The sequence below is a fragment of the Duganella sp. GW821-FHT07G03 genome (assembly GCF_059418605.1).
Genome location: NZ_JBWKQE010000015.1, coordinates 1 through 113782, shown reverse-complemented (window position 1 = coordinate 113782; position 113782 = coordinate 1). Strand labels below are relative to the sequence as shown.

General features: G+C 64.2%; 103 protein-coding genes and 2 tRNA genes (1 of these 105 cut by a window edge). 54 read left to right on the top strand and 51 right to left on the bottom strand.

Features of this window, described 5'->3' with window-relative positions; genetic code table 11:
- Window positions 1–439, top strand: the 3' portion of a protein-coding gene (locus AC07OK_RS19345; protein WP_494691817.1) for a PA4824 family protein. Its footprint begins 266 nt before the window's first position; only the last 439 of its 705 coding nucleotides appear in the window; its start codon lies off the left edge, out of view; the stop codon is at window positions 437–439.
- A 10-nt stretch (window positions 440–449) separates the two neighbouring features.
- Here AC07OK_RS19345 and AC07OK_RS19340 read toward each other — a convergent pair whose 3' ends face one another.
- The 12 genes from AC07OK_RS19340 to AC07OK_RS19285 all read right to left on the bottom strand — a co-directional run bounded on the left by AC07OK_RS19340 (window position 450) and on the right by AC07OK_RS19285 (window position 15120).
- A complete protein-coding gene (locus tag AC07OK_RS19340) occupies window positions 450–1883 on the bottom strand; it encodes a hypothetical protein (protein WP_494691816.1) in 1434 nt (477 codons plus the stop codon).
- Window positions 1880–2755: an ABC transporter ATP-binding protein gene (locus AC07OK_RS19335; protein ID WP_494691815.1), complete on the bottom strand. Its 876-nt coding sequence runs from the start codon at window positions 2753–2755 to the stop codon at window positions 1880–1882. Before AC07OK_RS19335 ends, AC07OK_RS19340 begins: the two co-directional genes overlap by 4 nt.
- Complete coding sequence (locus AC07OK_RS19330) at window positions 2752–3144, bottom strand: GntR family transcriptional regulator (protein WP_494691814.1); 393 nt, start codon at window positions 3142–3144, stop codon at window positions 2752–2754. Before AC07OK_RS19330 ends, AC07OK_RS19335 begins: the two co-directional genes overlap by 4 nt.
- Window positions 3145–3260: 116 nt before the next feature.
- Window positions 3261–4928 (bottom strand): peptide chain release factor 3, encoded by a 1668-nt coding sequence (locus AC07OK_RS19325; protein ID WP_494691813.1) that lies wholly within the window; start codon window positions 4926–4928, stop codon window positions 3261–3263.
- Between the two features lie 91 nt (window positions 4929–5019).
- Complete coding sequence (locus AC07OK_RS19320) at window positions 5020–9678, bottom strand: pilus assembly protein (RefSeq protein WP_494691812.1); 4659 nt, start codon at window positions 9676–9678, stop codon at window positions 5020–5022.
- A gap of 28 nt (window positions 9679–9706) precedes the next feature.
- On the bottom strand, window positions 9707–10288 hold the full coding sequence (locus tag AC07OK_RS19315) for a pilus assembly PilX family protein (RefSeq protein WP_494691811.1): 582 nt from the start codon (window positions 10286–10288) through the stop codon (window positions 9707–9709).
- The gene (locus tag AC07OK_RS19310) at window positions 10285–11475 is read right to left on the bottom strand and encodes a PilW family protein (protein ID WP_494691810.1); all 1191 of its coding nucleotides are present in this window, start codon (window positions 11473–11475) and stop codon (window positions 10285–10287) included. The genes AC07OK_RS19315 and AC07OK_RS19310 overlap by 4 nt, the downstream gene beginning before the upstream one ends.
- A gap of 1 nt (window position 11476) precedes the next feature.
- Window positions 11477–11917, bottom strand: coding sequence for a type IV pilus modification PilV family protein (locus AC07OK_RS19305; protein WP_494691809.1), 441 nt, complete (start codon window positions 11915–11917; stop codon window positions 11477–11479).
- Entirely contained in the window at window positions 11914–12555 is a 642-nt protein-coding gene (locus tag AC07OK_RS19300) for a prepilin-type N-terminal cleavage/methylation domain-containing protein (RefSeq protein ID WP_494691808.1), read from the bottom strand. The genes AC07OK_RS19305 and AC07OK_RS19300 overlap by 4 nt, the downstream gene beginning before the upstream one ends.
- Entirely contained in the window at window positions 12543–12968 is a 426-nt protein-coding gene (locus AC07OK_RS19295) for a type IV pilin protein (RefSeq protein WP_494691807.1), read from the bottom strand. The genes AC07OK_RS19300 and AC07OK_RS19295 overlap by 13 nt, the downstream gene beginning before the upstream one ends.
- Before the next feature lie 108 nt (window positions 12969–13076).
- On the bottom strand, window positions 13077–14447 hold the full coding sequence (locus AC07OK_RS19290) for a sensor histidine kinase (protein ID WP_494691806.1): 1371 nt from the start codon (window positions 14445–14447) through the stop codon (window positions 13077–13079).
- Complete coding sequence (locus tag AC07OK_RS19285; protein ID WP_494691805.1) at window positions 14440–15120, bottom strand: response regulator transcription factor; 681 nt, start codon at window positions 15118–15120, stop codon at window positions 14440–14442. The genes AC07OK_RS19290 and AC07OK_RS19285 overlap by 8 nt, the downstream gene beginning before the upstream one ends.
- Before the next feature lie 217 nt (window positions 15121–15337).
- Between AC07OK_RS19285 and AC07OK_RS19280 the strand changes: the two genes are divergently transcribed.
- On the top strand, window positions 15338–16144 hold the full coding sequence (locus AC07OK_RS19280; RefSeq protein ID WP_494691804.1) for a Crp/Fnr family transcriptional regulator: 807 nt from the start codon (window positions 15338–15340) through the stop codon (window positions 16142–16144).
- On the opposite strand, the gene AC07OK_RS19275 is transcribed toward AC07OK_RS19280, so the two are convergent.
- From AC07OK_RS19275 to AC07OK_RS19220, 12 genes are all read right to left on the bottom strand, one after another.
- On the bottom strand, window positions 16041–17597 hold the full coding sequence (locus tag AC07OK_RS19275; protein WP_494691803.1) for a CHASE3 domain-containing protein: 1557 nt from the start codon (window positions 17595–17597) through the stop codon (window positions 16041–16043). The genes AC07OK_RS19280 and AC07OK_RS19275 overlap by 104 nt on opposite strands.
- A 123-nt stretch (window positions 17598–17720) precedes the next feature.
- On the bottom strand, window positions 17721–18353 hold the full coding sequence (locus AC07OK_RS19270) for a response regulator (protein WP_026334469.1): 633 nt from the start codon (window positions 18351–18353) through the stop codon (window positions 17721–17723).
- Between the two features lie 143 nt (window positions 18354–18496).
- Window positions 18497–18913 carry a MerR family transcriptional regulator gene (locus AC07OK_RS19265; protein WP_494691802.1) on the bottom strand — a complete coding sequence of 139 codons (417 nt, stop codon included), beginning with the start codon at window positions 18911–18913 and terminating at the stop codon, window positions 18497–18499.
- A gap of 16 nt (window positions 18914–18929) precedes the next feature.
- Window positions 18930–19277: an integration host factor subunit alpha gene (locus AC07OK_RS19260; protein ID WP_008449399.1), complete on the bottom strand. Its 348-nt coding sequence runs from the start codon at window positions 19275–19277 to the stop codon at window positions 18930–18932.
- Between the two features lie 164 nt (window positions 19278–19441).
- Window positions 19442–21880, bottom strand: a complete 2439-nt coding sequence (gene pheT, locus AC07OK_RS19255; RefSeq protein WP_494691801.1) for a phenylalanine--tRNA ligase subunit beta — start codon at window positions 21878–21880, stop codon at window positions 19442–19444.
- Between the two features lie 67 nt (window positions 21881–21947).
- Entirely contained in the window at window positions 21948–22967 is a 1020-nt protein-coding gene (gene pheS, locus AC07OK_RS19250; protein WP_008449402.1) for a phenylalanine--tRNA ligase subunit alpha, read from the bottom strand.
- A 104-nt stretch (window positions 22968–23071) separates the two neighbouring features.
- Window positions 23072–23431, bottom strand: a complete 360-nt coding sequence (gene rplT, locus AC07OK_RS19245) for a 50S ribosomal protein L20 (RefSeq protein WP_026334467.1) — start codon at window positions 23429–23431, stop codon at window positions 23072–23074.
- A 21-nt stretch (window positions 23432–23452) separates the two neighbouring features.
- Window positions 23453–23650, bottom strand: a complete 198-nt coding sequence (gene rpmI / locus AC07OK_RS19240; RefSeq protein WP_099416965.1) for a 50S ribosomal protein L35 — start codon at window positions 23648–23650, stop codon at window positions 23453–23455.
- Window positions 23651–23858: 208 nt separating this feature from the next.
- Window positions 23859–24398 (bottom strand): translation initiation factor IF-3, encoded by a 540-nt coding sequence (infC, locus tag AC07OK_RS19235; protein WP_081632419.1) that lies wholly within the window; start codon window positions 24396–24398, stop codon window positions 23859–23861.
- Window positions 24399–24417: 19 nt separating this feature from the next.
- Window positions 24418–26325 (bottom strand): threonine--tRNA ligase, encoded by a 1908-nt coding sequence (gene thrS / locus AC07OK_RS19230; protein WP_332851564.1) that lies wholly within the window; start codon window positions 26323–26325, stop codon window positions 24418–24420.
- Window positions 26326–26525: 200 nt separating this feature from the next.
- A tRNA-Val gene (locus tag AC07OK_RS19225) sits at window positions 26526–26602 on the bottom strand.
- Between the two features lie 57 nt (window positions 26603–26659).
- A tRNA-Val gene (locus AC07OK_RS19220) sits at window positions 26660–26736 on the bottom strand.
- A 141-nt stretch (window positions 26737–26877) separates the two neighbouring features.
- Between AC07OK_RS19220 and AC07OK_RS19215 the strand changes: the two genes are divergently transcribed.
- The 4 genes from AC07OK_RS19215 (at window position 26878) to AC07OK_RS19200 (ending at window position 29187) form a co-directional block, all read left to right on the top strand.
- A complete protein-coding gene (locus tag AC07OK_RS19215) occupies window positions 26878–27831 on the top strand; it encodes a cation diffusion facilitator family transporter (protein ID WP_494691800.1) in 954 nt (317 codons plus the stop codon).
- Between the two features lie 66 nt (window positions 27832–27897).
- Complete coding sequence (locus AC07OK_RS19210; RefSeq protein ID WP_494691799.1) at window positions 27898–28104, top strand: FitA-like ribbon-helix-helix domain-containing protein; 207 nt, start codon at window positions 27898–27900, stop codon at window positions 28102–28104.
- 2 nt (window positions 28105–28106) lie between these two features.
- A complete protein-coding gene (locus tag AC07OK_RS19205; protein WP_494691798.1) occupies window positions 28107–28538 on the top strand; it encodes a type II toxin-antitoxin system VapC family toxin in 432 nt (143 codons plus the stop codon).
- 7 nt (window positions 28539–28545) lie between these two features.
- The gene (locus tag AC07OK_RS19200) at window positions 28546–29187 is read left to right on the top strand and encodes a CatA-like O-acetyltransferase (protein ID WP_494691797.1); all 642 of its coding nucleotides are present in this window, start codon (window positions 28546–28548) and stop codon (window positions 29185–29187) included.
- 26 nt (window positions 29188–29213) lie between these two features.
- Here the strand turns inward: AC07OK_RS19200 and AC07OK_RS19195 are convergent, their stop codons facing one another.
- The 3 genes from AC07OK_RS19195 to AC07OK_RS19185 are packed head-to-tail and all read right to left on the bottom strand — an operon-like array spanning window position 29214 to window position 32719.
- Window positions 29214–31466: a RelA/SpoT family protein gene (locus AC07OK_RS19195; protein WP_494691796.1), complete on the bottom strand. Its 2253-nt coding sequence runs from the start codon at window positions 31464–31466 to the stop codon at window positions 29214–29216.
- 7 nt (window positions 31467–31473) lie between these two features.
- Window positions 31474–31824 (bottom strand): RidA family protein, encoded by a 351-nt coding sequence (locus tag AC07OK_RS19190; protein ID WP_494691795.1) that lies wholly within the window; start codon window positions 31822–31824, stop codon window positions 31474–31476.
- A 16-nt stretch (window positions 31825–31840) separates the two neighbouring features.
- A complete protein-coding gene (locus tag AC07OK_RS19185; RefSeq protein WP_494691794.1) occupies window positions 31841–32719 on the bottom strand; it encodes an alpha/beta fold hydrolase in 879 nt (292 codons plus the stop codon).
- A gap of 134 nt (window positions 32720–32853) precedes the next feature.
- Here AC07OK_RS19185 and AC07OK_RS19180 point away from each other — a divergent pair, with 134 nt between their 5' ends.
- From AC07OK_RS19180 to AC07OK_RS19170, 3 genes are all read left to right on the top strand, one after another.
- The gene (locus AC07OK_RS19180; protein ID WP_494691793.1) at window positions 32854–33648 is read left to right on the top strand and encodes a 3-hydroxybutyrate dehydrogenase; all 795 of its coding nucleotides are present in this window, start codon (window positions 32854–32856) and stop codon (window positions 33646–33648) included.
- A gap of 72 nt (window positions 33649–33720) precedes the next feature.
- Window positions 33721–35058 carry a dicarboxylate/amino acid:cation symporter gene (locus AC07OK_RS19175; protein WP_494691792.1) on the top strand — a complete coding sequence of 446 codons (1338 nt, stop codon included), beginning with the start codon at window positions 33721–33723 and terminating at the stop codon, window positions 35056–35058.
- Window positions 35059–35131: 73 nt separating this feature from the next.
- The gene (locus AC07OK_RS19170) at window positions 35132–35770 is read left to right on the top strand and encodes a M949_RS01915 family surface polysaccharide biosynthesis protein (RefSeq protein WP_494691791.1); all 639 of its coding nucleotides are present in this window, start codon (window positions 35132–35134) and stop codon (window positions 35768–35770) included.
- Window positions 35771–35821: 51 nt separating this feature from the next.
- On the opposite strand, the gene AC07OK_RS19165 is transcribed toward AC07OK_RS19170, so the two are convergent.
- The gene (locus tag AC07OK_RS19165) at window positions 35822–36472 is read right to left on the bottom strand and encodes a CoA transferase subunit B (protein WP_494691790.1); all 651 of its coding nucleotides are present in this window, start codon (window positions 36470–36472) and stop codon (window positions 35822–35824) included.
- A 15-nt stretch (window positions 36473–36487) separates the two neighbouring features.
- Complete coding sequence (locus tag AC07OK_RS19160; RefSeq protein WP_332856453.1) at window positions 36488–37192, bottom strand: CoA transferase subunit A; 705 nt, start codon at window positions 37190–37192, stop codon at window positions 36488–36490.
- A gap of 129 nt (window positions 37193–37321) precedes the next feature.
- On the opposite strand from AC07OK_RS19160, the gene AC07OK_RS19155 reads away from it, so the two are divergent.
- Window positions 37322–37882 (top strand): LuxR C-terminal-related transcriptional regulator, encoded by a 561-nt coding sequence (locus AC07OK_RS19155; RefSeq protein WP_494691789.1) that lies wholly within the window; start codon window positions 37322–37324, stop codon window positions 37880–37882.
- Here the strand turns inward: AC07OK_RS19155 and AC07OK_RS19150 are convergent, their stop codons facing one another.
- Window positions 37883–38659 carry an SDR family oxidoreductase gene (locus tag AC07OK_RS19150; RefSeq protein WP_020702681.1) on the bottom strand — a complete coding sequence of 259 codons (777 nt, stop codon included), beginning with the start codon at window positions 38657–38659 and terminating at the stop codon, window positions 37883–37885.
- A gap of 203 nt (window positions 38660–38862) precedes the next feature.
- On the opposite strand from AC07OK_RS19150, the gene AC07OK_RS19145 reads away from it, so the two are divergent.
- The 3 genes from AC07OK_RS19145 to AC07OK_RS19135 all read left to right on the top strand — a co-directional run bounded on the left by AC07OK_RS19145 (window position 38863) and on the right by AC07OK_RS19135 (window position 42777).
- Complete coding sequence (locus tag AC07OK_RS19145) at window positions 38863–40539, top strand: electron transfer flavoprotein-ubiquinone oxidoreductase (protein WP_494691788.1); 1677 nt, start codon at window positions 38863–38865, stop codon at window positions 40537–40539.
- A 280-nt stretch (window positions 40540–40819) separates the two neighbouring features.
- A complete protein-coding gene (locus AC07OK_RS19140; protein WP_494691787.1) occupies window positions 40820–41725 on the top strand; it encodes a flagellin N-terminal helical domain-containing protein in 906 nt (301 codons plus the stop codon).
- A 101-nt stretch (window positions 41726–41826) separates the two neighbouring features.
- Window positions 41827–42777 carry a hypothetical protein gene (locus AC07OK_RS19135; protein ID WP_494691860.1) on the top strand — a complete coding sequence of 317 codons (951 nt, stop codon included), beginning with the start codon at window positions 41827–41829 and terminating at the stop codon, window positions 42775–42777.
- Window positions 42778–42857: 80 nt separating this feature from the next.
- Here the strand turns inward: AC07OK_RS19135 and AC07OK_RS19130 are convergent, their stop codons facing one another.
- The 7 genes from AC07OK_RS19130 to AC07OK_RS19100 are packed head-to-tail and all read right to left on the bottom strand — an operon-like array spanning window position 42858 to window position 49178.
- A complete protein-coding gene (locus tag AC07OK_RS19130; RefSeq protein WP_494691786.1) occupies window positions 42858–44945 on the bottom strand; it encodes a flagellar biosynthesis protein FlhA in 2088 nt (695 codons plus the stop codon).
- Window positions 44942–46081 (bottom strand): EscU/YscU/HrcU family type III secretion system export apparatus switch protein, encoded by a 1140-nt coding sequence (locus AC07OK_RS19125; protein ID WP_494691785.1) that lies wholly within the window; start codon window positions 46079–46081, stop codon window positions 44942–44944. Before AC07OK_RS19125 ends, AC07OK_RS19130 begins: the two co-directional genes overlap by 4 nt.
- Window positions 46074–46862 carry a flagellar biosynthetic protein FliR gene (gene fliR, locus AC07OK_RS19120; protein WP_494691784.1) on the bottom strand — a complete coding sequence of 263 codons (789 nt, stop codon included), beginning with the start codon at window positions 46860–46862 and terminating at the stop codon, window positions 46074–46076. The genes AC07OK_RS19125 and fliR overlap by 8 nt, the downstream gene beginning before the upstream one ends.
- 10 nt (window positions 46863–46872) lie before the next feature.
- Window positions 46873–47145 carry a flagellar biosynthesis protein FliQ gene (fliQ, locus tag AC07OK_RS19115; protein WP_008449457.1) on the bottom strand — a complete coding sequence of 91 codons (273 nt, stop codon included), beginning with the start codon at window positions 47143–47145 and terminating at the stop codon, window positions 46873–46875.
- Window positions 47146–47156: 11 nt separating this feature from the next.
- Complete coding sequence (gene fliP, locus AC07OK_RS19110) at window positions 47157–47927, bottom strand: flagellar type III secretion system pore protein FliP (protein WP_494691783.1); 771 nt, start codon at window positions 47925–47927, stop codon at window positions 47157–47159.
- Window positions 47924–48295 (bottom strand): FliM/FliN family flagellar motor switch protein, encoded by a 372-nt coding sequence (locus AC07OK_RS19105; protein WP_492932434.1) that lies wholly within the window; start codon window positions 48293–48295, stop codon window positions 47924–47926. The genes fliP and AC07OK_RS19105 overlap by 4 nt, the downstream gene beginning before the upstream one ends.
- 4 nt (window positions 48296–48299) lie before the next feature.
- Window positions 48300–49178 carry a FliM/FliN family flagellar motor switch protein gene (locus AC07OK_RS19100; protein WP_494691782.1) on the bottom strand — a complete coding sequence of 293 codons (879 nt, stop codon included), beginning with the start codon at window positions 49176–49178 and terminating at the stop codon, window positions 48300–48302.
- A 593-nt stretch (window positions 49179–49771) separates the two neighbouring features.
- On the opposite strand from AC07OK_RS19100, the gene fliE reads away from it, so the two are divergent.
- The 17 genes from fliE (at window position 49772) to AC07OK_RS19015 (ending at window position 64070) form a co-directional block, all read left to right on the top strand.
- Window positions 49772–50122, top strand: a complete 351-nt coding sequence (gene fliE / locus AC07OK_RS19095; RefSeq protein WP_494691781.1) for a flagellar hook-basal body complex protein FliE — start codon at window positions 49772–49774, stop codon at window positions 50120–50122.
- 33 nt (window positions 50123–50155) lie between these two features.
- Window positions 50156–51931, top strand: a complete 1776-nt coding sequence (gene fliF, locus AC07OK_RS19090; protein ID WP_494691780.1) for a flagellar basal-body MS-ring/collar protein FliF — start codon at window positions 50156–50158, stop codon at window positions 51929–51931.
- Window positions 51915–52958, top strand: coding sequence for a flagellar motor switch protein FliG (locus AC07OK_RS19085; RefSeq protein ID WP_217940309.1), 1044 nt, complete (start codon window positions 51915–51917; stop codon window positions 52956–52958). The genes fliF and AC07OK_RS19085 overlap by 17 nt, the downstream gene beginning before the upstream one ends.
- Window positions 52955–53665, top strand: coding sequence for a flagellar assembly protein FliH (gene fliH / locus AC07OK_RS19080; RefSeq protein WP_494691779.1), 711 nt, complete (start codon window positions 52955–52957; stop codon window positions 53663–53665). The genes AC07OK_RS19085 and fliH overlap by 4 nt, the downstream gene beginning before the upstream one ends.
- The gene (gene fliI, locus AC07OK_RS19075; protein ID WP_494691778.1) at window positions 53662–54972 is read left to right on the top strand and encodes a flagellar protein export ATPase FliI; all 1311 of its coding nucleotides are present in this window, start codon (window positions 53662–53664) and stop codon (window positions 54970–54972) included. The genes fliH and fliI overlap by 4 nt, the downstream gene beginning before the upstream one ends.
- Window positions 54969–55400, top strand: coding sequence for a flagellar FliJ family protein (locus tag AC07OK_RS19070; protein WP_116988558.1), 432 nt, complete (start codon window positions 54969–54971; stop codon window positions 55398–55400). The genes fliI and AC07OK_RS19070 overlap by 4 nt, the downstream gene beginning before the upstream one ends.
- 111 nt (window positions 55401–55511) lie before the next feature.
- Window positions 55512–56924 (top strand): flagellar filament capping protein FliD, encoded by a 1413-nt coding sequence (gene fliD, locus AC07OK_RS19065; RefSeq protein ID WP_494691777.1) that lies wholly within the window; start codon window positions 55512–55514, stop codon window positions 56922–56924.
- 34 nt (window positions 56925–56958) lie between these two features.
- Complete coding sequence (gene fliS, locus AC07OK_RS19060; protein ID WP_494691776.1) at window positions 56959–57348, top strand: flagellar export chaperone FliS; 390 nt, start codon at window positions 56959–56961, stop codon at window positions 57346–57348.
- A gap of 31 nt (window positions 57349–57379) precedes the next feature.
- Window positions 57380–57658 (top strand): hypothetical protein, encoded by a 279-nt coding sequence (locus AC07OK_RS19055; protein WP_494691775.1) that lies wholly within the window; start codon window positions 57380–57382, stop codon window positions 57656–57658.
- Window positions 57655–59283: a flagellar hook-length control protein FliK gene (locus AC07OK_RS19050; protein ID WP_494691774.1), complete on the top strand. Its 1629-nt coding sequence runs from the start codon at window positions 57655–57657 to the stop codon at window positions 59281–59283. The genes AC07OK_RS19055 and AC07OK_RS19050 overlap by 4 nt, the downstream gene beginning before the upstream one ends.
- Window positions 59284–59290: 7 nt before the next feature.
- Window positions 59291–59770, top strand: a complete 480-nt coding sequence (locus tag AC07OK_RS19045; RefSeq protein ID WP_494691773.1) for a flagellar basal body-associated FliL family protein — start codon at window positions 59291–59293, stop codon at window positions 59768–59770.
- A 54-nt stretch (window positions 59771–59824) separates the two neighbouring features.
- Window positions 59825–60562: a FliA/WhiG family RNA polymerase sigma factor gene (locus AC07OK_RS19040; protein ID WP_494691772.1), complete on the top strand. Its 738-nt coding sequence runs from the start codon at window positions 59825–59827 to the stop codon at window positions 60560–60562.
- A gap of 54 nt (window positions 60563–60616) precedes the next feature.
- Window positions 60617–61537: a flagellar motor stator protein MotA gene (motA, locus tag AC07OK_RS19035; protein WP_217940318.1), complete on the top strand. Its 921-nt coding sequence runs from the start codon at window positions 60617–60619 to the stop codon at window positions 61535–61537.
- Complete coding sequence (locus AC07OK_RS19030; RefSeq protein WP_494691771.1) at window positions 61521–62543, top strand: flagellar motor protein MotB; 1023 nt, start codon at window positions 61521–61523, stop codon at window positions 62541–62543. Before motA ends, AC07OK_RS19030 begins: the two co-directional genes overlap by 17 nt.
- Before the next feature lie 42 nt (window positions 62544–62585).
- Window positions 62586–62861 (top strand): flagellar biosynthesis anti-sigma factor FlgM, encoded by a 276-nt coding sequence (gene flgM / locus AC07OK_RS19025; RefSeq protein ID WP_494691770.1) that lies wholly within the window; start codon window positions 62586–62588, stop codon window positions 62859–62861.
- Complete coding sequence (gene flgN, locus AC07OK_RS19020; RefSeq protein ID WP_494691769.1) at window positions 62858–63310, top strand: flagellar export chaperone FlgN; 453 nt, start codon at window positions 62858–62860, stop codon at window positions 63308–63310. Before flgM ends, flgN begins: the two co-directional genes overlap by 4 nt.
- On the top strand, window positions 63297–64070 hold the full coding sequence (locus AC07OK_RS19015) for a glycoside hydrolase family 73 protein (protein ID WP_494691768.1): 774 nt from the start codon (window positions 63297–63299) through the stop codon (window positions 64068–64070). Before flgN ends, AC07OK_RS19015 begins: the two co-directional genes overlap by 14 nt.
- Here the strand turns inward: AC07OK_RS19015 and flgA are convergent.
- On the bottom strand, window positions 64051–64764 hold the full coding sequence (gene flgA / locus AC07OK_RS19010; protein WP_494691767.1) for a flagellar basal body P-ring formation chaperone FlgA: 714 nt from the start codon (window positions 64762–64764) through the stop codon (window positions 64051–64053). The two genes, AC07OK_RS19015 and flgA, sit on opposite strands and share 20 nt — an antisense overlap.
- 173 nt (window positions 64765–64937) lie before the next feature.
- Between flgA and flgB the strand changes: the two genes are divergently transcribed.
- From flgB to AC07OK_RS18950, 12 genes are all read left to right on the top strand, one after another.
- Complete coding sequence (flgB, locus tag AC07OK_RS19005) at window positions 64938–65300, top strand: flagellar basal body rod protein FlgB (protein WP_217940322.1); 363 nt, start codon at window positions 64938–64940, stop codon at window positions 65298–65300.
- Window positions 65301–65310: 10 nt separating this feature from the next.
- The gene (flgC, locus tag AC07OK_RS19000) at window positions 65311–65733 is read left to right on the top strand and encodes a flagellar basal body rod protein FlgC (RefSeq protein ID WP_494691766.1); all 423 of its coding nucleotides are present in this window, start codon (window positions 65311–65313) and stop codon (window positions 65731–65733) included.
- A 3-nt stretch (window positions 65734–65736) separates the two neighbouring features.
- Window positions 65737–66423: a flagellar hook capping FlgD N-terminal domain-containing protein gene (locus tag AC07OK_RS18995; protein ID WP_494691765.1), complete on the top strand. Its 687-nt coding sequence runs from the start codon at window positions 65737–65739 to the stop codon at window positions 66421–66423.
- Between the two features lie 14 nt (window positions 66424–66437).
- Window positions 66438–67703: a flagellar hook protein FlgE gene (locus tag AC07OK_RS18990; RefSeq protein ID WP_494691764.1), complete on the top strand. Its 1266-nt coding sequence runs from the start codon at window positions 66438–66440 to the stop codon at window positions 67701–67703.
- Between the two features lie 14 nt (window positions 67704–67717).
- A complete protein-coding gene (flgF, locus tag AC07OK_RS18985) occupies window positions 67718–68443 on the top strand; it encodes a flagellar basal-body rod protein FlgF (RefSeq protein WP_494691763.1) in 726 nt (241 codons plus the stop codon).
- Window positions 68444–68483: 40 nt separating this feature from the next.
- Window positions 68484–69275: a flagellar basal-body rod protein FlgG gene (gene flgG, locus AC07OK_RS18980; RefSeq protein ID WP_494691762.1), complete on the top strand. Its 792-nt coding sequence runs from the start codon at window positions 68484–68486 to the stop codon at window positions 69273–69275.
- Window positions 69275–69964: a flagellar basal body L-ring protein FlgH gene (gene flgH, locus AC07OK_RS18975; protein ID WP_494691761.1), complete on the top strand. Its 690-nt coding sequence runs from the start codon at window positions 69275–69277 to the stop codon at window positions 69962–69964. Before flgG ends, flgH begins: the two co-directional genes overlap by 1 nt.
- A gap of 29 nt (window positions 69965–69993) precedes the next feature.
- Window positions 69994–71133: a flagellar basal body P-ring protein FlgI gene (locus AC07OK_RS18970; RefSeq protein WP_494691760.1), complete on the top strand. Its 1140-nt coding sequence runs from the start codon at window positions 69994–69996 to the stop codon at window positions 71131–71133.
- 9 nt (window positions 71134–71142) lie between these two features.
- The gene (locus tag AC07OK_RS18965; protein WP_494691759.1) at window positions 71143–71604 is read left to right on the top strand and encodes a rod-binding protein; all 462 of its coding nucleotides are present in this window, start codon (window positions 71143–71145) and stop codon (window positions 71602–71604) included.
- A 94-nt stretch (window positions 71605–71698) separates the two neighbouring features.
- Entirely contained in the window at window positions 71699–73069 is a 1371-nt protein-coding gene (flgK, locus tag AC07OK_RS18960; protein ID WP_494691758.1) for a flagellar hook-associated protein FlgK, read from the top strand.
- Between the two features lie 11 nt (window positions 73070–73080).
- Entirely contained in the window at window positions 73081–73992 is a 912-nt protein-coding gene (gene flgL / locus AC07OK_RS18955; protein ID WP_494691757.1) for a flagellar hook-associated protein FlgL, read from the top strand.
- 18 nt (window positions 73993–74010) lie between these two features.
- A complete protein-coding gene (locus tag AC07OK_RS18950) occupies window positions 74011–75051 on the top strand; it encodes a hypothetical protein (RefSeq protein WP_494691756.1) in 1041 nt (346 codons plus the stop codon).
- Between the two features lie 16 nt (window positions 75052–75067).
- Here AC07OK_RS18950 and AC07OK_RS18945 read toward each other — a convergent pair whose 3' ends face one another.
- The 4 genes from AC07OK_RS18945 to AC07OK_RS18930 form a co-directional block, all read right to left on the bottom strand.
- A complete protein-coding gene (locus AC07OK_RS18945) occupies window positions 75068–77263 on the bottom strand; it encodes a putative bifunctional diguanylate cyclase/phosphodiesterase (protein ID WP_494691755.1) in 2196 nt (731 codons plus the stop codon).
- Window positions 77264–77330: 67 nt separating this feature from the next.
- The gene (locus AC07OK_RS18940; protein ID WP_494691754.1) at window positions 77331–77996 is read right to left on the bottom strand and encodes an amino acid ABC transporter permease; all 666 of its coding nucleotides are present in this window, start codon (window positions 77994–77996) and stop codon (window positions 77331–77333) included.
- Between the two features lie 2 nt (window positions 77997–77998).
- Complete coding sequence (locus tag AC07OK_RS18935; protein ID WP_494691753.1) at window positions 77999–78802, bottom strand: transporter substrate-binding domain-containing protein; 804 nt, start codon at window positions 78800–78802, stop codon at window positions 77999–78001.
- Window positions 78803–78828: 26 nt separating this feature from the next.
- Complete coding sequence (locus AC07OK_RS18930; RefSeq protein ID WP_494691752.1) at window positions 78829–79245, bottom strand: hypothetical protein; 417 nt, start codon at window positions 79243–79245, stop codon at window positions 78829–78831.
- Between the two features lie 66 nt (window positions 79246–79311).
- Between AC07OK_RS18930 and AC07OK_RS18925 the strand changes: the two genes are divergently transcribed.
- Entirely contained in the window at window positions 79312–79530 is a 219-nt protein-coding gene (locus AC07OK_RS18925; RefSeq protein WP_494691751.1) for a DUF3460 family protein, read from the top strand.
- 3 nt (window positions 79531–79533) lie between these two features.
- Here the strand turns inward: AC07OK_RS18925 and AC07OK_RS18920 are convergent, their stop codons facing one another.
- The 3 genes from AC07OK_RS18920 to AC07OK_RS18910 all read right to left on the bottom strand — a co-directional run bounded on the left by AC07OK_RS18920 (window position 79534) and on the right by AC07OK_RS18910 (window position 81804).
- Complete coding sequence (locus tag AC07OK_RS18920; protein ID WP_494691859.1) at window positions 79534–80097, bottom strand: YcbK family protein; 564 nt, start codon at window positions 80095–80097, stop codon at window positions 79534–79536.
- 296 nt (window positions 80098–80393) lie between these two features.
- Window positions 80394–80861 carry a hypothetical protein gene (locus tag AC07OK_RS18915; protein WP_494691750.1) on the bottom strand — a complete coding sequence of 156 codons (468 nt, stop codon included), beginning with the start codon at window positions 80859–80861 and terminating at the stop codon, window positions 80394–80396.
- A 118-nt stretch (window positions 80862–80979) separates the two neighbouring features.
- On the bottom strand, window positions 80980–81804 hold the full coding sequence (locus AC07OK_RS18910) for an EAL domain-containing protein (protein WP_494691749.1): 825 nt from the start codon (window positions 81802–81804) through the stop codon (window positions 80980–80982).
- A gap of 155 nt (window positions 81805–81959) precedes the next feature.
- Between AC07OK_RS18910 and AC07OK_RS18905 the strand changes: the two genes are divergently transcribed.
- Window positions 81960–82757 carry a class II glutamine amidotransferase gene (locus AC07OK_RS18905; RefSeq protein WP_494691748.1) on the top strand — a complete coding sequence of 266 codons (798 nt, stop codon included), beginning with the start codon at window positions 81960–81962 and terminating at the stop codon, window positions 82755–82757.
- 6 nt (window positions 82758–82763) lie between these two features.
- Here the strand turns inward: AC07OK_RS18905 and AC07OK_RS18900 are convergent, their stop codons facing one another.
- Window positions 82764–83237 (bottom strand): GNAT family N-acetyltransferase, encoded by a 474-nt coding sequence (locus AC07OK_RS18900; RefSeq protein ID WP_229224560.1) that lies wholly within the window; start codon window positions 83235–83237, stop codon window positions 82764–82766.
- Between the two features lie 371 nt (window positions 83238–83608).
- On the opposite strand from AC07OK_RS18900, the gene AC07OK_RS18895 reads away from it, so the two are divergent.
- The 3 genes from AC07OK_RS18895 (at window position 83609) to AC07OK_RS18885 (ending at window position 86127) form a co-directional block, all read left to right on the top strand.
- Complete coding sequence (locus AC07OK_RS18895; protein WP_494691747.1) at window positions 83609–84631, top strand: sulfate ABC transporter substrate-binding protein; 1023 nt, start codon at window positions 83609–83611, stop codon at window positions 84629–84631.
- A gap of 83 nt (window positions 84632–84714) precedes the next feature.
- A complete protein-coding gene (locus AC07OK_RS18890) occupies window positions 84715–84939 on the top strand; it encodes a TOBE domain-containing protein (RefSeq protein WP_008449515.1) in 225 nt (74 codons plus the stop codon).
- 315 nt (window positions 84940–85254) lie between these two features.
- A complete protein-coding gene (locus tag AC07OK_RS18885; RefSeq protein WP_494691746.1) occupies window positions 85255–86127 on the top strand; it encodes a serine hydrolase in 873 nt (290 codons plus the stop codon).
- A gap of 141 nt (window positions 86128–86268) precedes the next feature.
- On the opposite strand, the gene recD is transcribed toward AC07OK_RS18885, so the two are convergent.
- Genes recD through AC07OK_RS18865 form a run of 4 tightly spaced genes read right to left on the bottom strand, consistent with a single transcriptional unit; the run spans window position 86269 to window position 98577 of the window.
- Window positions 86269–88245: an exodeoxyribonuclease V subunit alpha gene (gene recD / locus AC07OK_RS18880; protein WP_494691745.1), complete on the bottom strand. Its 1977-nt coding sequence runs from the start codon at window positions 88243–88245 to the stop codon at window positions 86269–86271.
- Entirely contained in the window at window positions 88235–91978 is a 3744-nt protein-coding gene (gene recB, locus AC07OK_RS18875) for an exodeoxyribonuclease V subunit beta (protein WP_494691858.1), read from the bottom strand. Before recB ends, recD begins: the two co-directional genes overlap by 11 nt.
- Window positions 91979–91983: 5 nt before the next feature.
- Window positions 91984–95409: an exodeoxyribonuclease V subunit gamma gene (gene recC, locus AC07OK_RS18870; protein WP_494691744.1), complete on the bottom strand. Its 3426-nt coding sequence runs from the start codon at window positions 95407–95409 to the stop codon at window positions 91984–91986.
- Window positions 95410–95445: 36 nt separating this feature from the next.
- A complete protein-coding gene (locus tag AC07OK_RS18865) occupies window positions 95446–98577 on the bottom strand; it encodes a CHASE domain-containing protein (protein WP_494691743.1) in 3132 nt (1043 codons plus the stop codon).
- A gap of 196 nt (window positions 98578–98773) precedes the next feature.
- On the opposite strand from AC07OK_RS18865, the gene AC07OK_RS18860 reads away from it, so the two are divergent.
- The 4 genes from AC07OK_RS18860 (at window position 98774) to AC07OK_RS18845 (ending at window position 108316) form a co-directional block, all read left to right on the top strand.
- Window positions 98774–100375 carry a CehA/McbA family metallohydrolase gene (locus AC07OK_RS18860; RefSeq protein ID WP_494691742.1) on the top strand — a complete coding sequence of 534 codons (1602 nt, stop codon included), beginning with the start codon at window positions 98774–98776 and terminating at the stop codon, window positions 100373–100375.
- Between the two features lie 168 nt (window positions 100376–100543).
- Window positions 100544–102436, top strand: coding sequence for a putative bifunctional diguanylate cyclase/phosphodiesterase (locus AC07OK_RS18855; protein WP_494691741.1), 1893 nt, complete (start codon window positions 100544–100546; stop codon window positions 102434–102436).
- Between the two features lie 4 nt (window positions 102437–102440).
- Window positions 102441–107345 (top strand): hybrid sensor histidine kinase/response regulator, encoded by a 4905-nt coding sequence (locus AC07OK_RS18850; RefSeq protein WP_494691740.1) that lies wholly within the window; start codon window positions 102441–102443, stop codon window positions 107343–107345.
- The gene (locus AC07OK_RS18845) at window positions 107345–108316 is read left to right on the top strand and encodes a CheR family methyltransferase (RefSeq protein WP_494691739.1); all 972 of its coding nucleotides are present in this window, start codon (window positions 107345–107347) and stop codon (window positions 108314–108316) included. The genes AC07OK_RS18850 and AC07OK_RS18845 overlap by 1 nt, the downstream gene beginning before the upstream one ends.
- 4 nt (window positions 108317–108320) lie before the next feature.
- Here the strand turns inward: AC07OK_RS18845 and AC07OK_RS18840 are convergent, their stop codons facing one another.
- The gene (locus tag AC07OK_RS18840; RefSeq protein ID WP_494691738.1) at window positions 108321–108947 is read right to left on the bottom strand and encodes a glutathione S-transferase family protein; all 627 of its coding nucleotides are present in this window, start codon (window positions 108945–108947) and stop codon (window positions 108321–108323) included.
- 130 nt (window positions 108948–109077) lie between these two features.
- On the opposite strand from AC07OK_RS18840, the gene AC07OK_RS18835 reads away from it, so the two are divergent.
- From AC07OK_RS18835 to AC07OK_RS18825, 3 genes are all read left to right on the top strand, one after another.
- Entirely contained in the window at window positions 109078–111744 is a 2667-nt protein-coding gene (locus tag AC07OK_RS18835) for a M1 family metallopeptidase (RefSeq protein ID WP_494691737.1), read from the top strand.
- 406 nt (window positions 111745–112150) lie between these two features.
- Complete coding sequence (locus tag AC07OK_RS18830) at window positions 112151–112828, top strand: YceI family protein (protein WP_494691736.1); 678 nt, start codon at window positions 112151–112153, stop codon at window positions 112826–112828.
- Between the two features lie 114 nt (window positions 112829–112942).
- Window positions 112943–113515, top strand: coding sequence for an FxDxF family PEP-CTERM protein (locus tag AC07OK_RS18825; RefSeq protein ID WP_494691735.1), 573 nt, complete (start codon window positions 112943–112945; stop codon window positions 113513–113515).
- The last annotated feature ends 267 nt before the right edge of the window (window positions 113516–113782 follow it).

Sequence of the window (113782 nt, the reverse complement as noted above, 5' to 3'; positions counted from 1 at the left end):
CACGCATCACTTCCGGCTGCAGGCCAAGACCGTGTTCAAGCCACTCGAGACCAACGGCTGGGGCCTGGGCCTGGTGCTGGCCGACCAGTTCCGCGCCGGCCGCAGCGGCGATGGCGACTTGTCGCTTAACGTGCCGCTCAGCCTATCGCTGCGCGACGACGCCGTGCTACTGCATGTGAACGCCGGCATCATGCATGCGGAGACCGGCCGCCAGCACCATGCCACCTGGGGTAGCGGCGCCCAGTTCCGGCTGGACGAACGCCACAGCCTGACGGCCGAAGTCTACGGCCGCCAGCACAGCGGCTCGCGCTTCCAGTTCGGCATCGCCCGCGCGCTGATCCCGGACCGCTGGCAGATCGACGCCACCTGGGGCCGGCGCCTGACGCGCGGCGGCGGCGAAGCGATGGTCACGCTGGGACTGGTGCTCCAGTCCCGTTAGCCGGCTGGCGTCAGGCCAGCAGCCGGCCGGCCGGCAACACCGCCGGCAGCGCCATCAGGCGTAGCCAACGCCAGCGCAACACCAGCAAGGTCACCAGCAAGACGGCGCCGCCGATCCAGAACAGCGGCAACTGCGGAAAGTCGTTCTCCACCGCCAGCGCGACCAGATAGGCCAGCATCGATACAAACGTCCAGGCCAGCGTCGTCATCTGGGTGTGCGACGCCGGCGTGGCCGCGTAGTCACGCAGCAGGACGCAGGAAAACGGCAGCAGCAGCGCCGCCAACAAGAAGGTGGAGCCGTAGATCCTCGGCGCGCCAAGCAACAGCATGTCGACCAGGAAGGCGACGCTGCAGGCCAGCAGCCACACGCGCAGGAAACGCGCCAGCAAGGCGGCGCCCAGCATGCGGTTGACCTGTGCCGCGCCGGGCGCGCCCGGCGCCAGGAAGAACAGCGCCTGCTCCGCGCCGTGACGGCTGGCGCTCTTGAGCAGGTCGGCCGCGTACAACACCACCGCCACCAGCAGGCAAATCTGCATGACGAAGGTGCGCATCATATCCCGCACGGCGGGCGTATCGCCGCCGGCGTACAGCACCACGCCCGCGGCCACCGCCGTCACCAGCAACAGATAAACCAGATAGCCGCCCTCATACGCGGTCGGGCCCAGTGTGTGCATCAGCATGCGCGCCGGCGCGGTGCCGCGCTGGCTGTCGCGGCGCAGCGTGGCGCTGTAACCGAAGCGCAGCAACATGCTGAAACGGTTGCGGGCGCCGGCATCCTCCCGTTTCAGCAGGTCGCCCTGGAAGCGCCGTAACAGCGCCGCGTGGCGCGCATGCCAGGCCCAGTGCCGGTCGCCGCCGCGTGGAAACAGCAGCTGTATGCCGGCCGCGCCCAGCGCGGCCACGGCGATCAGGCCCATGCCCGCCAGCGCCGGCTCGCCCAACACGGCCAGGCTTGGCCACAGCGCCGCCAACCTGGCCTTCAGCGACAACGAGCCGAAGATGATCACTGCGGGCAGGAACGCCAGCACCGTGTAGCGCTGCGCGTACAGCATGTAGCAGAAAAAGGCCCCGGCGCCGACCAGCGCATAGCCAAAATGCCCGAACACCGCCGCCGCCATCGCCGCCACCGCCAGCGCGCATGCCGCGAACAGCGCCACGGTCAGCACGATCAGCCGCCGCCGCAGCTGTGGCACCAGGCAGGCGTTGGTCGGGTGATTTTGCCGCACGGCGCTTTTCAGGTACTCGCCACTCCACATCACGATCAGCATCGCCGCCATGCCGAGCGGCGCCTGCCACGCCAGCTCCATGTGCGAACGCAGGCTCAATACCAGCAGCGCCACCACCAAAGCGCCCAGTCCCAGCAAGGCGCTGATGCGCACCATCATGCGGTTGGCGCAGCGGTCGCGCACCACCTGCAGCAGCAGTTGTGCATAGGCGCCGTTCATTTGGTCACCTCGACGAACAAGTCTTCCAGGCTCAGGGTCTCCACCCGCAGGTCCGGGCCGGCCCGCAGCTCGGCCGCCTCCTGCCCGCTCAGGCGCGCCAGGATGCTGACGCCGCCGCTGCGGTCCTGCTGGCGGCGGATCTCGTCGCGGAACTGCAGGCGCGCCAGCGCCGCCGCCGAGCCGGTGATGCGGTGCGCGCTTTCCAGCAGCTCGTCGAGCGGCGCCTGCAGCGTGATCTTGCCGCCCTGGAGAAAGGCCACGTCCAGCGCCACCCGTTCCAGGTCCGACAGGATGTGGGTGGAGAAGACCACCGTCGTATCGCATTCGATCACGCCGTCCACCAGCTCGTGCAGGAAATCGCGGCGGCCGACCGGATCGAGGCTGGCCACCGGCTCGTCCAGCACCAGCAGCCTGGGGTCGTGCGCCAGCGCGCGGATGATGGACAGGCGCTGCTTCTCGCCGCCGGACAGGCGGCCGATCTGCTGGTGGCGCGCCGCGCCGGCGAAGCCCCAGCGCTCCAGCAGGCCGGCCACTTTGTCGGCGTTCCAGTGCGGGTACAGGGCCTTGAAGTAGTCCAGCATCTGCACCGGCGTCAGCCACTCGAACAGTTCCGACTTCTGCGGCACGTAGCCGATCCAGGCGCGCGCCTGGTCGCCCAGCTGCGTGGCGGGCTGGCCGAACAGCGTGCTGGCGCCGGCATCGGCTTCGCGCAGGCCGAGCAGGCATTCGAGCAGGGTCGATTTGCCGGCGCCGTTGCGGCCCAGCAGGCCGATCACCTTGCCGGGCGCGATGTCCCAAGTCACCCCCTGCAACACCTGCTGGCCGCCGAAGGATTTATGCAGGTTGGCGACATTGACGATCGATGGATTCATGGTTCTTCCTTGAGGATTTTATTGAACAGGGCAAGTACGGCATCGGGATCAAGCTCCAGCTGGCGCGCCTCCTCGGCGGCCCGTTCCAGCGTGGGCCGCAACAGGGCCTCGCGTTCACGGGCGCTGTGCGCCCCGCGCTCGGCCACCAGCATGCCGATGCCGCGGCTGCGCGACAGCAGGCCTTCGGTCTCCATCATGTTGTAGGCCTTGGACACGGTCATCGGATTGACCGCCAGCGCCAGCGCCACCTCGCGCACCGACGGCAGCACGTCGCCCGGCGCCAGCACGCGGGCGGCCAGCAGGCGGCGGGTCTGCTCGATCAGCTGGCGATAGATCGGCTCGGACGAGCCGGTCGCAATCGAGTACAGGGAGGCGGAGTGGGAGGTCATCGCTTTGTATCGGTGTATTAGTTGACTAATACATTATGCCGAAAAACGCCCCGTGTCAAACAAAATCGGAGGAAAAAAAACGCCGGTGCAGGACGCACCGGCGCTATGCGGCGTGCTTACACCAGCTTGGCCGAGTGCTCGCGGGTGGCGTGGAATTGCAGCTTGGGCCAGCGTTCCTGCGTCAGGCGCAGGTTGACGCCGGAGGTGGCCAGGTAGGCCAGGTTGCCGGCGGCGTCGTAGGCGACGTTGTGGCCCAAGGCGTCCTCAAAGTCCGACAGCGCCTTCTTGTCGTCGCTGGACACCCAGCGCGCGCTGCTGATGCTGGTGCCTTCAAACACCGCGTCGACGCCGTACTCGTTCATCAACCGGCTGGCGACCACTTCGAACTGCAGCACGCCGACCGCGCCCAGTACCAGCTCGCCGCCCTGCACCGGCTTGAAGACCTGCACCGCGCCCTCCTCGCCCAGCTGCTGCAAGCCTTTGTGCAGCTGCTTGATCTTCAGCGGGTTACGGATGCGCACCGAGCGGAAGAAGTCCGGCGCGAAGTAAGGAATGCCGGTGAAGGTCAGCAGCTCGCCCTCGGAGAACGAGTCGCCGATCTGCATATTGCCGTGGTTGGGCAGGCCGATGATGTCGCCGGCGTACGCCTCTTCCACCTGCTCGCGCGAGGACGCCATGAACGTCACCACCGACGACACCTTGATCTCGCGGCCCAGGCGCAAATGCTTGACCTTCATGCCGCGCTCGAAACGGCCGGAGCACACGCGCAGGAAGGCGATGCGGTCGCGGTGGGCCGGGTCCATATTGGCCTGGATCTTGAACACGAAACCGGTGAACGGTTCTTCCTTCGGATCGACCGAACGCACGGTGGCGTCGCGCTCGCGCGGGGCCGGGGCCCAGTCGACCAGCGCCGACAGGATCTCGCGCACGCCGAAGTTGTTGATCGCCGAACCGAAGAACACCGGCGTCTGCACGCCGGCCAGGAACTGCTCCAGGTCGAACGGATGCGAGGCGCCGTGCACCAGCTCCACTTCCATCTTCAGCTGGTCCATCTCCAGTGGGAACATCTCGACCAGGCGCGGATTGTCGATGCCCTTGATGATCTCGAAGGCGCCGTCGGCCTTTTCCTCGCCGGCCTTGAACAGCATGATGGTGTCGTTGAGCAGGTGGTACACGCCGCGGAAGTTCTTGCCCATGCCGATAGGCCAGGTCACCGGTGCGCACTGGATCTTCAGCACCGATTCCAGCTCGTCGAGCAGCTCCAGCGGATCGCGGGTCTCGCGGTCCATCTTGTTCATGAAGGTGACGATCGGCGTGTTGCGCATGCGGCAGACGTCGAGCAGCTTGATGGTCTGCGCTTCCACGCCCTTGGCGGCGTCGATCACCATCAGCGCCGAGTCGACCGCCGTCAGCACGCGGTAGGTGTCTTCCGAGAAGTCCTGGTGGCCGGGGGTGTCGAGCAGGTTGACCACGTGGTCGCGGAACTCGAACTGCATCACCGACGAAGCGACGGAAATGCCGCGCTGCTTCTCGATTTCCATCCAGTCGGAGGTGGCGTGGCGGCCGCTCTTGCGCGCCTTGACCGTGCCGGCCATCTGGATCGCGCCCGAGAACAGCAGCAGTTTTTCCGTCAGCGTGGTCTTACCGGCATCCGGGTGGGAAATGATGCCGAAGGTGCGGCGGCGCTGGACTTCACGTGCGATCAGGGCCGGGGTCCTGGCGTTGGCCGTGGCGCCGGCGTCGTCGTTATTCTCGGGTGTTACGTTTTCGATATCGTTGACCATTTGTTCGCGATCTGAGGCGGGGCTGCAAAACCCTCGATTTTACCGATAGTTGGCCCCGCCGTGTGAACTGTTTGCCAGCATCTCCCCTGCTTTACTCCCCTTTCACCCTGCGCCAGCCCGTGCGGTGGGCGTCGGCCGAGATCTGCTCGGACAGCGGCGAGGTCTTGTTGGTGCCGTCGGCCAGGGTGGTGATCATCTTCAGCTGGCCGTTCGGCAGGCGGATGATGATGAAACCGACCGCCGCCGAGGTGTTCGACAGGGTCGCCCCCACCGGGTGGCCGCCGATCGCCTGGCCGTTGCAGACGTTGACCTGGTACAGATTGCTGGAGCCGCCCACCGAACAGGCCGACGACGAGGACGGCATATTGGTCACCACATTGGCCACGCCGCTGACGATCTGCGGGTCCAGGTTCATGCGTTCGCCGGCGTTGACCGACCAGTCGAAATACCAGCCGTCGCGCGACGTCAGGTCGACCGGGTTGCTGGTGATCTGGTAGGTGTTGACGTTGCTGCTGGAACCGAGCAGGCTGACGGTCTGCTTCACCATGCTCGAGCCGCGGATGTCGGCGATCAGCGAAGCGCTGTCCTTCAGCAGGTACAGGCTCTGCACCGAGGTGTCGGAGGTATCGGGCACGTCCAGCAGGCGGCCGGTGCCGAACAGCACCACCCGCTTGCCGCTGGTGGTGGTGGTGGACACGCCGCCGACGGTGGTGGTGACCTGCACCGCGCACATGGTCACGTCCGGACGGGTGGTGATCGGCTTGTTGACGCCGGCGTTGCCCAGCATGCTGACCGAGATCGCGCCCGAGGACGCGCTCAGGTCGAAGCGCCACATCTGGCCCAGGTTGTCGCCGCCGTAGATGTACTGGATGCGCGGATCGGCGCCCGGATCGTCGCTGATGGCGGAAATCTTGGCCAGGCCGGACGGCGTGGTGGTGTCGCCCGAGCCGTTGCTGATCTTGCTGATCAGCTCGCCGGTGTAGGCGTCCAGCACGTAGAGGAAACCCTTGCCGCTGCCGGTGCCGACGCCGTCGGTGCCGGGCACGTTGTTGTAGCCGGAGGTCAGGAACACCACCCAGCGGCCGTTGGCCAGGGTGCCGAACTGCGGATTGCCGAAGGTCAGGCCGAGGTCGCCGTCGCTGAGCGGGCAGACGGTGGCGTCGGCGCAGAATTCCCACAGCTGCTTGGGGTTGCTGGTATCGGTGATGTCGAGCGCGTAGTAGCCGCGGCCGCCGCCGTTCAGGCCGGCCACCAGCACGGTGCGCCAGCCCCCCGCCGCCTTGACGTCGGCCACTTCCGGCGAGCCGTCGGTGGTGAACTGGTGGTTGGTGCCGTAGGTGGTGCCGGCCAGCGCGTACAGCTTCTTCATCGTGATGCGCGGCACGTAGGCCCACAGCTCGTTGCCGGAGGCCGAGTCGAAGGCGTGCAGCATGCCGTCGTTGGCGGCGGTGAACACCGCGCCGCTGCGGTACTTGGCGCTGCTCGGATTGCCGTAGGTGTCCTTGAAGGTGGCATAGTCCGGGTCCGCGTAATCGTTGCGCGGGTCGCGCACGAAGGCCGGCTTGGACGAGGCGATATCGCCCAGCACGATGGGGATGGGCCCCGGCGCGCCGGCCGGGGTGTTGAGCGTCAGCGTGTAGGCGCGGAACAGGCTGTCGTCGGCATACTGCTGCTGGCCGCGCAGATAGTTGACCAGGTTGGTGCCGTCGTTGACCAGGGCCTTGTCGGCGGCCGACAGCAGCACGCATTGCGACAGCGCGGTGCACTTGTTGGCGAACCAGCTGCCAGCCGGCCCTTTCATGTGATCAAACAGGAAGGGATCCGGCGTGCTGGCGAGGGCGCCGCTGGTGTTGTACATGTAGATGGTGCGGGTGTCGCTGCTGTTGCCGACCTTTTTGCCCAGCGTGTCGCTGGTGGTCCAGGTGCTGGTGGTGCCGACGCTGCCGTCGGTGCTGTCGATCTTCTTGTCCGACAGTTCGCCGTACCACTTCACGGTGGTGAAGGTGTCGGAGAAGATATCGTTGTCGGTCAGCGTGATGTTCGGCGTCGACGTGGCGGCCGCGGCGGCCGCGCCGATGTGCACCTGCATATTCGACAGCGCCTCGCTCAGGCCGCCCACCACGTCTTTCGGGTCCTGGGCGCTGAAGTATTTGCCGTGGCCGTTGATGGCGGCGTGCCACAGGTCGTCGACCCGCTCCTGCACGGTGCTGGCGGCGTTGGTGACGTCCGGATCGGGCCAGACATAGGCGGCGCCGCTGTTCCACGGACAGCCGCTGGAGGCCGCCGTGATCAGGTTGTAGAAGTCGCCGCCGGTCTTGGGCGCGGTGTCGTAGTTCGGCTCATAGGTCATCACGCCGTCCACGCCCAGGCCCAGCGTGTAGGTGTTCATGTGCAGGTGGGTGTTCTCGCCGCCGGCCGCCGGCACCGAGCCGGGCTTGCTCATGTCCGGCTCCAGCGCCGGCCGCAGCGACACCGTGGTGGTGCTGGAGCCGCCGTTGTACCAGTGCAGCGCCACGTCCGAGATCGACGGCTGCGTCTGCGCCCGCGCGTCGACGCAGCCGCGCGCCTGGGTGCAGAAGCGCGCCGGGTTCTCGACGTTGTCGTTGTTGACCACGTTGGCGGTGGAGCTGCCGTTCCAGTAGCCGTCGGTGGTCAGTATCATGAAGTTCTGCTGGCACGGGTACTGCACCACTTCCTGCCCGGCCGCGTAGTTGTACGGCGTCAGGTTGCCGAACATGCGGCCGACGTTGTCCATCGCGGCGCGGATCGGCGTCGAGCCCGAGGTGGTGGTGTTGTACAGCGTGGTGTACCAGCTGGCGCGGGCGCTGCCGGTGAAGTCGGCCGGCTTGAGGTCGATGGCGGCGCTGGCGCCGGCGTTCGACAGCTTGACGTAGCCGACCTTGTAGTTGGCGGTGATGGCCGCGAACGCGATGCCGATCGAGGTCTTCATCATTTGCAGGCGGCTCTTGTAGTACACATACCAGTTGGCGAAGTTGTTCATCTCTTCGGCATAGGTGCAGGTGGTGCCGGCACAGTCGCTGCGGTCGGCGGCCTTCGGATAGGTCTGGCCGCTGACGATGTTGACCCGCACGAAGGGATTGGGCGCGCCGGAACCGGCCGTCAGCGCCGTGGTGCTGATGGGGATGGCGTCGTTGACGGCGGCCACGTAGCCGGTGGAGCCAGTCTTGATCCAGTTGACCGTGCCCTGGTTATCCATGGTGAAGGCGCTGAGGGCGCCGGTGTTGTCGGTCGAGGCCCAGTTCAGCAGGCAGACGCTGGTGGCGCTGTAGCCGGCCGGGCAGTTGCTGTTGTTGCCCAGGTAGGCCTTGATGGTGCCGGCGGTGCCGATCTTGGCGACCAGGGCCGCCGCGATCTGGGTCGGCGTCTGGCTCTTGCCCAGGCTCAGGTAAGTCGGGCTGCTGCCGGAGGTGGCGCCGACCAGCACGCTGCCGGCATAGCTGAGGCTTTTCAGGATGGCGGTCAGCGACGACGAGGTGGCCGTGCCGGTGAAGCTGACCACCGCCCTGGCCGGCGCGTAGGCCGTCACCGCGACGGTCGGCGCGGTCACCGCGATGCCCCAGCCGGCGCGCGAATTGTCCGAGAAGGTGATGCAGTTGGCGACGGCGACGCTGCCGGTGCAGCTGACCGGCAGCACCGCCACCAGGTTGTCGGCGCCGAGCGTGATGCCGAACACGCTGCAGGCGGGCACCGTGGGCTGGCCGGTCGGGGTCTTGACGCAGGCGTAGTACAGGCTGGTGGAGGCGGCGCCCTTGCCGACCGAGGTGGCGATGATGTTGGCGGCCAGCGCGCTGGCCAGCGTCTGCTGCTTGATCAGGCTGTTGGTGCCGGTGGCGGCGGTGACGGTGGCGTTGGTGACGGTGGTGCTGCCGTTGACCACCACGCTGGTGATGCCCAGCGAACCGGCCGTGGCCGAGGCGCCGATGGCGATGGTGCCGTAGGAGGCGGTGGCGCCGGCCGGCTTGGAATAGCCGGGGTAGATGAAAGCGCCCACGCGCTTGCCCTGGCACTGGGTCAGCAGCTTGTCGCTGCACCAGCGCACCTTGGCCGGCACCGGATAGCCGGACGGCGCGGTGGCGCCGACCGCGGTCGAGACGCAGGTCTTCATGCTGTCGTCGGTGCAGAACTGGCCGACGCCGATGGTGTAGTAGTACGGGCCGGTGGTGATGGCGGTGGCGGTCTGGTAGGTCGCGTCCGGGTAGGTGTAGCTGGCGGTGTTGAACTGGCAGGTGCCGCCCGAGCACCACTTCAGGTCCGGGAAGCCGGTCACCAGATTGATGTTGGCCGTCACCGTGTTGCCGGCCATATCGGCCTTGTGGGCGCCGAAGCCGTCGCCGCTGACCGAGGTCCAGTTGCTGGTGTTGGCGGCGTTCTGCTCCGGATAGTAGCTGCCGTCGGACTTGACCGGCACCAGGTAGCGGATCTGCGGATTGTAGTACTGCTTGTTGAAATCTGGACTCATGAACGGCGGGTGGCCGACCGCGCAGGCGGTGATGCCGGCCTGCAGCGTGGCGGCGCTGCGGCACAGGTTGTCGTTGACGTAGTCCGGCGTGTAGGTCTGGTCCATCGAGCCGGAATTATCGAACAGCAGCATCAGATTGGGCTTGACGGTGCCGGTGCCGGTGATGTTGAGCAGCGGCACCTGGGCGATCTGGGTGGTGCCGGCCAGCGCCGGCTGCCCCGCGACAAGGACAAGGGCCAGGCCGGCCAGCGTGGAAGTAAGCTTGTTCATGATGGTTCCATTCAAAAAGACGACGGCCTCACGGCCCTTTCATGACGACCGCTTGCGTGATCACATTGCCGCCGCGGGCGCCGACAATGCGCGCCGTCACCACGTAGTGCAGCTGCGGCTGGTCCTGGTAGTTCGGGCTGTCGGCGCGGCCGCTCTTGCCGTAGGGCTGGGGGGTGTTGGAATTCGGCCGCGCCGAGGTCAGCAGGCAACGGTTGTTCAGCGCGTTGAAGGCGCCGGCAAAGTCGCACAGCCGGTGGATCACATACTCGACCCGGTTGCCGGAGGCGTCGGCCGGCAAGATGACCGAGCCGGTCCAGAAGGCCGGGGTGCTGGCGGTCCAGGTCGGCGTCAGGGTGGCGACATAGCCGTTGGCCGGCTGGTTCACTTCCAGCAGCGAGGCGTTGGTCATCGAGCGCAGGAAGGCGAACGCGGTGTGGACCCCGAGGTCGGCCGCCTTGCTGAGCGACGCATCGTAGGCCAGGTTGGAGGTGGTCAGCGTGGTCGAGGTGCTGGACTTGAGCAGGTAGATGCTGCTGACCAGCATCACCGTCAGCATGATCAGCATGATGGGCAGCGCGATGCCGCGTTGTCGGGTGGGCAGGCGCATCATGGCCTCCATTGGGAATTACGGATCTGCACGATGGTCTCGAACACGCGGTAGCGATAGCACTGCCACGCCACGCTGTCGCCGGCCACCGCCACGTTGACCTGCACCGGCGCCGCCGCCACCCCGGCCGGGGCGACGCCGGCAAACACGGTGGGGCGCACGGTGGTGGCGCTGCACTGCCCTGCCGAGTTCGGCTTCTCGACGTTCTTGCTGCGCGCCACCACGGCGATGCGCACCGCGGCCACCCGCTGGAAATCGCCGGGACTGCCGACGATGGTATCGTGGTCGGCGTCGATCATGGTGCTGCTCCAGGTGGTGATCTGCATGCCGTCGGCGCCGGGGTTGGGGTCGTAGGGCTTGGGGCCGGGCAGGCGCGCGTCAAAGCCGTACTGGGCCTTGATGCTGACCACGTTGTCGGTGACCGAGACGCCGGCCAGCTCGGCCCCGGCCAGCTCGGTGGCGCGCAGCAGCAGCACGCCGTTGGCCACGCTCCAGGTGTGGAAATGCAGCAGCGCGGGCGAGCCGAGGTTGTAGATGTAGGCCAGGTTCTGCTTGTAGGGCGTGGCCAGGCCGGCCAGCGGATTGAACCGGTAGGGGCCGCCGGTGCCGACCAGGATGCCGGCGGCTTGGGGCGCAGCGGTAAAGCCCGACACCTGGAACAAGGTGCAGCGGCCGCTGCCGGGCGTCAGCGGCGCCATCACCACCACGTCGCCGTTGTTGAAGGCGTAGGGGCCCCTGCTGTCGATGGCGACGATGTTGCCGACGGTGTAGTCGGCGGTCAGCTTGGCCGAACCGGCGCCGGCCTGCGAGGTGCCGCTGTTGAAGGAGATCACGTCCGGATCGGCGCCGTTGGACTGGATCACCGCCGCCGCCAGCGGCGTGAAGTTGGCGCCGCCGCGCTGCGCGGTCGGCAGCACGTAGCCTTGGGCGTCGGCGAACACGGTGTCGCAGCCGGCCACCATCGGATCGTTCAGGCCCCAGCCCGCTTCGGTGGCGTCGCCGCTGAGCGAGAACAGCGCCAGCATGCCGTTCTGCATGCTGTCCGAACCGCCGACGGCGGCGTCCTTGTTCTTCTCGCCGCTGACGATCAGGCGGGTGGCGAACAGCAGCGCCAGCAGGCCGATCACCACGCTGACCATCAGTTCCACCAGCGAGAAGCCGCCACGGCGGCATGGGGTATGGGTGTTCATATCAGAGCGCGATGTAGGAAGTGACCAGGTGCTGGTTGAGGGCGTCGCCGGCCTTGCGTTTCCACTTGATGGAAATGTCCACCTGGACCCGCAGCTGCTGCGGCGCCACCACCACGCCGATGAGGGCGCCGGGGATCGCCGCCTTGGTCTCGTCCACCCAGGCCTGGGTGGCGGCGGTGGCCGCGCCGCCCTCGATGGCGCCGTAGTTCAGCAGGTTGTTGCTGTCGGCGTTCATGGTGCCCAGCAGCTTTTCCCCGGCCAGCGTGGCCTCGGCCCGCAGGCTGGCGTCCGACAGCGCCGAGTACGCGCGCGCCTGCAAGCCGATGGTGCCGAGCAGGCCGATGCCGAGGATGACGATGGCCAGCATCGCCTCCAGCAGCGCGATGCCGCCCTGGCGGCGCGCGGGCCGGCGGGTCCTGGAGGTGTGGGGGGTGGTTTTCATGGAGGACAAGCCCTGGTGTCGGTGGCGGGTAGCCGTGGATCGCACTTGCTGGCCATGCCGGCCAGCGTAATCGCCAGCGCCACCACCGGCACCTCGGCGGCGTACTTGGCGGCCGGGTCGAGGCGCAGACGGTTCAGGCGCGGGCCGAAGCGGGTATCGACCCAGCCGATCGGCGTGTAGTAGACCTGCGAACTGCCGGCCGGCTGGGTGGTCGGCAGCAGCACTTCCGAGTTGGGCAGCGCATCGGCCGCGCGGTACACCGACTTGTAGCCGGCCAGGCCTTCGGGATCGTTGGCGGCCGCCGCGTTGACCGTCGACCAGCCGGCTTCGGCCGCGCCGCACTGGGTGGCCGGCGAGACGAAGCAGATGTCGACCTGCCAGTCCATCTGGCCGCTGTTGACGTTGGGCGTCAGCGAAATGCGGCTGAAGCTGTTGTGCATCACGGCCTGGCGGCGCGCCAGGCTGAAGCCGTCGGCATAGAATTCGCTGGCGCTGCGGGCCCGGTTGCTGAGCAACCAGTTGCTGGCGTTGGGAATGCCGATCGCCAGCATGAAGGCGAAGATGGTCAGCGACAGCAGCAGCTCCAGCAGCGTGAGGCCACGCTGGCGGCGCCGGGCCGGCGGCTTTAGTTGGAACATGCGCCACCTTTATGGTCCACCCAGCACGAGGCGCTGACGCCCCAGCCGGCCGGACTGCCGGTGGTGGCGTGGGTGCCGCTCTGGTCGATGGTGTAGACGAAGCCGTTCATCTTGCCGATGCCGGTCGCCGTCAGCGTGTAGCTGGAGGCAGTGGCCCCGCTCAGCGCGTAGGTGAAGTTGGTGGTGTTGGGCGGGAAGTTGAGGGCGCCGTTGAAGCCGACATAGGTGCGGCTGTTCGACCAGAACTGCTCGGCCGAGGGTTGGGCGCCGCCGAGCGCGGTGAAGGCTTCGCTGAGGCGGCCGCGGATCACGTAATCGCTGTAGGCCGGGATCGCCACCGCCATCAAGATGCCGACGATGGCCACGGAGACCATGATCTCGATCAAGGTAAAGCCTTTTTGGACACGCTGCATGGCCCACTCCCGGTTGGTTTTCTGATGACTGGAGTGTAGCGGGCCAAGCTTGCATTTCCCTGAGGAAATGCTGACAAATTCCTGACAACGGCAAAAAGATGGAATTAACTAGCGAAAGTGCACGGAAAACAGCGCGCCCCGGCCGCCGGCCGCCTCGGCGACGGTCAGCGTGGCGCCGTGGACGGTGGCGATGTCGCGCACGATGGCCAGGCCCAGGCCGCTGCCGGTGGTCTGGTCGTCCAGCCGCACGTAGCGGCTGAACACCTGCTCGCGCTTGTGCGGCGGGATGCCGGGGCCGTTGTCCTCGACGGTCAGCCAGCCGCCCTCGCCGTCCGGCCGGCAGGCCACCGTCACCGTGCCGCGCGGCGGCGTGTAGCGGATGGCGTTGTCGATCAGGTTGTCGATCAGGTCGCGCAGCAGGAAGCGGTCGCCGACAATGGTGACCGGCTGCAAATCGAAGCCCAGGTCGATCGCCTTCAGCGTGGCCTGGTCGACAAAGGATTGGATCGCCACTTCCACCAGCGCGTCCAGCGCCACCGGTTCCAGCCGCGTCTTTTCAAAATGGCCGGGCTCGGCGCGGGCCAGGGCCAGCAGCTGGTTGGTCTTGCGTATCATGCGCTCGGTGGCCGACAGCATCAGCTTGAGCGATTGCGCGGTCTCCGGCTCGGCGTGGCGCGCGCCCAGCCATTCGAGCTGGGTCTTCAGGCCGGCCAGCGGCGTGCGCAGCTGGTGCGCGACATTGGCCAGGAACTCTTGGCGCGCGTGGGCGCCCTGGCTGACCTTGTCCAGCAGGCCGTTGAAGGCGGACACCACCGGTTCCAGTTCGTAGGGGACTTGCGCCGCCGCGATCGGTTCGAGGTCGTCGCCGTCGCGCGCGTTCAGGCCGGCGCGCAGGCGGTTCAGCGGCAACAGGCCGTTGCTGACCGAGAACCAGATCAGGCCGACGCAGCTCAGCGCCAACAGCGATTCCAGCAGCACCAGCGCGCGCACCACCGCCTGGCGGATCTGGGTGCGCTTGCGCAAGGTCTTGGCGACGCCGATGTAGGCCTGCAGCGGCGCGCCCGAGGCGGCCGGCAAGCTCAGGCGCAGCGCCACGCCGCGCACCGCTTCGTTGCGCAGGCCACTGTCGAAGGCCACGGCCGGCTTGCTGGCGCCGTCCGCCGGCGCGCGCGGCAAGGGCGGAAAATCGGCATCGCCGGCGATGGTGCGGCCGGCGGCGTCGCGCACGACAAAGTAGACGGCGTCGGTGTCATCGCTGCGCAGCACTTGCTCGGCCTGGCGCGGCAGGTCGATGCGCAGCTGGCCGCCGTCCGCGCCCAGGCGCGCGCCCAGCGCGGCGGCCGCGCCCGACAGACCCTGGTCGAACGCCAGCTGGGCCGGCAGCCAGGCCAGCATATAGGTCAGCGCGCCGCCGGCCAGGTTGATCAGCAGGATCGGGCCGATCAGCCACTTCAGCAGCCGCAGCCGGATGCTATGCATGCGCGGCCGGCGTCTGCTCCAGCATGTAGCCGAAGCCGCGGATGGTGCGGATCGAGACGCCGGCGTCGGCGATCTTCAGCCGCAGGCGCGAGATGTAGACCTCCACCGCGTTCAGGGTCAGGTCGTCGCCCCAGGGCAGGATGGCGTCGATGATCTGCTGCTTGGACACCACGCGCGCGCCGTGCTGCAACAGGTATTCCAGCACCGCCCACTCGCGCACCGACAGCTCGATGGTCTTGTCGCGCACGCGGGCGCGCTTGGCCGACATGTCCAGCACCAGGTCGCCCAGCGCCAGCACGGTGGGCTTGGGCGTGTTGCGGCGCGCCAGCGCGCGCAGCCGCGCGACCAGCTCGGCGGTGGCGAAGGGCTTGACCAGGTAATCGTCGGCGCCCAGCTCCAGGCCGCGCACCCGGTCCTCGATGGCGTCGCGCGCCGTCAGCAGCAGCACCGGCACCTGGCTGCCGCGCGCGCGCAGGCGCCGTACCACCTCGAAGCCGTCGATGCCGGGCAGGCCGATATCGAGCACCACCACCTCGGTGTGCTCGGCGCGCTGCAGCAGCGCGTCTGCCTGGGTGCCATTGCCGACCACCTCGACCGCCATGCCGTGGCCGCTCAGGACGCGGCTCAGGCCATCGGCCAGGACGGCGTCATCTTCCACCACAAGTACATGCATGTTCTGTGCGCCGTTCAAAGTCGATTTGTGCATTATGCACGCGCCCTCCAGAGAAAAATAGAGCTCGTGTAGGACCAGACCTACAAAGTGCCATGTTGCAAGCCTACATTTGTGCGTCCCCTCCTCTTATGTTCGCAATCTAACAAAGCCCCTACAGTTATGGCAACACTGAAGCAAGCCTTCGGTGCTCTTGTATAGCCAGATTGTGAGGAACAAAATGAACAACACCCAACTTAACGCAACCGACAAAACCACAGCGCCACGCATGACGGTGAAGTCGAAAGAATTCAAGGTTGCGTCACGGCCTGTTGTCAGCTACAGCGGCACCCTGCAGAACGAATTGCTGGCCGCACTCCCACGCGAGGTGCTGGAATCGCTGTTCGAACACCTGGAACTGGTGACCCTGCCTTTCGGCAAAGAATTGTTTGAATTCGGCGGCGCGATGGACTACGTGCACTTCCCGACCACCGCCATCGTCTCGCTGCTATATGTGATGGAAGACGGCGCCACCACCGAGATCGCCGTGGTAGGACATGAGGGCGTGGTCGGCGTGTCGCTGTTCGAAGGCGAGCGCGCCATGTGCAGCGCCGTGGTGCAGGCGGCCGGCTACGGCTACCGCATGAAGGCCCAGCATCTGCGCGACGCCTTCAACCAGGGCGGCGCCCTGCCCGCGCTGCTGATGCGCTACAACACCGCACTGTTCGCGCAGATGGCGCAGAACGCCGTCGGCGGCCGCCACAGCTCGATCGAACAAAAGCTGTGCCGCTGGCTGCTGGACCGCCTGGACCGCTCGCCATCGAACGAGTTGAAGGTCACGCAGGAAATGATTTCCATCATGCTGGGCGTGCGCCGCGAAAGCATCACCGCCGCCGCCGGCAAATTGCAGGACGACGGCCTGATCACCTACCGCCGCGGCAACATCACCGTGCTTGATCGCTCAGGCTTGGAGGCGTATGCGGGTGAGTGCTACAAGGTGGCGAAGACGGAATACGACCGTCTGCTGGTGGATGTAGCACGCTGCTAAGCACTTCGCTGATGGCCGGCGGCAACGTCGCCGTGCCGGCATCGGCGCGGCGCTCTTCGGTCGGTACGCGATTGCGCAGCGGAATGGAAACCTCAATACAAGTACCAGCATCATTACGGCCGCGGCGTATCGTCAGCGTGCCGCCCAACAGCAAGGCGCGTTCGCGCATCCCCAGCAAACCATGCGACATCGGCTTGACGATGGTGTTGGACGCGATGCCTATGCCGTCATCGATGATGCGCAGCATCAGGCCACCCGGACTCAGGCTCATGGTGACGGTGACGCGGCTGGCCTTGGCGTACTTGCGGATATTGGTCAACGATTCCTGCACGATGCGGAACAAGGCGATCGACAAGTCGCCCGACTGGCTGGCCGCGCCTTCGATATCGGCGTCGACGTCGCAATCGCAGCGCACCTTGGCCAGGCGGCTGAATTCATTGCAATAACTTTCAATGGCGGCGCACAGGCCCAGGTTGTCGAGCAGGCTAGGCCGCAGGTTCTCGACGATGCGGCGCTTCATTTCCACTGTTTCCACCAGCGTGGCGCGGGCGCGCTTGAGCTGGGCCGCCAGATCGGGATCGGTCCTCTGCAATTGCTGGGTGACGGCGGCGATGTCCATGGCGATCGAGGTCAGGTTGGCGCCCAGCTCGTCGTGCAGTTCGCGCGACAGCCTGACCTTCTCTTCCTCGCTGATGCTGATCAGGTGGCGCGACAGCACCGACAACTGCTCGGTACGCTGCTCGACCTGCGACTCCAGGTTTTCATTGGCGCTTTGCAGCGCGTGCTCGACCTGGGCGCGGTTGGCGAAACTGCGCCGCACCAATTGGTAGAACATGATCAGCACGACGATGGCCAGGGCGTTGATGCCCATGCCCAGCAGCACCGCCTTCTGGTATTCCTGGTAGAACGTGGCGCTGCGCGTGACCAGGGTTTCGTTCTGCTCCTGCTCCATGATCACCACTTGCAGGCGGATCTCGTCCATGCTGGCGCGGCCGTCGCTGAGCTTGGCGATCTTGACGATCTCCTCCAGCCCGCCCTCGCGGTAGACGTCGATGGCCTGGCTCATGATGGAGAGGCGGCGGCGCACCAGCGTGTGCAGTTGCGCCAGGTTCTTCAGCTGCGACGGGCTATCGGCCAGCAGCTTGTCCAGTTCTTTGAATTCGATCTCGGTTTCGGCCAGCGCGGTTTTGGTGGGTCCGAGGTAGGCATCGCGGCCGGACAGGAAATAGCCGCGCATGCTGCTTTCGGCATCGAGCACCAGCACGTTCAGGTATTGCAGGCGGTCGGCCACGCGCGCGGTCTGGCCCAGTTGCACCTGGGCGCCGCGCAGGGCTTGCAAATTGTGGAACAGGCTGAATCCGTTGACGATCAGCAGCAGCGCACAGGTCACGCACAAGACGGTCTTGTACAGCGGCAGGCGATGATGCGGCGCTGTTGCGACAGTGAAATACATCCTGACGAGTTTCCTTCACAAGGTTTAATCCGGGGCGGACATACGCCACACTAGCCGAATTATAGACCGATGAGGAAAGGGATGCTTTTGAGGCGCGCGTCTAGGGTGCGCGCCCCGGCGGGATCAATCCAGGAGATTGTTCTTCATCGCGTAGTAGGTCAGGTCGGAATTCGACTGCATGCCCATTTTTTCCATGATGCGGGTGCGATAGGTGCTGACGGTCTTGATGCTCAGCGACAGCGCCACGCCGATGTCCGACACGGTGGCGCCGCGCGCCAGGCGCAGGAACACCTGGAACTCGCGGTCCGACAATTCGGTATGCAGCGCCGTGTTCGGATCGCGGTCGAAGCTTTGCGCCAGCAGTTCGCCGACGGTCGAGCTGACGTAGCGGCGGCCCTGGAAGACGGTGCGCACGGCGGTGATCAGCTCGTCGGCCTCGCACTCCTTGTTCAGGTAACCGTTGGCGCCCATTTTGAACAGGTTCAGCGCGTACTGCTGCGCCGGATAGCCGGACAGGATCAGCACCGGCAGATCCGGCTGCCCCTGGCGGATGGTGCGCAAGGTGTCGATGCCGCTCTGGTCGGGCATGGCGATGTCCAGCAACAGTACGTCGCAAATCTCGCGCCGCGCGATATCCAGCGCTTCGCGGCCGGTGCCGGCTTCGGCCACCACGTCGAAATCTTCCGACGACGAAAAAATCTGTTTGAAACCTGCTCTAACTATCTGATGGTCGTCACAAATGGCAACGCGTATCATTGTTTCCCCTCGTATTGTCCGGCTGTCGCGCCATAGGCCCCACCGGACTTCACGCCACCGTCTATCAGCGTAGCTGATGTGAATAATGTTGAAATTATAGCAGCAATCAAGCCGCTAGCCGCACTGCGCGGCAGCAGTAAAAGCTAGGACTGCTTGAGCAATGTCAATATTGCCAGCAATTCGCCGCGTATCATTTTTCGGTCCAGCGGAACAGGAACGTCCGCCGCCGGCGCGCCGTTGACAGCCAAGCCGCCATCATACTCCGCCGCTGCGCCATCATACGCACGACTGTCGAGCTTATTGCGGGCGCCGCTGATGGTGAAACCCTGCTCGTACAGCAGTTCGCGGATGCGGCGTATCAACAGCACTTCGTGGTGCTGGTAGTAGCGGCGGTTGCCGCGCCGTTTGACCGGCTTGAGCTGCGTGAATTCCTGCTCCCAGTAGCGCAGCACGTGCGGCTTGACGCCGCACAGCTCGCTCACTTCACCGATCGTGAAATAGCGCTTGGCCGGGATCGGCGGCAGCACAACCAGTTCGGATTTGGCGAGGCGGTCATTCATCACGGCTCAGTCCCACTCAGGCGGCGCGCGCCATCGGATTAGTCTCTTCGACCATGCCCTTGAGTTTTTGGCTGGCATGGAAAGTCACCACGCGGCGCGCCGTGATCGGGATTTCTTCGCCGGTCTTCGGGTTGCGGCCCGGACGCTGCGGCTTGTCGCGCAGCTGGAAATTGCCGAAACCGGACAGCTTGACGGCCTCGCCGCGCTCGAGGGCGTTGCGGATCTCGTCAAAGAAGGTTTCCACCATATCCTTGGCCTCGCGCTTGTTCAGGCCAACCTGTTCGAACAACAGCTCGGCCAGCTCCGCCTTGGTCAGCGTAGGCAAATCTTTTTCTGCATCCTGGCGTACCTTGGCCACCTGCATGGCCCGATGCAAATCGGCAGCCAATGCGGATTGGAGTACGGCGGAATCTACGTCGTTATTATTAATTTTCCTGCCCTGCCTTATCTAAGAACGAATGAGTCCGGCAAAGGCCGGACTCCCAAATGGTCAACGGTGATGATTTTACAACAATCTTGGCTGCCAGCTCAGGTGCGCAGACGGGCGCCGTGTTGTTGCTTGGCGGCGTCGCCGATGGTGGCCATGACAGCTTCCACCACATCGTCTTGCAGCGTATTTTGAGTATCTTGCAAGCTAAAGCGGAAAGCAAGCGATTTTTCGTCCGCCTCCAGTCCTTTGCCACGATATTCATCAAACAAAACAATGGCTTGCACGATCTTGCCCTGCGGATTCATTTGCACAGCAGCATTAAATGCATCCAGCAAATCCTGCGCCGGAACGTCTTGCTTGACGACCACCGCCAGATCGCGCGTGGCGCCTGGGAACTTGGAGATTTCCGCGTATTCTGGCACAGATCGTTGCTGCAAAGCAACAGCATCCACCTCGAACACCACCGGCGCGTGCGGCAGCTCATACTTTTGCAGCCAGCGCGGGTGCAGCTCGCCGATGAAGCCGATGACTTTGCCATCCAGCAGCACGTGCGCCGAGCGGCCCGGATGCAGCGCCGGATGCTCGGCCTTGACGAAGCGCAGCGACAGCGGCGCGAACAGGTGCTCCAGGTCGGCCTTCAGGTCGAAGAAGTCGATCTGGCGGCTGTCCTGGCCCCACTGCTCGTCGGCCACGTTGCCGTAGGCCATGGCGGCCACGCGCTTGGGCTGGTGATAGCCGGCCACCGTCAGCGGGCCATCCGGCACGCTGTCGTCGCGCAGGTAGATGGCACCGATCTCGAACAGGCGCACGCGGCTGGTCTTGCGGTTCAGGTTGTAGCGCACGTTGGCCACCAGGCTGCCGATCAGCGTCGAGCGCATCACGTTCATCTGGCTGGCGATCGGGTTCTGCAGCTTGATCGGGTTGGCGTTGCCGCCGAAGTCCTGCTCCCAGGCCGCGTCCACAAAGCTCATGTTGACCACTTCCTGGAAGCCCAGGTCGGCCAGCTGGTGGCGCACCGCGAACAGCGAGCGGGTGTTTTCCGGCGCGATGATCATGGTGTTGGCGGCCACCGGCGCCACGGTCGGGATGTTCTCGAAACCGTAGACGCGCGCGACTTCCTCGATCAGGTCTTCCTCGATCTCGATGTCGAAGCGGTACGACGGCGAGGTCACCGAAAACACTCCCCCGTTCGGGCCGTCGGCTAACGTAAAGGGCAGCGCCAGGCGGGTGAAGATGTCGGCGATGGTTTGATCGTCCAGCGCGACGCCGATCACTTTCTGTGCGCGGGCGGTGCGCATCTGCACCGGCGCGCGCTTCGGCACGTTGACGACCTGGTCGTCGACCGGGCCGATTTGCGTGGTCGGCGTGCCGCAGATTTCGATCAGCAGCGAGGTGATGCGCTCGATGTGTTCGACCGTGGTCGCGTAGTCGACGCCGCGCTCGAAGCGGTGCGCCGCATCGGTCGAGAAGTTGTACTTGCGGGCGCGGCCCTGGATGGCGCTCGGCCACCAGAACGCCGCTTCCAGGTAGATCGATTCGGTCTCCAGCGAGACGGCGGTGGAATCGCCGCCCATGATGCCGGCCAGCGATTCGATTTCCTTGTCGTCCGAGATCACGCCCACCCATTCGTCGACGCTGACGGTGTTGCCGTTCAGAAGCTTGAGCGTTTCGCCGGCTTTGCCCCAGCGCACGTTCAGGCCGCCGTGGATCTTGGCCAGGTCGAACACGTGCGACGGACGGCCCAGCTCCAGCATCACATAGTTGGAGATGTCCACCAGCGCCGACACCGAGCGCTGGCCGCTGCGCTCGAGGCGCTGCTTCATCCAGTCCGGCGTGGCGGCCTTGGCGTTCAGGTTGCGGATCACGCGGCCGGAGAAGCGGCCGCACAGGTCCGGCGCCGAGATCTTCACCGGCAGCACTTCGGCGCTGTTGACGGTGGCGGGACGGAACGACGGCAGGTGCAGCGCGACGCCGGTCAGCGCCGACACTTCGCGCGCCACGCCCAGCACCGACAGGCAGTCCGCCTTGTTCGGGGTCAGCTTGATGGTGAACTTGAGGTCGTTCAATGCGTAGTAGTCGCGGAAATTCTGGCCGACCGGCGCATCATCCGGCAGTTCCATCAGGCCGCCGCCCTCTTCCGACAATTTCAGTTCCTTGGCCGAGCACAGCATGCCTTGCGACTCGACGCCGCGCAACTGGCCAACCTTGATTTCAAACGGCTTGCCGTCGGCGCCGGGCGGCAAAATCGCGCCGGCCATCGCGCACACGACCTTCAGGCCCGGGCGCACGTTGGGCGCGCCGCAGACGATGTTGAGCAAGGTGCCGGTGCCGACATCGACCTGGCAGACGTTGAGGCGGTCCGCGTTCGGATGCTTGGCCATGTCGCGCACGTGGCCGACGACCACGTTGGAGAACGGCGGCGCCACGGCTTCGACTTCTTCCACTTCCAGGCCGGACATCGTCAGCAGATGGGCCAGTTCGTCCGAAGTCATCTTCGGATCGACCATGGTACGGAGCCAGTTTTCGGAGAATTGCATAGTCAAGCCTTCAAAGATAGTCCGACGGGAGCGCGCACCGGGGTGGCGCTCGACCGTTTCGTTATTGTTAGTTGAACTGCTTCAGGAAGCGCAGGTCGCCTTCGTAGAACAGGCGCAGGTCGCTGACGCCGTAGCGCAGCATCGTCAGGCGCTCCAGGCCGGAGCCGAAGGCGAAGCCGATGTACTTTTCCGGGTCGAGGCCGAAGTTGCGCACCACCGACGGGTGCACCTGGCCCGAGCCGGAAATCTCCAGCCAGCGGCCCTTCAGCGGACCGGAACCGAAGGCGATATCGATCTCGGCCGACGGCTCGGTGAACGGGAAGTACGACGGACGGAAGCGCACCTGCAGATCGTCGGTCTCGAAGAAGGCCTTGACGAAGTTCAGGTACACGCCCTTGAGGTCGGCGAAGCTGATGTTCTCGGCGATCCACAGGCCTTCGACCTGGTGGAACATCGGCGAGTGGGTGGCGTCGCTGTCGACGCGGTAGGTGCGGCCGGGCGCTATCACCTTGATCGGCGGCGTGTGGCTGCGGGCGTAGCGCACCTGCATCGGGCTGGTGTGCGTGCGCAGCAGCAGCGGCTTGCCTTCGCTGTCGTTGCCTTCGATGTAGAAGGTGTCCTGCATCGAACGGGCGGGATGGTTTTCCGGGCTGTTGAGCGCCGTGAAGTTGGTCCAGTCGTTTTCGATCTCGGGGCCGTCGGCCACGTCGAAACCGATCGAGCGGAAGATCTCTTCCACCCGCTCCCAGGTCCGCATCACCGGGTGGATGCCGCCGCCGGCGCGACCGCGGCCAGGCAGCGAGACATCGATGGCCTCGGCGTTCAAACGGGTTTGCATCTGGGCGTCGGCCAGCGCGTCGCGCCGGGCCGTCAGCGCCGCTTCAATCTGCCCTTTGGCAGCATTGATCAGGGCGCCCTGCGCCTTGCGCGCTTCAGGGTCGAGCTTGCCCAGACCCTTCATCAATTCGGTGATCTGGCCGGTCTTGCCCAGATATTTGGCTTTGGCATTTTCCAGTGCGGCGGCGTCATCTTTGACCGCGTCGAAATCCTGCACTGCTGAGGCGACGAGTTGTTCCAGGGAGTCCATGCGTTTTTCTTATCCTCAATCAAAAACGGGGCACAGGTTTCAACCTTTGCCCCGTTCTCAGTCGCGGACCCGTTGCCGGGATCGCGCGTCCAAATCAATGCGTATTAAGCAGCGATTTTTGCTTTCACAGCGTTGACAATCGCAGCGAACGCTGGCTTGTCCATCACTGCCATATCGGCCAGGACTTTACGGTCCAGTTCGATCGAAGCTTTCTTCAGACCATTCATGAAGACGCTGTACGTCACGCCATGCTCACGGGAAGCGGCGTTGATACGAGCGATCCACAGACGGCGGAAGACGCGCTTCTTGTTACGACGGTCGCGGTAAGCGTATTGGCCAGCGCGCATGACTGCTTGCTTGGCAACACGGTATACCTTGCTGCGACGACCGCGGTAACCCTTGGCCATGTTTAATACTTTTTTATGACGGGCACGAGCTGTAACCCCACGTTTTACTCTAGGCATAGTAACTCCTTAGTTGTGAGATTAAGCGGTTGGCATCATGCGCATGACGGATTTCACGTCAGCCGCATCAACGTTCGTGATACCGCGCAATTGGCGCTTCGATTTGGTGGTCTTCTTGGTCAGAATGTGGCGCTTGAAAGCGTGACCACTCTTAACAGTACCACCTGGACGCACGCGAAAACGTTTCTTCGCGGAGCTTTTGGTTTTCATTTTTGGCATAGCAATCTACCCTTGGGTAGCTCCATATCAAACAGGATTGCAGGTGGCGACACTACGTCACACTTAGATGCCTGCTTTCACTTGTTTTTGCAGCAGATGCGAGTCCACTACATTACAACAGCCGGCAATTATAGACCAGTTGCCGCAATTCTGCACCACAAATTATAAGAGGCGCCTGAGCGCCTCTTATATTGCCATTAAAGCAGGATTACTTCTTTTTCTTAGGCGAAAGGACCATGATCATCTGGCGGCCTTCCATCTTAGGGAACTGCTCGACCTGGCCATATGGCTCCAGGTCGGCTTTCAGGCGTTCCAGCATACGGAAGCCAATATCCTGGTGCGCCATTTCACGGCCGCGGAAACGCAGCGTGATCTTGGTTTTGTCGCCTTCATCAAGGAACTTGATGAGGTTACGCAGCTTGATATTGTAGTCGCCGTCATCAGTACCGGGACGGAATTTGACTTCCTTCACGGCGATGATTTTCTGCTTCAATTTCGCTTCGTGAGCCTTCTTCTGCTCCGAATACTTGAATTTGCCGTAGTCCATCAAACGGCACACTGGTGGAACCGCGGTAGGCGCGATCTCAACCAGGTCGACGTTTGCCTCTTCCGCCAGGCGGAAGGCTTCGGCCAAAGTCACGATACCGAGAGCCTCGTTATCGACCCCACTTAAACGCATTTCAGGGGCAGTGATTTCGCCATTGATGCGATGCGACTTGTCAGTAGCTATGGTGATTCCTTTTAAAATCTAATGAAGAGCTGTGCGATCAGGCTTTGTTGGCGACGTCTTGCTGAAGTCGCTCGATCAGGGCATCGATGGACATGACGCCCAAATCGACATTGCCCCGTGCCCGCACAGCCACGGTATTGGCATCCCGCTCTTTATCGCCAACCACAAGGATGTAGGGCAGTTTTTGGACGGAATGTTCACGTATTTTATAGGTTATTTTCTCGTTGCGCAAATCGGTCTGCACGCGGAACCCGCTCCGGCGCAGCTTTTCAGCCACTTGCGCCACATATTCGGCCTGCGCGTCGGAAATGTTCAGCACCGATACCTGGACCGGCGCCAGCCATGCCGGCAAGGCGCCCGCGTAGTTCTCGATCAGGATGCCGATGAAGCGCTCCATCGAACCGACGATCGCACGGTGCAGCATGACCGGCACCTGACGGCTGTTGTCGGCCGCCACGTATTCGGCACCCAGACGCTCCGGCATGAAGAAGTCGACCTGCATCGTGCCGACCTGCCATGGGCGGCCCAGCGAATCCTTCAGGTGGTACTCGATCTTCGGACCGTAGAACGCGCCCTCGCCCGGCAATTCGGTCCAGCTCACGCCGCAGGCGCGCAGGCCCGAACGCAGCGCGTCCTCGGCCTCGTCCCACACTTCATCGGTGCCGATGCGGTTGTCCGGACGCAGCGCCAGCTTGACTTCGATGTTGTTGAAGTCGAAGTCCTTGTAGACTTCCATCGCTTGCGTGTGGAAAGCCACCACTTCCGGCTCGATCTGCTCTTCGGTGCAGAAGATGTGACCATCGTCCTGGGTGAAGCCGCGCACGCGCATGATGCCGTGCAGCGCGCCCGAAGGCTCGTTGCGGTGGCACTGGCCGAACTCGCCGTAGCGCAGCGGCAGGTCGCGGTACGAGCGCATATTGCTGTTGAAGATCTGCACGTGGCCCGGGCAATTCATCGGCTTCAGCGCGTAGGAGCGGTTTTCCGACTCCGTGACGAACATGTTTTCGCGGTAGTTGTCCCAGTGACCGGTCTTGCCCCACAGGCTGGAGTCCAGGATCTGCGGCGCCTTCACCTCCTGGTAGCCGTTGACCTGGTATTTGTTGCGCATGTATTGCTCAACCTGCTGCCAGATGGTCCAGCCCTTCGGATGCCAGAACACCAGGCCCGGCGCCTCGTCCTGGAAGTGGAAGAAGTCCAGCTGCTTGCCCAACTTGCGGTGGTCGCGCTTCTCCGCCTCTTCCAGCTGGAACAGGTACTGCTCCTGGTCTTCCTTCTTGACCCAGGCGGTGCCGTAGACACGCTGCAGCATCTCGTTCTTGCTGTCGCCGCGCCAGTAGGCGCCGGCCAGCTTCATCAGCTTGAACACTTTCAGCTTGCCGGTCGACGGCACGTGCGGGCCGCGGCACAGGTCGGTGAAGCTGCCTTCGGTGTACAGCGACACGTCCTGGTCGGCAGGAATCGACGAGATGATCTCGGCCTTGTAGGCTTCGCCGATGGACTTGAAGTAGGCGACGGCCTCGTCGCGCGGCAGCACCTTGCGGGTGACCGGCTCGTCTTTCTTGGCCAGCTCGGCCATTTTCTTTTCGATGGCGACCAGGTCGTCAGGCGTGAACGGACGCTTGTACGAGAAGTCGTAGTAGAAACCGTTTTCGATGACCGGACCGATGGTCACTTGCGCGTCAGGGAACAGCTCCTTGACGGCGTAGGCCAGCAAGTGGGCGGTGGAGTGACGGATCACATCCAGGCCTTCAGGGTCTTTGTCGGTGATGATGGCCAGGTCGGAATCTTTCTCGATCAGGAAAGAGGTATCCACCACTTTGCCATCGACCTTGCCGGCCAGCGCGGCCTTGCCCAGGCTAGTTGCGATGCTGGACGCCACTTGTGCAACGGTGACTGGGCCGTCGAATTCACGGGCAGAACCATCAGGAAGGCGAACTGAAAGCATAACGATCTCCATTTCGGCGCGGGCGCCAGGTAGTGGTACAAAAGAATGATAATAAAAACGCGGACGAAAAAAAACGCGGGCTAGCCGCGTTTTCTCTTTTTTTGAGCAAAAGAATCCCGATCGACTAGCGTCACTCCCAAAGCTTGGTAGTAGTTCGCGGTGTCATAACCGGATTGCCTTTCTCGCTCTTACATGTTCTCTGGTGGGCGGTGCAGAATTCGAATCTGCGACCCCTTGGATGTCGACCAAGTATTCTAACCAGCTGAACTAACCGCCCGGGGGTACTACTCTGTGCTGCTATTTTACTGCGCTTTTACTACCGTGCTACGTAATCTGGTGGGCGGTGCAGAATTCGAATCTGCGACCCCTTGGATGTCGACCAAGTATTCTAACCAGCTGAACTAACCGCCCGAAGACCAGCATTATAGAGAGCGATTTGAAGAAAAACAAGGGCATAATTCGGAAACATTTACAAAATGCACTATGAGGCTGCAATACGCGAGTCATCGACATCCTTTAAACTACGGCAGTTCCCATGACAACAAGAAGCCCATGCAAGCCGAAACCCGCATCAACACTAGCGTAGACCTGCCCCGCTCCCCTTCCGCCCACCTGCACGAACACCGCGACGGCGACGCCGAACATGCCCACTTCAATGTGCAACGCAGCCAGTCGGTGCTGGCGTGGTCGCTGGTCTTGACGCTGGGATTCGCCGTGGTCGAGGTCATTACCGGTTTTATGTCCAACTCGCTGGCGCTGATTTCCGACGCCGGCCACATGGTCACCGACGCCGCCGCGCTGGGCCTGGCGCTGCTGGCGCAGTTGATCGCCAAGCGGCCGCCGTCGGCGCGCCACTCGTTCGGCTTCGGCCGCGCCGAGGCGCTGGCGGCCTTCGTCAACAGCCTGGTGCTGTTGCTGCTGGTGGGCTGGATCGTGTTCGAGGCGGTGCAGCGTTTTTCCAAACCGGAGCAGGTGCAAGGCGGCACCGTGTTCGTGGTCGCCGCCATCGGCCTGCTGATCAACGTGGCGCTGGCTTACATGCTGTCGCGCGGCGACAGCAATATGAATACCCGCGCCGCGCTGGTCAACGTGATCGGCGACCTGCTGGGATCGGTGGCCGCGCTGATCGCGGGCGCCGTCATCTACTACACCGGCTGGATGCAGATCGATCCGCTGCTGTCGATCTTTGTCGCGCTGCTGATTTTGAAATCCACCATCGACGTGCTGCGCGAGTCCTATCATTTCCTGATGGGCGGCGTGCCGGAGCAGATCGACTATCTGAGCGTCGGCGCCGACCTGGGCCAGATAGACGGCGTCTGCTCCGTGCACGACCTGCATGTGTGGGACATGTCGCCCGGCCATCCTGCCCTGATCGGCCACGTGGAGATCACCGACCTGGCGCACTGGCCCACGATCCTTCAAGCCATCAAGGCCATGCTGCTGGAAAAGCACGGCATCGACCACATCACCTTACAAGCAGAAGTCACATCGCCAGCGCCGGTATGAACCTGCTTGCAATGGGCGCGGGCCACCCTATACTGCTATCAGTGATATCATTTTGCGAGGTACATCATGTCGCAGTTGCTGGTTCGTGACTTGGACGATGAAATCGTTGACGCGTTAAAACGCTTGGCGGCAACCAACGGACGCAGTGCGGAAGCCGAACACCGCGAAATCCTGCGTAGCCATCTGCTCAATCATCCGAAGAAGCGTTCTTTCAAAGAAGTGCTGGCTGAGATGCCCTACTTTGGCGATGACAATCTGTTTGACTTGAGGTAGTCATGTTTTTGATCGATACCAACGTACTCTCCGAGTGTGGCAAGGGTCCGAAGGCCAATGTTGGCGTGGTACAGTTTTTTTCCCGCGTTCAGGGCAATACCTTGTTTTTACCGGTTCAAGTCATCGGGGAAATTCAAGGGGGTATCTCGAAGCTGCGGCGCGCAGGGCGAGAACAAGCGGAACGGCAAGCAGAAAAATACGAGCTTTGGCTGGACCGCGTGCTTTCGGATTTCAGCGATCGCATCCTGAAATTCGACGTCGAAGCAAGCCGCGTATGGGGTTCCTTGCTGGCTGGCGACAAAAAAGATCCGCATGCGATCGACAAACAGATTGCCGCGATCGCTTTGATACACAATCTCGTCGTCGTCACGCGCGACAAGGGCAATGCCTTTTCACGCACACCCAATTTAAAAACACTTAATCCATTCACCTAGATCTTGCATGCATAATTTTGAAAAACGCCGCGACCGCTACAACGCCTTTGCCTCATTTGAAAACCCGCTGGTCAATCTGAGCTTCGAGATGGAGGTGCCGGACTTCCGCCCGTTCTGCAAGGCTAGCCAGCTGCCGCCGTTCCACGTCTTCCTGTACTGCGTACTGAATTCACTGAAGGACATCGACAACTTCATGTATCGCATCTACGAAGGCGAAGTCATCAAGATCGACGACTTCATGGCCTCGTACACGGTGCTCAACCAGGACAAGAATGTGAACTTCGCGCGCTTCACGCGCTCGTCGGATCTGCATGAGTTCGTCGAACGCAGCGTGAAGGCGAAGCAGTTTGCCGAAGCCAGCGACGTGCTGGTCAACACCACCGAGGCCCTGAGTCCGATGGAAAAGAAACGCAACGTCCACATCACCTGCATGCCTTGGCTGAAGCTGGTGGCGATGGAGCATCCGATCTACCACCACAAGAGCTACGACATTCCATCGGTGGCCTGGGGCCGCTTCAGCGATCCGCGCGACGACGGCAAGCTGACGGTGAACATGTCCGTGCTGGCCCACCACGGCTTCGTTGACGGCTACCACGTGCACCTGCTGGCCCAGGCCATCGCCGCGCGCGTGGCAAAAATTATTGCTTAAGCACCGGGGTCAAGTCTGACATGGGTTTAGGCGCGGCGCGCTTCCTGCACGCCGGTCACCTCGGCGATGGCGTTCAGCGCTTTTTGCAGTTGCGCGGTGGCGCCGATTTCTGCCGTGAAGGTCATGCGCGCAAAGCCTTTGGCGCTTTGCGTGTTGACGCCGATGACGTTGATCTTCTCGCGCGAGAAGATCTCGGAAATGTCGCGCAGCAGCCCCTGGCGGTCGCCCGCCAGGATGAAGATGTCCACCGGGTAGACCGTGTCCGATCCGGCCCGCCCCCATTCTGTGACGATCACCCGCTCCGGCGCCTTGGCACGCATCTCGGCGAAGTTCTTGCACGTGGTGCGGTGGATCGAAACGCCCTTGCCGCGCGTGACGAAGCCGACGATGCCGTCCGGCGGCGCCGGCTTGCAGCACTTGGCCAGCTGCGTCATCAAACCGTCGGTGCCCACCACCAGCACGCCCGACTTGGCGCCCTGGTCCACGCTGGACGCCTTGCTCTTGCCCAGCACCACCGCGTCTTCCGGTTCGGCCGACTCGCCGGTGTCGTGCAAGGCTTGCTCAACATGACGCAGGCTGAACTCATCCTTGCCCACCGACAGGAACAGGTCGTCCACCTTGGCGAAGCCCAGCTTGTTGGCCAGCGCTTCCAGGTTGACCGCCGTCTTGCCTTCGCGCTGCAGGGATTTCTCCACCATCGCGCGGCCGTGCGACAGCGTTTCCTGCATGTCGATGGCGTGGAACCAGGCGCGGATCTTGGAGCGCGTGCGCGTGGCCACGGTGTACTCGTCGCTGAGCCAGTCGCGCGACGGACCGGCCGTGCCCGGCGCGCCCTTGGCCGTGATGATCTCGCAAGTCTGGCCGTTCTTCAGCGGCGTGTTCAACGGCACCATGACGCCGTCTACGCGCGCGCCGCGGCAACGATGGCCGACGTCGCTGTGCAGATGGTACGCAAAGTCGACCGGCGTGGCGCCGACCGGCAGTTCCAGCACGCGCGCCTGTGGCGTCAGCACGAAGATGCGGTCGTCCAGCGCGGCGGACTTGAGCTTCTCGACCCACTCGCGCTGCTGTTCTTCCTGCCCCACCACGGCGTCGGCGACGTCGGTCTTCCAGGCCAGCAGCTGGCGCAGCCAGGCGATCTTTTCATCGTACTTCTGGCCGGCGAAGTTGGAGCCGCCCTCTTCCTTGTAGCGCCAGTGCGCCGCCACGCCGTACTCGGCGAAGCTGTGCATCTCCTGCGTGCGGATCTGCACTTCCAGCGGCCGGCCGTCCTCCGCCGTCACCACCGTGTGCAGCGACTGGTAGCCGTTCGATTTCGGCCGCGAGATGTAGTCGTCGAATTCTTTCGGGATCGGGGTCCAGATGTTGTGCACCACGCCCAGCACCGTGTAGCAGGTCTTGACGTCGGCCACGATCACGCGGAAGGCGCGCACATCGTACAGGTCGGTGAAGTCCAGCTCCTTGCCCTTCATCTTGCTCCAGATGGAGTAGATGTGCTTGGGCCGCCCGAACACCTCGGCCTGGATGCCGGCGGCCGCCATTTCCGACTGCAGCCGTTCGATCGCCGAGGTGACGAAGCCTTCGCGCATCATGCGCTTTTCTTCCAGCATCTTGGCGATGCGCTTGTAGGCCTCCGGCTCGATGAAGCGGAACGACAGGTCCTCCAGCTCCCACTTCAGCTGCCAGATCCCCAGCCGGTTGGCCAGCGGCGCGTACAGGTCCAGCGTCTCGCGACCGTAGGCGCAGGTCATGTCGTTGAACAGCTTGATGTCGGCGAAGTAGCGCAAGGTCGTCACGCACGACGCCAGGCGCACCAGCACCACGCGCATGTCGGAGGCCATCGCCAGCAGCATCTTGCGCAGCGTTTCCACCTGCGCCACCGCCAGTTGCGCGGCGTTGCGCCCGCGCGCGACGGCGCCCTGCGGCCCTTGGGTTTGCGTCAGTTCGCGCAACCGTATCAGCTGGCGCACGCCGGCCACCAGGTCGCTGACCTCCTGGCCGAAACGCGGTTCGATGATGGGCGCCTGCGCGGTGTCGAGCAAGGTCAGTTCGAACATCAGGCCGGCGATGCGGGTCTCGACGTCGGTGCGCATGAAGGCCAACGTGCCGGCCACGCCGACCGCGAAGTCGATCGCCGGCTGGCCGCTGGCGCACAGCTTGTCGCCGTAGGCGTCGCCGGCGAAGTCCAGCGCCGACAGCATGCGGGCGCTGTCGTCGGGCGACAGGCCCTGGACCAGCTGCTCCGACGTTGCGCTCGTGAGCGCGGTGATAGAAACCATGATGCCCCTAGCGCTGCGCCGCGACGACGATGATTTCTACCCGCCATGCCGGATCGGCCAGCCTGGCTTCAACGGTGGCGCGCGGCGGCGTGTGGCCGCTCGGCACCCAGGCGTCCCACGCTTCGTTCATGCCGGCGAAATCGGCCAGGTCGGCGATGTAGATGGTGGTGCTGAGGATGCAGGTCTTGTCGCTGCCGGCTTCGGCCAGCAGGCGGTCGATATGCCCCAGCACTTCACGGGTCTGGCCCTGGATGTCCAGCGTCTTGTCGTCGGCGATCTGGCCCGCCAGATACACGGTGCCGTTATGGATGGCCGCTTCGGACAAGCGTTTGCCTACATGCAGTCGTTTGATTTCCATACTTTTCTTCTTTAATTTAGTCCAACAGGAATTGCTTGACGATCGCGATCTGGTCATCGTGGATAAAGGTCGGCGCGTGGCCGACGTCCGCAATTTCCACCAGCCTGGCTTTCGGCCCGCGCTGGGTCATCAGCGCCGCCGTCTCCGCCGACAGCAGGTCCGACTCGGCGCCGCGCACCAGCAGCGTCGGGCAGCGGATCGCATCGTAGGCGGACCACAGCAGCGCTTCATCGGCCGCGGCCGATTCCGGCGTGGCGGAACGGAACGGCAAGGCCAGCCCCATATCGTAATGGCGCACCCACTTGCCGTCTTTATCCTGGCGCAGTACATCGCTCGCCAGTTTATGCCATTCCTCCTCGGTGTGCTGGCCGAAGGTCAGCGAGACGTCGCGGATGAACTTGGCCGCTTCGGCGAAGGTGTCGAAACGCAGGTCCTGGCCGATGTAGTCGCCGATGCGCTGCAAGGCCATCGGCGCCAGCACCGGGCCGATGTCGTTGAGGATCAGTTTGCGGATCGGGTTGTCCGGCAGCGAGGCCAGGCCCAGGCCGATCAGGCCGCCCATCGAGGTGCCGAACCAGTCGACCGTCCGTTGTTCAGCGTCCGGCAACACGCGCGCCAGCAGGGTGACAATGTCGCTAACATATTGCGGGACGCGGTACAGCTGCGGGTTCTTCAGCCAGCCGGAGCGGCCGCGGCCGACGATGTCCGGGCAGATCACGCGGTAGTCGTTGGCCAGCGCGCGCGCCATGTTGTCGAAGTCGTCGCCGACGCGGGTCACGCCGTGCACGCACAGCAGCACCTTGGGGTTGCCCTCGTCGCCCCATTCCTTGTACGACATGCGGTGCAAACCAGCCAGAGACAGACATTGAACAGACTTTATTTTTGCTTCGAACATGCGACTTCCTTGGTGGTTTTTATAGTGATTTGTGCAATGCTGTTTAGAAATACCATTTTACCGGGCGTTACGCTTAAAATCCTACCGAAGTGTAGCGCAGCACCACTTTAATCTCCAACCCTCCAGAGGACACTATGGCAAACAAGACTTTGAGCGGTAAAACGGCGCTGGTGACCGGCTCCACCTCCGGCATCGGCCTGGGCATCGCCCGCACCTTGGCGGCGGAAGGCGCCCACGTGCTGTTGAACGGCTTCGGCGACGCCGCCGAAATCGCCCAGCTGCAAATCGACCTGGCCAAGGAATTCGGCGTGCAGGTGGCTTACCACAATGCCGACATGTCCAAGCCGGCCGAGATCGAGAACATGATCGTCTTCGCCGGCGACAAGTTCGGCGGCATCGACGTGCTGGTCAACAACGCCGGCATCCAGCATGTGGCCAATGTCGAAGACTTCCCGGTCGAGAAATGGGACGCCATCATCGCCATCAACCTGACCTCGGCCTTCCACACCTCGCGGCTGGTGCTGCCGCGCATGCGCGCCAACAACTGGGGCCGCATCATCAACCTGGCGTCCACCCACGGGCTGGTGGCCTCGGCCGGCAAGTCGGCCTATGTCGCCGCCAAGCACGGCCTGATCGGGCTGACCAAGGCCAGCGCGCTGGAAACGGCCACCACCGGCGTGACGGTCAACGCGATCTGCCCCGGCTTCGTGTTGACGCCGCTGGTGCAAAAGCAGGTCGACGCCCGCGCCGCCAAGGACGGCATCAGCAACGACGATGCCAAGAAGGCGCTGCTGGCCGACAAGCAGCCGTCCGGCGAGTTCGTCACGCCGGAGGAGCTGGGCGCGCTGGCGGTGTTCCTGTGCAGCGACGCCGCCAAACAAGTACGGGGCGTGGCGTGGAATATGGACGGCGGCTGGGTCGCACAGTAAATCTTTCATAAGGGATATCACTGTTGTGAATGCGGTTAACCACAATGGTGATGTCTCATATTTTGACGGATGATGGTCTCCTCACCCGAAACGCGAGGAGACCCCGTGAAAAAGCCGTTCTATAAAATTCTATACGTGCAGGTGTTGTTCGCCATTGCCTGCGGCATCCTGCTAGGCATCTTCTACCCATCCGACGCGGTCAGCATGAAACCGCTCGGCGACGGCTTCATCAAGCTGATCAAGATGATCATCGCACCGGTGATTTTCTGCACCGTGGTCTCCGGCATCGCCGGCATGCAGGACATCAAGAAGATCGGCCGCGTCGGCGGCAAGGCGCTGTTGTATTTCGAGGTGATCTCCACCTTCGCGCTGGTGATCGGCCTGTTCGTGGCCAACATCATCCGCCCGGGCGCCGGCTTCAACGCCGACCCGGCCACGCTGGACACCAAGTCCATCGCCGAATTCACGGAAAAAGCCAAGCACCAGTCGACCATCGACTTCGTGATGAACATCATCCCGAACACCGTGGTGGACGCTTTCGCCAAGGGAGAAATCCTGCAGGTACTGCTGGTCGCCATCCTGTTCGGCTTTGCGCTGTCGCTGCTGGGTGACCGCGGCAAGCCGGTCACCAAATTGATCGACGACCTGTCGGCGGCCATCTTCGGCGTGGTCGGCATCATCATGAAAGTCGCGCCGCTCGGAGCGTTCGGCGCGATGGCCTTCACCATCGGCAAATACGGCATCGCCTCGCTCAGGCCGCTGGCCGCACTGATGGGCTGCTTCTACCTGACCTGCGCCCTGTTCGTGGTGGTGGTGCTGGGCACCGTGGCGCGCCTGACCGGCTTCTCGATCTTCAAGTTCATCGCCTACATCAAGGAAGAACTGCTGATCGTGCTGGGCACCAGCTCGTCGGAAAGCGCGCTGCCTTCGCTGATGACCAAGCTGGAGCGCCTGGGCTGCTCCAAGTCCGTGGTGGGCCTGGTGGTCCCGACCGGCTACTCGTTCAACCTGGACGGCACCAACATCTACATGACCATGGCCGCGCTGTTCGTGGCGCAGGCCACCAACACCGACCTGACCCTGGGCCAGGAACTGACCATCCTCGGCGTGGCGATGCTGACCTCCAAGGGCGCGTCCGGCATCACCGGCGCCGGCTTCATCACCCTGGCGGCGACGCTGGCCGTGGTGCCGACCATACCGGTGGCCGGCATGGCGCTGATCCTGGGCATCGACCGCTTCATGAGCGAATGCCGCGCGCTGACCAACTTCGTCGGCAACGGCGTCGCCTCGGTGGTGGTCTCGCACTGGGAAAAAGAACTGAACCACGACACGCTGCACAAGGAGCTGAACAATCCGGGTTCGACCGTGACCGACCCCGACCTGCAACCGCTGACCCGCCACGCGCACTGATCAACCTTTGCCCCGGCCACGCCCCGCACGCTGCATGACGGCCTGCGGGGCGTTTTTCATATATATTCCGGGCATGAACACCACATCCTTCCGCCTCCAGGCCGCCTCGCTGCTGTGCCTGGCAAGCAGCCTCGGCAGCGCCGCCGAGCCCGCACCCAAGGTCGACGCCATTTACCTGGCCGCGCGCCACATCGGCTATGCCGGCAAGCTGATCGACGCCAGGCGCGTCGACGACCGCGACGGCGAACACCTGCTGGTGCTGAGCCGCAAGGCCGGCCGCTCGCAGATGGAAAATTCCGACCGCGACGACGACTACATCGAACTGGCCGCCGCCTTCTACGGCCGCAAGGACGGCCGCTGGCAGCTCGAGTGGACGGTGCGCGACCATGTCGACTGTCCCGTCCTGGACCACAGCGCCGACTTCGTCCTCTCCGCCGTCAGCATCAGTGACCTGAACCACGACGGCCGCAGCGAAGTCACCATACCGTATAAACTGTTTTGCAGCGGCGGCATCGACTACTCCACCGTCAAGGTGATCCTGCGCGAAGGCGCCACCAAGCTGGCGATACGGGGCGAGCTGGAGTTCCATGGCAACCCGCCTGCGCTGGAAGGCAAGCGCCAGTACGACCCGGCCCTGCTGCAACCGGCCAACGCCGCCTACAAGAAGCACCTCGACACGGTCTGGAAGGCGCTGGTCCGGCTGCGCGATTGAGGCATTAAAAAAAAGGCACGCCGCAGCGTGCCTAGAATCGAGCGGGTCGGCTTACACGGCCGAGGTATCGAGCTCCACGCCGGTGGCGGCCTGGATCTGTTCCTTGGTGACGCCGGGTGCCAGTTCGGTCAGCTTCAAACCCTTGGCGGTCACTTCCATCACGCCCAGGTCGGTGATGACCAGGTCGACCACGCCGACGCCAGTCAACGGCAGGTCGCATTTCTTCAGCAGCTTGTGCGAAGTCGAGCCATCCTTGGCGGTGGCGACATGCTCCATCAACACCACCACCCGCTTGACACCGGCCACCAGATCCATCGCGCCGCCCATGCCCTTGACCATTTTGCCCGGGATCATCCAGTTGGCCAGGTCGCCCTGCTCCGACACCTGCATCGCGCCCAGGATCGCCAGGTTGATCTTGCCGCCGCGGATCATGCCGAACGAGTCGGCCGAACTGAAGTAGGCCGCGCCCGGCAGCGCCGTCACGGTCTGCTTGCCGGCATTGATCAGGTCGGCGTCGATTTCATCTTCGGTCGGGAACGGGCCGATGCCCAGCAAGCCGTTCTCCGATTGCAGGAATACCTCCATGCCTGCCGGGACGTAGTTCGCCACCAGCGTCGGCAAGCCGATGCCCAGGTTGACGTAGTAACCGTCCTGCAATTCCTTCGCCGCGCGCGCGGCCATTTCGTCACGAGTCCATGCCATGATATTTATTCTCCGTTATTCTTGGTTAGCGCGCACGGTGCGCTGCTCGATGCGTTTTTCCGGCGTGGCGTTGACCACGATGCGGTGCACGAAGATGCTCGGCAAGTGCACGGCGTCCGGATCGATCTCGCCGATTTCCACCAGCTGCTCGACTTCGACGATGGTGATCTTGCCGGCCATCGCGGCGTTCGGGTTGAAGTTGCGCGCGGTCTTGCGGAACACCAGGTTGCCGGCCTTGTCGGCCTTCCAGGCCTTGACCAGCGAGACGTCGGCCACCAGGCTGCGTTCCATCACGTATTGCTCGCCGTCGAATTCACGGATTTCCTTGCCGTCGGCGACGATGGTGCCGACGCCGGTCTTGGTGAAGAAGGCTGGAATGCCGGCGCCGCCGGCGCGCAGTTTCTCGGCCAGCGTGCCTTGCGGCGTGAATTCCAGTTCCAGCTCGCCGGCCAGGTACTGGCGCGCGAACTCTTTGTTCTCACCCACGTAGGAGGCGATCATCTTCTTGATCTGGCGGGTCTCCAGCAGCTGGCCGAGGCCGAAGCCGTCCACGCCGGCGTTGTTGGAGATCGCGGTCAGGCCGGTGACGCCGGAATCGCGCAGCGCGCCGATCAGCGCCTCGGGAATGCCGCACAGGCCAAAGCCGCCAACCGCAATGGTTTGCCCGTCTTGTACGACGCCCGCCAGCGCTGCGGCGGCGTCAGGATAGATTTTATTCATGGGTGTCCCTTTATAGTGTGTTGCTGAATTCATTGCTAACATTATTAAATGCGCTAGCGACGAGGCGTCTCAGCATAGAATACGCAAATCAAAAGCACAATACCGTAGAACTACCTGCCGCCCCCACACATGAACAATGCCCCGGTCATCGATTACGAATCCATTTTCCTGCACGCGCCGGTCGGCATGTGCATTTCGGAGAACCGCGTCATCCAGTCCTGCAACGAGGCGCTGGCCTCGATGTTCGGCTACGCGCGCGGGCAGCTGCAAGGCCAGTCCTTCATGGTGCTGTACCCGACCATGGACGAGTTCCTGCGCACCGGCGACCGCATCATTCCCATCATGAACGCCAAGGGCCGCTATTCGGACGAGCGCATCATGCGCCGCGCCGACGGCGAGTTGTTCTGGTGCCACGTCACCGGCCATTCGATGAAGGCTTCCGAACCACTGGGGCCCGGCATCTGGACCTTCGAGGACGTCAGCGAAAAACGCCCGGTGACGGCGGAACTGACCCCGCGCGAACGGGAAATCGCCGCGCTGCTGGTCGAGGGCAAGACCAGCAAGACCATCGCCCGCCAGATCGACCTCAGCCCGCGCACGGTGGAAATGCACCGCGCCAAGCTGATGCGCAAATTCTCGGCCGCCACCTCGTCGGAACTGGTCCACAAGCTGGTCGGCCTGCAGCTTTAACTACGTTGCGGTCATGCCGTCGTCGGCGGAAATAATCGCGCCGTTGATGAAGTTGGAGTCCTCGCCGGCCAGCAGCAACAGCAGGCCGTCCAGGTCTTCCGGCTTGCCCGGGCGCTTGCGCGGCAGCATATTGATCAGCTTCTGGCCCTGCTCGCTCGCGAAGTAATCCTCGTTGATCTCGGTCGAGATGTAGCCGGGGCAGATGGCGTTGGTGTTGATGCCGTACTTGCCCCACTCCACAGCCATGGCCTTGGTCATCTGCACCACGCCGGCCTTGCTCATGCAATACACGCCGATCTGCGGCATCACCCGCAGCCCCGCCACCGAGGCGATGTTGATGATGCGGTGCTTTTTGCTCGGGTCGCCCTTGGCGCGCGCGATCATGCGCTTGGCGGTCTGCTGGGCCACGAAGAAGGCGCCGCGCAGGTTGGTGTCCATGACGAAGGAATAATCCTCCGGCGTGACGTCGACCAGCCGCTGGGTGGTCGACACGCCCGAGTTGTTGACCAGGATGTCGATCGGCCCGGCCTCGGTCTCCGCATGGGCGATGGCCGACTTGATGCTGGCGAAGTCGGTCACGTCCAGGCTGACCACATGGGCGGCGCCGCCATCGGCCTCGATTTCGGCGCGCAACTCCTTCAGGCGCTCGGTGCGGCGCGAGGCCAGCACCACCTGGGCGCCGGCCTGGGCCAGCACTTTGGCAAACCGGGCTCCGAGACCGCTGGAGGCGCCGGTGATCAGCGCAATTTTTCCCTCAAAGTTGACTTCTATGCCCACGAGCTACTCCTAGTGTTTGGTATAAGTGATGAATTGCCGACAGCGTGACTGTCGAATCGTTATGATTACACAAATCGCCAGTATTAGATTGCAGTGTCTAATAATGTCCCTCAAAATGGCGCCCACATTGCATTCCGAGCGAAAAAGAAGCACACTCGTGCTTAAATTTCCCTCCACCCATTTGACCACGATAAGAACAGACCATGACACAGCCACAAAATCTAGTAGAACAGTACGGCCCACGCGACGCGATGGAGTATGACGTCGTGATCGTCGGCGGCGGCCCTGCGGGCTTGTCGGCGGCCATCAAGATCAAGCAGCTGGCCGCCGAAAAAGGCCAGGAAGTGTCGGTCGTCGTGCTGGAAAAAGGCGGCGAACTGGGCGCCCACATCCTGTCCGGCGCCGTGATGGACCCCAAGGCCCTGACCGAACTGATCCCTGATTGGAAGGAGAAAGGCGCGCCGCTCAACACCGAAGTCACGGAAGACCGCGTATTGTTCCTGACCGAAACCAAGGCCTTCAAGACCCCGAACATGCTGCTGCCGGCCTGCTTCGAGAACCACGGCAACTACGTGATCTCGCTGGGCAACGTGGTGCGCTGGCTGGGCCAGCAGGCCGAGGCGCTGGGCGTGGAAATCTTCCCCGGCTTCCCGGCCGCCGAAATCCTGTACAACGACGACGGCTCCGTCAAGGGCGTGGCCACCGGCAATATGGGCGTCAAGCGCGACGGCGAAGCCGGCTCGGACTTCCAGCTGGGCATGGAACTGCACGGCAAGTACACCCTGTTCGCCGAAGGCGCGCGCGGCCACCTGGGCAAGCAGCTGATGGCCAAGTACGACCTGAACAAGGGCAAGGACCCGCAATCCTACGGCATCGGCATCAAGGAACTGTGGGAAATCGACCCGGCCAAGCACCAGCCCGGCCTGGTGGTGCACACCACCGGCTGGCCGCTCGACAGCAAGACCTATGGCGGCTCCTTCCTGTACCACCTGGAAAACAACCAGGTCATGGTCGGCTATGTGGTCGGCCTGAACTACGAGAATCCCTACCTGTCGCCGTACGAGGAATTCCAGCGCTACAAGACCCATCCGGCCATCAAGACCTTCTTCGAAGGCGGCAAGCGCATTTCCTACGGTGCCCGCGCGATCACCGCCGGCGGCCTGCAATCCCTGCCCAAGCTGGTGTTCCCGGGCGGCGCGCTGATCGGCTGCGACGCCGGCTTCCTCAACATGAGCCGCATCAAGGGCAGCCACGCCGCCATCAAGTCCGGCATGCTGGCCGCCGAGTCCGTGTTCGAAGCGCTGGGCGCCAGCCGTCAGCACGATGAACTGGCCTCCTACCCGGTCGCCTTCGAAAAATCCTGGTTGCACGAAGAACTGCATGTGGCGCGCAACGTCAAGCCATGGCTGAACAAGGGCCTGTACCTGGGTTCGCTGATGACCGGCATCGACCAGCTGGTGTTCCGCGGCAAGGCGCCGTGGACCCTGCACCACAGCCACGCCGACCACGAATGTCTGAAGCCGGCAGCGCAGTTCACGCCGATCAGCTATCCCAAGCCGGACGGCAAGCTGACCTTCGACCGCCTGTCGTCGGTGTTCATTTCCAACACCAACCATGCCGAAGACCAGCCCATCCACCTGACCTTGAAGAACCCGAGCGTGCCGGTGGACGTCAACCTGGCCCAGTATGCCGGTCCGGAAGCGCGCTACTGCCCTGCCGGCGTGTACGAATTCATCAAGACCGACGAAGGCGCCGACCGCCTGCAAATCAATGCGCAAAACTGCGTGCACTGCAAAACCTGCGACATCAAGGATCCGACCCAGAATATCGTCTGGATAACCCCGGAAGGCGGCGGCGGCCCGAACTATCCCAACATGTAAGACTAAAAAGCAACGAAAGCTCGGCAGCGCGTCCTCAGGGGCGCGCTGTTTTTTTATTCCAGGAACAATTTATTGCGCCGTCCGGGCAAAAGCGGACCATAATCGTGCGGTGGACAGGCTGTGCAACAAGCCAAAACAATGGGAAAACGGCCGCTGTTACAAAATATTTCGCAAATTTCCACAAAGCATTTAATGTCCTCCCAGATATGGTCGTCTTGTACTTGGGAGAGCACAAAGGATCCGTTGCTCCGAACTGAATCCACCTACCAGGAGTTATTTCATGCTGAGCCTTCACACCAACGCTGCGGCCCTTTCCGCACAGAACTCGATCTCCCGCACCCAGATGTCGTTGTCGACTTCGCAGACCCGTCTGAGCACCGGCTTCCGTGTCAATTCGGCCATGGACGATGCTGCAGGCCTGCAAATTGCAACCCGCCTGAAAGCCCAGACCAGCGGCATGAGCATGGCCATGCGCAACACCCAGAACTCGATCTCGATGCTGCAAACCGCCGAAGGCGCGTTTGACGAAGTCACCACCATGCTGACCCGCATGAAAGATCTGGCCACCCAGGCAGCCGACGTGTCGTCGACCGCAAAAGACCAGGCAGCACTGCAGTCCGAATTCGATGCCCTGGGTAGCGAACTGAACAACGTCATGAAGAACACCACCTTCGGCGGCGCCAAGCTGATGGACGGCGGCACGATCGCTTCGTCGATGACCTTCCAGATCGGCGCCACCAAGTCCGAAACCATGGCAGTCGACCTGTCAGCCGCCGTGACCGCAGCCGTTGCCGGCCTGACCAGCGTCACCGCACGCTACGCAGCAGGCGGCGCAGCAGTCGGCGCCGAGATCTCGGACGGCTCCGATGGTACCGCCGCTGGCGCGACCAACACCGCCGGCCAGACCGCAGCGAACGCCTCGATCGACACGATCAGCACCGCCATCGACTTGATCGGCGGCGTACGCTCGTCGCTGGGTGCTGCCGCCAACCGTCTGGACCACGTGTACAACAACTTGTCGAACATTTCGACCAACACCAAAGCGGCAACTGGCCGTATCATGGATACCGACTTCGCTAGCGAATCGTCGAACATGACCTCCAGCCAGATGCTGCTGCAAGCTGGTACCGCCATGCTGAAACAATCGAACAGCACGTCGTCGCTGGTTATGTCCTTGCTGCAGTAATCGTAGCGCCTTCCTGATCTGCTCGCGGGTCAGGAATACAAGGAGCCAACCGGAGTATCGGTTGGCTTTTTTTTCATCGGATTTTTTCGAGAGCGAGCTTGATGGCTTTAGACCGCATCGGACCCACTTCGCGCCCGCTGGGCATCCCGGACCGGCAGACCGTCACGCCAGGCCCGGTTGCGCGCGCGCCCCGCGAAGTGCCGTTGGATGCGGACTATCCGGTCGGCCCGCTGGCGCCCAGCGGCCCCGGCGCCGTCGGCGTGCTGCTCGATGGCCCGGAAGGCCTGCCGCTGCCGCAATCGGGCGTCGAGGCGCTGGCCGCCGCGCTGGCCGAAGTGCCGAACGCCGCCGATCCGGCCGCGATGCGCCCCAATCAAGTCTTCCTGTCGCGCCAGCTGGTCTGGCAGCCGCCCGACACACAGATGATGGCCGCCTCGTGGCAAGTCATGGTGCGCACCTATGCCGAACAGCGCGCCGCCTGGCTGGAGCAGGCCAACGGCCAGCATGTGCCGTCCAGCCTGTTCATGGCCGACCACACGCCGGCGGCCATGCGCGACGGCCGCCCCGGCCTGCCGCTGGTGACCGAGATGGAGCCGTGGCGCTTCGCCGTGTATGCCTGGGGCGCCGAGCGCCTGGTGCTGAAGGTGATCGTCAAGGACGACGAGGAACAGGAACGCAACAACCGCCGCCGCCGTTCGCGGGTGGCGCTGCGGCTGGAGCTGATGCTGCCGGGCGTGGGCCGGGTGGTGATCCAGATGGAGCCGGCCACCGGCAACGGCGTGGCGCTGGAAGTGGGCGCGGCCCAGACCTCGGCCATGCAGCACATGCGCGAAATGCTGCCGCAACTGGCGGCCACCGTCAGCCGCTGCGGCCTGACGATCTTGCGCTGCCGGCTGCGGCGCGAACTGCCGCCGGCCGGCGGCGAACACCACTACCCTACCCGCGCCCACACGGCGGCGCTGAGCCAGGCCATCTTCAAGGCCATGGCCGAGCTGGCAGTGCTGCTGTCGCAGCCGCTGCCGCCGGACGACCTGTTCTCCGAATCGGCCTGAACACCCGGAATGGGTCCCCAGACAGAAAAAATGCCGCCCGGTCCGTGGACTGGGCGGCATCTGGCCGGAGCCGGCGGGGATCAGCCGACGGTGCCGATGATGCTCACTTCGCGGTTTTCCGGGATCTCGTTGTACGACAGCACGTGCAGGCCGGGCGCGAACAGGCGGGCATAGCGCGCCAATAACGGACGGATCTGCGGCAGCACCAGCAGCAGCGGCGGCGTGGCCTGCTGCTTCATCTGTTCGCGCGCCACCGGCATGTTGACCTGCAGCTGCGCCAGCAGGTGTGGATCGATGGGATAGTTGTCCAGCACGATCTTGCCGCTCTGGCGCGCCTGGTTCAACGAACCGAGCAGCATGTTCTCCAGGTCTCCGCCCAGGTTGAAGGCCTGCATCTCGGTCTTTTGCCCGAACAGGCCGGTGACGATCTGGCGCCGCAGCGCGCAGCGCACCTCGGCCGCCAGCAGGATCGGGTCCTTGGTGGTCTCGGAACTGTCGACCAGGGTGGTGGCGATCGGCACGATATCCTTCAACGACACGTTTTCCGCCAGCAGCACGCGGAACACACGCAGCATCTGCGTGTGGGTCAGCGCCTTGTCCAGCGAGGCGGCCAGCTTGGGCGACAGCGCCGCCAGCCGGTCCATCAGCGCCGGCACGTCCTCGTGGCGGAACAGCTCCGGCAGGTATTCGCGGATCAGCTTGGACAAGTGGGTGGCGATCGCGCTCGGCGCCTCCACCACCTGGTAGCCCAGCCCCAGCGCGTTGGCCTTCTCGCTGGTCTCGATCCACGTCACCGGCATGCCGTAGGCCGGCTCGATGCCGGGAATGCCGTCGATCTGGCCGTAGATATTGGGCGACGGGATCGCCATCAGGCGGTCGGCGAACACTTCGGCCTGGGCCACCACGCTGCCCGACAACATCACCGAATACTGCGAAGGCTTCAGGCCCAGGTCGTCGCGCACGACGATAGGCGGCAGCAGCAGGCCCATCGCTTCGGACAGGCTCTGGCGCACGCCCTTGACGCGCTTGGTCAGCGGCTCGCCATGGGCCTTGTCGATCAGGCTGACCAGCTTGTAGCCCAGCGCCACCTGCAACTGCTGCACGGCCGGCAGGCTGTGCCAGTCGAGCTCGGGGTTGCGGTCTTCGCGCAGCGCCGCCTCGATGGCGTCGAGGTTGCTGGTTTCGGGCGCCTTGACCTTTTGCAGCAGCCGGTAGCCGACATAGGCCAGCACCAGCGCGAACGGGCCGAACATCTGCCACGGCATGCCCGGCACCATGGCCAGGATCAGCATCATGCCCGAGGCGCTCAGCATCACCTGCGGCGAGGCCAGCACCTGGCCGCCGACCTGCTGTTCGAAGTCGCCGGAGTCGGAGATACGGGTCACCAGGATCGCCGCCGCGGCCGACAGCAGCAGCGCCGGGATCTGCGCCACCAGGCCGTCACCGATGGTCAGCAGCGCGTATTGCTTGAAGGCGTCGCCGAAGGACATGTCCTGCATCAGCGCGCCGATGGCCACGCCGCCGACCATGTTGATGATCAGGATCAGGATGCTGGCGACGGCGTCGCCGCGCACGAACTTGGAGGCGCCGTCCATGGCGCCGTAGAAGTCGGCCTCGGCGGCGACATCCTGGCGCCGCGCCTGGGCTTTTTCCTGGTTGATCAGGCCGGCGTTGAGGTCGGCGTCGATCGCCATCTGCTTGCCCGGCAAGGCGTCCAAGGTGAAGCGCGCCGACACTTCGGAGATCCGCTCCGCGCCCTTGGTCACCACCATGAAGTTGATGATCATCAGGATCACGAACACCACGATGCCGACCACGTAATTGCCGCCGATGACGACCTTGCCGAAGGCTTCGATCACCTGGCCGGCCGCGGCCGTGCCTTCATGGCCGTGCAGCAGCACCACCCGGGTCGAGGCCACGTTCAAGGTCAGGCGCATCATGGTGGTGGCCAGGATCACCGTCGGGAACACCGAGAAGTCCAGCGGCCGGCGGGCCGACACCGACACCAGGATCACGATCAGCGCCAGCACGATGTTGAACGTGAACATCACGTCCAACAGGATAGGCGGCAACGGCAGGATGATCATCGCCAAAATCACCAGCAGGAATGCCGGCGTGGCGAACTTGTGGCGACGCGCTTCTGCGACCAGCCTGTTCAAAAAATTCATGACTTAACAACCTCGCTCATGGATGTGGGGACATCGACTTCTTTTGGATACACCGGCTCGGCGCTGCGCCGTCCGGTACGGAATGCCTTCAACTGCAATATGTAGTTCAACACCTGCGACACCGCCTGGTACAGCTGGACCGGGATCTGCTGGTTGACCTGGCTGGTGTTGTAGATGGCGCGCGCCAGCGGCGCCAGCGGCATCACCTCGATCTTGAACTCGACCGCCAGCTGGCGGATGTACAAGGCCATCTCATCGATGCCCTTGGCGATCACATACGGTGCTTCGGCACGGTTCTGGTCGTACTTGAGCGCCACCGCGTAATGCTCCGGGTTGACGATCACCACGTCGGCGGTGGGCACCGTCTTGCGCGCGCTGCGCCGCGCCATGGCCCGCTGCAGCTGGCGGATGCGGCTCTTCACTTCCGGCCGGCCCTCGCTCGACTTGTGCTCCTCCTTCTGGTCCTGCTTGGACATGCGCTGGTTCTTGGCGAAGAAATACGCCTGCGCCGGCACGTCGACCAAGGCGAAGATGATAAACACTGCGACCAGCGACATCAAGCTGTCGAGCATCAAATTCGAGCCCATCATCATGGCCTGGCCCATCGGCATGTGCTGCAGCTGGGTGTAGCTCTGCACCGTCGAGCGCGCCACATGGACCAGCACCGCGATCAGCACGCCGGCCTTGCCCAGCGAGATCAGGAACTCGATGCCGTGCTTGGCGCCGAACAGCCGCCCCAGGTTGGCCGCCGGGCTCAGGCGTTCCATCTTGAACGCCCAGTGCTTGGTGCTGACCACCCAGCCGCCCGGCACCATCGCCCCCAGCACGATGAAGAACGGCACCACGAACAGCGGCAGCACCATCTTGATCAGCAACCACATCGCCGAGCTGAACACCGTCGACATGGCGTTGTCGATCGCGCCCGAGGAACTGAACGGCGCAAAGCTCTGGTGGAAAATCTCGAGGAACTCGCCCAGGTAGTCGGGCAGCAGGTAGACGAACAGCTTCAGGCTGACCAGGATGCCGATCGCGGTCGACAGGTCGCGCGAACGCACCACCTGCCCTTCCTGGCGCGACTTCTTGAGCTTCTGCTGTGAAGCCTTTTCTGTCTTGTCGGCGCTGTCCTGTTCAGCCATGGACCGCCACCTGCATCTGCTGGCGTATCAGCTCCAGCACCATATTGGTCATCCGCACATAATGCTCGGGGATGAAGCGCACCACCTGCCCCAGCATCATCAGGCCGAATATGGTGATCACGGAAAAACCCAGCGCGAACAGGTTCAGCGCCGGCGCCACCCGGTTCAGCAGGCCGAAGCCCAGCTGCACCACCAGGGTGGAAAACACGATGGGGATGGCCAGCAGCATGGCGGCGGAAAAAATCCAGGCGACGTTGTAGGCGATGGCGTTGATCAGCATCGGGCTGTAGCCGTGGCCCAGCGGCCAGGCCTTGAAGCTCTGGCCGATGACGTTGGTGATCACCAGGTGGCCGTCGATGGCGAAGAAGACCATGATCGACAGCACCGACAGCAGCGCCGACACCACGTCCGACGACTGGCCGTTCATCGGGTCGTTCATCACCGCCATCGAAAAACCCATCTGCGACGACACCAGGTAGCCCAGCACGCCGATCACCGACATGGCGAAGTGGAAGGCCAGGCCCAGCACGAAGCCGATCAGCGCCTGCTCGATGGTCGCCACCACACCGTGCATGGAAAACGGCTCGATCGCATAGGCGCCGGCGGCGGTGGTCAGCGGCAGCATCAGGATGGACAGCACCAGCGCGATCAGGATGCGCACCGTGACCGGCGTGACCGCCTCGCCCAGCACCGGGGCGCCGATGAACATCGCCAGGATGCGGCAGAACGGCCACCACAGCGCGGTGAGCATCGGCAGCAACTGGCTCAGTATCGGTTCCATGACGGGCCAGCTAGCCGACCAGCGTGGCCGCGCGGGTGAAGATCGAGACGCAGAAGTCCATCAGGTAACCGGCCATCCAGCGCCCCATCAGGATGATCGCCAGCAGGGTCACCAGCAGCCTCGGCAGGAAGCTCAGCGTCTGTTCATTGATCTGCGTGGCGGCCTGCACCAGCGCCACCACCAGGCCGGTGATCAGGCCGGGCACGACCAGGATCACCACCAGCAGCATGACGATGTGCAGCGATTCGACCACCAGGTCGACGGCAACTTCGGGAGTCAGCATCGGGTCGCTCCTCAGTACGCCTGCACGCTCGTGACGAGCGTATTGACGGTCAGGGTCCAGCCGTCCACCAGCACAAACAGCAGCAGCTTGAACGGCAAAGAAATCACCAGCGGCGACAACATCATCATGCCCATCGCCATCAGCACCGACGACACCACCAGGTCGATCACCAGGAAGGGAATGAACAGCATGCAGCCGATCTGGAAAGCGGTCTTCAGCTCCGACAGCACGAACGCCGCCAGCTTGACGGTGAAGGCGTGCTGCGACGGTTCGGTGATCTTGTCCTCGCCGGCCAGGTGGGCGATCTGCTGCAGGGCCGCCTTGCTGGTCTGCGCCAGCATGAAGCGCGACACCGGCTTCTCGGCGATCTGCAGCGCGACCTCCAGGCCGATCTTGTCCTGGTCGTAGGGCACGAAGGCTTCGGTCCAGATCTGGTCGCCGATCGGACGCATCACCAGCAAGGTCAGGATCAGCGCCACCCCGGTGATGATGCGGTTGGGCAGGCCCTGCTGCAGGCCCAGCGCCTGGCGCAACAGCGACAGCACGATCACGAAGCGGGTGAAGCTGGTCATCATCATGACCATCACCGGGAGCAAGCCCAGCAAGGTCATGACGATCAGGATCTGGGTCTTGACCGTCAGTTCGGTTTTGGCGCCGGGCACCACGTTGGCCAGCAGGTCGACCGCATGGGCCGGAGCGCAGGCCAGCAGGCCCAGCAACGTCAAGCCCGCGACCGCTGGCAGCAGTCGCCGGCGCCACTGCGGGTTCGGGCTCCAGGTCATGGAGTCATCATGTCGAGATTCAGGCCGTCCAGGTCGATCACTTTGAGGCCGTAGTTTTCGCCCGCCACCACCACTTCGGCGCGGCCGATGGCGGTGCCGTTGACCTTGATCACCAGCGGTTCGCCGGCCAGCACGTCGAGCTCGACCACGCTGTCAGGGCCGATCGCCATCAGTTCCTGCAGCGAGATGCGGGCCGAGCCCACCTCCAGCGTCAGGGTTACCGGGATCTTGCGCATCATGGCCGGCAGGTCGCGGCGCGTCGGCGTGGCCGGCACGTCGGTCAGCTCGGTGCCGACCTGGTCGATAATCATTTCTTCGGACAGGTCTTCCAGCAGGGCGTCGCTAGGGTTGGCTACGTTCATGTTCATCATGTTATTCGGCGTCTTCAAAAGAGGTTAAACAGAGTTTGCCTTTGTGTTCGGTGACGGCGGCCGTGAAGAGACGGGAATCTTCGAGCAGCACGTCCGCTCTGTTCAGGCTGATCGGGATCACGTCGCCGACCTGCAGGTCGTACAGGCTGCCCAGCGGCACTTCCTTGCTGGCCAGGCGGCCGACCAGGCCCACTTGCAGGCGCTGCGCCAGCGGCGCGGCGGGCTGGACCTTCTTGCCGGCGTCGCGGTCGCGCAACAGACCGCGCAGCACATTGGCCATCAGCGTCTTGTCGAGCGCGAACCAGTACTGGCCGGTGGCGCCGCTCTTGATGTCGGCCACGGTGACGGTGATGATCCAGCTGCCCTTGGGCGGATGGGAGCCGGGGGCCGGCTTGAATTCGCTGTCGACCGCCTCCGGCTCGCCCTCGGCCGGGACCGGCTTGTCGAGCACCGGCAGGTTGAGTTCGATGCGGCCGGCCAGCGTGCCGGCCAACTGTTGCCCCAACACCACGGCGAGGCGCTCTTCGGTGGCGGTCACCTTGACCGTGTTCTCGTCCAGCGCGGCAGCGTCCGCCTTGCCGCTGCCGTAGCGGAAGTTCAACACACTGAGCAGCACCTTGCGTTCCAGCGAGAAGGCGATCTGCCCGGCCGGCGCGGCAAAGCTGAGCCAGCGGCCGCGGGTTTCGTTGGCTTCAAGCCGCTCGAACTTGACGTCCTCGACCTGGAAACCACCCCAGTAGCGGCGGTTCATATTCAGCCGCATCGACTGCGCCAGATCGTCGCGCAACTGGGCCGCAAAGAGATGCAGCAGATGCACCGGCCGCCCGAGCAGGCATGGGTCCAGAACTTGAGGTGGCGCGGTCTGTTTTGTCGTTGTCATGTTTTCGCCATATCGGAAATTCCTAGCTACTCCTCCATCATCGCACTATCCAGCCAAAAACTGGTTACTTCCAGCGCACTATTTGGGGAATATTACCTATCGTAACTTAAAGTCATGCGTTGTCGTTAGCACAGGATACATCAAAATTCACATTATTGCCATCCAACAATATTTGACGAAGTAATTCCCGGCGGCAAATAAGTCTTTACAAGAATATTGCTAGCCAGTAAGCTTAACCCGCTTCCCGTCGTCTGACGCTGCTCTGCAACACACTTGAATACATGGCGCTTAGTGAATGATTTATAACGATATTTGCCGCAAGAGAACAGTTCCCGGCAACCGGGAACTGCGTCAGCGCCCCTACCCCCACTGCCGCATCACTAACGCCGCCGCCACAGCGCGGGCCCGGCATTGAGCACCATGCATACGCTGACTTTCTTACAAGACTGTGACATCGCCGTAACATCCGCCGCGAAGTGTCGTTTGATGGAACACAGCGACTTACAGATAAACAACGCGGGGCTTGCTGCTTTCTGGCAATCTGGATATGGTAGACATGTGGGACTAACGTTGCATAAACGGGAGATAGCAAGATGAGTAACGGAATCTCTAACCTGATACAGGCCGACCTCGCGTCGCTCACCAACGCGGCGCAAAACCTGGCCCAGCAAAGCGTGGCGCCCGCCGCGCAATTTGTCGCCGGCGCCGGCGACAGTCAGCCGGCCTTCTCCTTCGCCCAGTCGATGAAGGACGCGGTCCACAAGGTCAACGACGCCGACGCCAATGCCGCGCAGCAAATGTCCGACGTCGACGCCGGCAAGAGCGACGACCTGGTCGGCGCCATGTTGTCCAGCCAGGAAGCCAGCCTGTCCTTCTCGATGTTGATGCAAGTGCGCAACAAAGTGATGGGCGCCGTGGACGAGCTCATCAAATTGCCGCTGTAACAGCGTGCCCAGTTCAACGCGAAAGCCAACAACGTGATCAATTCCATCAAGTCCGCCTTCGAGCGCTGGCGCGCCAGCCCGGTCGCGCTGTCCATGCCACCCAACCTGCTGAAAAACCTGTATCCGCTGCTGCTGCTGGCGATCGGCGTGACGGCCATGGTGCTGATGTATCTGTGGAGCGACCAGTCCGGCTATAAACCGGTGTTTGGCGCGCGCGAAAAAGTCGCCGCGGCCGACATGATGACGGTGCTCGACGCCGACCACATCCCCTACCGTCTGCATCCGGAATCGGGCCAGGTGCTGGTGCCGAACTCGATGCTGGGCAAGGTGCGCATGCTGCTGGCCGCCAAGGGCGTGACCGCGCAGCTGCCGGCCGGCCTGGAGCTGATGGACAAGAACGACCCGCTGGGCGTGTCGCAATTCGTGCAGGACGTGCGCTTCCGGCGCGGCCTGGAAGGCGAGCTGGCGCAATCGATCATGACGCTGGACGCGATCGCCCACGCGCGCGTGCACCTGTCGATCGCCAAGTCGACCTCGTTTGTCTCGTCGGACGGCGAGAAGTCGTCGGCCTCGGTGGTGGTGGCGATGAAGCCCGGCCACACGCTGGCGCCGGAAGCGATCGCCGCCGTGGTCAACATGGTGGCCGGCAGCGTCGCCAGCCTCAGCCCACAACGGGTCAGCCTGGTCGACCAGACCGGCAACCTGCTGTCGTCCCACATCGACCTGGTCGACGGCTTCGACGCCGGCAGCGCCAGCAATGAAAACGGCAAGCGTTACCAGGACGAGGTCAAGGCCAATGTGCGCAACCTGCTGGGCCCGGTGATCGGCGACGACAATTTCCGCATGAGCGTGATGGCCGTGGTCGACAACGACAAGATTGAGGAAACGGTCGAGAAATACGGCGCCGATCCGAAAGTGACCAGCGAGGCGATGCGCGAAGAACAGGACCGCAACCGCGTGGCGCAGGGCGTGCCCGGCACCCTGTCGAACCGTCCGCCGCCGGCCAACGCCAACCCGGCCGACGCCGCCAAGCCGGCCGCCGCCAACGACCCCAACAATCTCGCCGACGGCACCGCGCGCAAGAACGCCACCACCCGCCAGTACGCCTACGACCGCAGCATCACCCAGACCAAGCGCAGCCGCGGCCGGCTTGAAAAGCTGAGCGTGGCCGTGGTGCTGGCGCAGGCGGCCTCGCCGACGCCCAAGACCGGCTGGAGCGCCAACGAAATCGCCAACATCGACAAGATCCTGCGCAACGGCCTGGGCATCAACAGCGAGCGCGGCGACCAACTGGTGGTGTCGGTCATGAACTTCCCGCCGAAAGCGGCGACGCCGCCGTGGTGGCAGGAACGCGACAACGTGGTCGACCTCAGCTCCTACGTGATGTACGGGGTCGGCATCATCCTCGGCTACTTCCTGCTGCTGCGTCCGCTGATGCGCCTGGCCACGGTGCGCTTCACCCCGCCGCCGCAGGAGCTGGCGCGCATCGCCGCCGAACGCCGCGCCGCCGAACAGGCCGCCGTGGTGGCCGCCAAGGAAGCCAAGGAAGCGGCCGCCGCCGCGGCCGGCACGCCGGCGCTCGCCGGCGCCCACGCCCCGGGCACGCCGGGCGCCGCGCCTGCGCTGCCGGGCGCCGCCGCCCAGCCGGGCATGCCGGTGGTGCCGCTGCTGGAAAACTACGATCTGCCGCCGCCAGGCTCGGCGGTCGACGTCATGGTCGACCACCTGAAAGTACTGGCCGCCAAAGAACCGGAACGTGTCGCCGAAGTCGTCAAACAATGGATGCAGAAAAATGGCCGAACTCAATAACCCCCAGGACGAAGATTACGGCGACGCCGTCCGCAACGCCCAGCTGTCGCCGGTGGAACAGGCCGCGATCGTGCTGCTGAGCATAGGCGAGGAACCGGCCGCGGCCGTGTTGCGCTGCCTGTCGCGCGAGGAATTGCTGGAAGTGACCCAGGTCATGTCGCGCATGAGCGGCATCAAGGTCGAGTCCGTCAAGACCGCGATGCAGACCTTCTTCGACGACTACCGCCAGCAGTCCGGCGTGCACGGCGCCTCGCGCAGCTACCTGAAGCGCTCGCTGGACCTGGCGCTCGGCGGCGACCTCGCCAACACGGTGCTCAACAACATCTACGGCGACGAGCTGCGGCCCAAGATGGCGCGCCTGCAATGGGCCTCGCCGAAGTGGCTGGCCGAATACATCTCCAACGAGCACGTGCAGATGCAGGCGGTGTTCCTGGCCTTCCTGCCGGCCGCGCTGGCCGGCCAGATCATCGACGCGCTGCCGGCCGACGGCCGCGACCTGGTGCTCTTGAACCTGGCCCGCCTGGAAGAGATCGACCGCGACCTGCTCGTCGAGCTCGACGAGCTGGTGGTGCGCTGCCTGTCCTCCTTCGATTCGCAGAGCACCAGCGTGGAAGGCATACGCCAGGCCGCCGAGATCCTCAACCGCCTGCCCAGCAACCGCGCGCAGATGGTCGAGCTGCTGCGCGCGCACGACCCGGAAGTGGTGTCCAAGATCGAGCTGTCGATGTACGACTTCTTCATCCTCGGCAACCAGTCCGAGGTGGCGATCACCCGCATCATCGAGGAAGTGCCGCTGGAGCAATGGGCGATCGCGCTCAAGGGCGCCGAAGTGTCGATCCGCGACGCCATCCTCAAGACCATGCCGAAACGCCAGGCCCAGGCCTTCGAGGACATGATGCGCCGCGCCGGCCCGATGCCGCTGTCGCGCATCGAGCAAACCCGTCAGGAAATCATGGCCACCGTCAAGGCGCTGGCCGACGTCGGCGAGATCGAGATCCAGCTGTTCGCCGAGCAGGTGGTCGAATGAAGTCGTTCCGCGCTTACCGCTTTCCGCCGCTGGCGCAGTTCACCAACCTGGCGCACCAGCGCGCGGTGGCGCACAGCCACAGCCAGAGCGGCGACGGCGGCGCCCAGTGGGCCGCCTCGGTCAGCGAGGGCTTTGAACAGGGCCAGCGCGACGGCTACGAGATCGGCCTGGCGCGCGGCCAGGAGGACGGCTTCGAAGCCGGCCGCAGCTCGGGCCAGGAACAGGGCCGGGAAGAAGGCCGCCACGAAACCCTGGTGGCCTACGACCAGATGGCGCGCCCGGTCGACGCCATGCTCAAAAGCCTCAAAAAACTGCGCTCCGACTACCGCGCCGCCCAGCGCAAGGAAGTGGTCGACCTGGTGGCCAAGGTGGCGCGCCAGGTGATCCGCGCCGAACTGGCCTTGCAGCCGGTGCAGCTGATGGCCCTGGTCGAGGAAACGCTGGCGTCGATGCCGCCGACCCGCGAGGAAATCGACGTCTTCCTGAACCCCGAGGAACTCAAGCGCATCGCCGAGCTGGACCCGAAACGTTCCAAACGTTGGAACCTGATCCCGGACGCCCGCCTGGAAGTGGGCGAGTGCCGCATCAAGGCCGGCGACAATGAAGTTGATGCTGGATGTCATCAACGTCTTGCGGCTGTCATGGAACAGGTCGATAATCAACTTCAAGCTGCCGACGGCGGCGATGAACCGGAGATCGAAGAGTGATCGCTGACGCCTTACGCAATCTCGAACTGGGTTCCGTGCCCATGGCGACCCCGACCGGTCGCCTGGTGGGGGCGTCCGGTTTGCTGCTTGAGGCCGTCGGTTGTCCCTTGCACACCGGCCAGCGTTGCCAGATTGAGACAGTCAACGGCGAATGGCTGGACGCGCAAGTGGTCGGTTTCCGCGACAAACTGTCGTTCCTGATGCCGTTCAAGAAGGCCATCGGCCTGACCACCGGCGCCCGCGTGCTGCCCTCCCCCGAAAAAGTCAGCATGCAGATCGGCTCCGGCTGGCTGGGCCGCATGGTCAACGGCCTGGGCGAGCCGATCGACGGCCTGGGCAAGCTGTCCGGCGACTTCCCGCTCGAACCGCTGCCGCCGCGCATCCATCCATTGAAGAAAAAGCCGGTGACCGAGGCGCTGGACGTGGGCGTGCGCGCCATCAACGCCATGCTGACCCTGGGCAAGGGCCAGCGGGTCGGCCTGATGGCCGGCTCCGGCGTCGGCAAGTCCGTGCTGCTGGGCATCATGACGCGCCAGACCGTGGCCGACGTGGTGGTGGTCGGCCTGATCGGCGAGCGCTCGCGCGAGGTGCGCGAATTCGTCGAAATGTCGCTCGGCAAGGACGGCCTGGCCAAGGCCGTGCTGGTGATCGCCCCGGCCGACGAAAGCCCGCTGATGCGCATCATGGCCACCGAGCTGTGCCACTCGATCGCCGCCCACTACCGCGACCAGGGCAAGAACGTGCTGCTGCTGGTCGATTCGCTGACCCGCTACGCGATGGCGCTGCGCGAAGTGGCGCTGGCGCTGGGCGAGCCGCCGGCCACCAAGGGCTATCCGCCGTCGGTGTTCTCGGCGCTGCCGCAGCTGATCGAATCGGCCGGCAACGGCGAAAACCAGACCGGCAGCATGAGCGCGATCTACACCGTGCTGGCCGAGGGCGACGACCAGCAGGACCCGGTGGTCGACACCGCCCGCGCCGTGCTCGACGGCCACATCGTCATGACCCGCGAGCTGGCCGACCGCGGCCACTATCCGGCGATCGACATCGCCTCCTCGATCAGCCGCTGCATGAGCCAGGTCATCACCCACGAACACCTGATGGCGGCCCGCGCGCTCAAGGCCAGCATGGCGCGCCACGACCGCGTGCGCGACCTGATCCCGCTGGGCGCCTATGTGCCGGGCGCCGATCCGGTCACCGACAAGGCGGTGCAGCTGCACCCCAGGGTCGAAGATTTCCTGTGCCAGGGTACCAAGGAAGAGGCGCCCTTCGCACCGTGCATCAACCAACTTGAAAAGCTGATGACATGAGCCACCACAACATCCGTAACCTGACCACGCTCGTGGCCCTGCGCAACACCGAGGTGGAGCGCCTGCAGACCGAGCTGGCGGAAAAGGAAAGTTTGCGTGAACGTTATCAAAAAAACCTGGAGCGCCTGACCGGGCTCTACACCAACAGCGGCCCCAGCGGCAATCTGCACCCCGCTCTGGCCGGCAACTGCGGCGACTACAAGCAGGCCGTGATGCAGATGGCCGACAGCCACCGGCTCGACCTGCACATGCACGAGGCCGACATGGCGCTGTCGCAGCAGCAGCTCAACGCCGCCTGGGCCAAGCGCGAGGTGCTGGGCAAGGTGCTGGTCAAGCAGCAAAAAGTGGTGCTGGCCCAGCAAAATGTGCAGGAACGCAAGCAACATGATGAATTGGCAACCCAACTCTGGATGCGCGGCCAGAAATAAACGTGGCGCGCCGCGCGGGACGAAAAATTAGTTAAGAATATTTTCATAGGGAAACGATTAAGGTCGCCTTATATCAGGGTACACTCAATCATCCTTCCAGGAGCAACGATCATGGCAGTCATCAGCAGTCCCGTCTACGACCCGCAAACCACGGCCGAGAAACTGGCGAACGCGTATGTCGCGCCGACCAAGTCCATCCTGGATGCGCGCGCCGCCAAGGCCACCGCCACCGTCAGCGCGCTGGGCACGCTGAGCAGCGCGCTGAGCGCCTTCCAGTCCTCGCTGCAGGGGCTGACCACCAGCACCAGCGGTGTCGCCGCCAACGCCGCCACCAGCAGCAACACCACGATCGCCACCGGCACCGCCAACGCCAACGCGGCGGCCGGCACCTACTCGTTCTACGTTGAGCAGCTGGCCACCGCCGGCCAGGTGTCGTACAACGTCAGCGACAGCGCCGCCACCAGCGCCGGTTCCTTGAAGGTGATGCTGGCCGACGGCTCCAACTTCCAGGTCGACCTGGCCAGCGCCGACAGCAATATGGACGGCAAGCTGTCGGCCAAGGAAATCGCTGCCGCGATCAATGTCGCCGCCACCAATAATTCGCGCGTCACCGCCTCCACCCTGACGGTCAACGGCCAGCCCAAGCTGGTGCTGACCGCCACCCAGACCGGCGCCGACAACGCGGTGGCCTCGCTCGACGTCAGCGGCCTGGGCGATCCCGCCCTGCAGTCGGACCTGTCGACGCAGAAAGTCGAGACCCTGGCCAAGGACGCGATCGTCTGGATGGGCGACCAGAACACCGGCACCAAGGTCACCCAGGCCTCCAACACCTTCAGCACCATCGACAACGTCAAGTTCACCGTCAAGCAGGCGCAGCTGGCCGGCGCCACGCCGGTGCAGCTGACCGTGGGCCCCGACAGCAGCGCCACCACCGCCAACGTGCAGAGTTTTGTCGACGCCTACAACAAGCTGCTGGGCGTGTTCAATACCTTGACCGCGCCGGGCAACCACAGCGCCACCTCGACCACCGACAGCACGCCGCAGTCGCCCGACGCCGCGCTGTACAACGATTCCGGCGTGGCCGCGCTGCGCGCCACCCTGGGCGCGACGCTGCGCAACGCCACCGGCGGCCGCTCGCTGATCAGCTTTGGCATCACCGCCGCCCGCGACGGCAGCCTGACCCTGGACAGCACCCGGCTGCAGAAAACCATCGCCGCCGACCCCGGCAAGATCGACGCCCTGTTCGGCCGCGCCGGCCTGGGCGTCAACAGCGGCGTGCTCGGCTCGATGAACAAGCTGCTGACCACCTGGACCAATTCCGCCACCGGCCTGATCGGCAGCCGCAAGACCGCCATCACCCGCGTGCAGGATGACGTCGCCAAACGCCAGGTCGCCGTGCAGAGCCAGTTCGACAACGCCTACAAACGCTATCTGGCGCAGTTCAGCGCGCTCCAGCAGCTGCAATCATCGATGACCAGCACCTCCGACATGTTTACGGCGATGTTCTCCAATAGCAACAACTAAGCATTTAACGATTACAACCCGTACGGTGAACCCCATGTTGAACCACGAAGCCTATAGCAGTTATCACTCCACCAATCTGGACGCCCAGGTCAGCCGGGCGTCGCCGATCGAACTGGTGCTGGTGCTGACCGACGGCTTGCTCGAAGAGCTGGCGCGCGCGCGCGGCCACATCGTCGGCAAGCGCTACGAGCTCAAGGCCAACAGCCTGAACAAGTGCACCGACATCATCAACGGCCTGGCCAGCTCGCTGGACTTCGAGCACGGCGGCGAAGTGGTGGAAAACCTCGGCCGCCTGTACGACTACTGCGCCGGCCGCCTGTACACCGCCGGCGTCAGCCTGGACCCGGCCATCATCGACGAAGTGACGACCTTGCTCACCACCATCAAAAAGGGCTGGCTGGGCGTACAGGCCAAAAATGGATAGGCAACGCACGTTGTTGCAAATGGCGCAAAAGATGAGCGCCGCCCTCGCCGTCCAGGACTGGAAGCTGCTGGCGGCGTTGAACACCCTGATGACCACCGCCTTGCCGCAGATGGCGGCCCAGGGCACATGGAGCAGCAGCGAACGGGCCGCCCTGTCGGCCTTGCGTCAGGTACACGAAGAAGCAGTGCGCGCATGCAACGCCGCCACCGAGGACCTCGCGCGGCGGCTGCATGAAATGCAAGCCAACAAAGAAGGCTGGCTGGCCTATGCGCTAGACAGCGAACAGTTAGAAACCGGAATCCAAGCATGACCATGACCACCTCCAGCGCTACCGCCTCGGCCAAAGCCGCGAAAGCCGAACTGACCGCTCCGGTCGCCACCAATCATGGCGGCCGCGATAGCATGCCGACGCCTGCGCCCAGCCATCACGCCGTCAACAACGGCGGCCGGGTTCCATCCAAGTCGGCTCCGCCGACCGGCAACATCAAGCCCCAGCTGGCCAGCAATCAGGCCAAGCCGGCGCCGACCAGGCCAACCCCGGCGCCCCGCAGCGCCACGCCAGCCAGCCAGAACGACCCGGTCAGCCATCCGGGCCGCGACCAGGCCGAGCCGGCCACCGATGAAGCCCAGTCCGGCGCGCCGCTGTTTGCCCAGTTGCTGCAACTGGCCGACCCGCTGCTGCTCGGCCAGCAACCCGGCGATACCGACAGTGGCGCCGACGGTGCCGCCGATGGCGACGCCGTCGCCGCTGACACGGCCGTCACCGCCGCCTCCGCCAACGCCAACGCCGCCACCCTGGTGCCAGCCATGTTCAACGCACTGCAAGCTGCGCCGGCCGCGGGCGCCGCTAGCGCCGCCCCGGTGCGTAGCGACGCCGTCGGCGCCACCGCGACGCTGAACAGCGCAGTCACCCGTTTGAACCTGTCGGCCGCCGGCGTCGCTGTCACCGCCGCCCCGGCTCCGCCGCCGAGCGACAACGGCGCCGCCGCCGCCACCGCCGCGCCTGCCCCGGCCCCGGCTGCGGTCGGCGCGATCCCGGCCGGCACCCCGCAAACCATCTACGCCATGGCCAATAGCGCCGCGCTGGACGCGCAAGTCCAGCAGCCCGCGCCGGGCGCGTCGGCTTCGGCCCCGGCCCCGGTCCCGGTCAGCGCGATGCCGGTCAGCACAGTTCCGCTCGCCACGCCGCAAAACCTCTACGCCATGGCCAACAGCGCGGCACTCGGCGCGCAGGTCCAGCAGCGCCTGGCGGATGCGCCCACCCCGACGGCCAGTTCCGCGCCTGCCGCCGCCGGCGCCGCCTACACGCCGGCCGTGCCGCGCGTGGCGCCGAGCAGCGCCGAGGTCGCCGCCGCAGCCGCACCCGACCTCGACAACGCGACCGCCAGCGTGGCCGCCGGCGCCAAGGACGACAGCCTTCCCCGCAGCAGCGCGCCAGCCCCGGCCCCGGTCGGCAGCAGCGTCAGCTTCAGCCAGAACAGCCAGCCAGCCATGCCGGCCGCCGCCGCCGTGGTCAAGCTGGCGGGTGCGCCGGACCAGTGGCAACAGCCGCTGCGCGACGCGCTGGGCGACCGCCTGCAAGTACAGCTGCAACGCAATAACGACCACGCCGTGATCCGCCTGGAACCGCCGAACATGGGCAGCATCGAGATCTCGATCCGCCACAGCGCCGGCTCGCTGCAGGTCAACCTGAGCGCCAACCACAGCGAGGTGCTGCGCCAGCTCAACGCCATCGGCGACAGCGTGCGCCAGGACTTGTCGACCCGCCAGTTCGCCGACGTCTCGGTGACGGTGTCGTCGTCGCGCGCCCAGGCCCAGGCCGACAGCGGCGGACGCAACGGCCAGCAGCGCGAGCAGGAAGAAGGCCGCACGCCGGGCCGCGCCCTGTCGGACGACGAAACCACCACCTTTGCCATGACGTCCGAGCGGGAGTAATCAGTAGATGAAGAACATGAAAATGATCATAGCGCTGGTGCTGGTGGCCGTAGTCGGCGCAGCAGTGGCCGGCGGCGCAGTCTGGTACATGTCGAAAGGCAAAGAAGAGCCGGCGGCCGAGAGCAAGCCGGCCAAGGCGTCCAAGAAGGAAGTCAAGGACGACAAGTCGGCGCCGAAGTACCTGACGGTGGATAAAGTGGTCATCATGCTCAAGCGCCAGCCCGGCGACACGCTGAGCCATTACATGTCGGCCGACCTGGTGATCACCACCACCGAGAAGAAAGAGAAGGAAGCCAAGGAACAATTGCCGATGTTGCGCAGCGTGGCGGTGCGCACGCTGTCCAACCTGCCGATGGCCACCGCGCAAGTGATGACCATCGACCAGTTCGCAGCCGAACTGAACAAGGCTTTCGAGGCCACCTACGAGCATGAGGGCCGGGAAAAGCCCTTTTCCGAAGTCATGATCGGCAAGCTGATCATTGAGTAGGCTGCAACCGGCATGGCAAGCATGAAGACGAGTGGTGCGACCAGTGGAGCGGGCATGGCCTATATAGAGCAATATGCGGACGCTTATGCCGAAAGTTATGGCGAAGCCGGCGGCACGCCGGTGGCGCACAGCGTGGCCGACGAGCAAAAACACCTGCTGTCGTACGCGCCCCTGGTCAAGCGCATCGTACGCCAGCTCAATTCGCAGATCGCCGGCGCCATCGACCGCGACGACATGGAGCAGATCGGCCTGATGGGTCTGCTCGAAGCGCTGCGCCGCTACGGCCAACCCGACGGCGCCTTCGGCAGCTACGCCAGCCTGCGGGTGCGCGGCGCCATCCTCGACGAGCTGCGGCGCCAGGACTGGCGCCCGCGCGCGGTGCGCCAGCAAAGCCACAAGCTGCGCGACGGCGTGCGCGCCCTGACCCGCAGCCTGGGGCACGAACCGAGCGACCAGGAAATCATGAGCGCCCTGAACCTGACCTCGGAAGCCTACCAGGCTTACCAGATGGACGAGAACGCCGAGCTGATCGCCAGCTTCGACGAAGTGCTGCAAGAGAGCGTCAGCAACGACAGCGCCCCCAGCCCGGAAGACCAGCTGATGATCAGGCGCAGCCTGGAACAGGCGCTGCGCGGGCTCGACGAGCGCGAGCAGCGGGTGGTGCAGATGTATTACGAATTCGAACTCAGCTACAAAGAAATCGCCGCCGTGCTGGACCTGACCGACGCCCGCGTCTGTCAGCTCAACAAGGCGGCGCTGGGCAAGATGAAGGCAGTATTGCAAAGCGCCTGATCCAGAACGGGCGCAGGGCAAGATTAGAAAAATGACGCGGAAAGGCGAATCATCATGCAGCAAATAGTCGGCATACTCATAGTTTTAGGCAGCGTCTTCGGTGGCTTCTTCATGATGGGCGGCGCCTTCCATCAGATCTGGCAACCGATCGAGCTGATCGTCATCGCCGGCGCCGGGCTCGGCGCGCTGGTGATCGGCAATCCGTCGCATGTGCTCAAGGAGACCATGACCCAGATCAAGAAGATCGTGTTCCGCAAGAAATACGACTCCGAATTCCAGCGCCAGTTGCTGCTGCTGATGTACGAACTGCTGCAGCTGGCGGCCGGCGGCCTGAAGGCGCTGGACGCCCACGTCGAAGCGCCCAAGGACAGCCCGCTGTTCCAGCGCTACCCGCGGGTGCTGGAAGAACCCAAGCTGCTCGCCTTCATCGTCGACAACTTCCGTCTGATGGCGATGGGCAAGATCAACTCGCACGAGCTCGAAGGCGTGCTGGAGCAGGAACTGGAAGCCATCCACGAAGAGCTGAACCAGCCGGCCAAGTCGCTGGCCAAGATCGGCGAGGCGATGCCGGGCTTCGGGATTCTGGCCGCGGTGCTGGGCATCGTGATCACCATGAACACCGTCAGCGAAGGCGCGACCTCGGGCGAGATCGCCGAACACGTCGGCGCCGCCATGGTCGGCACCTTCATCGGCATCTTCTTCTGCTACGGCATCCTGGACCCGATTTCCAACATGATGAAGCAGCTGGTCAACCAGGAAGCGTCGAACAAGGAGTGCGTAAAAGTGGTGCTGGTGACCCACGTGGCCGGCAAGCCGCCGCTGCTGGCGATCGACGCCGGCCGCCGCCTGGTGCCGCTCAACATCAAGCCGAGCTTCGCCCAGCTGGAACGCTGGATCAACGACCTCGAGGGACGCGACAGCGCCCCGGCCGAAGACAGCTCGCGCAGAGGAGGCCGCGGTGCTAAAGTCGCATGACAAGGGCCATGAGCAAACCATCGTCAAGCGCGGCGGTGGCAAGCACAAGCACGAGGACCACGGCGGCGCCTGGAAGGTGGCGTTCGCCGACTTCTGCCTGGCGCTGATGTGCTTGTTCCTGGTGCTGTGGCTGATGGCGGCGCGTAACTTCGAATCGCTGGAACAGATCCTGACCGAGGCCGACGGCGCCAAGACCGACCAGGGCAAGGGCGTCATGCCCGAGCAGGTGGGCGGCCCGCGCGGCAGCCTGATCGACCGTTTCCCGATGCCGCACACCGGCAGCACCGAGGAGCCGGGCGACGCCAAGGCCAAGGGCGAGGCCCACACCAAGGTCACCGGCGATTCGCAGCCCGTGGTCGAGGAGGCCAAGGTCAAGTACGACAGCCCGAGCGACCTGGCGGCCCTGTCCAAGGCGCTGACCAAGATGAGCGCCGAGGCCGGCCTGACCGCCAACCTGGAATCGGTGATCACGCCCTACGGCTTGCGCGTGATGCTGCACGACACCGACCGCCAGGGCATGTTTGTGCGCGGCTCGGCCGTGCCGACCGACAAGTTCCGCGCCCTGCTGCGCAAGATGGGCCCGCTGTTCCGGCAGATGGAAAACCAGATGCTGATCGTCGGCCACACCGATTCGCTGCAATACGCCGACCGCAGCTACGCCGCCTTCTCCAACTGGACCTTGTCGGCCAACCGCGCGATGTCGGCCCGCTCGCAGCTGCTGGCCGGCACCATGAACCCGGAATCGGTGCTGCAGGTGGTCGGCATGGCCGACCGCGCGCCGCTCGACATCAAGCGCGCCGACGCCGGCGTCAACCGCCGCATCGAGTTGCTGATTTTAACCACGGCCCAGGCCAAGTCGATCGCCACCATGTTCGGCATGCCGGAAGGCAGCAACGCGCTGACCGAGGACATCGACACCGCCTTGCCGGACGCCACCCTGCTGGAAAAACTGCGCGCCAAGCTGGGCGGCGACAGCCCGGTGCGCGACCCGCGCCACAAGAAATAAGACGCACACAGTATGGAAACCAAGCCAAGCAGAGGCACACGTATGAGAATCTCGACAGGAAGTCCCGACGGCGTCGCCGTCCAGCGGGTGGCGGAAGCGGCCCCGGCGGAAGCGGCCGAGGCCGTCGTCGCGCCGGCGCCGCAGGCGCCGCTGCAATCGGCGGTGATGCAGCCGGCCTTGCAGGCGATGCGCGAGATGCCGGAAATCGACCAGGAAAAAGTCGACATGCTGCGCGACGCGCTGGCCAAGGGCGAGCTGCCGTTCGACGCCGCCAAGCTGGCCGGCCTGGTCCAGCGCTTCCACGGGAGCGAGAAGTGAGCACAGTGAACCCGGCCGGCGCCCCGCCGGCCAGCCGCCAGGACGCCATGCGCTTGCTGCTGGCCGGCATCGCCGACGATCTGCTGGCCTATCAAGCGTTGCGCGGCCTGCTGGAACAGCAATTCGACGCCGCCGTGCGCCACCAGGGGCCGCAGCTGGCCGCGGTGGCCGAGGCGATTTCCACCCTGGTCGACCTGATGCAGGAGCGCCGCACGCAGCGCGTGGCGCTGGTACAACGTTTATTGGGGCCAACATCGACCATGTTGCAGGCATTTGCCTTGCTGAAAAATGCGGCACGGGAGAGAATGGAAGCTGACTGGGCAACCTTGGAACAGATGGTGATCGAATGCAAGCGTCTGGGCAAGCGCAATAGCGACTTGCTGGTAGAACAGTACAGCATCATGCAGCGCGTGCTGCATGGCGAGGAGCAGATTTATGCACCAGCTTGACCGGATGCAATCGACCGCACCGACCGCAGCAACCGTCTCGAACATGACCGCCAGCCGCCCCACCGCGGCGCTGGGCGGTGTTGCGTCGTCCGGGGGCTTCGCCGCCACCTTCCAGCAAGTCCAGCACGACGTCAGCGCCTTCATCGCGCAGGGCGGCGGCTTCAGCGCCGCGCCCTCCTCGTCCGCTTCCGGCGCGGGCAGCACGCCGGCCATGAACCTGCAAGCGATGGCGCTGCGCCACCAGGGCGCCGGCGCGATCGCCGGCGGCGCCGACAGCGAGATCCAGCAGCAATTCCTGGCCTCGATCAAACCCTGGGCCGAGGAAACCGCTGGCAAGCTGGGCGTGTCGCCCGACGTGGTGGCCGCGCACGCGGCGCTGGAATCGGGCTGGGGCCGCAATCCGCTGCGCCAGGGCGGCGCCGACAGCAACAACCTGTTCGGCCTGAAGGCCGGCGGCAGCTGGCAGGGCGCGGTCGCGGCCGCCAGCACCAGCGAATTCGAACACGGCGCCATGCTCAGGAAGGTGGAACGCTTCCGCAGCTATCCGGACACCGCCAGCGCCTTCCGCGACTATGCTGACATGTTGACCACCAATCCGCGCTACCAGGGCGCGCTCAACACCGGCAGCGACGCCCGCGCCTTCGCGCAGGGCCTGGCGCAAGGCGGCTATGCCACCGACCCCAACTACGCTGACAAACTCAGCAAACTGGCCGCGCAGTTGCAACGCGGCGCCAGCACCATCACTGCGTCGGGGAATTAGTGGACACGGGCATATCGACAGGTTCCACCGTCGCCGCGCCCGTCACCCTGGCACGGATCACGGTCCCGTTGGCGTTGCGCACCCGCACCAGCGTGCCGCGGGCGCCGCTGTCGAGCGCCTCGCCCGCCATGCTGACTTCGATCTGGTCGCGCTTGGCCACGATGCGCACCGCGTCGTTGCGCTTGACCAAGGTTGGCGCGCTCAGCAAAGCCATGCGCAACACCTCGCCGCTGCGCAGCGCGCGCCGCCCGCTCATGCCCACCACTTCCTGCGGATCGGACACGCTGTCGGCCAGGCCGGAGATGTCGTGGCGCTCCAGCAACACGTCGTCGTCGGCCAATACTTTCCCTGATGGCACATCGCTTGCCATCACAGCAATGCGCGCCGAGACCTGGGCGCGCACCACGAACTCGTATCGCCAGCCTTCGGCGCCGGCGCAGACGGCGGCGAAACGCATGCGGCTGGGCAGCCGCGTATCGAGCGCTTCGACCGTCACAGCCTGTCTGCATGCGGCCAGCGGCCGGCTGCCGCGCACCACGGTCAATTCGAATTTCGGCTCCACCAGGCCGCTGCTGTCGGCCCAGCGCTGCACATGGGCGCGCGCGGCCGCCTCCACCGCCTGCGGCACCTGTTCGGCGGCGGTCGGACCGGGGGCGGAAAAAGCCGTAGAAAATGAAGTGCAAAACAGCAACATTGCACTCAAAGCGGTTACAATACTTTTGTTGAACATGGGCAATACCTCTACTATGATGCCGGGAGCCGGAACGCCTCAGGTGCATGCCGCACCCGGGCGCCATTCTACCCCGGCGCCAGCGGTTTTCACTCATGCAACATCGTTTTACAGCAATGCTTACACAGGGGAAGAACATGGCGATTAATTTCAAAGACGCGGTGGGCCTGCATGCCGACGCGCTGCACCTGCGGGCCGAGCGCACCCGCATCCTGGCCTCCAACATCGCCAATGAAAACACGCCCGGCTTCCAGGCGCGCGACATGGACTTCGGCGCCACCTTGGCCAACGCCCAGGCCGAGGCCAGCGGCGACATCGGCGGCGACGAAGACAGCGCCATGATGTACCGCGTGCCCTTCCACCCCACCCGCGACGGCAACACGGTCGAGATCGGCGTCGAGCAGGCGGCGTTCTCGCAGAACGCCTCGGACTTCCAGACCAGCCTGACCTTCGTCAACATGAGCCTCAAGGGCTTGGCCAAAGCCATCAACGGCCAATAAGGAGCGCGAGATGTCGTTCAAGAATATTTCAGAGATCGCCGGTTCGGCGATGGCCGCCCAGTCGGTGCGCCTCAATACCATCGCCAGCAACCTGGCCAACGCCGATTCCGTGGCCGGCACCGAGGCCGACACCTACCGCGCCCGCAAGCCGGTGTTTGCCGCCGTCATGGGCGACAGCATCGGCGACATGGGCAGCGTCGGCGGCAAGGTGCAGGTGCTGGACGTGGTCGAATCGAGCGAGCCGCTGCGCAAGGTCTACGAACCGGGCCACCCGATGGCCAACGCCGACGGCATGGTGTTCTACCCCAACGTCAACCAGGTGGCCGAGATGACCGACATGATGTCGGCCTCGCGCGCCTTCGAGACCAATGTCGAAGTACTGGGCCGCATCCGCACGATGCAGCAATCCCTCCTCAAACTCGGTGAAGGTTAAGCCATGACAGTCAGTCTCCTCAACAACGGCAGCAGCGGCGCGGCCGCCGGCACCGGCACCAACATCACCGGCAACAGCGCCAGCGCGACCTCGGACATGTTCACCAAGCTGCTGGTGGCGCAGATCAAGAACCAGGATCCGCTGTCGCCGACCGATCCGGCCCAGTTCGTCCAGCAGCTGACCCAGCTGTCGCAGACCGAATCGCTGCAGAACCTGTCGAGCCTGACCAGTTCCAACGCCAGCGTGCTGCAAAGCATGCAGGTGCTGGCCCTGGGCGCCCAGGTCGGCTCCGACGTCATGGCCGAGACCGGCACGCTGACGACCGACGGCGCCACCAAGGTCAGCGGCCAGATGACGCTGGCCGCCTCCAGCACCACCACCCGCGTGGTGCTGACCGGCAGCAACGGCAGCAAGCACACCGTCAACCTCGGCACGACCGCGGCCGGCACGGTGCCGTTCGCCATCGACCCGGCCGCGCTGGGCCTGCCCGCCGGCAGCTACAGCATGACGGTCGAGACCAGCACCAAGGAAAACCCGCCGATCGACCTGCAGGGGCGCCTGAACAGCGTACGGCTGGCCGCCAGCGGCAGCGTCGTCCTCAATATCGGCAACATCGGCGAAGTCGCACCGACCGCCATCACCGCTTTCAACGGTAAATCCACCGCTTCCGCCACTCAATCTAGTCTCTAAGAAAGGACTCCATCATGAGTTTCGATATCGCATTGTCTGGCATCCAGGCCATTAACGAAGCGCTGGACGTCACCAGCCACAACATCGCCAACGCCGGCACCTACGGCTACAAATCGTCGCGCGCCAACTTCTCGGCGCTGGTGGCGGGCAACCAGCTGACCGGCGTCAACATTGGTTCGACCACCCAGAACATCGGCCTGTCGGGCGGCGTCCTCAACACCGGCCGCACCCTGGACGCCTCGATCAACGGCGCCGGCTTCTTCATGGTCAAGGACAGCAGCAACACCATCAACTACACCCGGGTGGGCATCTTCAACACCTCCAAGGACGGCTTCCTGACCGACGCCTCCGGCCGCAAGGTGCAGGGCGCGACCATCGTGCCGCCGAGCACCCAGCCGGGCGCCCAGGGCGACATCTCGATCCCGACCGGCCAGATCCCGGCCGTGGTCAGCGACAAGGTCAACTACATCGGCAACCTGTCGGCCGACTGGCCGGTGACCGCCTTCCCCACCGCCGTCACACCGACCACGCCGCCCGACCCGTCCACCTTCAGCATGTCCAAGGCCACCGTGATCTACGATACGCTGGGCGGCCAGCACACGCTGACCCAGTATTTCGGCGCCACCGCGCCCGGCGCGATCGCGGTCAACTACGTGCTGGACGGCAACCTGGTCGGCACCGACGCCTTGGCGTTCGACCCGACCACCGGCCAGATGACCACCCCGCTTCCCGATCCGCTGACCACCAACGGCTCGCTGCAGCTGAATCTGAGCGCGCTCGACACCACCACCACCCCGGCCGACTGGCCGGCCTTCAGCAGCGGCGCCAAGATGGCGCCGACCCCGATCAACATCAACTACACCGGCACCACCTACTTCGCCGGCGAGGCGACCACCTCGACCAACAGCGCCAACGGCTACGCCTCCGGCACCTTCGCCGGCGTCGACCTGGCCAAGGACGGTTCGGTGATCGCCAAGTACAGCAACGGCCAGAAGCAGCCGGTCGGCAAGCTGACCCTGGCCACCTTCCCGGACGAGGGCGCGCTGACCCAGGTCGACGACACCAGCTGGGTGCAGTCGCTCGGCTCCGGCACGCCGCTGGTCAACTTCGCCGGCGTCGGCATGACCGGTTCGCTCAACACCAGCTCGCTGGAACAGTCGAACGTGGACATCACCTCGGAACTGGTCGGCCTGATGACGTCGCAACGCAACTACCAGGCGAACTCCAAGGTCATCCAGACCGAGAGCCAGATGATGCAATCGCTGATGCAAGCGCTGTAAGGACAAGCTGACCCATGGATGCGCTGATCTACACCGCCATGAGCGGGGCCGAACGGGCCCTGCGTGGCCAGCAGGTACACGCCAACAATCTGGCGAACATCGAAACCGGCGGCTTCCGCGCCAATATGGAGCTGTCGTCGGCGCAAACCGTCAACGGCTACGGCTACGCCGACCGCCACATGTCGCAACTGCAGGCGAACGCGGTGTCGACCCGCCAGGGCACGCTCAAGGCCACCGGCCGCGAGCTCGACGTCGCCATCGACGGCAACGGCTTCTTCGCGGTGCAGGGACCGACCGGCGAGGCCTACACCCGCGCCGGCGCCATGACGCTCGATGAAACCGGCACGCTGAAAATCAACGGCAACGTGGTGCTGGGCGAAGGCGGCCCGATCTCGCTGCCCGAGTACAGCAAGATCGCGGTCGGCGCCGACGGCACGGTGTCGATCCAGAGCCCCGGCACCACCACCATGCAGACCATCGACAAGCTCAAGCTGGTCAAGGCCGAGGCCTCGGAACTGACCAAGAACGAGGCCGGCCTGCTGGTGGCGCGCAGCGGCCAGCCGCTGGCCACCGACGCCACCGTGGTGGTCAAGCCCGGCCACCTGGAGGGCAGCAATGTCTCGGCGGTGGAGGAAATGGTCGCCACCATGAGCTTGAACCGCACCTTTGAAATCCAGATGAAATTGTTCAAGGCCAGCGATTCGATGGCCGAAACCGGTAACCGCCTGGTCGGCGGCTGAGCAGGTCCACGTTAGTCATCTTTAGCAACAGGGAGAAATCATGAATCCAGCAATGTGGATCAGCAAAACCGGCGTGCAGGCGCAGGACGAAAAACTGCAAGCCATCGCCAACAACCTGGCCAACGCCAACACGGTGGGCTTCAAGCGCGACCGCGTGGTGTTCGAGGACCTGTTCTATTCGATCGAGCAGCAGCCGGGCACCCAGCGCGCCGACAACAACACGCTGGCGCCGTCCGGCGTACAGCTCGGTAACGGCGTGCACATGGTCGGCACGCAAAAAGTCTTCAGCCAGGGCTCGCTGCAAACCACCGGCAACCAGCTCGACGTGGCGGTGATGGGCAACGGCTTCCTGTCGGTGCGCCAGCCGAACGGCGAAACCGCCTACACCCGCGCCGGCCAGTTGCAGGTCGACGCCAACGGCATCCTGGTCAACGCCCACGGCCTGCCGCTGATCCCGCAGATCACCATTCCGGCCGCGGCCACCTCGCTCACCATCGCCGAGGACGGCATCGTCTCCGCCACCCTGGCCGGCAACACCACCGCCAGCCAGCTGGGCCAGCTGACCCTGACCAGCTTCATCAACCCGACCGGCCTGCTGGCCCTGGGCGAGAACCTGTTCGCGGAAACGCCGTCCAGCGGCACGCCCACCGACGGCAAGCCGGGCGACGCCCAGTGGGGCAAGCTCAAGCAAGGCACCCTGGAAGGCTCGAACGTGCAGGTGGTGGAGGAAATGGTCGACATGATCGCCGCCCAGCGCACCTACGAGATGAACACCAAGGTGCTGTCGGCCGCCGACAATATGCTGCAATACCTGTCGCAGGCAGCACGCTGATGTTTGCCGCGCCGCCCATCCGCTCGGCACTGGCAGTGGCGCTGTCGGCCATGGCCACGCTGCTGGCCGGCTGCGCCGCTCTGCAGCCGCCGCCGGTGCGCCCCGGCCCGTCCGACGAGCCGCCCAGCGTCTCGCGCGTGGTCGGTCCGAAAGGCACTTCGGGCGGCGTCTACAGCGCCGACCTGGGCCTGTCGCTGACCTCGGACAGCCGCGCCTTCCGGGTCGGCGACGTGGTCACCGTCAACCTGCAGGAAACCACGCAGGCCAGCAAGAAGGCCGGCACCAGCTATTCCAAGAATTCGGCCGACAACATCGTCGCCCCCAACCTGCTGGGCAAGACTTTCGGCAAGGCCGCGCTCGGCCTGGGCGCCTCCAACACCTTTGCCGGCGACGCCACCAGCACCCAGCAGAACGCCCTGACCGGCGCCATCACCGTGATCGTGCAGGAAGTGCTGCCGAACGGCCTGCTGCGCGTGTCCGGCGAAAAAACCCTGACCCTGAACCAGGGCGAAGAATTCGTCCGCCTGCGCGGCTACCTGCGGGCGGCCGACATCGACGCCGACAACCAGGTGTCGTCGCTGCGCATCGCCAACGCCCGCATCGCCTACTCGGCGCAAGGCACGCTGGCCGACACGCAGTCGGCCGGCTGGCTGTCGCGCTTCTTCAATGGCCCGCTGATGCCGTTCTGAACGGCCGTAGTTTTAGAGAGGGTGAACCCATGAATTCCCGCAAGCGCCTCAGCTTCCTGCACCGCCTGCTGGCCCTGCCGCTGGCCTTCTGCGTGGCCCTCGGCGTTGGCCTGCCGGCGCCGGCGCACGCCGCGCAAGTGCTGCGCAACCTGGTCGCCGTCGAAGGCATGCGCGACAACCCGCTGGTCGGCTACGGCCTGGTGGTCGGCCTGAACGGCAGCGGCGACTCGACCCAGGTCAAGTTCGCCAGCCAGTCGGTGATCAATATGCTCAAGCAGTTCGGCGTCAAGGTGCCCGACGGCACCGACGCCAAGTCCAAGAACGTCGCCACCGTGATGGTGTCGGCGGTGTTCCCGCCCGGCTACCGCAAGGGCCAGAACATCGACGTGACGGTGTCCTCGATGGGCGACGCCAAGAGCCTGCGCGGCGGCGCCCTGCTGCTGACGCCGCTGCGCGCGGCCGACAACGAGGTGTATGCGCTGGCCCAGGGCAACGTGGTGGTCGGCGGCTTCAGCGCTTCCGGCAAGAGCGGCTCCTCGGTCACGGTCAACACCCCGACCTCCGGCCGCATCCCGAGCGGCGCCGCGATCGAGCGCGAGATCGCCAGCGATTTCGCCACCAAGCCGACCGTGCGCCTGTCGCTGCGCCACCCGCACTTCCAGACCGCGATCAACATCGTCGACACCATCAACAGGCGCTTCGGCGACATCGCCACCACCACCGACGCCACCAGCATCGACGTGGTGGCCCCGGCCAATCCGACCCAGCGCGTGGCCTTCATGGCCAAGCTGGAGGCGCTGTCGATCGATGTCGGCGACGATGCGCCCAAGGTGGTGTTCAATTCGCGCACCGGCACCGTGGTGATCGCCGACGGCCTGCGGGTGCGCGCCGCCGCCGTCACCCACGGCTCGCTGAAGGTGGTGATTTCCGAATCGACCAAGGTCAGCCAGCCGAACGCCCTGGCCCAGGGCAACACCGTGGCCACGCCGCAATCGCAGGTCAGCGTCGACCAGGGTTCGGGCCAGATGTTCAAATGGCCGGCCGGCGCCAAGCTGCAGGCTATCATCGACGTCATCAACAGCCTGGGCGCCTCGCCGGACGACATCATGGCGATCCTGCAGGCGCTGGACCAGGCCGGCGCCATCGAAGGCGAACTGGTCGTCATCTAAGGAAAGCCCATGAACTTCGACCCCAGCAAATTCGACGGCAGCACCATGCGCCTCGGCGTGGCCGACCAGCTCAGCGAGACGCCGGTGGTGGCCGCGCCCGTCATCGACGACGGCGTCGATCCGAAATACCGTGCCAAGGCCACCGAGGCGGCGGTCAAGTTCGAGAGTTTCTTCATCGGCCACATGCTGCACCAGATGCGCGCCGGCACCCGTGCGCTGTCCTCCGAGGACAGCGTGTTCAAGGACAAGATCAACGAGGACATGCTGGACATGGCCGACAACCTGGTGGCCGACCAGCTGGCCGGCCAGCGCGCCTTCGGCGTGGCCGACGCCATCCTGCGCCAGCTGTTGCCGCCGGCCAGCGCCCCGGTGGCGATGCAGGCCAGCCTGCCACGCCAGACGGCGCCCGCATCGGCTCCGGGTGTTGCCGAGCCGCAAAACATTCCCGCCGTGCTTAATCCGCTGCAGTAAACGGTCGCCCTTTACAGTTAACGGACCAGTGGACCTCGGGTAAACACTGCAAGCAACTGGTCCTCCGGCCTTCACCAGGAAAGACCCTTGCAATATGAGCATCTCCTACAACGCACTGTCCGGCGCCCTGGCCGCCCAGGCTGCCCTGAACACGGTCAGCCAGAACATCGCCAACTCGCAAACCAAGGGCTACACCCGCCAGGGCGTGCTGCTGCAAGCGCTGGCCGGCGACGGTTCCGGCAAAAGCCCCGGCAATGGTGTGCAGGTGGGCTCGCTGCTGCGTTTCAGCGACTCGTATAAATCCCAGCAGATGTGGCGCGCGGCGTCCGACCTGGGCCGGCACACGCAGGTCCAGCCTTACCTGACGCAGATGGAAAAAGTCATGAGCGATGACAAATCCAGCCTCAGCTACGGCATCGACAACTTCTTCAAGGCGCTCAACGCGGCCGGCGTCGATCCGACCTCGACCCCGCTGCGCCAGCAGGTGATCACCGCCGCCGACTCCATGTCGCAGCAGTTCAACAGCATTTACAACGTCACCGCCAACCAGCTGATCTCGGTGCAACAACAGCGCTCCGCCATCCTGCCGGGACTGAACCAGTCGCTCGTCAGCATCGCCGCGCTGAACCAGCAAATCATTTCCACCGGCGCCAACGGCGCCAACACCTCGCCGCTGATCGACCAGCGCGAACAGCTGATCGACAGCGTCGCCTCGCAGGTCGCGGTGGAAGTCATCAACAATCCGGACGGCACCGCCAGCGTCTCGCTCAAGAGCGGCCAGCCGCTGGTGGTCAGCAATCTGTCGGCCAAGCTAGCCTTCGACTCCAGCAGCGGCGCGCCGCAGCTGAGCCTGAGCTTTGCCAACACCACCTTCAAGTTGGACGACACCAAGGTCGGCGGCCAGTTGGGCGGCCTGGCGGACTATCAGGAAAACACCCTGAAGCCGCTGCAAAAATCGATCTCCGAGATCGCCGAGCAGATGTCGGGCAAGATCAACACCCAGCTGGCGGCCGGCTTGACCAGCCCCGGCGTTCCCGGCACCCCGCTGCTGGTGTTCAACCCAACCAGCGCCACCGGCCTGCTGCAAGTGACCGCCGGCTTCACCTCCAGCGACCTGGCATTCTCCAGCGACGGCACGCCGGGCGACAGCGGCAACCTGCAACAACTGGTGGCCATCAAGGGCCAGCCGATCACCCTGACCACGCTGGGCAACGTGCTGCTGGGCGACGCCGACACCCAGCTGGTGGGCAAGCTGGGCATCGACAGCGCGCAAAACCAGGCGCAGATGACCACCGCCACCACGGTCCGCCAGCAGTCCGAGGACGACTGGAAGTCGACCAGCGCGGTCAACACCGACGAGGAAGCGATCAACCTGGTCGAGTTCCAGAATATGTATCAAGCCAACATGAAGGTGATCGCGGTCGCCAACACGCTGTTTGACGCCACCTTAAAAATGTTCGGTTAAGGAGAGCCCGTATGCGCATCGCCACCAGCCAGTTCCAGGCCACCATGAACCGCGGCCTGCAAGACAACCAGAGCCACCTGGCCCAGATCACCGCCCAAATGGCGTCCGGCAACAAGATCCAGCTGCCGTCGGACGACCCGGTCACCAATGTGCGGCTGTCGCGCCTGACGCGCGAGGAAGCCATCGTCGGCCAGTACCGCGACAACATCGCGGCCGTCAAGATCCGCCTGACGACCAACGAAACCTACTTGCAGAGTATGGTCAACGACATCACCCAGAGCCACGACCTGCTGGTCTGGGCCTCGGACGGCAGCAATACCCCGAACGACCTGAAGGCCATGGTCAATCCGATGTCCGCGCTGCGCGACAGTATTTTCTACAGCGCCAACGAAAAAGACCAGGAAGGCCGCTACATCTTCTCCGGCACGGCGACCAACACCCCGGCCATCAGCTTCGACCCGGCGGCCGCCATCGGTTCGCGCTACAGCTTCACCGGCAACCAGAACCAACAGCAAACCGTGGTCGGCAACGGCATCACGCAGGCCGCCAACGTCGACGTCAAGGGCGTCGACGACTTGCTCAACCAGATGGACACCACGATCTCCGAGCTGGCCTCGCCGACGCTGACGGTCGGTTCGCCCTCGCTGACGGCGGCGCTGGGCGCCAATATGGACGGCGCCAGCAGCGCGCTGGACCTGGTGGCCGGCAAGATCGCCGACCTGGGCGGCGCCCAGAACATCCTCGAAACGCTGGACGGCAACCACGCCAACGTCAGCCAGTCGAACAAGACCGCGATGCTGGACCTGGGACAGTTGGACTACGGCGACGCCGCGACCCAGTTGAACGGCTATAATCTGGCCTTGCAATCGTCGTACAAGGCCTATTCCAAGATCAGCAACCTATCGCTGTTCAACATCCTGTAACTCCAGACTGAGCATCGTATGCAAATCTCGCCCAACTCCACACCCACCGTCATTGTTCCTGGCAACGCCAGCAATGCCAGCGCGGTGGACGGCACCTCGCTGGGGTTGCATGGCGAGAACGCAGCCACGGCCACGCCGGTCACGCCAACGCCGACCTCGGCGGCGCCGCTGCGACGCGGCCTGAACAACTGGGACCAGCCGCTGCAAGGCGACATCTCCGGCGCCCAGCAGGCGCTCGACTTCCTGGAACAGAGCGCGGCCCAGCTGCGCAACCTGAAGGCCGACCTCAGCGCCCGCCTGGCCAACCGCCAGCGCGCCGACGGCAGCCTGGACGCGCGCGTGCGCCAGTTCAGCAACAGCTGGCGCAACCGCAGCGCGGCCTCCGGCGGCACGCTCGACGCCCGCCTCAAATTCAGCAACAAGGCCAGCACCACCCGCTTCACGGTGCGCGGCATGAACATCGGCAACCTGCGCACCGGCGGCCGCGAAGTGCTGGCGATCTCGCTGGGCGGCGGCCAGAACCTGCGTTCGGTGGTGCTCGAGCCCGGCCTGTCCGACGAGGAAATCGCCCAGCGCTTCGACGACGCGCTGGCGCCCAGCGGCGTGCGCGCCGACCTCAACGAGGAAGGCCAGCTGGAATTCACCACCGCCGAATCGTCGTGGACCAACATCCGCGACACCATCGCCGTCCAGGGCGGCGGCATCCGCTTCCCGACCGGCCAGCTGAACCGCGTGAAGGCCGAGGCGGAAGCGCCGGCCGTCGATCCCGACAGCTGGCAAACCGCGGACATGGACGCCATCCGCTCGACCTTGCAGCAAGTGGTGCAGGCGCTGGCGCAGGTGGAACAGGCGATCGCTTCGGTGCACACCGCGCTCAACCAGGTCAGCGCGCGGGTGCAGAGCGCCACGCCCAGCGACACCACCGACGGCATGGACCAGGTGGCGCAGAATTTCGTCTCGACCGCCAAGCAGCCCGGCTACCAGTCGCTGCTGTCGATCACCTCGGCGCTGGCGGGCATCAGCCGCGAGCGCGTGATCTCGCTGCTGAGCCTGCGCTAGGCGGGCCGCTTCCGGCTCACTCCATCGCCAGCCGCGGCAGCCCGCGCCTGGCCAGCTCGGTCAACTGCTCGGCCGGCAAGGCCTCCGCATACACAAAGCCCTGCGCATAGTCGCAGCCGGCCAGCGCCAGCAAGGCGCTCTGGGCCGCCGTCTCCACGCCTTCCGCCACCACCCGCAGCCCCAGCTTGTGGGCCATGACGATCAGCGCCTCGCACATCGCCAGGTCGCCGCTGTCGACCGCCAGGTGCTGGATGAAGCTGTGGTCCAGCTTGAGCAGGTCGATGCCGAAGTGCTTCAGGTGCGACAGCGAGGAATAGCCGGTGCCGAAGTTATCCAGCGCCACCTGCAAGCCCATCTCGCGCAGTTCGCGCAGGCGGTCGGCGACCTTGGCCATGCCGTCCATCAGCACCCCTTCGGTGATCTCGATGACGATGCTGCGCGGCGCCAGCTGCAGCTCGGCCGCGTAGTTCAGCCAGCCGACATACAGCGCGGTGTCGCCGCGGAACTGCGCCGCCGACTGGTTGATGCCGACCTGGAAGCCCGGCCCCAGCTCGTCCTGCCAGCGGCGCGCCTGCAAGGCCGCCTGGCGGAACACCCAGTCGCCGATCTCCATCATCAGCCCGCCCGACTCGGCATGCGGCAGGAACTCGGCCGGGGCCAGCAGGCCGCGCTGCGGATGGCGCCAGCGCAGCAACGCCTCGGCCCGCTCGATGGTGCCGGTCTGCAGATTGACGATGGGCTGATAGTGCAGCTCGAATTGCCGCTCCGACAGCGCCGAGCGCAGGTCCAGCGAGATCTGCTGGCGCGCCTGCGCCGCCAGTTGCAGGTCGGCCGTGAAGTAGCTGTAGCGGTTGCGGCCCGATTCCTTGGCCGCGTACATGGCCTGGTCGGCATGGCGCAGCAAGTCCTCCGGCGCCACCGCGTCCGACGGATACAGGGCGATGCCGATGCTGGCCGAGATCGACGGATTGGCGGCGCCCAGCGCGAACGGCCGGTTCAGCAGCGCCAGCATGGTCTGCGTGATGCGCTCGATGCCGGCGGCCTGCTCGATGCCGGACAGGATCACGGTGAACTCGTCGCCGCCCAGCCGCGCCACCGTATCCGAGCCGCGCACGCAGGCGCCGATGCGGCGCGCCGCCTCCACCAGCAAGGTGTCGCCGTGCGCGTGGCCGAGGCTGTCGTTGACTTGCTTGAAGCCGTCCAGGTCGATGAACAGCAAGGCCAGCTGCAGGCCCTCGCGCTGCGCCTTCTTGACCTCCTGGCCCAGCCGGTCCTGGAACATATGGCGGTTGGGCAGCTCCGTCAGGTCGTCGAAATTGGCCTGGTGCCAGATGCGCTCGGTGGTCGCGCGGTTGTCGGTGATATCGGTCACCAGCGCCAGCGCGCCCAGGTAGCTGCCCTCGGCGTCGAAGATGGGGTTGGTGGCCAGCGTGGCCCACAGCTCGCTGCCATCCTTGCGCAGGAACTTGAATTCGTGGCGCTCGGCCAGGCCCTGCTGGCGGCGCGCGATATTGCGCTCCAGGATGGCGCGGCCTTCGTCGTCCATGAAAGCCACCAGCGGCTGGTCCAGCATCTCCTCGATGCCGTAGCCCAGCATGTGCGCCATCTTGGGATTGACAAAGCTGGTGCGGGCGGCGGCGTCGATTTCCCAGATGCCCTCCTCGGCGCTGTGGACGATGCGGCGGAAGCGTTCCTCGCTGCGCTCGAGCGCCGCCAGCTTGCCCTCGGCCAGCTCCAGCACCACCCGGATCGCCTGGCCGCTGCTGTCGGCGCTGGCGCGCAGGGTGACCGGGAAGCCCTGCTGGTTGCGGGCCCGCGTCATCTGCAGCGAGCATTGTTCGGGATGCTGGCTGTTCAGCGCCAGCCGCACGAAGCGGTCGAAATCGTCATGGAAACGGGGCGCGATAAACTGCCGCAGCGGCACCTTGGCCGGGTTGTTGCGCGGCAGGCCCAGCAGGTCGGCCGCCACCACATTCATTTGCAAAATAGTGGTGTCGAAGCCGAGCACGAAATAGCCGACCGGCGCCAACAGGTAGATATCGTTGAAATAGGCTTGCTCGGCGCTGAGCTCGTCGGCCGTGGGCAATTCGGCGAACGGTTCCATCGCCGCGCCTTCGTCCATGATAGCCATGTTGGTGAGCCCGTCGATGCGGGCCGCGGAGATCGGCTGGCGGCCGCCATGCAATTCGGTATTGTGAGTAGGCTTCTCCATACCACCCCTTTGCGTAGGTATTCAGACTAGCATTTAAGCCGCGCACTGTCGAGCGAACGGCGATGCCTCAACGGTGCGCGCGGTTCAAGCGTTGTTCTGCGCGCCGTTGTAGCGCTTCAAACAGCAGGCTCAGGGCCCAATAGATGAGGGCGGCGGCCAGGTACAGCGGCAGCGGCCGGAAGGTGGTCGCGATCACTTCCTTGGTCGACAACATCAGTTCGGTCATGGTGATGACCGAGACCAGCGAGGTATCCTTGATCAGGCTGATCAGGGTATTGCTCATGGCCGGCACCGCGATGCGCAACGCCTGCGGCAGCACCACGTGGTGCAGCGTGGGCCAGTAGCCCAGTCCCAGGCTGAAGCTGGCCTCCCACTGCCCCCGGTTGACTGCGGTGATGGCGCCGCGCAGGCTCTCGGACAGGAAGGCGCCGGCGTTCAGGCTCAGCGCGAGGATGCCGGCCGTCACCGGCGTGAATTCGATGCCGATGCTGGGCAGGCCGTAATAAATGACGAACATCTGCACCAGCAGCGGCGTGCCGCGCATCAGGCTGACATACACGCTGGCCGGCCAGCGCAACAGGCGGTAGGGCAGAATGCGCAGCACCGCCACCGGGAAGCCGATCAGCAGCCCGCCCAGCATCGAAGCCATGGCGAAGATCACCGTATAGCCGGCGCCGCGCAGCATGACCGGCGCGGCCTCTTGCAGCAGCTCCAGCAGCCCCTGCCAGTCCATGTTCAGGGCGCCTTGCTGACGTCAGCGCCGAACCATTTCAGCGAGATCGCTTTCAGACTGCCATCGGCAGCGGCATCGGCCAGTGCCTTGTTCAACGCCTGCTTGAACTCCGGGTTGCCCTTCTGGAAGGGTATGCCCATGCGCTCGACCGCGCCCACCTGCGCGCCGGCCTTGATCGGCAGCTTGGAAATTTTTAACAGATAGGCCGACATCAGGCTATCGTTGAGCGCCGCGTCGATGCGGCCGCTGGCCAGGTCGGACATGGTGTCCGGCGCCGCCGCGTAGCTGCGCACCTCGATGCCCGGCACCGCCCTGGCCTGCTGCTCGTAGACGCTGCCCTGTCCCACGCCCAGCTTCTTGCCTTTCAAGTCGGCCAGCGTCTTATAGCTGGCCGGCTCATTCTTGCGCACAATCAGCTGCGGCATCGAGTAGATATACGGCGCGGAAAAGTCGAACGCCAGCTCGCGCTTGGGATTGATGCCGACCTGCGAAATGATCACATCGTATTTATTGGCCGACAGCCCGGCCAGGATGCTGGCCCACTCGCTGCTGACGAATTCCACTTTCACGCCCAGCCTGGCGGCCAGCAGGCGCGCCACATCGACGTCGTAGCCGGCCAGTTCGCCGCTCTTCTGGTCTTTGTAGTTGAACGGCGGATAAGTGCCCTCCAACGCCACCTTGAGCGCGCCGCGCGCCTTGACCGTGGCCAGCAGGTCGGCCGCCGAGGCCGGCATCGCTGCGGCCGCCAAAGCCAGCACCAGCAGCGCGCCTTGCGCCAGCTTGAAAGTGAAATCGCGTTTATGCATGGAGTTCCTTGTGAAAGTGGCAGGCGCTACCAGGCGCCCATGCGGCGGCGCAAGCCGAAATCATGGCCCACGACCAGGATGGAACTGGCGATCAGGCCGCTCAGTCCTATCATCAACTGTACCAGTTTATCGTCCGGCAGCACCCACAGCCGGCCCTGCGGCGCCTCGTCCACGCGCGCGGCCGCCATGATCAGCGGCGCCACCCATTGCGCATCGGGCGTAACATCGAGGATCAAGGCGCCGTCCTGCGTGGTCTGCATATAGATCTCGCCGCCCTCGGCCAGCGTGAAGCAGACGCCGTAGCCGGTTTCATTCTTGGCGATATGCTCCTGCAGGCTGAGATCGTGCTCGGCTATCCACAGTTCCACATCGGCCGGGGTTTCCAGCCCGCTCCACGGCACCGGACGGAAACGCGGTGGCGCAGGCTTGTCATCGTCTTGCATAGTCGTCCTGTTTTGCTTGCGAAGTTGCTTACCAAGCGCCAGTTTAATCGATGGGAGGAGTGCCCCATGAAATATAAATACCCCTACGGTCCCGGTCGCCTCGAATACGAGTCCGAGTTCACCCGATTCATAAACGACTACCTGCGCCAGCACCCGGAAGTGCGGCGCAACCAACAGCTGGGATGGCGCATCTTTTGGGAACGGCCGGTCGATCCGCACAGCATAGACCGCGAGCGCAAGGCCGAACTGAAGCCGACTGTCTATCACTCGTATTTTTACGAATGAAGCTCAACCCTTCCAGGTGCGCTTGAGGCCGGTATCCGCGTGGATCCAGCCGCCGCGCGGACCGGCGCGGTAGTAGAAGCCGACGCCGCCCTGGCGGAAGCTCTTGACGAGCCCGCCCAAGACTTCGGAATTCAGGCTGGACAGGCGGATGTCGGCGGCGCGGCCTTCGATGTGCAGCGACTGGCGCGCGGCCGGCACGCCGGCTTCGCGCAGCTTCTGGTTCGAGGCCGGCGTGCGGTAGCCGGACAGGATTTCCAGCGGTGTCTCAATGCCGTAGCGCGCCACGAACGCTTGCGTGCCCCACAGCGTCTCAAACAGCTTGGGATCGATGGGCGCGGTTTCCTTGCCGTTGACGTCGCGCAGCAAGTGGCACAAGTCCTGGTAGGCCGAATCGATGATCTCGCCGTCCTTCCAGTACAGCAGCTTGGCGCGCTCGCCCGAGGCTGGTCGCACCACGTCGATGGTGCGCGGCTTGAGCCAGAACTCCAGGTCCAGCGCTTGCGCGTCGAAGATGTCCGGAGGTGGCTCCAGCTCGCCGAAGCCGGAAGGCGCGGTGGCACGCGGCATGCTCGCGGCCGGCTTGGCCTGGACCACGGCGCCAGCCGCGCCGCCGGACGCGGCCGGATGCGGCGCCGGTTTCGGCGCTGCGGCCGTGTTGTGTTGAACCGTGCTGCGGGAGGCGCATCCTATCAGCGGCACCGATAGAAAACTCGCTCCCGCCAAGCCCAAACCCTGCTGTAAAAAATTTCTGCGCGTTGCCATAGCCTACCCGTGAAAACCAATAGGGACACTATAGCGTATGCCGAGGGAAATGAAAAAGGAAACAGGCCCGATTTCCCCAAAAAATCGGGCGCTGCCTGATGCTAACGGAACGCCAGCAATACCACCTGTTCGGGTATCAAGCGGCCGTCAGACAGGCTCTGCGACGGCACCACCATCGTCACCGAACCGCTCACGCTCTCATCGTCATGCAGCACGATTTCCATTTTCAATTGCCGGTCCAGCGCCACATAATTATTGCGGCCGGTGGAGACGATCTTGTGCGCTGGACCTTGATCCAGCAAAGCGTACATATTCGTGCCGCGGCCGATGATGGAAAGCGTTTGTCCATTCGACAGCGAGTAATTGGCCACCAGCTCGCGGTAATCCTGCGGCCACATCTTGGAGTAAACATCGGGCAATTCGATGCGGAGTTGGCGCGCTGAGACCGGCACGCTGACGGTATCCTCGGACGGTTGCGCTTGCAATGCCGGCGACAAGGCCAGCCCGCCCAATACTATGGCTAAGCAGAGTGTTTTCATGATGTTCTTTCCCCGGTTAGGAAATTCCATTTAAGCAGCCGCCGGGCAAAAAACAAATTCATTCTGTCTATCATCGACATCGCGACATATAAATTTAAAATGGCTCATGAATACCACATCATGCAGCCGAACTGGCTCATGAATAACATCACGCGGCGGCCACCTCCCGCTCGGCAAGCAGCAAGCCGGAACGTGGCTCGTCCAGCAGATAGCCTTGCGCCAGCAATGGAATATTCGCTGCCTCGCCTAATTGGCGCAGCACCGCCAAGGCTTGCGTCGACTCCAATCGCTTGAACACCACCGCCACGCCGACCGCCGCGCTGCGCTTCAACAAGGCCAGCAGCGTCGCGCCGTCCTGCAGTTCACGCGCGTCGAGCTTGAACACATCGGGACGCAAGCGATCCAGCACGTGCAAGGCCGCGCGCGCGCTCGGCACGTTGACGGCGAAACGGAAGCCGTTGCGGCGGTAGTTGTCGGACACATAGTTCAGCAGCCAACCCTGTTGCGGCGAGGCCGCCGGCAATTGCAGCACCACCCGCTCCAACGGCAGTTCCAGCGCGTCGAGGATGCGGCGGAAGGCATGGCCGTGATTGCTGCTGACCGCGCTCAGCAAACGATCATGCACGTTCAGATACAAGTCCTGCTCGCCCCCGCCCGCCTGGCGGAAGAAATTAATCGCATGCAGCATGCGGCACAAACGATCGAGCTCGATCGACTCATCGTCGCTGGCCGCATGGTCGAGCAGCTTCCACAGCGACAGCCCCTGGTCCTGCGCCGACACGCTGCGCGCCAGGCCTTCATACGCCTGCACCTGTCCCGACTCCAATTGCCGGATGGGCTGGAAGGCGCTGCTCATGGTGCAATTGAAAAACCGTCCCTGCGCCTTGCCCTCGTGATCGAGCCAGATGCTGGAAGCGGCGCCGGTCGCGTCGGATAAACGCACCAGGTATTTTTGCAGGATGGGAAATGACATGGGACTCCTCGACTGATGCGGACAATACCGACAGCGTAGGCCCGCGCGCGGCAAAGCAGAACGAATGCTTTCAGCTATGGATATGCCAAAACATTCGTTCCGCCCGGCGGGTGCGGCCGCTATCGTTGGTCATCGCCACTTTTCGCCAGAACACCATGTGCCAATTACTCGCCATGAGCAGCAGCAAACCCGCCACCGTCGACTTCTCCTTCGCCGGCTTCGCCCTGCGCGGCAGCGAACACCGCGATGGCTGGGGCATCGCCTTGCATACGGCCAGCGGCTGCCAGCTGTACACCGACGCGCTGGCCTCGACCCACTCGCCGCTGGCGGCGCAGATCCGCAACCATCCGATCAAGGCCAGGAACGTGGTCGCCCACATCCGCAAAGCCACGCAGGGCCGCATCTCGCTGGAGAACAGCCATCCGTTCACGCGCGAACTGTGGGGCCAGACCTGGTCGTTCGCGCACAACGGCGACCTGAAACTGTTCGACCCGAATCCCAGCCTGTATTCGCCGCACGGCGACACCGACAGCGAGCGCGCCTTCTGCCACCTGCTGTCCGGCCTGGCGCTGCGCTTTGAAACGCGGCCGCCTCGCCACGTGCTGTTCGGCGCGCTGGAAACGCTGGCCGGCGAGATCGCCGACTACGGCAGCTTCAACTTCATCCTGTCCAACGGCGAGCTGCTGTTCGCCCATTGCAGCACCGAGCTGCACGTGGTGGTGCGCGAATACCCGTTCTCGGTGGCGCAGCTGATCGATTGCGACCTCAACATCGATTTCAGCAAGCACAACCACCTGGACGACCGCATCGCCGTGATCGCCACCCAGCCGCTGACCTCGAACGAAGCCTGGGCCCGCTTCGCGCCGGGCGAGCTGAAGCTGTTTGTCAACGGACTGGAAGTGGGAGCGGCGCCGGTGCGGCGCCAGGAATGGGAGCTGGAGATTTGCTGCTGAGTTGAATTACAGCGGATTGCAGTTGCAGAAGCGTTTGCGCTTGCTGCCGTCCGGCGCTTCGGCGCCGGCGTCCAGCTGCTTCCAGAAGAACACGGTCTCCACGCCATACGGCGAGCGCACCTTGCCGGCATCCACGTAGCCGCGGCGGGCGAAGAAGTCCTGGCCGGTGGCGGTGCTGTGCAATTGCAGCGCCTTCACGCCCCAGCTGCACGCCTGCTCCTCCATGCGCGCCAGCAGCGCCTTGCCGACGCCTTGACGGCGCGCTTCCGGCAACAGATAGCACAAGGCCAGCTTGCCGGCGCCGGTCAGCAGCGCGACGCCGACGACCACGCCTTCGCTCAGCGCGACCAGTGAAAAATTCGTCGGCGAACTGAACCAGTTGGCCACCATCTGCGGTGTTTTGTTGCCCAGCCAGGCGTCAAGGATGGCGGGATCGTTTTTATGATCCAGGTCGCAGCATTCCGTGATCGAACGGCGCAACACGGTGCATGCCGCATCCGCATCTGTCGAAGCAGCAATACGAATTTCAAGACTCCGAATTTCAAGACTCATGTACGCTCACAAATATTCCCAATAGCAAAAATGAAGCGCTACGCCGCGATACCGCGCGCCTTCTTCAGTGCCTGAAACCCACTATACACCAAGCAGCAAAAGCCGTTGCGGGCACGCCCGATTGACTCCTACAGCCTAGTGGTTGGCCCTGTTTTTGCCCACGAATGTTTTCAAAAATCGTTATGCGGTTTCTACTGAAAACCTCGTGACAAACATCCTACTAAGCATATTACGAAAAATTCGTATCTTTTCCGGGCGAAATTTTACACCATGGGCGCCTGTTATTACGAAAGCTCATTATGACCACCAAAAATCCTGCCCGCCGCGCGCTGATCTCGTCCTTCCTGGCGGCCTCCGCCGTCATGCTGGGCCTGCCATTGCAGGCGAACGCGGCTGAAACCGTGCTGCTGAATGCGTCCTACGACGTCGCGCGCGAACTGTTCAAGGACATCAACCCCGTCTTCGTGGCCGACTGGAAGAAGAACACCGGCGAAACCATCAACGTCAACCAATCGCATGGCGGCTCGTCCAAGCAAGCCCGTTCGGTGGCCGACGGCATGGAAGCGGCGGTGGTCACCATGAACCAGGCGAACGACATCGACATGCTGGCCGACAAGGGCCTGGTCGCGCCGGATTGGGCCAAGAAGTTCCCGCACAACGCCGCGCCCTTCTATTCGACCATGGTGTTCCTGGTCCGCAAGGGCAATCCGCAGCAGATCAAGGACTGGGGCGACCTGGCCAAGCCTGGTGTCAAAGTGGTCATACCCAACCCTAAAACCGCCGGCAACGGCCGCTACACCTACCTGGCGGCCTGGGGGTCGGTACTGAAAAAAGGCGGCAGCGAAGCGCAGGCGCGCGAACTGGTGGGCAAGATCTTCAAAAACGTGCCGGTGCTGGACGCAGGCGGGCGCGGCGCCACCACCACCTTCACCCAGCGTGAAATCGGCGACGTACTGGTGACGTTCGAGAACGAAGTGAACCTCGTGCGCGCCGAGTTCGGCAGCAACTTCGAGGTGGTCTATCCATCGATCTCCATCCTGGCCGAATCGCCGGTGGCGGTGGTCGACAAGGTGGTCGACCGTCGTAGCGTCCGCAAGCAGGCCACCGGCTACCTGAATTTCCTGTACACCGAGCAGGCGCAGGACATCATCGCCAAGCACTATTTCCGTCCGCGCTCCGAAGCGGCGTTCAGGAAGTACAACGCCAACTTTCGTCAAATCACACTGTTCACGGTAGATGACGTCTTCGGCGGCTGGAAATCGGCGCAGAAGAAGCATTTTGACGACGGCGGCGAATTCGACAAGATCTACCAGAGCAAATAAGGATATACGGATCGATTCGTTTGCAAAGGGCCTGGCTAGCCGTAATCTGGAAGCGTAGTAATCAACCAGGTAAAGGAAGCCCGATGGCCATTTCTGAAATTAACGTACGTAACCAGTTCCGCGGCAAGATCAAGGAAATCATCTTTGGACCGGTCGTTTCGGAAGTCGATGTGGAAACCCAGCACGGCATCGTCACCTCGGTGATCACCTCGCGCTCGATCCACGACCTGGATTTGAAAGTCGGCAGCGAAGTCATCGCCCTCGTCAAATCCACCGAAGTCTCGATCGCCAAGATCAGCAGCAACTAGGCCAAGCCGCCAAGCGGCCGTCAGCGACCGAGCAAGCCCTGGGCCATCCCGTCCCAGGGCTTTTTTGCATGGGGGTCAAGTCTGACATTCGGACACGAGTTCTGCCGTAACCGATGTTACGGCAGAACTCGTGTCCGAATGTCAGACTTGACCCCCGATGAAAATAAATGGAATCGTGGAGTTACATTCAATAGACGAGAAACCACTTTAATGTTATCTTCTATCCTCAGGAAATATTGCCGCATAGCTAGACTAGTTTTGCGCCGCGTCAACTTCTGACGCCCGATACACTCCTCTCTCCCAAGAATACTTAACATGCTCAAGAAAATTGTTGCTGTATTGCTGAGTTCGTTTACCGCGGCTGCGCTCGCGGTACCGCTCGGCTCGCAGTCGGTGCTGGTCGTCGAAGACGGTACCGGCAAAGTGCTGCTCGAAAAAAATTCCAACGTTCAAGTCCCGATCGCCTCGCTGACCAAGCTGATGACCGCGATGGTGGTGCTCGACTCCAAGCCGGACATGGATGCGCCTATCAGCATCGATAAAACCGATGTGGACATGCTCAAGCACAGCACCTCGCGGGTGCCGGTCGGCGCCGAACTGGCCCGCCGCGATGCGTTGCAACTTGCGCTGATGTCATCAGACAACCGCGCCGCCGCATCGCTAGCCCGCACCTATCCAGGCGGCCCTGCCGCGTTCAAACTGGCGGTCAACGCCAAGATCAAGGCACTGGGCCTGACCCAGACCGTGATCGAAGAACCGACCGGTCTGTCGCCGAATAACCGCTCGACCGCGACCGACCTGGTCAAGATGGCAACCGCCGCCTCGGCCTACCCGGACATCCGCCGCATCACCACCGACACCAAGGATGTGATCACGATCAAAGGCCGCCAGGTGGAGTACCACAACACCAACCGACTAGTCGGTGCCAAGGGTTGGGACGTCGGCCTGTCGAAGACCGGCTACACCGAAGAAGCCGGCCGCTGCCTGATCATGCGCTTCAAGTCGGCCGGCAAGAATGCCACCCTGGTATTGCTCAATGCCAAGGCCAACTCGGCACGCTTGATGGATGCCTTCAACATCCGCCGCTTCGTTGCCGGCCCGGATGGGGAACCAAAAGTCATGAAAGTTTCAGCCAGCCGCCACAAGAAAGCCGCCAAATCGGCCAAGCGCCACCGCCGCGCGGCCTGACCGCTTCAGCCTGCCGTAGCGACAACCGGACCCGATGGTCCGGTTTTTTTGACCTCTATAAGCCAGTTTTTGGTATTTATATGCCAATTATTGGCATGATTTAGCTATGACGGTGCCTTGAACAGGCACCGTGCAGAGGGACTAGTTGCCGAGCAGCGTGCGCAGGCCGCTGGCACGTTGGGTGCGCTGGGCGATGGCGTCGAGCAGCACCTGGCCGTTCGGCGTGAGTAACGTGAAGTAGTCGCGCGCGCGCGTGATGCCGGTGTAAATCAGCTCGCGCGCCAGCATGCCGCCGCTGTCTTTAGGCAACACCAACACCGTATGCTGGAATTCGGAACCTTGTGATTTATGCACCGTCATGGCAAACGCCGTCTCGACATTGCGTAGCCGTGTAGCAAGAACACTGCGCACATTGTCACCTTCCGAGAAGTAGACGCGCAGCGCGCCAGGACGCGCCGGATCGGGCAAAGTCAGGCCGATATCGCCGTTGAAAACGCCGGTGCCGTAATCATTGCGCGTGACCATGACGGGTCGACCGACATACCATTCGCCGCTTCTCCGCAGCAATCCAGCCGACTGCAATCTTTGTTCAATGACATCATTCAGTCCAGCAACACCCCACTCGCCCTCGCGCACCGCGCACAGAATCCGGAAGGTTTCAAAGCTGGTCAGCACGGATTTCACCCATGCAAGATATACGACCTCGTCGCCTTCCGGGGCTCCGTTTTTAATCATTTTCAGGTAAGCCTGGTAGCCGCCGGCGGCACCGGCGCGGCCCGCCAACGCCAATTGCAACAGGTCAGAAGACTGCGCCGGATCGATCCAGGCCACCTTGCCATCAATACTGTCACGCAAAACCTGTAGCGATGCGGCAGCATTTCCGGCGTTCACAGCCAGCGCCAGCGCGCCGATCGGGCCGCCGAAACGTCGACTTTCGCGCAACATTACCGTCTGCTGGGCAATTGGACCGCCGTCACCGCCGAAATTGTCGGGGATCTGCTGGCCAGCACTCGCTTGCACGTATGACAAGGTTTCCGACTCATACCCACCCGCTTCAGCGTTGTGACACAGGTCACCCAGAACCGCGCCCGCCTCCACCGAGGCCAGCTGATCTTTGTCGCCGAGCAAGATCAAGGTCGCCGTCTTGGGCAAGGCGGCCAGCAGCGCCGACATCATTTCCAAGTGAATCATTGACGCCTCATCAACAATCAGCACATCGACTTCCAGTTGATTGCCAGCATTGTGCTGGAAAGCACGCGTATCTGGCCGGGCGCCGAGCAAGCTGTGCAGAGTGCGCGCCGGGCCCATGCGGGCCGCCAACTCGCGCAGCGGCAGTGCCGAGCCGACTTTTTCCGCCAGATCGTCCAGCGCGGTATCGATCGATTGCTTGAGACGGGCCGCCGCCTTGCCGGTCGGCGCGGCCAACGCCACGCGCAAGGTTGACTGGCGGTCGCCGGCAGTAGCGAACAACAAGGCCAGCAATCGTGCCACAGTGTAAGTTTTGCCGGTGCCGGGCCCTCCTGTAATGATGCCCAGCTTGCCGCGCATGGCTACCGCGCAGGCGATTTTTTGCCAGTCGGTAACACCGCCGCGCGGGGCGTGCGGGAACAGGATATCCAGCCAGTGCCGCACGTCGGCGGTACTGGTTTCGGCGTCGAGGGCAATCAGTCCGCCCAGCGCGCGGCCGCGCACGGCTTCGGCGACCAATGTTTCATCACGCCAGTAGCGGCGCAAATAGAGGCGCTCGCCGTCCAGCACCAGCGGTTGCTGGAGATCCTTGCCGCCCACCGGCATCACCTGGTCGCAGCCCGCCAGCAGCGCGCGCCAGGCGTCAGCGCTCCTGGGCCAGGCGCCGGCCGCGTCACGCAGCGCGCGCCATTCATCGCCGGTCCAGCCCAGCTGGCCAGAGAGATCGTCCTGCAGCTCGTCGAGCATCAAACAGCTGTGGCCGCGCCCTTCAAGTTCGGACAACAGCACGCAAACAGCCATCAATTGCGGCGAACTCGCGCCTACCGAAGCGATAAAGCGCGCAAACGCCCCACTCAGACGGCGCAGCTGGCCATTTTCCGTCAAGGCGTCAACCTGTTCGAACAGGGCGGCGGACGTTTCAATACTCATGCGGTGCCTCTGCTTGCGTGACGCCGGACTCATCCAGCAACCGATCCAGCCCGTCAAGCAGCTCCGGATCGGGTTCTATCAGGTAACAACCGCGCGTTTGCTGATTCGCAATGCCGCGCAGGAACAGGAAAATCGCGCCGCCCAGGTGCTCGGCCGGATCGTACTGGTCGCCCAGGCGGCTTTGGAGCAGCCGGTGCAGCGCCAGCATGTAGATCGCGCCCTGGATGTCGTAGCGATGCTCGGCCATCGCCGCCACCAGCGCCGGCTGGTGATAGGCGGCGTCACCCGCGCCCAGCGCGTTGGATTTGTAGTCCAGCACCCAGAACCGGCCTTCGTGCTCGAATACCAGGTCGGCAAAGCCTTTCAGCATGCCATGCAGCTGACGCTCCGGCAGCGCCGGCCGCGCCATGCCGCCCAGCAGATGCGTCGCGCACAGGGCATCGAGCGCACCGGTGCTCAGGCGCTCGCTGGGGAACCAGAACTCCATCTCCGGCAGCGGCGCGGCGATGGCGCTCAACGGCGCGCCCAGATATGGCAGGCTGGTGCCGGCGATCTCGCGCAGCCACGCCAGCGTATCCTCCAGACGATTGCCCCAGCCGGCGCGCTCCACCCGCCGCGTCATGCGCGACTCAAAGTGCTCGTGATCGACGACGGCAAAGCCCTCCTGCCCCATCCACTCCAGCTGCTCGTGCAGGAAGTTACCCGGCACCGAGCCGCGCGGGAAGCGATGCCACGGCGCGTCTTCCACGCGGTTCGACAGCGCGATCGACGGCATGCCGGCGCCTTCCAGCAGGTTCTCCTGCAAGCCGTCGCGCGGCACCGGCAAGGACGATGCGCCGCTGCCGATGGTGCCGGTCGGGCCGGTGCGCCGCGCCAGCGAACTGAAACTGCCCACCGACCAATCGCGTTCGAAGCGGCCAGCATAAAGCTGCGGCTCCAGCAACGGCGGGCGTTGTTCGATGCGACTCAAACGCGTGAACTGCTGCATCGCCATCTCCAACGTGTCGATGCTGATGCCGTCGCAACCCTTGCAGGCATGGCCCCAGCGTTCCATCATCAGGTCCGACGGCAGCGCTTCGCCGCCGGTCAGCAGATAACCCAGCGCCGATTCATGCAGCGTGTTGTCGCCCGCCTTGCGCGCGGCCAGCGCCGTCACGCCCAGCCACAGGAAGTGGCGCGCGCGCGTCAGCGCCACGTACAGCAGGCGCAAGTCCTCCTGCAGGCGCGCGCGTTCGACCAGTTCCATCGCGGTATCGGTCAGCGCCATGTCGATCTGGCGCACGCCATCCTCGTCGCTGAACTCGAAGAAGCTGCGGTTGCGCCGCTCCACCTTGCGCGCCGTGACGGCGAACGGCAGGTACACCAGCGGATACTCCAGGCCCTTCGATTTGTGGACCGTGACGACCTTCACCAGCTCCGCATCGCTTTCCAGGCGCAGCACGCGTTCGTCGCCGGCGCCCTCGCCGCCTTCGATCTGCTCGGCGAGCCAGCGTATCAGCGCCTGCTCGCCATCGAGCTGGCGGCTGGCCGATTGCAGCAGCTCCGCCAGGTGCAGCAGATTGGTCAGGCGCCGCTCGCCGCCCGGCAGCTGGAGCAAGGCCGTCGGCAGTTTCAGCTCGTGGATGAAGCGGCGCAGCATCGCCAGTACGCCCTGCCGCTGCCATACGATGTGCAGCGCCTTCAGTTGTTCCACTCGCGCTTCCCACGCCAGTTCGTCCGACGAAAGCAGCGCCAGTTCCGCCAGCGGCAGGCCGGTGGTGCGGGTGGCGAAGGCGGCGCGCGCCAGGCCGCCGTCCAGCGGGCTGGCGACGGCCGACAGCCAGCGCAGCACGTCGGCAGCTTCCGCGCTGTCGGTGACGGAGTCCTTGTCCGACAAATACACGCTGGCGACCTGGCGCCGTTGCAGCGCGCGACGTATGGCCGCAGCCTCCTTGCGGTCGCGCACCAGCACCGCAATGTCTGCCGGTTGCAGGCGCATAAAGCCTTTCGGTCCTACGAAGCCCGCGCGCTCGTCGTTGAGCTGCGCGACGATATGTTCGGCGCAATGCCAGGCGAAGAATTCACGATAGCTGTCCGCTTTCAAGTCCTGCGCGGCGCTGCATGCGATAACCAGCGCCGGCACGTCGCCAGCTGTGTTGACCATGCGCTCGTTGCGCCCCTTGGCGCCTACCGCCTCGAACGGCAAGGGATTCACGCGCGTGCCGGGATCGCGGAAGCGGAAGGCGCCGCGTCCGAAGCCGCCTTCCGCAGGCTGGCCTTCGGCGTACATGAACAGGTGGTTGACCGCATCCACCACCGGCTTGGTCGAGCGGTAGTTGGTGCCCAGCTGGTAATGGCGGCCGGTGGTGGCCAGGCGCGCGGACAGGTAGCTGTGGATGTCGGCACCACGGAAGCCGTAGATCGACTGCTTCGGATCGCCGATCAGGAACAGGCCTGTCTCGGCATCGTTGTCCACCACGCGGTACAGCAGGTTGAAGATCTGGTACTGGTTGGGCGCCGTGTCCTGGAATTCGTCGACCATCGCCACCGGGTACTGGTCGGTAATGCGCTTGCGCAGCGCGGCGGCGTTCTCGCCTTGCAGCGCCGCGTTCAGGCGGTCCAGCATGTCGGCGAAGCCGAACTGGCGGCTGCGCTTCTTCAATTCGTCCATGCGCTTGGCCACCGCGCCGGCCGCGTGGCGGTATAGCGCGTGCGACAAGGGTTCAATCTCGTCCAGCGCCGTCTTTAGCGGTTCGATGGCGTCGAAATCGTCGGGAATCGAGGCGGTGTAGCCTTTCGAAAAAGCGTCTTCGAGGCCGTGCGGCGTCAGGCGCTTCCAGGCGGTGTCCGAGATGTCGGGCATGACCATGGCGGTGTCCTCGGCCCAGGCGCGCAGGCCGTTGAACCAGGCCACCAGCGAATCGGCGCGCATCTTGTTGCCGTTGAAGCATTTGGGCGACAGCACGCGTTCGGTGGCGATCCATTGTTCCATGCGGTTGGCGCGATCGGTCCATCCGGCCTTCAAGCCGACCAACTGCGCCTGCTGCTCGCGCTGGACGGTGGCGATCAGCTCACCCAGCGATTCGATGCGCGCGCCTTCGCCGATGATGTCGGCGCGCTTGACCAGCTCCCGTATCGACTTCTTCAAGCCGCCCACGTCACCCCAGCACGACAGCAGCGCATCCAGTGATACGGCGTTGAGTGGATAGACCTGCTGCCGCCAATAGTCGTGCGCGGCGTCTTCGAACAAGGCCTGCTCGTCGCTGACCAGTTCCTCGTCGAACAAGCTGCCGCTGTCGAAGGCGTGCTCGCGCAGCATGCGCTGGCACCAGGCGTCGATGGTGAAAATCGCCGCCTCGTCCATCGTTTCCGCCGCCAGCATCAGACGGTGCGCGGCTTGCTGCTGCTCGCTGTGGCTTGGATAGGATTCGAGGATGGCGTCCAGATAATCGTCGCGCACCACGCCGCTGCCTGCGCCCAGGCCCATCGCCGAATAGCCGCGGAAGTAAGCCGCCGCCTCCACCAGCCGTTCGCGCACGCGGTTCGACAGCTCGCGCGTGGCGGCGCGGGTAAAGGTCATCACCAGGATATCGGCCGGCAGCAAAGGCCTGCGATAAGCATTGTCGCCGCCGTGGCCCAGCACCAGCCGCACGTACAGGGCGGCGATGGTCCAGGTCTTGCCGGTGCCGGCGCTGGCCTCGATCAGGCGCGAGCCGTGCAGGGGGAAGCTCAAAGGCTCCAGGGAATTGGCCATGCTGCTCATGCTGCGTCCTCACCGTCGATGACGTCTATCGTGATGGAATGTTCCAGCCAATCGGCCAGCGGTCCGTAGAGCGCTTGCGAGACATCGGCAAAATCCGCCTCGGCGCTGAGCGCCGCAAAGTCCGGCCACAATCGGGCCAGGCACAGGTCGTCGTTCTCGCCGGAGATTTCGAAACCGCCGTCGTACACGCCGCGCGGATCGCCCTCCTGCGCCAGCGCCAATGCGGTCTTGCAGGCCGTCGGCAAGGGGCGGTTCATACCGTCGCGCCACAGGCAGACGAGTTCCCGCAAGGCTTCCAGCGCGTCGGCCTGCGCCAGCGGTTTCATGGTAACGATGGCGTCGCGCGCCACCAGGAAGCCCGCAACCGACATACCGGCCGCCGACACCGCCAGCTGGCGCAACCACATGGCGATCAATTTGTCGCCGCGCGGCTTGCCCTGCTTGTCCGTGACCTTGGACGACATCTGCGCCAGCCACACGGTCTCGCTGCCGTTGCTGCGCAGCTGGTCGATCCAGTCGTCGACCTGCACGCCGGCCAGCTGGAGGCTCAACGCCACCTTGGACGCCGCCAGCGGGTAGCGTTCGCGCAGCGTCAGCCAGGCGCAACGCACCGGCACCAGCGCCTGTACCAGTTGATGCTGGTACTGCTGGCCGATCAAACCTATCGGCAGCACGCCTTCACGCGCCAGGCGTTCGGCGCGCTCGGTCATCTTGTCGTAGACCTGGTGGATTTCTTCCGCCTCGGTGCCGTCGTCCAGCATGGTGTCTTCGAGCAGATAGCGTTCCAGCGCGTTCAGCGAGAACGGTTCCTCGTCCTCGCCCACCAGTGCGGCGTCGCCGAACATCACGCCGAGGCGTTGACGGAAGAAGAAGCGCACCGGCTGGCGCATGAAATTGGTCAGCGTTGACAGCTTTAGACGGTACTTGTCGTCGATCTCGTAGGGCGGCAGCTCGGCGGCGGCGGCGTCGCCTGCCTCCTCGCCGTGCGCTTCGCGCCATTCGCGCGCATAGGTCAGCAGGCCGCCGTCCTCGAAATAGCGGCGGCTGAACGGCTGCAAGGCGTGCTCCGTGGTGCGCGCGTGCAGGTGGTCTTCCTCCAGCTGCCAGCCGTTGACCAGGTAATCGCGCAGCTGCGACACCAGCACCGACGGCGGCTGTTCGCTGTTGTCGCGCACATTGCGTCCGACCCAGCTGATGTAAAGCTTGTCGCGCGCGGCCAGCAGCGCTTCCAGCATCAGGTAGCGGTCATCGTCGCGGCGCGAGCGGTCGCCCGGACGGGCCATGCCCGGCTGCGCCAGCAGGTCGAAGTCGGCCTTGGGCGCGCGGCGCGGGAAGTCGCCGTCGTTCATGCCCAGCAGGCACACCACGCGGAACGGCACCGCGCGCATCGGCATCAGCGTGCAGAAGGTCACGCCGCCGGAGACGAATTGGTGGTTCAGCGTCGGCTCGTCCAAAAGGCCCAGCCACGCTTCGCGCAGCACGGCCAGCGGCACCGCTTCGTCGTATTGCGCGCCTTCGCAGGTCTCCAGCCAGTTGTTGAGCGCATCGTCCAGATGCGCCAGCGTCAGGCGGTCGCCCTCCTCGCCGGCTTTGAAGAAGGCCGCCAGCAGCGCGCGCGCCTGCACGCCCCACTCTGCCGGCGTGTGCGATTGCGCCAGCAAGGCGCGCCAATGCAGCAGCGCTTCGACCATCTGCGCCAGCGAGCCGGCCAGCGCCGCATCCAGGCCGCCCACTTCGCCATACGCCTCGATGCCCGCAAAGGCAGCATCGCCGCCGCTGGCGTAGCCGAGCAGCATGCGGCGCACGCCGAACAGCCAGGAATTCTGCTCGCCCGCCGCGCCAAGACCCAGGCCGGCGCGGTGCTCGGTATCCAGCCCCCAGCGCACGCCCGCGCCTTCGATCCACAGGCCCAGCGTCGGCAGGTCATCCTCTTTCAAGCCGAAGCGCGCGGCCAGCGCCGGCACGTCCAGCAGGTCGCGCACCTCGCTCTGGCGGCAGCGCTGCTGCGGCAATCGCAGCAGCCACTCCAGCGCCACCAGCAGCGGATTGACGCTGCGGTCGTTGACGTCGCCGATTTCAAACGGGATGTAGCGCGGATCGCTGCGGCGGTGCTGCGCGAACACCGCGTGGATGGCGGCGGTGAAGGTGTCGATATCCGGCACCATCACCACCACGTCGCGCGGACGCAGGCCGCTGCCGTCGGCGAACATGGCCAGCAACTGGTCGTGCAGCACTTCCACTTCACGCTGCACGCTGTGGGTGACGTGGAATTCGATGGAGCGGTCGTCGTCCGGCGGCGGTATTTGCGGATGTTCGGACAGCGGCAGCAGGTCGCGGATGGCGGCCTGCACCTGAGACAACAAGGTATCGCCCTCGCCGTCGCTGAACAGATCGATGCGCAGCGGCGCGACGTCATCATTTTCTGCCGCGGCGGCGGCCGAGGCTTCGTCGAATTCGTCCAGCATGCGGATGAAGTCACGCCCCTGCCGCCCCCAGCTGGCCAGCAGCGGATGGCTGTGCGCATGCAGCTCTTCCAGCGGAATCGCGCCCAGGTCCTGGCCGTTGCGCAGTTGCTGGCGGCGGTGCGCGGTGCGCAGCAGCTCGCGGCCTTCGATGATGTCACCCCAATAGAACTGGCATGGATTGGGCACCGCCAGCAGCACCTGCGTGTAGCGCGACAGCGAAGCGAGCGCCTGCAAGCTCTGATACGGCAGCGCCGAGACGCCGAAGATCACGATACGGCGCGGCAGGCGGCCAAGTGGTTCCTCGCCGGCGGCGCTGGCGCGCACGAATTCCGTGTGGACCGTCGCGCGGCCCAGCTCCCGCTCATGCGGTTCGACGTCGGCGATCACGGCGCGCCACAACTGGCCTTGCCAGCGCTGGTCTTCCGGCAGCGGGTGCGCCTCGTTGCGGGCGGAAGTGGCCATAACCCTTAGCTGGTCGCGGCCGGAGGCCCAGTCGTCCAGCCAGTCGGCGCGATAAACCTGGTATTGATCGAACAAGTCGGCCAGGCGTTCGGCAAGTTGCAGCCGGCGTTCCGCCTCGCCGTCGGCCAGGAAATGGCGCAGCGGCGTGAACACGGGATCGGCCAGCAAGGTAGGCAGGAGGCGCATCAGGCGCCAGGTCAGCGGCCCTTTGTCGAACGCGGAGCGCACCGGCACGCGCTCGCGCCCCAGCATGCCGCGATAGGTTTCCCACAAAAAGCGCGCCGGCAGCGCCACGCGTGTCGCCGCGCAGACCCGCATTTCCTCGGCCAGCGCGATCTTCAGCCATTCGGCCACGCCGTTCGACTGCACCAGGATGGTTTCCGATTCGAGCGCCCCGAGCGGATGATTGCGCAGCCATTGGAACACCGCCGCGCGCAGCTGCTCCATTTGATTACCATGCAAAATCAGCAGGCCGGGGGTGACGCTCGAATGCATAGGGCTCTTCGTTGGAATAGAGCCCGTATTATCGCTCTAGCCGGGGTCGTAGGCCAGCAGTTCCTGCTCCATGCGCTCGTTCAACAGCGCCAGCATGGCATGCAGTTTTTGCACCAGTTGCCGGGCGTTGGCGCAATCGGCGTCGTGACGCACGTTTTCCAGCGCCAGGCACAGGTTCCCGAAACGCATCGCGCCCACCGCGCGGGCCGAGGATTTGATGCGATGGCCAAGTTCAGACAGATGCGCCAGATCTTCCAGCGCCAATGCCGCGTCGACTTCACGCAGTCCCTCGCGGGCGGAATCCAGGAACAGCAGCGCGTACTTGCGCATCTTGTCGGCCTTGCCGCCGAAAGTCTGGGCCAGCGCGGCGACATCGAGCAGCTCCGCCTCAACCGGCACCGAAGCCGGCACCGACGGCGCAGCCGCTTCAACCCGCGCCGCAGGCTGCTCCACGCCCGGCACCATCGCCCGCAGCTGTCCTTGCAGCGGCGCGGCCGCGCCATCGGCCATGGTGAAGTACGACGGCGGCGGCGGCGCCAACGGCCGCGCAAAGCTGGCCGTGCGCGCCCGTTGGCTCATCCACTTGGACAGCATGTTAAACAGCAGATTGGGCGCGATCGGCTTGGTGACAAATTCGTCCATGCCCGCGCCCAGGCAGCGCTCCTGGTCGTCGCGACCGGCATTGGCGGTCATCGCGATGATCAGCGTGGCCGACAATTTAGGATGGGCGCGGATCAGGCGCGTGGTCTCGTAGCCGTCCATCACCGGCATCTGCACGTCCATCAGCACGCAATCGAAGCGCTCCTTGAGCAGCAGGTCGATCGCCTCCTTGCCGTTGTTGGCCACGCAGACGGTGGCGCCGGCGTCCTCCAGCAGCTCCTGGCCCACCTGCTGGCTGAAGATATTGTCCTCGACCAGCAGGATGGAGGCGCCGCGTATGCTGTCCAGCACATCCGGCTGCACCGATTCGTCGCTCGGCTGCAGCATGCTGACGCCCTTGGCCAGCCGCGCCGTGAACCAGAAGGTGCTGCCCGCGCCCGGCCGGCTGTCGACGCCGACGCCACCGCCCATCAGTTCCGCCAGCTGTTTGCTGATGACCAGTCCCAGTCCGGTGCCGCCGTAGCGGCGCGTGGTCGAGGTGTCGGCCTGGTGGAAGGACTGGAACAGCTGCTCCAGCTGGTCCGGCGACATGCCGATGCCGTGATCCTCCACTTCGAAACGGACCAGGATATGGCTGTCGCGCTCCTCCAGCGGCCGCGCGCGCACATAGACCTTGCCGTTCTCGGAGAACTTGATGGCGTTGCTGGTGAAGTTGAGCAGCACCTGCTCCAGCCGCAGCGGATCGCCGCGCAACTGCTGCGACAGTCCCGGCCAGATCTCGTACACCAGCTCCAGGCCCTTGGCCGCCGCGCTCTCGCCCAGCTGGCTGGACATATTGGACAGCAGCGAATCGAGCGCGAAGTCCAGCACCTCCAGGTCCATCTTGCCCGCTTCGATCTTGGAGAAGTCCAGGATGTCGTTGATGATGCCCAGCAGGTGCTGGCCCGAATGGTAGATCTTTTGCAGGTAGTCGCGCTGCTTCGGATGCGTGACCGATTTCAGCGCCAGGTGGGCCATGCCGATGATACTGTTCATCGGCGTGCGGATCTCGTGGCTCATATTGGACAGGAAATCGCTCTTGGCCTGGTTGGCGGTATCGGCTTCCTCCTTCAGCTGATGCAGCTCGGTGACGTCGGTCGACAGGCCGATGACGGCCGTGACGGCGCGGTCTATCTCGACCGGCACCTTGACGGTCCACAGGTGCTGCACCACGCCGTCGCGGCCCACGAACTGGGTCTCGCCGGAGCGCTTGACGTTATCGGCGAAAACCGGCCGTTCCTGCGCCCACGCGGCGTCGGCGGCGGCGGTCGGCATCAGTTCGCGATCGAGCTTGCCGACGATCTGCTCCACCGGCAGTCCCATCGAGTCGGCCATCTTGGCGTTGACGTAGATGTAGCGGCGCTTCTGGTCCTTCATGTAGACGTGGGCGTCGACGTTGTTGAGCACCGTGTCGAGCAACACGCCCTGCTTCAGCGCGCGCCGGCGCGAGGAATACAGCACAAAGAAGTAACTGTACAGCAGCATGGTGCCGGCGAAACCGGTCAGGCCGGCGACCCACGGGAAATACAGGTCGAAGCGCGTCAACAGTTCGGATTTCCTGACCTGGAACTGCGCCTTCCACAGGCTGCCGTTGAAATCGATCGGCAGCACCGACTCGAAATACTCGCTACGCTGCCCCAACGGAATGGGCATCGCCTGCATCGAGCCGTTGTCGTTGAACAGCAGGCGGTCGGTCTTTTCGATCACCAGGCGGCGCTGTTCGATTTCCTTGCTGCCGTCGGCGTACAGCATCAGGTGTACCTGGCGCACCGTCATCTCGTCGATCGCGCCCTGCACCAGCTTGGGCACGCTGAAGCCAATGCCGACCGATCCCAGATAGGCGGCGCGGCGCCCCGCCACCTCGGCCACCGGCATATTGCGGCGATAGACCGGCAAGCGGATACCCAGGCCGATGTGCGGCGTCGGATGTTGGACCACGATGGGCTGGCCGGAGGCGCTGACCTGGCCGCTGTCGCGCGAGGCCGCCATCAGTTTGTCGATCAGCGGATTGGCGACCACGTCGACGCCCATCTTCTCGCCCATCATCGACGCCGGCTCCAGGTAGGTCAGCACGGCGTAGTGCGGCCGCCGGCCCGGCGGCTTGATGTCAAACTCCGGATACCCCTGCGGCGACATGCTGCGGTCCGCGCGCACGCGGGCGACGAAGGCGTCGCGTTGCGCGTCCGGGATCAGCGGCGCCCAGGTCACCGCCTCGATGGCCGGAAAGTGGTGCGGAATCTCCAGGCTGGCCACGTATTCGTGAAATTGCAGGCGCGTCAAATCATCGCTGGTCTGGAACAGCGCCACCAGGCCGCGCGTCAGATCGGAATACGATTTGATGCGGGCCGAAATACCGTACTGCGTGCTGCGCGCCAGGTTCTCGAAACGCTGGTTGGCATCGTCGTCGACGGTCTTGGCAGCGGTACCGTACAGCGCCGCGCCGACGGCCAGCGCCAACGCGCCGCCTGCCAGCCAGAACAACAGGCGGGGGCTGCGGACCGCTTCCGTCGCGTTACCCGATTTGAGCATTCGCCATCACTTTAGGTCTATAAATTTGCGGAAAATTTTGCATCACAGCAGCATACTATTAATGCCGCCCGGGAACCAGTGAAACAATTGGAGAGAATTCACCAATTTTTCATCCGAATTTCAAGGGAACCATATGCAGCAAGGCGCGCTCTAAAAGATGAGGTTGGCAATTTGCCGGCACTGCGGGAGACTCATCATGCGCGCACCATCCATGATAGCGGTATTTTTCTTTAGCATCGTTTGTATAGCGACGACCAGTCGTGCGACGACTGTTGACCATCACGAATTCGAAGCCTGGCTGGAAGCGCCCTTCCACGCCGACGCCCACGGCGCGCGCACTTTGGCGCTGCATTTTTCCGCGCCGGACCCGCAACCGGGCGACACCCTGCGCTGGCGCCTGGCCCTGCTGGCGCCGGACGGCCGCACGGTGCGCAACTGGCGCGGCGCACATCCCATGGCCGAGCCCGTCCACGACGTGACGCTCCGCTGGCGCGCGCCGACTACGCTGCGCCACGGCATCTACAAGCTGCGCTTGCGCGCCAGCGCCGGCGCAGGTCCGGCTGTCGAGCAAAGCTGGAGCGTCATGGTGGGCACCAGCCGGACGCCGGCGGCATTCCGGCTGGCGCCGACGGCGGTGGACACCTTCCCCTACGCCGTCTACCTCGGCAACCTGCACAGCCAGACCAATCACAGCGACGGCGGTGGCGCGCTGGACCATTGCACCGGCGCGCAGGCGCCGCAGAGCGCCGCGCTCGGCCCCTCGGACGCCTACGCCTACGCCCTCCAGCACGGCCTGGATTTCCTGATGACGTCCGAGCACAACCACATGTATGACGGTTCGGACGGCACCAACACCGCCGCCGATCCGGTCGCAGCCACGGCGCTGTACCGGAGCGGACTGGAAGCGGCGACCGCCTGGAACCTGGCGCATCCGGGCTTTGTCGCCATCTACGGCCAGGAATGGGGCGTCATCAGCCACGGCGGCCACCTCAACATCCTCAACAGCGAGGAACTGCTGGGCTGGGAACGCAACGCCCTCGGCGAACTGATCGCCGATACGGAAAGTCCAAAGGGCGACTACGCCTTTTTGTATAAATTGATGCGCGAACGCGGCTGGCTGGGCCAATTCAACCATCCGCAGGACGACCAGTTCGCCATCCTGGGCAAGCCGCTGGCCTGGAATGCCGACGGCGACCAGGCCATGGTGTTGTGCGAGGTAATGAACAGCAGCGCCTTTTCGACCAGCAGCGACGAAACGGAAACCCACCTGAGCAACTACGAAGCGGCCTGCGACAAGCTGCTGGAGGCCGGCTTCCATGTCGCCTTCAGCAGCGACCAGGACAACCATTGCGCCAACTGGGGCGCCTCCTACAGCAACCGCACCGGGGTGCTGATGCCGCCCGGCGCGCCCTTGGACGGCCCCGGCCTGCTAGCCGCGCTGCGCGACCGTCGCGTATTCGCCACGATGGATAAAAACGCCAGGCTGGTCCTGACCGCCAACGGCCACCTGATGGGCGAACGCTTCGTCAACCGCGGCAAGCTGACGCTGCAAGCGAGCTACGTCAGCACCAGCGGGCACGGCGCCGCCGCCGTCGCCATCTTCCACGGCGTACCGGGACGCAACGGCACGGTCGCCGCGCTCAGCAACAAGCCCCTCAGCGTCGTCAAACCCGCCGCCGGCGAGCACTTTTATTACGCCAGGGTGACACAGGACGATGGAAAAATGCTGTGGAGCGCGCCGATCTGGGTCAGCCAGCAAGGCCGCAATCGTGCGCGGCAGAGTATTGAATTACGATAATATTTTTGCTGGTAAAAAATTTCTGCATGGCGATTGTCATATTGATAAAATGCTGTTTTAGCCATCGTATGGTGAAGCGCAATTTTGCTTGACTCCCAGACATACAAGAGTATCTTTTACCTTCCAGACACAGTGCGACCGCCCGATACCTCAACCGTTCAGCAAGCCGTGCCTATCCCAAAAGTCCTCCTCGTCAATGACGATCCAGCGAGCCTGTATGCGCTGGAAAGCCTGCTGTCCGAGGCCGCCGACCAACATGTGTATGAGCTGTTGACGGCGGGCTCCGGCAAGGAGGCCTTGCGCCAGGTGCTGCTGCACGAATTCGCCGTGATCCTGCTCGACGTCAGCATGCCCGGCATGGACGGTTTCGAGACGGCCGAAGCCATCCACTCGCACCCGCGTTCGGCGGGCGTTCCCATCATCTTCATCACCGCGCACTATGGGGACGAAATCAACCGGCTCAAGGCCTATCAAAAAGGCGCGGCCGATTACCTGTTCACGCCGGTGATACCGCAGATCCTGCAAGCGAAAGTGGCGGTATTCGTCGAGATGACCAAGAAGAATATCCAGCTGCGCAAAAAAAGCGAGCAGCTGGCGCGCCTGAACCAGGACCTGCGGGTGCAGCGGCTGCAAGACCTGGAGCGCATCAACGCCGAGCTGGAACAGGAAATCAAGGACCGCAAGCAGGCTGAGTTGCGCGCCCACGAGCTCTCCACCCGCGACGCGCTGACCAACCTGGTCAACCGCCGCGCGCTGATCCAGCAGCTGGAACATGCGGTGGCCACCTCGGACCGCAGCGGCACCGGCTTCGCGCTGCTGTTCCTCGACCTCGATAAATTCAAGCATATCAACGACAGCTACGGCCACGAAGCGGGCGACGAGCTGCTGCGCCAGGTCTCGGCTCGGCTGACGGCGGCGGTGCGCGTGGCCGACGTGGTGGCGCGGCTGGGCGGCGACGAGTTCGTGGTGCTGATCGAAGGCCGGGCGGCGGCGGCCAACGCCGCGCGCGTGGCGCGCAAGATCGAACTGGCCTGCGCCCTGCCCTTCGACATCGCCGGCCATCGCCTGAAGACGGCGGCCAGCATCGGCATCGCCATCTATCCGCAGGACGGCAACAACGCGCAGACGTTGATGAAGAACGCCGACACCGCCATGTACCACGCCAAGCAGAACGACGCCGGCCCGGTGCAGTTCTTCCACGAAGAGCTCAACGTGCGCGAGCGCGAACGCAGCCAATGGGCGCTGGAGCTGCGCAAAGGATTGGCCGCCGGCCAGCTGGAGCTGCGCTACCAGCCGCAGGTCGACATCGCCAGCGGCCGCACCATCGGCGCCGAGGCCCAGCTGCACTGGCAGCATCCGGACAAGGGCGTGCTGGAAGCGGCGCAATTCCTGCCGCACGTGCAGGACCGTGGACTGCTGGATCGCGTCGACGCCTGGGTGATCGTGCAGGCCTGCGCGCAAGCGGCCCTGTGGCAGCGGGTCGCCGCGGCAGGCGCCCGTCCCCGTGGCGCGGCGCCGCTGTGCATCTGGATCAACTTGGCCACGCCGCAGCTCAATACCGACCTGCTGCAAACGCTGCTGCCGGCGATACGCAAGCAGCATCTGGCGCCGGGCAGCATCGGCGTGGAACTGAACGAAAAGCTGCTGCAAGGCCAAGCCGAACCGCTAACCCAGTTGCTGCTGCAATTGCAGTCCGGCGGCGTGCGCGCCGCGCTGGACGACTTTGGCAGCGCGCGCTCTTCGCTGGCGGCGTGCAAACGCTGGCAGCTGAACGCGCTGAAGATAGACCGCAGCTTCATCCACGCCATCGGCAACGACGAAGGCGGCACCGACATCGTCGCCGCCGTCATCCACCTGGCGCGCGCGCTGGCCATGCGGGTCGTGGCGATGGGCGTCGACCAAATCGAACAGCTCGACGTGCTGCGCGCGCTGGGCTGCAACAGCTGCCAGGGCGAACTGTTTTTCCCGCCCCTGACCGCCGCGGAACTGATCGAACACACCGGCACCAAGCCACAGGTGCCCACCGCCGAATCCCACTCCCTCCTAAACGACGAGGACTAAGCCGATGAACAATATGACAGACATGGGCGAACAGATCGACGCCAAGCGACTGCTGGCGACTCTGATGGCGCTTAAAAAAGGCGATTTCACGGCGCGCATGCCGTCCGATTGGACCGGCATGGCAGGCAAGATCGCCGACACCCTGAACGAAATCATCGAGACCAAGGAAAAAATGGTGCAGGTGGTGACGGATGTGAGCCGCGTGGTGGGCCGCGAGGGCCGGCTGACGCAGCGCGCCCAGGTTCCCAATATGTCCGGCGGCTGGGCCACCATCGTCAGCGCCGTCAATGCGCTGATCGACGATCTGGTACGCCCGACCACCGAAATGGCGCGCGTGATCGGCGCCGTGGCGAAGGGCGACCTGTCGCAGACCATGGCGCTGGAGGTGGACGGCGTGCCGCTGAAGGGCCAGTACCTGCGGGCGGCAACCACCGCCAACACGATGGTGGAACAACTGTCGTCGTTCTCCTCCGAGGTAACGCGGGTGGCGCGGGAGGTGGGCACCGAGGGTAAGCTGGGCGGCCAGGCGCAGGTGAAAGGCGTAGCGGGAACGTGGAAGGATTTGACCGACTCGGTGAACTCGATGGCGGGTAACCTGACCTCCCAGGTGCGTAACATCGCCGAGGTGACCACCGCTGTGGCCAACGGCGACTTGTCCAAGAAGATCACGGTGGACGTGCGCGGCGAGATCCTGCAACTGAAGGACACCATCAACGTGATGGTGGACCAGCTGCGTTCCTTCGCGTCGGAAGTGACGCGGGTGGCGCGCGAGGTGGGTACCGAGGGTAAGCTTGGCGGCCAGGCTTATGTGCCGGGCGTCGGCGGCACCTGGAAGGACTTGACCGACAACGTGAACTTCATGGCGTCCAACTTGACCGGCCAGGTGCGTAACATCGCTGCGGTGACCACCGCCGTGGCGAACGGCGACTTGTCCAAGAAGATCACGGTGGACGTGAAGGGCGAGATTCTCGAACTGAAAAACACCATCAACGTGATGGTGGACCAACTGTCCTCCTTCGCATCCGAAGTGACGCGGGTGGCGCGCGAGGTGGGCACCGAGGGCAAGCTGGGCGGCCAGGCGCAGGTGAAAGGCGTGGCCGGCACGTGGAAGGACTTGACCGACTCGGTGAACTCGATGGCGGGTAACTTGACGGGCCAGGTGCGTAACATCGCCGACGTGACCACCGCCGTGGCGAACGGCGACTTGTCGAAAAAGATCACGGTCGACGTGAAGGGCGAGATTCTCGAACTGAAAAACACCATCAACGTGATGGTCGACCAATTGAACTCCTTCGCATCCGAGGTGACGCGGGTGGCGCGCGAGGTGGGCACCGAGGGTAAGCTGGGCGGCCAGGCCAACGTGCCCGGCGTGGCCGGCACATGGAAGGACTTGACCGACGGCGTGAACTCGATGGCGGGTAACCTGACCGGCCAGGTGCGTAACATCGCCGACGTGACCACCGCCGTGGCGAATGGCGACCTGTCGAAAAAGATCACGGTGGACGTCAAGGGCGAGATTCTCGAACTGAAGAACACCATCAACGTGATGGTGGACCAACTGTCCTCCTTCGCATCCGAGGTGACGCGCGTGGCGCGCGAGGTGGGTACTGAGGGTAAGCTGGGCGGCCAGGCCTACGTGCCGGGCGTCGGCGGCACATGGAAGGACTTGACCGATAACGTGAACTTCATGGCCTCCAACCTGACGGGCCAGGTGCGTAACATCGCGGCGGTGACCACCGCCGTGGCGCGCGGCGACTTGTCGAAGAAGATCACCGTGGACGTGAAGGGCGAGATCCTGGAGCTGAAAGACACCATCAACGTGATGGTCGACCAACTGTCCTCCTTCGCATCCGAGGTGACGCGGGTGGCGCGGGAAGTGGGTACCGAGGGTAAGCTGGGCGGCCAGGCCAACGTGTCCGGCGTGGCCGGCACGTGGAAGGACTTGACCGAGAACGTCAACCAGCTGGCGGCAAACCTGACCAACCAGGTACGGGCGATCGCCGAGGTGGCGACCGCCGTGACGCGCGGCGACTTGTCGCGTTCCATTCAGGTGGAAGCGCGCGGCGAGGTGTCCTACCTGAAGGACAACATCAACGAGATGATCCGCAACCTGAAGGACACCACGCTGAAGAACGCGCAGCAGGATTGGCTGAAGACCAACCTGGCGCGCTTCACCCGTCTGTTGCAAGGCCAGCGCGACTTGCAGGCCGTGACCAAGCTGATTCTGTCCGAGCTGGCGCCGCTGGTGTCGGCCCACCACGGCGTGTTCTACATGATGGACTCGCAGGAATCGGACGCCCGCCTGCGCATGATCGCCAGCTACGGCTACCGTTCCAGCCGCAAGCTGCCGACCTCCTTCCTGCCGGGCGAAGGCCTGGTGGGCCAGTGCGCGGTGGAGAAGGTGCGCATCTGGCTGACCGACGTGCCGCGCGACTACATCGTCGTCTCGTCCGGGCTGGGCGCGGCGCCGCCGACCAACATCGTCGTGCTGCCGATTCTGTTCGAGCAGCAGGTCAAGGCGGTGATCGAGATCGCCTCGCTGGACCGCTTCACCGAAACCCACTTGTCCTTCCTCGATCAGCTGATGGAATCGATCGGCGTGGTGCTGAACACCATCGAGGCGAACAGCCGTACCGAATCGCTGCTGACGCAGTCGCAATCGCTGGCGCAGGAACTGCAACAGACCAACCAGGAGCTGGCCGAAAAAGCCCGCCTGCTGTCCGAGCAGAACATCGAGGTGGAACGCAAGAACCGCGAGGTGGAGCAGGCAAAACTGGCGCTGGAAGAGAAAGCCACCCAGCTGGCGCTGTCCTCCAAGTACAAGTCCGAGTTCCTGGCGAATATGTCGCACGAGCTGCGCACGCCTTTGAACTCGCTGCTGATCCTGGCGCAGCAGCTGGGCGACAACCCGGACGGCAACCTGTCCGGCAAGCAGGTGGAATTCGCCAAGACCATCCACGGCTCCGGCTCCGACTTGCTCACCCTGATTAACGATATTCTGGATCTGTCGAAGATCGAATCCGGTACCGTGACCTTGGACGTCTCCGAGTACCGCTTCCAGAACCTGCGCAACTACGTCGACCGCACCTTCCGCCACATGGCCGAGGCCAAGCACCTGGGCTTCTCCGTGGAGCTAAAGGACAACCTGCCGACCGCGATGATGACCGACACCACGCGCCTGCAGCAGGTGCTGAAAAACCTGCTGTCGAACGCGTTCAAGTTCACCACCCACGGCCAGGTCTCGCTCAGTATCAGCCTGGTGAACAGCGGCTTCTCCAGCGACCACCCCAACCTGCTGCATGCGGACGCGGTGCTGGCCTTTGCCGTCTGCGACACCGGCGTCGGCATCGCCGCCGACAAGCTGCAGCTGATCTTCGAAGCGTTCCAGCAGGCCGACGGCTCCACCGCCCGCAAATACGGCGGCACGGGCCTGGGCCTGTCGATCTCGCGCGAGCTGGCGCGCCTGCTGGGCGGCGAGATCCGTGTCGAATCGGCGGTCGGCAACGGCTCCACCTTCACGCTGTTCCTGCCGTACAACCGGGCCGGCTTCATCAACTACGACATGGGCCGCCAGCCGCAGGTGCGCCTGCCGACGCCGGCCCCGCAAGTGGTGTACAACGCTCCGCACTACAGCGAACTGTCGCAGCCGGAGCACGACAGCCTGAGCGCCATCACCGACATCGACGCCGACATGGAGCAATACGGCAGCAGCGACGACCGTGGGCTGGTGGCGCCGGGCGATCCGTCGGTGCTGATCATCGAGGACGACGAGCGCTTCTCCAAGATCGTGCTGGACTTCGCGCGCGAGAAGAACTTCAAGGGCATTGTCACGCTGCAGGGCGATTCGGCCCTAAGCCTGGCGCGCGACTACCTGCCGTCGGCCATCCTGCTCGATCTCGACCTGCCGGACATCGACGGCTTCACGGTGCTGGACCGCCTGAAACGCGATCCGAGCACGCGCCACATCCCGGTGCATGTGATGTCCAGCCTGCGCGAGCGCGAACGGGCGCTGCGCCTGGGCGCGATCTCCTACCTGAACAAACCGGTCAGCAAGGCCGCCTTGCAGGAAGAGTTCACGCGCATCCAGAAGTTCCTGCTGGGCGGTAAGCGCAGCCTGCTGGTGGTGGACGACGAACAAATGCAGCGCGACGCCATCGTCGCCCTGATCGGCGACGCCGACCTGCACATCGTTGCCGTCGACACCGGCCAGGCGGCGCTGGACGCGCTGCGCGAAGCGCGCTTCGACTGCATGGTGCTGGACCTGACGCTGCCCGACATCAGCGGCTTCGACCTGCTCGACATCATCGGCAAGGACGAATCGCTGCGCGACCTGCCGATCGTGATCAACACCGCCAAGGAGTTGAACCGCAAGGAAGTGGCAAAGCTGAAGCGCTACGCCAAAACCATCGTCATCAAGGACGCCCGTTCGCCGGAGCGCCTGCTGGATGAAACCGCGCTGTTCCTGCACCGTTCGCAGGCCAGCCTGCCGGAAGCGCAGCGCCGCATGCTGGAAGAGATCCACGCGGCCGACGGCGGCCTGGCCGGCCGCAAGGTGCTGATCGTCGATGATGACCTGCGCAACATCTTCGCGCTGTCGTCGCTGCTGGAGCGCCAGCAGATGCAGGTGTCGTTCGCCGAAAACGGCCGCGACGGCATCGAGGTGCTGGAAAAAGATCCAACCATCGAGATCGTCCTGATGGACATCATGATGCCGGAGATGGACGGCTACGACACCATGCGCGCCATCCGCCGCATCCCCAAATTCAAATCGCTGCCGATCATCACGCTGACGGCGAAGGCGATGAAGGGCGACCGCGATAAATGTATCGCGGCCGGCGCGTCGGACTACATCACCAAGCCGGTGGACGTGGCACAACTGCTGTCGCTGATGCGGGTGTGGCTGCACTGATGGCAGTGATGAACTCGTTATTGGCGTCGCTGCGGGCGGCATTGCGGCCCGCCGACTCGGGCGGCACGGCCAGCACGGTCGGTGCGGCGGCGCCCGTGCCGGTCGCCGTGCCCGTCGCCGGCCATGCGGATGGCCCGCGCCGCCACTCGCCGTCCACGGTCGAGGAACTGGAGCTTGAGCTGCTGCTGGAGGCCGCGTTCCAGGTCTACGGCTACGACTATCGCGGCTATCAGCGCGACGTCGTCACGCGCCGCGTGCAGGCGGCGATGAAGCAGCTGACGCTGGCCACCATCTCGGAACTGCAAGCGCGCGTGCTGCACGATCCGCATGCATGGAACGCGCTACTGCGTGAACTGTCGGTGGAGCCGGCGTCGATGTTTGATGATGCGTCGGAAGTGTCGCTGCTGCGCATGTCGCTGGGCGTATGCCTGCACGGCGCCGCGCTGCCGCGCGTATGGCTGGCCGATTGCGCCGGCGCGCAACAGGCGTGGACGCTGGCCATCCTGCTGGAACAGGAACAACTGGGCGCGCGCACCGAAATCTATGCCACCGTCTCCAGCGACGCGCTGCTGGCGGAAGCGCAGGCGGCAAACCTGCCGATGGCGCGCCTGGGCGAACTGCAAGCGAACTACGTGCGCAGCGGCGGCGTGGGCAAGCTGCTCGATTATTTCGAAGTCAGCGGCGACGGGCTGCACGCGGCGCTGCTGCCGCAACTGCGCAGCCGCATCACTTGGGCGCAGTACAACCTGGTGACGGACGCCTCGTTCAATGAATTCCAGATGATATTCGGTCGCCGCGCCCTGCCCGACTTCGGCCCGGCGCTGCGCCAGCGCGTGCTGCGGCTGTTCGACGACAGCCTGGCGCAATCCGGCCTGCTGGTGCTGGACCGTCCACTGGAACCGGACGACCCGCTGGCCGTCCATTACAAGCCGGTGTTCCCGCAACTGCCTTGGTACAAGCGAGTTGCCTGACAGCCTAGTACACCACCGAGGCGCTCGGGCGTTCAGCAATTCGGTCGCGCCAGGCCTGCAAATGCGCCATGCCTTCCGCGCCCGGCCGGAACTTCATCAGGCCGCGCCCGAACTCCAACGCGCAGAATGCCGTGATGTCGGCAATGGTGAAGCGCTGCCCGGCCACGAACGGCTGTTTGGCCAACACGCCATCGAGCCAACGGGCCGTCTCCCGCATCTTCTCACCCTGCGAAGCGCCAAAGTCGGCAAACTGCGGCTGCTCCAACATCGCCAGGCCCGGATGCGTGTGGCGCACGCAGTTGGCGATGCCCATGAACAGGTGCAGCTCAACGCGGCGGTCTGTCATCTCGATGAAGGCGCGTTCGTCGAAGCCGTCGCCCATCAGGTTAGGCTCAGGCGCATAGCCTTCCAGCCAGGTGCAAATGGCGCGGGTTTCGCACAGGATGCGGCCATCGTCCAGCTCCAGCGCCGGCACCCGGCCGAACGGATTTTTTTCCAAATACTCAGCACTGCGATGAGCACCGCCGACCAGGTCGATCGACACCTGCTCGATATCGGTCAGGCCCTTCTCAGCCATAAACATGGCAACCCGGCGCGGATTGGGCGTGCGCGGCGACGTATAGAACTTCATATCCAACTCCTGTTGACGTGATGGGTAGATTGACATTGTAACCAGTTAGCCTTAGATTGCTCGTTGGCCCACGAAGCCAATAATGGTTTATATCGTATGCCTCCCGGCTCACCCAACTGAAGGATATTGCATGCAACGTAGTCTGATTTCGCTCGCCGTGATGGCGCTGCTCGGCCTTACTTCCGGCCTCGCTCCACTGACCGTGGCCGCCGCGCCGGCCGCCAAGGCCGCAAACGCCGCCAACAAGATCACCACGCAGCTCCCCCGCAACGCCGTGCCGACCCACTACGCGGTCTCGCTGACGCCGGACGCCGTCAACAGTACTTTCAGTGCCAGCGTCACCATCGCGCTCGACATCAAGCAAGCCAGCAATAGCATCACCCTCAACGCCGCTGACCTGAAGTTCAGCACCGCCGCGATCAGCGCCGGTCCTGGCAAGCCGGCGCTGGCCGCCAGCAAGATCAGCGTCGACAACGACAAGCAGACCGCCACCTTCGAGTTCGCCCAGCCGCTGGCCGTGGGCAGCTACCAGCTCAAACTGGACTACACCGGCGTGATCGGCACCCAGGCGACCGGCATGTTCTCGCTGGACTACCAGAACGGCGGCGACAAGAAGCGCGCCCTGTACACCCAGTTTGAGAACTCCGAAGCGCGCCGCGTGATCCCGTCGTGGGACGAGCCGTTCTACAAAGCCACCTTCGCGCTGGAAGCGACCATCCCGGCCGGCCAGATGGCCGTGTCGAATATGCCGGTGGCCTCCACCAGCAAGCTGGCCGACGGCCGCGACCTGGTGCGCTTCGCCACCTCGCCGAAGATGTCGACCTACCTGCTGTTCTTCGGCCTGGGCGAATTCGAACGCGCGGCCGCGGTCGAAGGAGGCACCGAATTGGGCGTCGTCACGCAAAAGGGATCGATAGGCCAGGCCCAGTTCGCGCTTGACTCGTCGGTCGCCGTGCTGAAGGAATACAACGACTACTTCGGCGTGAAGTATCCGCTGCCTAAGCTGGACAACATCGCCGCGCCGGGCCGCAGCCAGTTCTTCAGCGCGATGGAAAACTGGGGCGCGATCTTCACCTTCGAATCGGCGATCCTGCTCGATCCGCGCGTGGCCACGCAGTCGGACAAGGAAACCTCGTTCCTGGTGGCCGCGCACGAAATGGCGCACCAGTGGTTCGGCGACCTGGTGACGATGGCATGGTGGGACGACCTGTGGCTGAACGAAGGCTTCGCCTCGTGGATGGAATCGCGCACCACCACCCGCCTGCACCCGGAATGGAAATGGGAACTGCGCGCCGTCGGCACCCGCGAACAGGCCATGAGCCGCGACGCGCTGGCCACCACGCACCCGGTGGTGCAGCACATCAGCACCGTGGAACAGGCCAGCCAGGCCTTCGACAGCATCACCTATCAAAAAGGCGAGTCGGTCATCCGCATGCTGGAAAACTATGTGGGCGACGACGCCTGGCGCGCCGGCGTGCGCAGCTACATGGCCAAACATGCGTATGGCAACACGGTGTCCGACGACCTGTGGCGCGAAGTGGAAAAGGCCGCGCACAAGCCGGTGACCGCGATCGCGCACGACTTCACGCTCAAGCCGGGCGTACCGATGATACGCGTGGCCGATGCCGTCTGCAAAAACGGCCAGACCACCATCGCGCTGACGCAGGGTGAGTTCAGCAAAGACCAAACCGACAAGAAACCGCTGAGCTGGCGCGTGCCGGTGATCGCCCAGACCGTGGGCGGCGCCCCCGTGCGCGCCATCGTCAACGGCAAGGCCGGCATGACGCTGCCGGGCTGCGGCACGGTGCTGGTCAATGCGGGCCAGAGCGGCTACTACCGCACGCTGTACGCATCGAAGGCATTTGCCGCGCTGACCGAGAGCTTCGCCGGTCTGGCGACCATCGATCAAATGGGCCTGCTGTCGGACAGCTGGTCGCTGGGCATGGCGGGCTTGATGCCGGCCTCCAGCTTCATGGACCTGGCCAGCAAGGCGCCGGTGGACGCCGCGCCGCAAGTGTGGGACCAGATCGCCGATTCGCTGGCCTCGCTGCACTACAGCTACGAAGGCAAGCCGGAACAGCAGGCTGCGCTGGATCGCTACGCCCGCAAGCGCCTGGCGCCAGTGCTGGCGCGCATAGGCTGGACCAAGGCCGCGGATGAAGCGGCGCCTGTGGCCAACCTGCGCGAGACGCTGATCCACGTGCTGGGCGCGGTCGGCGATGAAGGCGTGGTGGCGGAAGCGCGCCGCCGTTATGCCGCCTCTGCCACCGACAAGGATGCGATGCCGGCTGCGCTGCGTCGTCCCATCCTGGGCGTGATCGCCACCAATGCCGATGCCGCGACCTGGGACCAGCTGCACGCAACAGCCCAGGAAGAGAAGTCGAGCATGATCAAGAGCGAGCTGTATGACCTGCTGGGCACCACCAAGGACAAGGCGCTGGCGCAGCGCGCGCTGGAACTGGCGCTGACCGACGAAGGCGGCGCTACCGAAGGCGCGTCGATCCTGAATCGCGTGGCCGGTCATCATCCGGACATGGCCTACGATTTCGCCATCAGCCACTACACCCAGCTGGAGAAAAAGGTTGATGGCAGCTCGCGCAGCCGCTACTTCCCGGGCCTGGGCGGCCGCTCTGCCGACCTGGCGATGATCGACAAACTGCGCGCGTACGCCAAGCAGTACCTGCCGGCCGAGGCACAGGGCGACACCAAGACCGCCATCGCCTCGATCCAGTACCGCGTGAAGCTGCGCACCACCCGTCTGCCGGAAATCGACAGCTGGTTGGCCAAGCACGGCTAACAGTCAAAAAAAAACCAGCGTCATCGTGAGATGATGCTGGTTACGAAAACGCTCGAAAGCGTGGGGATGTCTGTTTGCCCGGCGGCGATGGTGCCGCCTGGGCGGAATTTGTGCCGGGCTTGATGGAGTCCGGCAGCCGGGCGCGAGGCTTAGACCTCGCGCTACAGGTGTTACTTTGCCAGCTATCGGCCGGCATAGGCTTAGGGATTGATTAAGGTGGGAATCTGAGCCGGGGCGTAGCCGGATCGAGGTGATGGTGCCGGTGTTTCAGGCCACCGGCGAGCCTGCTGAGTCATGCTTTGTGAAATCCCGCACCGGCTTGGGCACGAAACCAACTGGAGCACGCTGGGACCAGCGAGACGCATCATAATCGGGCAATATGACGGCCAAATGACCATGGTGCGGAATGAAAAAAATACTTAGTTATCTAAAGATCAGCATGCTGTGCGTGAGCCTGGCGGCTTGTACACAACTGCCTGGCAATCCGCAGCCGGCCGTGCCTGCGCCTGCGGTTCCGCCCGCCGCTATCGTTTATCCGCCATCGGCTGCGAGCGCGCTGACCATCGACAGCGCGCAATCGCTGATCGCCGTCACGGTGCGGCGCGGCGGCCTGCTGGCTCGGCTGGGCCACGATCATCTGGTCGCCAGTCGCCATGTCACTGGCACCGTATCGCCAACACAGAACCGCGCCGATTTCCAGTTCCGCCTCGACCAGTTGACGGTCGACGAGGCCGACCTGCGCATTGCCGCAGGCCTGGAAAAACAGCCCTCCGCCGACGCCATCGACGGCACCCGTAACAATATGTTGACCAGGGTGCTGGATGCGGAACGCTATCCGCTGGTCAAAGTACACGCCGAACGCGGCGCCGCCGGCCAGCCGCTGCAGGTGGCGATCACGCTGCACGGCATCACGCGGGTCATGGCGATCCCGGCGGAGCTCCGCGAGACGGCAGGCGTCATGACCGTCACCGGCAGCGTCAACCTGAAACAAAGTGATTTCGGCATCACGCCGTTCTCGGTGATGGCCGGCGCGCTGGCCGTGCAGGACCAGCTGGAGCTGCGCTTCACGCTTGTTGCCAAATAGGGAAAATACAGTCAAATAGACAATTCCTGCAGGACTTACTGTGCTATTCTTTTCGATGAAATATCGACAATAGAACGAATCTCCCTGCGGCCCTCACTGATGACTGGAACGAGTATGAAAGTCTTAAACAAGGCAGTTATATTTTCCGCATTGCTTGCTTGCTCCGGACTGATGACACACTCCGCGATTGCCGCGAATGTCATAGGCTCGCCATTCAGTCAGCAGATCAGCGACGCGTTCGGCGGCTTCACTATGAGTTTTGGCAATAATTTCATCAACACCGACCAGCACGGCACCTTTGACGACATCATAGGATTCGGCGTCGGTTCCTCGTTCGAGACGGGAGGCTCGGTCTCGTCGGATTTCACCTCGACTCAATCGCTGACGCTGGCATCGCTAAAACTGGTGAACTACACCATCGATATCAACAACAATATTGTGATCTTGTCGTCCCTCAGCGCTTCGCAACTGCTGCCGAACTACTTCAGGTTCCACGCGGACAACCTGAGCGAGGGCCAGTACTACCTGGAAATCACCGGCAGCGTTGACGGTAGCAGCGGAGGCGCCTACGGCGGCAGCCTCAACGTGACGCCACTAGAAGCTGTGCCTGAGCCGGCCACCTACGGCATGTTACTGGGCGGCTTGGGCTTGATAGGCTACGCAGCTCGCCGCAAAAAAACGAGCTGATCCGGCGCGGCCACTGTGCCGCAGCCACGAAGAGCGCATGTGCCGGCAACGGCCATGCGCTTTTTTGTTTGAAACAAAGCGATGTCGGCCACGCACATAACTACTGAGCGAATTCAACGATAACGGCTGAAATTGATGCGATGCTAAATCTGGTCACTTCGGCCGGATCGGAGATCGCTCATGTCAAAACGAGGGTGTAAATAATATTGTGTAAACGGTCATTTGGCAGGACACTGCCGCCATCAAGGAGATTTAATGACCGTTGTA

Excerpts from the sequence above, each read along its gene's own strand:
- AC07OK_RS19315 (WP_494691811.1), bottom strand. The coding sequence starts at position 10,288 with ATGATGCGCCTGCCCACCCGACAACGCGGCATCGCGCTGCCCATCATG.
- AC07OK_RS19320 (WP_494691812.1), bottom strand. The coding sequence starts at position 9,678 with ATGAACAAGCTTACTTCCACGCTGGCCGGCCTGGCCCTTGTCCTTGTC.
- pheS (WP_008449402.1), bottom strand. The coding sequence starts at position 22,967 with ATGGACTCCCTGGAACAACTCGTCGCCTCAGCAGTGCAGGATTTCGAC.
- AC07OK_RS18830 (WP_494691736.1), top strand. The coding sequence starts at position 112,151 with ATGAAAAAAATACTTAGTTATCTAAAGATCAGCATGCTGTGCGTGAGC.
- AC07OK_RS19300 (WP_494691808.1), bottom strand. The coding sequence starts at position 12,555 with ATGTTCCAACTAAAGCCGCCGGCCCGGCGCCGCCAGCGTGGCCTCACG.
- AC07OK_RS18990 (WP_494691764.1), top strand. The coding sequence starts at position 66,438 with ATGAGTTTCGATATCGCATTGTCTGGCATCCAGGCCATTAACGAAGCG.
- AC07OK_RS19070 (WP_116988558.1), top strand. The coding sequence starts at position 54,969 with ATGAGCCACCACAACATCCGTAACCTGACCACGCTCGTGGCCCTGCGC.
- AC07OK_RS18965 (WP_494691759.1), top strand. The coding sequence starts at position 71,143 with ATGAACTTCGACCCCAGCAAATTCGACGGCAGCACCATGCGCCTCGGC.
- AC07OK_RS19265 (WP_494691802.1), bottom strand. The coding sequence starts at position 18,913 with ATGAATGACCGCCTCGCCAAATCCGAACTGGTTGTGCTGCCGCCGATC.
- rplT (WP_026334467.1), bottom strand. The coding sequence starts at position 23,431 with ATGCCTAGAGTAAAACGTGGGGTTACAGCTCGTGCCCGTCATAAAAAA.
- AC07OK_RS19285 (WP_494691805.1), bottom strand. The coding sequence starts at position 15,120 with ATGCATGTACTTGTGGTGGAAGATGACGCCGTCCTGGCCGATGGCCTG.
- AC07OK_RS19170 (WP_494691791.1), top strand. The coding sequence starts at position 35,132 with ATGAACACCACATCCTTCCGCCTCCAGGCCGCCTCGCTGCTGTGCCTG.
- flgF (WP_494691763.1), top strand. The coding sequence starts at position 67,718 with ATGGATGCGCTGATCTACACCGCCATGAGCGGGGCCGAACGGGCCCTG.
- AC07OK_RS19335 (WP_494691815.1), bottom strand. The coding sequence starts at position 2,755 with ATGAATCCATCGATCGTCAATGTCGCCAACCTGCATAAATCCTTCGGC.
- AC07OK_RS18890 (WP_008449515.1), top strand. The coding sequence starts at position 84,715 with ATGGCCATTTCTGAAATTAACGTACGTAACCAGTTCCGCGGCAAGATC.
- AC07OK_RS19180 (WP_494691793.1), top strand. The coding sequence starts at position 32,854 with ATGGCAAACAAGACTTTGAGCGGTAAAACGGCGCTGGTGACCGGCTCC.
- fliH (WP_494691779.1), top strand. The coding sequence starts at position 52,955 with ATGAAGTCGTTCCGCGCTTACCGCTTTCCGCCGCTGGCGCAGTTCACC.
- flgB (WP_217940322.1), top strand. The coding sequence starts at position 64,938 with ATGGCGATTAATTTCAAAGACGCGGTGGGCCTGCATGCCGACGCGCTG.
- AC07OK_RS18935 (WP_494691753.1), bottom strand. The coding sequence starts at position 78,802 with ATGCATAAACGCGATTTCACTTTCAAGCTGGCGCAAGGCGCGCTGCTG.
- flgC (WP_494691766.1), top strand. The coding sequence starts at position 65,311 with ATGTCGTTCAAGAATATTTCAGAGATCGCCGGTTCGGCGATGGCCGCC.
- fliS (WP_494691776.1), top strand. The coding sequence starts at position 56,959 with ATGTTGAACCACGAAGCCTATAGCAGTTATCACTCCACCAATCTGGAC.
- AC07OK_RS19045 (WP_494691773.1), top strand. The coding sequence starts at position 59,291 with ATGAAGAACATGAAAATGATCATAGCGCTGGTGCTGGTGGCCGTAGTC.
- AC07OK_RS19055 (WP_494691775.1), top strand. The coding sequence starts at position 57,380 with ATGAGCGCCGCCCTCGCCGTCCAGGACTGGAAGCTGCTGGCGGCGTTG.
- AC07OK_RS18845 (WP_494691739.1), top strand. The coding sequence starts at position 107,345 with ATGGCAGTGATGAACTCGTTATTGGCGTCGCTGCGGGCGGCATTGCGG.
- fliD (WP_494691777.1), top strand. The coding sequence starts at position 55,512 with ATGGCAGTCATCAGCAGTCCCGTCTACGACCCGCAAACCACGGCCGAG.
- AC07OK_RS18940 (WP_494691754.1), bottom strand. The coding sequence starts at position 77,996 with ATGGACTGGCAGGGGCTGCTGGAGCTGCTGCAAGAGGCCGCGCCGGTC.
- flgM (WP_494691770.1), top strand. The coding sequence starts at position 62,586 with ATGAGAATCTCGACAGGAAGTCCCGACGGCGTCGCCGTCCAGCGGGTG.
- AC07OK_RS19085 (WP_217940309.1), top strand. The coding sequence starts at position 51,915 with ATGGCCGAACTCAATAACCCCCAGGACGAAGATTACGGCGACGCCGTC.
- AC07OK_RS19175 (WP_494691792.1), top strand. The coding sequence starts at position 33,721 with ATGGTCTCCTCACCCGAAACGCGAGGAGACCCCGTGAAAAAGCCGTTC.
- AC07OK_RS18970 (WP_494691760.1), top strand. The coding sequence starts at position 69,994 with ATGAATTCCCGCAAGCGCCTCAGCTTCCTGCACCGCCTGCTGGCCCTG.
- flgK (WP_494691758.1), top strand. The coding sequence starts at position 71,699 with ATGAGCATCTCCTACAACGCACTGTCCGGCGCCCTGGCCGCCCAGGCT.
- AC07OK_RS18995 (WP_494691765.1), top strand. The coding sequence starts at position 65,737 with ATGACAGTCAGTCTCCTCAACAACGGCAGCAGCGGCGCGGCCGCCGGC.
- fliQ (WP_008449457.1), bottom strand. The coding sequence starts at position 47,145 with ATGCTGACTCCCGAAGTTGCCGTCGACCTGGTGGTCGAATCGCTGCAC.
- AC07OK_RS18865 (WP_494691743.1), bottom strand. The coding sequence starts at position 98,577 with ATGCTCAAATCGGGTAACGCGACGGAAGCGGTCCGCAGCCCCCGCCTG.
- AC07OK_RS19200 (WP_494691797.1), top strand. The coding sequence starts at position 28,546 with ATGCATAATTTTGAAAAACGCCGCGACCGCTACAACGCCTTTGCCTCA.
- AC07OK_RS18835 (WP_494691737.1), top strand. The coding sequence starts at position 109,078 with ATGCAACGTAGTCTGATTTCGCTCGCCGTGATGGCGCTGCTCGGCCTT.
- AC07OK_RS18850 (WP_494691740.1), top strand. The coding sequence starts at position 102,441 with ATGAACAATATGACAGACATGGGCGAACAGATCGACGCCAAGCGACTG.
- AC07OK_RS19275 (WP_494691803.1), bottom strand. The coding sequence starts at position 17,597 with ATGTATTTCACTGTCGCAACAGCGCCGCATCATCGCCTGCCGCTGTAC.
- AC07OK_RS19305 (WP_494691809.1), bottom strand. The coding sequence starts at position 11,917 with ATGAAAACCACCCCCCACACCTCCAGGACCCGCCGGCCCGCGCGCCGC.
- AC07OK_RS19165 (WP_494691790.1), bottom strand. The coding sequence starts at position 36,472 with ATGGCATGGACTCGTGACGAAATGGCCGCGCGCGCGGCGAAGGAATTG.
- AC07OK_RS19290 (WP_494691806.1), bottom strand. The coding sequence starts at position 14,447 with ATGCATAGCATCCGGCTGCGGCTGCTGAAGTGGCTGATCGGCCCGATC.
- rpmI (WP_099416965.1), bottom strand. The coding sequence starts at position 23,650 with ATGCCAAAAATGAAAACCAAAAGCTCCGCGAAGAAACGTTTTCGCGTG.
- AC07OK_RS19280 (WP_494691804.1), top strand. The coding sequence starts at position 15,338 with ATGAACAACACCCAACTTAACGCAACCGACAAAACCACAGCGCCACGC.
- AC07OK_RS19100 (WP_494691782.1), bottom strand. The coding sequence starts at position 49,178 with ATGACAACGACAAAACAGACCGCGCCACCTCAAGTTCTGGACCCATGC.
- AC07OK_RS19135 (WP_494691860.1), top strand. The coding sequence starts at position 41,827 with ATGGCTTTAGACCGCATCGGACCCACTTCGCGCCCGCTGGGCATCCCG.
- AC07OK_RS18840 (WP_494691738.1), bottom strand. The coding sequence starts at position 108,947 with ATGAAGTTCTATACGTCGCCGCGCACGCCCAATCCGCGCCGGGTTGCC.
- AC07OK_RS18915 (WP_494691750.1), bottom strand. The coding sequence starts at position 80,861 with ATGGAATTTCCTAACCGGGGAAAGAACATCATGAAAACACTCTGCTTA.
- AC07OK_RS18905 (WP_494691748.1), top strand. The coding sequence starts at position 81,960 with ATGTGCCAATTACTCGCCATGAGCAGCAGCAAACCCGCCACCGTCGAC.
- AC07OK_RS19145 (WP_494691788.1), top strand. The coding sequence starts at position 38,863 with ATGACACAGCCACAAAATCTAGTAGAACAGTACGGCCCACGCGACGCG.
- flgH (WP_494691761.1), top strand. The coding sequence starts at position 69,275 with ATGTTTGCCGCGCCGCCCATCCGCTCGGCACTGGCAGTGGCGCTGTCG.
- AC07OK_RS18920 (WP_494691859.1), bottom strand. The coding sequence starts at position 80,097 with ATGCCGCGTGCCACCGCGCCTTCCGGCTTCGGCGAGCTGGAGCCACCT.
- AC07OK_RS19310 (WP_494691810.1), bottom strand. The coding sequence starts at position 11,475 with ATGAACACCCATACCCCATGCCGCCGTGGCGGCTTCTCGCTGGTGGAA.
- AC07OK_RS18910 (WP_494691749.1), bottom strand. The coding sequence starts at position 81,804 with ATGTCATTTCCCATCCTGCAAAAATACCTGGTGCGTTTATCCGACGCG.
- AC07OK_RS19325 (WP_494691813.1), bottom strand. The coding sequence starts at position 4,928 with ATGGTCAACGATATCGAAAACGTAACACCCGAGAATAACGACGACGCC.
- AC07OK_RS18825 (WP_494691735.1), top strand. The coding sequence starts at position 112,943 with ATGAAAGTCTTAAACAAGGCAGTTATATTTTCCGCATTGCTTGCTTGC.
- AC07OK_RS19195 (WP_494691796.1), bottom strand. The coding sequence starts at position 31,466 with ATGGTTTCTATCACCGCGCTCACGAGCGCAACGTCGGAGCAGCTGGTC.
- recC (WP_494691744.1), bottom strand. The coding sequence starts at position 95,409 with ATGCATTCGAGCGTCACCCCCGGCCTGCTGATTTTGCATGGTAATCAA.
- AC07OK_RS19130 (WP_494691786.1), bottom strand. The coding sequence starts at position 44,945 with ATGAATTTTTTGAACAGGCTGGTCGCAGAAGCGCGTCGCCACAAGTTC.
- AC07OK_RS19015 (WP_494691768.1), top strand. The coding sequence starts at position 63,297 with ATGCACCAGCTTGACCGGATGCAATCGACCGCACCGACCGCAGCAACC.
- AC07OK_RS19155 (WP_494691789.1), top strand. The coding sequence starts at position 37,322 with ATGAACAATGCCCCGGTCATCGATTACGAATCCATTTTCCTGCACGCG.
- recB (WP_494691858.1), bottom strand. The coding sequence starts at position 91,978 with ATGGCCAATTCCCTGGAGCCTTTGAGCTTCCCCCTGCACGGCTCGCGC.
- AC07OK_RS19330 (WP_494691814.1), bottom strand. The coding sequence starts at position 3,144 with ATGACCTCCCACTCCGCCTCCCTGTACTCGATTGCGACCGGCTCGTCC.
- AC07OK_RS18895 (WP_494691747.1), top strand. The coding sequence starts at position 83,609 with ATGACCACCAAAAATCCTGCCCGCCGCGCGCTGATCTCGTCCTTCCTG.
- AC07OK_RS19050 (WP_494691774.1), top strand. The coding sequence starts at position 57,655 with ATGACCATGACCACCTCCAGCGCTACCGCCTCGGCCAAAGCCGCGAAA.
- AC07OK_RS19340 (WP_494691816.1), bottom strand. The coding sequence starts at position 1,883 with ATGAACGGCGCCTATGCACAACTGCTGCTGCAGGTGGTGCGCGACCGC.
- flgL (WP_494691757.1), top strand. The coding sequence starts at position 73,081 with ATGCGCATCGCCACCAGCCAGTTCCAGGCCACCATGAACCGCGGCCTG.
- fliE (WP_494691781.1), top strand. The coding sequence starts at position 49,772 with ATGAGTAACGGAATCTCTAACCTGATACAGGCCGACCTCGCGTCGCTC.
- pheT (WP_494691801.1), bottom strand. The coding sequence starts at position 21,880 with ATGCAATTCTCCGAAAACTGGCTCCGTACCATGGTCGATCCGAAGATG.
- AC07OK_RS19210 (WP_494691799.1), top strand. The coding sequence starts at position 27,898 with ATGTCGCAGTTGCTGGTTCGTGACTTGGACGATGAAATCGTTGACGCG.
- AC07OK_RS19125 (WP_494691785.1), bottom strand. The coding sequence starts at position 46,081 with ATGGCTGAACAGGACAGCGCCGACAAGACAGAAAAGGCTTCACAGCAG.
- AC07OK_RS19160 (WP_332856453.1), bottom strand. The coding sequence starts at position 37,192 with ATGAATAAAATCTATCCTGACGCCGCCGCAGCGCTGGCGGGCGTCGTA.
- thrS (WP_332851564.1), bottom strand. The coding sequence starts at position 26,325 with ATGCTTTCAGTTCGCCTTCCTGATGGTTCTGCCCGTGAATTCGACGGC.
- AC07OK_RS19215 (WP_494691800.1), top strand. The coding sequence starts at position 26,878 with ATGCAAGCCGAAACCCGCATCAACACTAGCGTAGACCTGCCCCGCTCC.
- motA (WP_217940318.1), top strand. The coding sequence starts at position 60,617 with ATGCAGCAAATAGTCGGCATACTCATAGTTTTAGGCAGCGTCTTCGGT.
- AC07OK_RS19295 (WP_494691807.1), bottom strand. The coding sequence starts at position 12,968 with ATGCAGCGTGTCCAAAAAGGCTTTACCTTGATCGAGATCATGGTCTCC.
- AC07OK_RS19270 (WP_026334469.1), bottom strand. The coding sequence starts at position 18,353 with ATGATACGCGTTGCCATTTGTGACGACCATCAGATAGTTAGAGCAGGT.
- AC07OK_RS19190 (WP_494691795.1), bottom strand. The coding sequence starts at position 31,824 with ATGGAAATCAAACGACTGCATGTAGGCAAACGCTTGTCCGAAGCGGCC.
- fliP (WP_494691783.1), bottom strand. The coding sequence starts at position 47,927 with ATGACCTGGAGCCCGAACCCGCAGTGGCGCCGGCGACTGCTGCCAGCG.
- AC07OK_RS19185 (WP_494691794.1), bottom strand. The coding sequence starts at position 32,719 with ATGTTCGAAGCAAAAATAAAGTCTGTTCAATGTCTGTCTCTGGCTGGT.
- AC07OK_RS18925 (WP_494691751.1), top strand. The coding sequence starts at position 79,312 with ATGAAATATAAATACCCCTACGGTCCCGGTCGCCTCGAATACGAGTCC.
- flgA (WP_494691767.1), bottom strand. The coding sequence starts at position 64,764 with ATGTTGCTGTTTTGCACTTCATTTTCTACGGCTTTTTCCGCCCCCGGT.
- recD (WP_494691745.1), bottom strand. The coding sequence starts at position 88,245 with ATGAGTATTGAAACGTCCGCCGCCCTGTTCGAACAGGTTGACGCCTTG.
- AC07OK_RS19205 (WP_494691798.1), top strand. The coding sequence starts at position 28,107 with ATGTTTTTGATCGATACCAACGTACTCTCCGAGTGTGGCAAGGGTCCG.
- AC07OK_RS19260 (WP_008449399.1), bottom strand. The coding sequence starts at position 19,277 with ATGCAGGTGGCCAAGGTACGCCAGGATGCAGAAAAAGATTTGCCTACG.
- AC07OK_RS18950 (WP_494691756.1), top strand. The coding sequence starts at position 74,011 with ATGCAAATCTCGCCCAACTCCACACCCACCGTCATTGTTCCTGGCAAC.
- AC07OK_RS18945 (WP_494691755.1), bottom strand. The coding sequence starts at position 77,263 with ATGGAGAAGCCTACTCACAATACCGAATTGCATGGCGGCCGCCAGCCG.
- AC07OK_RS18885 (WP_494691746.1), top strand. The coding sequence starts at position 85,255 with ATGCTCAAGAAAATTGTTGCTGTATTGCTGAGTTCGTTTACCGCGGCT.
- AC07OK_RS18930 (WP_494691752.1), bottom strand. The coding sequence starts at position 79,245 with ATGCAAGACGATGACAAGCCTGCGCCACCGCGTTTCCGTCCGGTGCCG.
- fliR (WP_494691784.1), bottom strand. The coding sequence starts at position 46,862 with ATGGAACCGATACTGAGCCAGTTGCTGCCGATGCTCACCGCGCTGTGG.
- flgG (WP_494691762.1), top strand. The coding sequence starts at position 68,484 with ATGAATCCAGCAATGTGGATCAGCAAAACCGGCGTGCAGGCGCAGGAC.
- AC07OK_RS18860 (WP_494691742.1), top strand. The coding sequence starts at position 98,774 with ATGCGCGCACCATCCATGATAGCGGTATTTTTCTTTAGCATCGTTTGT.
- AC07OK_RS19140 (WP_494691787.1), top strand. The coding sequence starts at position 40,820 with ATGCTGAGCCTTCACACCAACGCTGCGGCCCTTTCCGCACAGAACTCG.
- AC07OK_RS19105 (WP_492932434.1), bottom strand. The coding sequence starts at position 48,295 with ATGAACATGAACGTAGCCAACCCTAGCGACGCCCTGCTGGAAGACCTG.
- AC07OK_RS19040 (WP_494691772.1), top strand. The coding sequence starts at position 59,825 with ATGGCCTATATAGAGCAATATGCGGACGCTTATGCCGAAAGTTATGGC.